The 92,199-nt window shown below is 56.7% G+C and carries 82 protein-coding genes, 1 rRNA gene and 1 pseudogene; 33 read left to right on the top strand and 51 right to left on the bottom strand.

What is annotated here, in order from left to right:
* Positions 1 to 132 (top strand): annotated as a pseudogene (locus MHM37_RS12115) (IS481 family transposase); the annotation flags it as partial.
* A 90-nt stretch (positions 133 to 222) separates the two neighbouring features.
* Positions 223 to 534: an SCP2 sterol-binding domain-containing protein gene (locus MHM37_RS12120; RefSeq protein ID WP_139527677.1), complete on the top strand. Its 312-nt coding sequence runs from the start codon at positions 223 to 225 to the stop codon at positions 532 to 534.
* 7 nt (positions 535 to 541) lie between these two features.
* On the opposite strand, the gene nudC is transcribed toward MHM37_RS12120, so the two are convergent.
* From nudC to MHM37_RS12140, 4 genes are read right to left on the bottom strand one after another with little or no spacing between them, the layout of a single operon-like run.
* Positions 542 to 1,318, bottom strand: coding sequence for an NAD(+) diphosphatase (gene nudC / locus MHM37_RS12125; RefSeq protein ID WP_139527680.1), 777 nt, complete (start codon positions 1,316 to 1,318; stop codon positions 542 to 544).
* Entirely contained in the window at positions 1,311 to 2,048 is a 738-nt protein-coding gene (gene dnaQ / locus MHM37_RS12130; RefSeq protein WP_139527682.1) for a DNA polymerase III subunit epsilon, read from the bottom strand. Before dnaQ ends, nudC begins: the two co-directional genes overlap by 8 nt.
* On the bottom strand, positions 2,030 to 2,515 hold the full coding sequence (gene rnhA, locus MHM37_RS12135) for a ribonuclease HI (protein WP_239296900.1): 486 nt from the start codon (positions 2,513 to 2,515) through the stop codon (positions 2,030 to 2,032). The genes dnaQ and rnhA overlap by 19 nt, the downstream gene beginning before the upstream one ends.
* Positions 2,508 to 3,305, bottom strand: a complete 798-nt coding sequence (locus tag MHM37_RS12140; RefSeq protein ID WP_239296899.1) for a methyltransferase domain-containing protein — start codon at positions 3,303 to 3,305, stop codon at positions 2,508 to 2,510. The genes rnhA and MHM37_RS12140 overlap by 8 nt, the downstream gene beginning before the upstream one ends.
* Before the next feature lie 114 nt (positions 3,306 to 3,419).
* Between MHM37_RS12140 and gloB the strand changes: the two genes are divergently transcribed.
* The 6 genes from gloB to MHM37_RS12170 all read left to right on the top strand — a co-directional run bounded on the left by gloB (position 3,420) and on the right by MHM37_RS12170 (position 11,235).
* On the top strand, positions 3,420 to 4,187 hold the full coding sequence (gloB, locus tag MHM37_RS12145) for a hydroxyacylglutathione hydrolase (protein WP_239296898.1): 768 nt from the start codon (positions 3,420 to 3,422) through the stop codon (positions 4,185 to 4,187).
* Between the two features lie 30 nt (positions 4,188 to 4,217).
* Entirely contained in the window at positions 4,218 to 5,441 is a 1,224-nt protein-coding gene (locus tag MHM37_RS12150) for a transglycosylase SLT domain-containing protein (RefSeq protein ID WP_139527689.1), read from the top strand.
* A gap of 69 nt (positions 5,442 to 5,510) precedes the next feature.
* Complete coding sequence (locus MHM37_RS12155) at positions 5,511 to 7,388, top strand: extracellular solute-binding protein (protein ID WP_239296897.1); 1,878 nt, start codon at positions 5,511 to 5,513, stop codon at positions 7,386 to 7,388.
* 113 nt (positions 7,389 to 7,501) lie between these two features.
* Positions 7,502 to 8,575, top strand: a complete 1,074-nt coding sequence (locus MHM37_RS12160; protein WP_139527693.1) for a microcin C ABC transporter permease YejB — start codon at positions 7,502 to 7,504, stop codon at positions 8,573 to 8,575.
* 1 nt (position 8,576) lies between these two features.
* Positions 8,577 to 9,650, top strand: a complete 1,074-nt coding sequence (locus tag MHM37_RS12165; RefSeq protein ID WP_239296896.1) for an ABC transporter permease — start codon at positions 8,577 to 8,579, stop codon at positions 9,648 to 9,650.
* A complete protein-coding gene (locus tag MHM37_RS12170) occupies positions 9,643 to 11,235 on the top strand; it encodes a dipeptide ABC transporter ATP-binding protein (protein ID WP_219863684.1) in 1,593 nt (530 codons plus the stop codon). Before MHM37_RS12165 ends, MHM37_RS12170 begins: the two co-directional genes overlap by 8 nt.
* 162 nt (positions 11,236 to 11,397) lie before the next feature.
* Here MHM37_RS12170 and MHM37_RS12175 read toward each other — a convergent pair whose 3' ends face one another.
* Together MHM37_RS12175 and MHM37_RS12180 are read right to left on the bottom strand one after the other, a co-directional pair.
* Entirely contained in the window at positions 11,398 to 12,102 is a 705-nt protein-coding gene (locus MHM37_RS12175; protein ID WP_219863681.1) for a pseudouridine synthase, read from the bottom strand.
* On the bottom strand, positions 12,102 to 12,917 hold the full coding sequence (locus MHM37_RS12180; RefSeq protein ID WP_219863679.1) for an amidohydrolase: 816 nt from the start codon (positions 12,915 to 12,917) through the stop codon (positions 12,102 to 12,104). Before MHM37_RS12180 ends, MHM37_RS12175 begins: the two co-directional genes overlap by 1 nt.
* Before the next feature lie 72 nt (positions 12,918 to 12,989).
* On the opposite strand from MHM37_RS12180, the gene rarD reads away from it, so the two are divergent.
* Positions 12,990 to 13,895 (top strand): EamA family transporter RarD, encoded by a 906-nt coding sequence (rarD, locus tag MHM37_RS12185; RefSeq protein ID WP_139527702.1) that lies wholly within the window; start codon positions 12,990 to 12,992, stop codon positions 13,893 to 13,895.
* Here the strand turns inward: rarD and MHM37_RS12190 are convergent.
* The gene (locus MHM37_RS12190) at positions 13,869 to 15,512 is read right to left on the bottom strand and encodes a methyl-accepting chemotaxis protein (RefSeq protein ID WP_219863677.1); all 1,644 of its coding nucleotides are present in this window, start codon (positions 15,510 to 15,512) and stop codon (positions 13,869 to 13,871) included. The two genes, rarD and MHM37_RS12190, sit on opposite strands and share 27 nt — an antisense overlap.
* A gap of 235 nt (positions 15,513 to 15,747) precedes the next feature.
* On the opposite strand from MHM37_RS12190, the gene sulP reads away from it, so the two are divergent.
* The 8 genes from sulP (at position 15,748) to MHM37_RS12230 (ending at position 26,798) form a co-directional block, all read left to right on the top strand.
* A complete protein-coding gene (sulP, locus tag MHM37_RS12195; RefSeq protein ID WP_239296894.1) occupies positions 15,748 to 17,451 on the top strand; it encodes a sulfate permease in 1,704 nt (567 codons plus the stop codon).
* A 220-nt stretch (positions 17,452 to 17,671) separates the two neighbouring features.
* The gene (locus MHM37_RS12200) at positions 17,672 to 18,832 is read left to right on the top strand and encodes a TAXI family TRAP transporter solute-binding subunit (RefSeq protein WP_139527707.1); all 1,161 of its coding nucleotides are present in this window, start codon (positions 17,672 to 17,674) and stop codon (positions 18,830 to 18,832) included.
* Positions 18,833 to 18,881: 49 nt separating this feature from the next.
* Positions 18,882 to 20,888: a TRAP transporter fused permease subunit gene (locus MHM37_RS12205; protein WP_239296892.1), complete on the top strand. Its 2,007-nt coding sequence runs from the start codon at positions 18,882 to 18,884 to the stop codon at positions 20,886 to 20,888.
* A gap of 19 nt (positions 20,889 to 20,907) precedes the next feature.
* Positions 20,908 to 22,053 carry a TAXI family TRAP transporter solute-binding subunit gene (locus MHM37_RS12210; protein WP_153843300.1) on the top strand — a complete coding sequence of 382 codons (1,146 nt, stop codon included), beginning with the start codon at positions 20,908 to 20,910 and terminating at the stop codon, positions 22,051 to 22,053.
* A gap of 188 nt (positions 22,054 to 22,241) precedes the next feature.
* Positions 22,242 to 23,690, top strand: coding sequence for an enoyl-CoA hydratase/isomerase family protein (locus MHM37_RS12215; RefSeq protein WP_239296891.1), 1,449 nt, complete (start codon positions 22,242 to 22,244; stop codon positions 23,688 to 23,690).
* Complete coding sequence (locus MHM37_RS12220; protein WP_153843298.1) at positions 23,687 to 24,880, top strand: acyl-CoA dehydrogenase family protein; 1,194 nt, start codon at positions 23,687 to 23,689, stop codon at positions 24,878 to 24,880. Before MHM37_RS12215 ends, MHM37_RS12220 begins: the two co-directional genes overlap by 4 nt.
* Before the next feature lie 9 nt (positions 24,881 to 24,889).
* On the top strand, positions 24,890 to 26,008 hold the full coding sequence (locus MHM37_RS12225) for an acyl-CoA dehydrogenase (RefSeq protein WP_239296890.1): 1,119 nt from the start codon (positions 24,890 to 24,892) through the stop codon (positions 26,006 to 26,008).
* A gap of 10 nt (positions 26,009 to 26,018) precedes the next feature.
* The gene (locus tag MHM37_RS12230) at positions 26,019 to 26,798 is read left to right on the top strand and encodes an enoyl-CoA hydratase/isomerase family protein (RefSeq protein WP_153843296.1); all 780 of its coding nucleotides are present in this window, start codon (positions 26,019 to 26,021) and stop codon (positions 26,796 to 26,798) included.
* On the opposite strand, the gene MHM37_RS12235 is transcribed toward MHM37_RS12230, so the two are convergent.
* The 7 genes from MHM37_RS12235 to MHM37_RS12265 all read right to left on the bottom strand — a co-directional run bounded on the left by MHM37_RS12235 (position 26,780) and on the right by MHM37_RS12265 (position 34,409).
* The gene (locus MHM37_RS12235) at positions 26,780 to 27,739 is read right to left on the bottom strand and encodes a nitronate monooxygenase family protein (protein ID WP_239296889.1); all 960 of its coding nucleotides are present in this window, start codon (positions 27,737 to 27,739) and stop codon (positions 26,780 to 26,782) included. The genes MHM37_RS12230 and MHM37_RS12235 overlap by 19 nt on opposite strands.
* A gap of 246 nt (positions 27,740 to 27,985) precedes the next feature.
* Entirely contained in the window at positions 27,986 to 28,912 is a 927-nt protein-coding gene (locus MHM37_RS12240; RefSeq protein WP_219863666.1) for an FAD-binding protein, read from the bottom strand.
* A gap of 14 nt (positions 28,913 to 28,926) precedes the next feature.
* The gene (locus MHM37_RS12245; protein ID WP_219863663.1) at positions 28,927 to 29,676 is read right to left on the bottom strand and encodes an electron transfer flavoprotein subunit beta/FixA family protein; all 750 of its coding nucleotides are present in this window, start codon (positions 29,674 to 29,676) and stop codon (positions 28,927 to 28,929) included.
* A gap of 131 nt (positions 29,677 to 29,807) precedes the next feature.
* A complete protein-coding gene (locus MHM37_RS12250; RefSeq protein WP_219863661.1) occupies positions 29,808 to 31,193 on the bottom strand; it encodes a hypothetical protein in 1,386 nt (461 codons plus the stop codon).
* Complete coding sequence (locus MHM37_RS12255) at positions 31,190 to 31,660, bottom strand: PaaI family thioesterase (RefSeq protein WP_139528498.1); 471 nt, start codon at positions 31,658 to 31,660, stop codon at positions 31,190 to 31,192. The genes MHM37_RS12250 and MHM37_RS12255 overlap by 4 nt, the downstream gene beginning before the upstream one ends.
* The gene (locus MHM37_RS12260; protein ID WP_219863659.1) at positions 31,657 to 33,258 is read right to left on the bottom strand and encodes a class I adenylate-forming enzyme family protein; all 1,602 of its coding nucleotides are present in this window, start codon (positions 33,256 to 33,258) and stop codon (positions 31,657 to 31,659) included. The genes MHM37_RS12255 and MHM37_RS12260 overlap by 4 nt, the downstream gene beginning before the upstream one ends.
* A complete protein-coding gene (locus MHM37_RS12265; RefSeq protein WP_153844029.1) occupies positions 33,258 to 34,409 on the bottom strand; it encodes an acyl-CoA dehydrogenase family protein in 1,152 nt (383 codons plus the stop codon). The genes MHM37_RS12260 and MHM37_RS12265 overlap by 1 nt, the downstream gene beginning before the upstream one ends.
* A 193-nt stretch (positions 34,410 to 34,602) precedes the next feature.
* On the opposite strand from MHM37_RS12265, the gene MHM37_RS12270 reads away from it, so the two are divergent.
* The 7 genes from MHM37_RS12270 (at position 34,603) to MHM37_RS12300 (ending at position 41,906) form a co-directional block, all read left to right on the top strand.
* Positions 34,603 to 36,135, top strand: a complete 1,533-nt coding sequence (locus tag MHM37_RS12270) for a 3-hydroxyacyl-CoA dehydrogenase (protein WP_219863657.1) — start codon at positions 34,603 to 34,605, stop codon at positions 36,133 to 36,135.
* A 45-nt stretch (positions 36,136 to 36,180) separates the two neighbouring features.
* A complete protein-coding gene (locus tag MHM37_RS12275) occupies positions 36,181 to 37,389 on the top strand; it encodes a 3-oxoadipyl-CoA thiolase (protein WP_219863655.1) in 1,209 nt (402 codons plus the stop codon).
* Between the two features lie 142 nt (positions 37,390 to 37,531).
* Positions 37,532 to 38,353, top strand: coding sequence for an IclR family transcriptional regulator (locus tag MHM37_RS12280; protein ID WP_219863653.1), 822 nt, complete (start codon positions 37,532 to 37,534; stop codon positions 38,351 to 38,353).
* Positions 38,354 to 38,435: 82 nt separating this feature from the next.
* Complete coding sequence (locus tag MHM37_RS12285; RefSeq protein WP_219863650.1) at positions 38,436 to 39,539, top strand: ABC transporter permease; 1,104 nt, start codon at positions 38,436 to 38,438, stop codon at positions 39,537 to 39,539.
* Positions 39,536 to 40,360 carry an ATP-binding cassette domain-containing protein gene (locus MHM37_RS12290; RefSeq protein ID WP_219863648.1) on the top strand — a complete coding sequence of 275 codons (825 nt, stop codon included), beginning with the start codon at positions 39,536 to 39,538 and terminating at the stop codon, positions 40,358 to 40,360. The genes MHM37_RS12285 and MHM37_RS12290 overlap by 4 nt, the downstream gene beginning before the upstream one ends.
* Before the next feature lie 5 nt (positions 40,361 to 40,365).
* Positions 40,366 to 41,307 carry an MlaD family protein gene (locus tag MHM37_RS12295; RefSeq protein WP_153844024.1) on the top strand — a complete coding sequence of 314 codons (942 nt, stop codon included), beginning with the start codon at positions 40,366 to 40,368 and terminating at the stop codon, positions 41,305 to 41,307.
* A 2-nt stretch (positions 41,308 to 41,309) separates the two neighbouring features.
* Positions 41,310 to 41,906: an ABC-type transport auxiliary lipoprotein family protein gene (locus MHM37_RS12300; protein WP_153844032.1), complete on the top strand. Its 597-nt coding sequence runs from the start codon at positions 41,310 to 41,312 to the stop codon at positions 41,904 to 41,906.
* A gap of 11 nt (positions 41,907 to 41,917) precedes the next feature.
* On the opposite strand, the gene MHM37_RS12305 is transcribed toward MHM37_RS12300, so the two are convergent.
* The 10 genes from MHM37_RS12305 to MHM37_RS12350 form a co-directional block, all read right to left on the bottom strand.
* On the bottom strand, positions 41,918 to 43,789 hold the full coding sequence (locus MHM37_RS12305) for a protein kinase (protein WP_139528507.1): 1,872 nt from the start codon (positions 43,787 to 43,789) through the stop codon (positions 41,918 to 41,920).
* Between the two features lie 18 nt (positions 43,790 to 43,807).
* Positions 43,808 to 45,064: a 2-oxo acid dehydrogenase subunit E2 gene (locus MHM37_RS12310; RefSeq protein WP_139528508.1), complete on the bottom strand. Its 1,257-nt coding sequence runs from the start codon at positions 45,062 to 45,064 to the stop codon at positions 43,808 to 43,810.
* A gap of 17 nt (positions 45,065 to 45,081) precedes the next feature.
* Entirely contained in the window at positions 45,082 to 46,059 is a 978-nt protein-coding gene (locus MHM37_RS12315) for a transketolase C-terminal domain-containing protein (RefSeq protein ID WP_139528509.1), read from the bottom strand.
* A gap of 1 nt (position 46,060) precedes the next feature.
* Positions 46,061 to 47,263: a thiamine pyrophosphate-dependent dehydrogenase E1 component subunit alpha gene (locus MHM37_RS12320; RefSeq protein ID WP_139528510.1), complete on the bottom strand. Its 1,203-nt coding sequence runs from the start codon at positions 47,261 to 47,263 to the stop codon at positions 46,061 to 46,063.
* A gap of 134 nt (positions 47,264 to 47,397) precedes the next feature.
* Positions 47,398 to 48,174, bottom strand: a complete 777-nt coding sequence (locus MHM37_RS12325; RefSeq protein WP_269202186.1) for an ABC transporter permease — start codon at positions 48,172 to 48,174, stop codon at positions 47,398 to 47,400.
* On the bottom strand, positions 48,164 to 49,129 hold the full coding sequence (locus MHM37_RS12330) for an ABC transporter ATP-binding protein (protein ID WP_139528512.1): 966 nt from the start codon (positions 49,127 to 49,129) through the stop codon (positions 48,164 to 48,166). Before MHM37_RS12330 ends, MHM37_RS12325 begins: the two co-directional genes overlap by 11 nt.
* Positions 49,126 to 50,325: an ABC transporter permease gene (locus MHM37_RS12335; protein WP_139528513.1), complete on the bottom strand. Its 1,200-nt coding sequence runs from the start codon at positions 50,323 to 50,325 to the stop codon at positions 49,126 to 49,128. Before MHM37_RS12335 ends, MHM37_RS12330 begins: the two co-directional genes overlap by 4 nt.
* Before the next feature lie 3 nt (positions 50,326 to 50,328).
* Positions 50,329 to 51,252 (bottom strand): ABC transporter substrate-binding protein, encoded by a 924-nt coding sequence (locus MHM37_RS12340; RefSeq protein ID WP_219863646.1) that lies wholly within the window; start codon positions 51,250 to 51,252, stop codon positions 50,329 to 50,331.
* A 105-nt stretch (positions 51,253 to 51,357) separates the two neighbouring features.
* Positions 51,358 to 52,743 carry a cysteine--tRNA ligase gene (cysS, locus tag MHM37_RS12345; RefSeq protein ID WP_153844020.1) on the bottom strand — a complete coding sequence of 462 codons (1,386 nt, stop codon included), beginning with the start codon at positions 52,741 to 52,743 and terminating at the stop codon, positions 51,358 to 51,360.
* A gap of 11 nt (positions 52,744 to 52,754) precedes the next feature.
* Entirely contained in the window at positions 52,755 to 54,434 is a 1,680-nt protein-coding gene (locus tag MHM37_RS12350) for a glutamine--tRNA ligase/YqeY domain fusion protein (RefSeq protein WP_139528516.1), read from the bottom strand.
* Positions 54,435 to 54,590: 156 nt separating this feature from the next.
* Between MHM37_RS12350 and MHM37_RS12355 the strand changes: the two genes are divergently transcribed.
* Positions 54,591 to 55,091, top strand: coding sequence for a peptidylprolyl isomerase (locus MHM37_RS12355; protein WP_139528517.1), 501 nt, complete (start codon positions 54,591 to 54,593; stop codon positions 55,089 to 55,091).
* A gap of 14 nt (positions 55,092 to 55,105) precedes the next feature.
* Positions 55,106 to 55,876: a UDP-2,3-diacylglucosamine diphosphatase gene (locus MHM37_RS12360; protein WP_139528518.1), complete on the top strand. Its 771-nt coding sequence runs from the start codon at positions 55,106 to 55,108 to the stop codon at positions 55,874 to 55,876.
* 110 nt (positions 55,877 to 55,986) lie between these two features.
* On the opposite strand, the gene MHM37_RS12365 is transcribed toward MHM37_RS12360, so the two are convergent.
* From MHM37_RS12365 to MHM37_RS12400, 8 genes are all read right to left on the bottom strand, one after another.
* A complete protein-coding gene (locus tag MHM37_RS12365; RefSeq protein ID WP_239296888.1) occupies positions 55,987 to 57,804 on the bottom strand; it encodes a SurA N-terminal domain-containing protein in 1,818 nt (605 codons plus the stop codon).
* A gap of 111 nt (positions 57,805 to 57,915) precedes the next feature.
* Positions 57,916 to 58,188 (bottom strand): HU family DNA-binding protein, encoded by a 273-nt coding sequence (locus tag MHM37_RS12370; RefSeq protein WP_009724302.1) that lies wholly within the window; start codon positions 58,186 to 58,188, stop codon positions 57,916 to 57,918.
* Positions 58,189 to 58,380: 192 nt separating this feature from the next.
* Positions 58,381 to 60,807, bottom strand: a complete 2,427-nt coding sequence (gene lon / locus MHM37_RS12375; protein WP_239296887.1) for an endopeptidase La — start codon at positions 60,805 to 60,807, stop codon at positions 58,381 to 58,383.
* A gap of 199 nt (positions 60,808 to 61,006) precedes the next feature.
* Positions 61,007 to 62,287: an ATP-dependent Clp protease ATP-binding subunit ClpX gene (gene clpX / locus MHM37_RS12380; protein ID WP_139528521.1), complete on the bottom strand. Its 1,281-nt coding sequence runs from the start codon at positions 62,285 to 62,287 to the stop codon at positions 61,007 to 61,009.
* 74 nt (positions 62,288 to 62,361) lie between these two features.
* A complete protein-coding gene (gene clpP, locus MHM37_RS12385; RefSeq protein ID WP_139528522.1) occupies positions 62,362 to 62,979 on the bottom strand; it encodes an ATP-dependent Clp endopeptidase proteolytic subunit ClpP in 618 nt (205 codons plus the stop codon).
* A 65-nt stretch (positions 62,980 to 63,044) separates the two neighbouring features.
* On the bottom strand, positions 63,045 to 64,394 hold the full coding sequence (gene tig / locus MHM37_RS12390; protein WP_219863642.1) for a trigger factor: 1,350 nt from the start codon (positions 64,392 to 64,394) through the stop codon (positions 63,045 to 63,047).
* 150 nt (positions 64,395 to 64,544) lie between these two features.
* Positions 64,545 to 64,916, bottom strand: a complete 372-nt coding sequence (locus MHM37_RS12395; protein WP_153844016.1) for a hypothetical protein — start codon at positions 64,914 to 64,916, stop codon at positions 64,545 to 64,547.
* A gap of 2 nt (positions 64,917 to 64,918) precedes the next feature.
* A complete protein-coding gene (locus tag MHM37_RS12400) occupies positions 64,919 to 65,380 on the bottom strand; it encodes a flavodoxin (RefSeq protein ID WP_153844015.1) in 462 nt (153 codons plus the stop codon).
* A gap of 182 nt (positions 65,381 to 65,562) precedes the next feature.
* Between MHM37_RS12400 and MHM37_RS12405 the strand changes: the two genes are divergently transcribed.
* On the top strand, positions 65,563 to 65,769 hold the full coding sequence (locus MHM37_RS12405; protein ID WP_139528526.1) for a DUF2788 domain-containing protein: 207 nt from the start codon (positions 65,563 to 65,565) through the stop codon (positions 65,767 to 65,769).
* A gap of 108 nt (positions 65,770 to 65,877) precedes the next feature.
* Here MHM37_RS12405 and MHM37_RS12410 read toward each other — a convergent pair whose 3' ends face one another.
* The 11 genes from MHM37_RS12410 to MHM37_RS12460 all read right to left on the bottom strand — a co-directional run bounded on the left by MHM37_RS12410 (position 65,878) and on the right by MHM37_RS12460 (position 77,202).
* Positions 65,878 to 66,177, bottom strand: a complete 300-nt coding sequence (locus MHM37_RS12410; protein ID WP_139528527.1) for an integration host factor subunit alpha — start codon at positions 66,175 to 66,177, stop codon at positions 65,878 to 65,880.
* A gap of 67 nt (positions 66,178 to 66,244) precedes the next feature.
* Entirely contained in the window at positions 66,245 to 68,626 is a 2,382-nt protein-coding gene (gene pheT / locus MHM37_RS12415) for a phenylalanine--tRNA ligase subunit beta (protein WP_153844014.1), read from the bottom strand.
* A 27-nt stretch (positions 68,627 to 68,653) separates the two neighbouring features.
* Entirely contained in the window at positions 68,654 to 69,673 is a 1,020-nt protein-coding gene (gene pheS / locus MHM37_RS12420; RefSeq protein ID WP_139528529.1) for a phenylalanine--tRNA ligase subunit alpha, read from the bottom strand.
* A 156-nt stretch (positions 69,674 to 69,829) separates the two neighbouring features.
* A complete protein-coding gene (gene rplT, locus MHM37_RS12425; RefSeq protein WP_009097607.1) occupies positions 69,830 to 70,183 on the bottom strand; it encodes a 50S ribosomal protein L20 in 354 nt (117 codons plus the stop codon).
* A gap of 57 nt (positions 70,184 to 70,240) precedes the next feature.
* The gene (gene rpmI, locus MHM37_RS12430) at positions 70,241 to 70,435 is read right to left on the bottom strand and encodes a 50S ribosomal protein L35 (RefSeq protein WP_009724291.1); all 195 of its coding nucleotides are present in this window, start codon (positions 70,433 to 70,435) and stop codon (positions 70,241 to 70,243) included.
* Positions 70,436 to 70,516: 81 nt separating this feature from the next.
* A complete protein-coding gene (gene infC, locus MHM37_RS12435) occupies positions 70,517 to 71,056 on the bottom strand; it encodes a translation initiation factor IF-3 (protein ID WP_139528530.1) in 540 nt (179 codons plus the stop codon).
* Between the two features lie 12 nt (positions 71,057 to 71,068).
* Complete coding sequence (gene thrS, locus MHM37_RS12440; protein WP_153844013.1) at positions 71,069 to 72,991, bottom strand: threonine--tRNA ligase; 1,923 nt, start codon at positions 72,989 to 72,991, stop codon at positions 71,069 to 71,071.
* Between the two features lie 213 nt (positions 72,992 to 73,204).
* Positions 73,205 to 74,074, bottom strand: a complete 870-nt coding sequence (locus MHM37_RS12445) for an OmpA family protein (protein ID WP_139528532.1) — start codon at positions 74,072 to 74,074, stop codon at positions 73,205 to 73,207.
* A gap of 246 nt (positions 74,075 to 74,320) precedes the next feature.
* On the bottom strand, positions 74,321 to 74,788 hold the full coding sequence (locus MHM37_RS12450) for a DUF2489 domain-containing protein (RefSeq protein ID WP_153844012.1): 468 nt from the start codon (positions 74,786 to 74,788) through the stop codon (positions 74,321 to 74,323).
* 109 nt (positions 74,789 to 74,897) lie between these two features.
* Entirely contained in the window at positions 74,898 to 75,950 is a 1,053-nt protein-coding gene (locus MHM37_RS12455; RefSeq protein WP_139528534.1) for a COX15/CtaA family protein, read from the bottom strand.
* A 544-nt stretch (positions 75,951 to 76,494) separates the two neighbouring features.
* On the bottom strand, positions 76,495 to 77,202 hold the full coding sequence (locus MHM37_RS12460; RefSeq protein WP_139528535.1) for an SURF1 family protein: 708 nt from the start codon (positions 77,200 to 77,202) through the stop codon (positions 76,495 to 76,497).
* On the opposite strand from MHM37_RS12460, the gene MHM37_RS12465 reads away from it, so the two are divergent.
* Positions 77,201 to 77,392: a DUF2909 family protein gene (locus MHM37_RS12465; protein ID WP_139528549.1), complete on the top strand. Its 192-nt coding sequence runs from the start codon at positions 77,201 to 77,203 to the stop codon at positions 77,390 to 77,392. The genes MHM37_RS12460 and MHM37_RS12465 overlap by 2 nt on opposite strands.
* Positions 77,393 to 77,396: 4 nt before the next feature.
* On the opposite strand, the gene MHM37_RS12470 is transcribed toward MHM37_RS12465, so the two are convergent.
* The 5 genes from MHM37_RS12470 to MHM37_RS12490 form a co-directional block, all read right to left on the bottom strand.
* Entirely contained in the window at positions 77,397 to 78,257 is an 861-nt protein-coding gene (locus tag MHM37_RS12470) for a cytochrome c oxidase subunit 3 (RefSeq protein ID WP_139528536.1), read from the bottom strand.
* Positions 78,254 to 78,838 (bottom strand): cytochrome c oxidase assembly protein, encoded by a 585-nt coding sequence (locus MHM37_RS12475; RefSeq protein WP_153844011.1) that lies wholly within the window; start codon positions 78,836 to 78,838, stop codon positions 78,254 to 78,256. Before MHM37_RS12475 ends, MHM37_RS12470 begins: the two co-directional genes overlap by 4 nt.
* Positions 78,839 to 78,872: 34 nt before the next feature.
* The gene (gene ctaD, locus MHM37_RS12480) at positions 78,873 to 80,522 is read right to left on the bottom strand and encodes a cytochrome c oxidase subunit I (protein WP_239296886.1); all 1,650 of its coding nucleotides are present in this window, start codon (positions 80,520 to 80,522) and stop codon (positions 78,873 to 78,875) included.
* A 54-nt stretch (positions 80,523 to 80,576) separates the two neighbouring features.
* Positions 80,577 to 81,692 carry a cytochrome c oxidase subunit II gene (gene coxB / locus MHM37_RS12485; RefSeq protein ID WP_153844010.1) on the bottom strand — a complete coding sequence of 372 codons (1,116 nt, stop codon included), beginning with the start codon at positions 81,690 to 81,692 and terminating at the stop codon, positions 80,577 to 80,579.
* 125 nt (positions 81,693 to 81,817) lie between these two features.
* Positions 81,818 to 81,991 (bottom strand): DUF2970 domain-containing protein, encoded by a 174-nt coding sequence (locus MHM37_RS12490; protein WP_139528539.1) that lies wholly within the window; start codon positions 81,989 to 81,991, stop codon positions 81,818 to 81,820.
* Positions 81,992 to 82,230: 239 nt separating this feature from the next.
* Here MHM37_RS12490 and MHM37_RS12495 point away from each other — a divergent pair, with 239 nt between their 5' ends.
* Positions 82,231 to 82,455, top strand: a complete 225-nt coding sequence (locus tag MHM37_RS12495) for a hypothetical protein (protein WP_139528540.1) — start codon at positions 82,231 to 82,233, stop codon at positions 82,453 to 82,455.
* 14 nt (positions 82,456 to 82,469) lie between these two features.
* Here the strand turns inward: MHM37_RS12495 and hrpB are convergent, their stop codons facing one another.
* Both hrpB and MHM37_RS12505 read right to left on the bottom strand, forming a co-directional pair.
* Positions 82,470 to 84,914, bottom strand: a complete 2,445-nt coding sequence (gene hrpB, locus MHM37_RS12500; protein ID WP_139528541.1) for an ATP-dependent helicase HrpB — start codon at positions 84,912 to 84,914, stop codon at positions 82,470 to 82,472.
* Between the two features lie 3 nt (positions 84,915 to 84,917).
* Entirely contained in the window at positions 84,918 to 85,568 is a 651-nt protein-coding gene (locus tag MHM37_RS12505) for a TetR family transcriptional regulator C-terminal domain-containing protein (protein WP_139528542.1), read from the bottom strand.
* Positions 85,569 to 85,769: 201 nt separating this feature from the next.
* On the opposite strand from MHM37_RS12505, the gene xdhA reads away from it, so the two are divergent.
* Genes xdhA through guaD form a run of 4 tightly spaced genes read left to right on the top strand, consistent with a single transcriptional unit; the run spans position 85,770 to position 91,806 of the window.
* The gene (gene xdhA / locus MHM37_RS12510) at positions 85,770 to 87,221 is read left to right on the top strand and encodes a xanthine dehydrogenase small subunit (protein WP_153844009.1); all 1,452 of its coding nucleotides are present in this window, start codon (positions 85,770 to 85,772) and stop codon (positions 87,219 to 87,221) included.
* Positions 87,205 to 89,628, top strand: a complete 2,424-nt coding sequence (xdhB, locus tag MHM37_RS12515) for a xanthine dehydrogenase molybdopterin binding subunit (protein WP_239296885.1) — start codon at positions 87,205 to 87,207, stop codon at positions 89,626 to 89,628. Before xdhA ends, xdhB begins: the two co-directional genes overlap by 17 nt.
* Positions 89,625 to 90,494: a xanthine dehydrogenase accessory protein XdhC gene (gene xdhC, locus MHM37_RS12520; RefSeq protein ID WP_153844008.1), complete on the top strand. Its 870-nt coding sequence runs from the start codon at positions 89,625 to 89,627 to the stop codon at positions 90,492 to 90,494. The genes xdhB and xdhC overlap by 4 nt, the downstream gene beginning before the upstream one ends.
* Before the next feature lies 1 nt (position 90,495).
* Entirely contained in the window at positions 90,496 to 91,806 is a 1,311-nt protein-coding gene (gene guaD, locus MHM37_RS12525; RefSeq protein WP_239296883.1) for a guanine deaminase, read from the top strand.
* Between the two features lie 273 nt (positions 91,807 to 92,079).
* Here the strand turns inward: guaD and rrf are convergent.
* Positions 92,080 to 92,195 (bottom strand): 5S ribosomal RNA (gene rrf, locus MHM37_RS12530).
* Between the last annotated feature and the right edge of the window lie 4 nt (positions 92,196 to 92,199).

Here is a 92,199-nt window from a genome sequence, read left to right on the forward strand (position 1 = left end):
CTGTACAATCATCATATCCCGCAGAAAGCGCTGCACCACCAATCGCCGATCACGGTGATGAAGGAGTGGCAGCTCAAGCGACCTGAATTATTTACTAAACGAGTGGTTAATCATCCGGGACCCTACAGTTAGTTACCGCAGGCTTGATTAAAACAATTGTTTGAAATAATCTCATCCAAACATGGTACGTTAATGACACCACTCACACTTAGGAACGATCCTATGTCATCCACCACACTTGATAAGTTGCAATCTCGCTTTAACCCCGAGGCGGCCAAAGGGATGCACGAAGTCTTTCAGTTTCACTTCGCCGATGCGGGCAGTCACTACTTGGATATCCAGGATGGTACGCTCGGCGTGCATGAGGGCGAGCACGACGATCCGTCGGTCAGCCTGAGCATGAGTACGGACACGCTGAAGGGCATCATGAACGGTGAGATCAATGGCATGACGGCGTTCATGACCGGTAAATTGAAGGCCACCGGTAACGTCATGCTCGCCACCAAGCTGACCAGCCTGTTCCCCAGCCAATAAACACGTCCTACTCGCGCCACCTTGCTAAATGCGTTTCAATCAAGTCGCGAGAAATGGAGTAAGGCGGCGGCAGCGACGGAAGCTGCCGCGGCGAGAACCATGCAGCATCGCTAATCTCTACACCATCGATCCGAATGCGCTTTGTCGTGGCCTCGGCAAAAAAACCCAGCATGAGCGAGTGCGGAAAGGGCCACGCCTGACTATGGTGATATCGTAACCGATCCACGTGCACCCCTACCTCTTCGAAAATTTCTCGATGCACGGCCTCCTCCGCAGACTCTCCCGGTTCGATAAAACCGGCCAACGTGGAGTAGCGCCCGGGAGGAAAGCGCGGACTGCGCGCTAGCAGCATCGCCTCACCGCTGGTGACCAGCGTAATGATACAGGGCGAAATGCGCGGATAGTTACGGTGCCCACAGGCGTGACAGTGCATAGCAAACTCGGCTTCGAGCTTGGTGGCTCTTTCTCCGCAACGTCCGCAATAACGGTGATTCTCCAGCCAAGCACCCACTTGTAGTGCCGTCGACAGCAAGCTAAACCAAGATTCGGGCAACTGTCCCAGCCACTGTCGCCCCTCTATCCAGTCGTCGCCGGGTTGGGTTTCCACCAGCAGTGCCACCGGTTCATCGTACCAATAGCACAGTGGCTGCATCTGCTCAGTCCATGGTTGGAGAGGCTGCAGCGGCGATAGCTCACTCTTGATAGGCGCAGGCGCAATGTAACTGCGAGAGACACGTATCACACGCCCCTCTTTGACATGATGGGGGATTTGGCGCTTAAGCATCGGCAGCGGATCCGTCTAGCCAGCGCAACTGATGCGCCTCACATTTGGCCTGATGAGCTGCCCGCTCCTCTTGGGTGGGGCGAATGACACGCAGTTGCCCAGGCGACAGTGATAAGCGACGCACCGAAAGACCTTCGTTCGCTTCATTCTGCTGACGCTTGTCACTGCCGCTATCGGCATCCAAGGTCAGCGCCGTTTGGCCGCCGGTCATAGCCAGATACACATCGGCCAGTATTTCGGCGTCTAGCAAAGCGCCGTGAAGTACGCGGTGTCCATTGTCGATATCATAACGTTTGCACAATGCGTCAAGATTATTACGTTGCCCCGGGTGCATTTCACGCGCCATGACCAACGTATCGAGGATTCGGCAATGGTCTCGCACCGGTCCGAGCGCGGGTGCCCGACGGCGTTTGTTGAGCATGCCAAGCTCGTGATCGATGAACCCAACATCGAAGGGGGCATTGTGAATGACCAACTCGGCCCCTTCGATGAACGCCCAAAACGCATCGGCGATCTCAGCAAATACAGGCTCGTTCGCTACTTTAGCATCATCGATGCCGTGGACCGCGACCACCTCAGCGTCGATATGGCGCTCGGGATTGATGTACTGATGGTAAGTCCGTCCGGTAAAACGACGATTGACCATCTCGACGGCACCAATCTCCACTAAACGGTGCCCATCTTTGGGATCGATACCCGTCGTTTCCGTATCTAGGATGACTTGACGCATGCCGCTCTCCTTTGATGTTCATCGATGGCTTCGTTGGCCAGCTCATCGGCACGCTCGTTGCCTGGATGGCCGCTGTGCCCTTTCACCCAGTGCCACTCTACGCGATGGCGATGCGTCTCTTCATGAAGCGTTTTCCACAGTTCGGCATTTTTGACAGGCTGCTTGGCCGCCGTTTTCCAGCCGCGTTTGACCCAGTTATGAATCCACTGGGTAATGCCCTGGCGGACGTATTGCGAGTCTGTCCATAACGCAACGCTGCAAGGCTTGTTCAAAGCACGCAGTGCCATGATCGCTGCCGTCAACTCCATGCGGTTGTTGGTGGTCTCGGCCTCATAGCCTTTCAAGGTCTTTTGGTGGGGGCCGCTTTCCAGCACCACCCCCCAGCCACCCGGGCCCGGATTTCCTCGACAGGCCCCATCGGTATACACCGTTACCTGGGGCAGCCCCTCGGCTGCTTGCTTACTCACGTTCACTTTCCTTTTGTAGACGACGTTGGCTCTGCGGGTAACGCCAGGGGGCGTCCGTGCGGGTGACACCCAGTGATGAGGGCGCCGCCGGTGCACGCAGGCCAAATTTGACTCGCTGAATCGGGGCATGGCGCTGGCGTCGCTGGGCTTGAATCATATAGCTTTCGCCCAAGGGTACGTTATGCCGCCTGCCCAGCGCCTCCCAACGTTCACCACAGGCGGTGCTCATTGGGCCACGAAAACAGCAGTAGTCTACGCGCTCCACCTCAAAATCGACAAACGCCAGCCAATCCTTGAGACGGTTCGCCGAGCGCCATTGACCGCTCCAAGGAAAGTTCGCCTGCTGCTTGCGCCAGCGCTGTGTAAGCCCGTTCAAGCCAAGGGGGTTGAAGCCAAACAGGACCAGCACCCCATTATCGGCCGTGACACGGGCGGCTTCTTGCAGCGTGTAATGAGCCTCTGGAAGATGTTCCAGCCAATGATGAAGGACCACAGTATCCAAGCAGCGGTCGGGCAGCGCCAATTGATCAGGCGGACAGACCAAGGTGGCACTGCTTTCCGCCAAGGATAGGCTGGGCGCCCAGCGGATCGGATGGGCGATGGCCGACATATCCATCATCGCTGGCCCCATGCCCATTTCTAAACTATGACCGCCTTTACGACCTTCGACCACGGGGCCTAAACAGGCGCGTTGTGTTTCCCAAAGCGCGCGCCCGGCGTCGGTTTGCCAGTAAGCCTGCGCGTTGGTCATGCGCTGGGCCAGGCTGATGGCCTTTGGCGAATTTGACATAAACGGCGCTTCCCTCCACAGTAACGGCTTTTTAACGTCTTTATGCGTCCGTTTTGGCGCAAGACCGTGCATCATAGAACGTTACGCATTTTTAGCATTCAAAGGATCTCGCCCATGATAAGCGTGACACCGATACCCGCCCTAAGCGACAACTATATTTGGCTAATAAGACAGGATACCAGTCAAAGCGTTTGCGTGGTGGACCCCGGTGAAGCAGCGCCTGTCATTGACATCCTCGAACGTGAGGCGCTCACCCTAGACACCATACTGATCACTCACCATCACCAGGATCACGTTGGCGGTTTGGATGCGCTCATCAAACGCTACTCTCCTCGCGTCATTGGCCCCGACAACCCTGACATCCAAGGAATCGACGTTCGCGTGAGGGACGGTGATCAGGTGCGCATCATGGGTCGCCTGTTCGATGTCATGGCGACACCGGGACACACTCTTGACCACATTAGTTATTTCGCTCCCGGCATTCCCGCCTTGCTTTTCTGCGGCGATACGCTGTTTTGCGCAGGCTGCGGGCGCCTGTTCGAAGGCACACCCGAGCAAATGTTCAGCTCATTGAATCGTTTAGCGGAACTCCCCGAGGATACACTGGTCTTTGCAGCGCATGAATATACGCAAGCGAACCTGACGTTTGCACGTGCTGCCGACCCTGACAATGACGCTGTGACATACGCACTGCAGGAGTGTGAGAAGGCACGGGCATTGGACCGGCCGACGTTACCCAGCACGATAGGACGCGAGCTGACGATCAACCCCTACCTGCGCGTGGGCACCGACAGCGTGCGCCAAGCGGCGGGATGCCAGGGGTCTAACGATGACAATCTCGCTACGTTCGCCACTCTTCGGGAGTGGAAGAACCGTTTTTAAGAACGCTATCGACTAGAAACGAACTCGACTATGACCTATCGAACGATTCGCCAGCGCTTATTGTTAAGCGCTGGGAGTACCGTAGTAATGGGCCTTTTTTTGGCCGCTGCAGCCAGCTCACAAGCATCTGCCACCGATCCGAATCTGACCTATACCACCGTCAATGATGCCGTGGCGAATAATGGGAACGAACGCACCGCACGCTTCCAGCCCACTGCGCTGCATCACCACTTCTGGGAGTCGCTGGTACTGGAGCCCCAGGATGCGTGGAGCTCGCTACGCTCGAGCTTCCAGTGGCAGGATAAGAACCTTCCCGCCGATGCTCAATCCAGAGTCGATGAATGGATCGAGTACTATCGCTCTAGCCCGGAAAACATCGCGGCCATTACCGAACGTGCCACACCGTGGCTCGCTTGGATCGCTCAACAAGTGAGTGACCGCGGCTTACCCGGTGAAATCGCTCTGATTCCCTTTGTCGAGAGCTCCTTTGACCCTAGCGCACGAAGCCATCTCGGTGCAGCCGGCTTATGGCAGTTCATGCCCGGTACGGGTGACGCATTGGGGCTAGTACGTAATGGCAACTATGACGGCCGATTGGATGTGGTCACTTCGACGGAAGCAGCGCTGGATTATCTGGAAATGCAGGCCGATGAGTGGTACGAGGGAGATCTGATGCTCTCGCTAGCCGCTTATAATGCGGGCGCAGGCACTGTTAACCGTGCCCAGCGCCAAGCACAGAGTCAAGGGCTAGCTGGCAAATATTGGGACCTATCACTGCCCCATGAAACCATGCAGTACGTACCCAAGTTAAAAGCCATTGCCACCATCATCAACGAACCTGACAAGTATGGCGTCAAACTGCCGGACATCCATCCAGATCCTGCCTTTGCCAAAGTGCAGCTGGAGCAGCCCGTCAGCTTGGCACAAGCATCCCAACTATTGGATGTCAGCCAATCAGCGCTAGCCGAGCTAAACCCTGGTCTGCTCAATGGCAGCCTCGACCCACGTAGCGCGCAGACGCTCCTGGTGCCAGAAGAGGTAGATACGCAGGTATTAGCTCAGCTTTCGCAAGCCAACGACACGACGCTGGCCTCGACCGCTACCCCAGAGGTGCATCGCGTCGAGCGAGGGGATAATCTGTCAACGATTGCTGCCCGATATAACGTTGATCAGCAAGACTTAATCCGCTGGAATGCTATCGAGCGCCCCGAAGCCCTTCAGCCTGGGCAGCTACTGTCACTCTCGGATCAGTAGCAGAGCCGATAGCACAGTCATACACGGGCATTATAACGTTGAGGCAAGGTTACAACAGGAAGTTTACCGATGGCACGCAGCGTCATGCTCAAAAAGACGGGATTATTGATCAGCACACTGCTGCTGAGCTGTTCGTTATGGGCCTCGGAAGAGATGCTTGGCAGCGCGCCCAGTACCGTCCCGGTCGAGACGGTACATGGGCTATCGCTTTACGATAGCCCGGCGCTACCCGAAGATTTCGCCTACTTCCCCCACGTCAACCCTCAAGCGCCCAAAGGTGGCTCCATCACTCACACTGCGGTCGGCGGCAGCTTCGACTCGACCAATCCCTTCATCATTCGCGGTACGCCAGCCACCGGCATCTCGCAAATCTATGACACATTGATGGCGAGTAACCCCAACGAGCCTTTTAGCCTTTACGGCCTGTTAGCAGAAGGCGTGCGTTTGGATCCGGAGCGTCGCTGGATCGAGTTTGACCTGCGCGAACAAGCCCGCTTTCAGGATGGAGAGCCCCTAACCGCCTACGACGTCGTTTTCTCGTTCGACCTTCTTCGCGAACAGGGCAACCCTTTTTATGCCAGCTATTACGCAGGCGTCGAGCAAGTCATCGCGTTGAACGAGCATCAGGTTCGCTTTGAATTCAATGACACCGACTCTCGAGAGCTGCCCCTGATCGTGGCGCAGCTTCCCATCCTACCCCGACATTATTGGGAGCCTCGTGATTTTAGCGCTCCGACGCTTGCCGCTCACCCTGGCTCAGGACCATACCGTATTAGTAAGGTAGACCCTGGGCGTCGCATCGTTTATCAGCGCGACGAAAACTATTGGGGTAAAGACCTGCCCGTCAATATCGGGCGCTATAACATCGATCGGGTCATCTACGAGTACTACCGGGATCGGGACATTGCCTGGGAAGCGTTCAAAGCGGGCCTCACTGATTTTCGTATCGATGCGCGTGCCGCCACCTGGGCCATCGGCTACGATTTTCCTGCTTACCGTGACGGGCTAATCGAGAGGATTACCGTACCCGACGTTAACCCATCGATGATGCAGGCGTTCGTTTTCAACCTGCGTAAAGAAAAGTTTCAGGACCCACGTGTACGAGAAGCCTTGAGCCTGACGTTCGACTTCCCCTGGCTCAATACCAATATTTTTTACAACACTTACGCCCGAACCGAGAGCTTCTTTCAAAACTCCGAAATGGAGGCGGTCGGCATGCCTTCCGATGAGGAACTGGCGCTACTACAGCCATACCGTGATGAGCTTTTGGCGTCACATCGATCAGACAGGCTGTTTACGGCGCCCTTACCCATCGATCACCCGGTTGAACTACGCGAGCGGCTGCGGTTGGCGTTAAGCCTGCTTCGTGAGGCAGGCTACCGCGTTGAGGAGGGGGTACTGGTAGATGATCAGGAGCGCCCCCTCTCCCTCGAAGTGCTCCTATATGATTCAGGGCTGGAGCGCGTGGTACAACCGATGTTACGCAACATGGCACGCCTAGGCATCCAGACGTCCATGCGCATTGTCGATATCAACCAGTACCTTAACCGGGTGCGGGATTACGACTACGACATGGTCATTAGCCACTTTCCTCAATCCAATAACCCTGGTAACGAACAGCGCGATTACTGGACCAGCGCTGCCGCCGAAGCGCCACAGAGCCGCAACCGTATGGCGCTGGCCCATCCAGCCGTCGACGCATTGGTGGAAGAGATCATTCGAGCCGATGACCGGGAGTCACTGGATACGGCCACCCGCGCCCTTGACCGTGTGCTACGTTGGGGCTTTTATGTGATTCCGCATTACCACTCTGGCGAGACACGCATCGCCGTGTGGGATAAGTTTGGCTACCCAGAACCTTTTCCTGATTACGCCATGGATCTCGATGCTTGGTGGGTAGATACCGAACGTGAAGCGGCGCTTCAGCGACGCAATCGCCGCCGATAGGCAAGCCTGCCCCGGGGTGAGTTTGAACGAATGCTGCCAACCATCGCTGATAACCAGCGCCGATAACGCTTGCCGACAACCCTCCTTGTTGTCGTCCATTCATGGAGTGCACTGTGGCTCGCTATACCTTACGCCGACTGCTACTAATGATTCCGACGCTGTTCGGTATCATGCTGCTCAACTTCATGATCGTACAAGCCGCGCCAGGCGGGCCGATCGATCAAATGCTGGCTCGCTTCGAAGGTGCCAATGCCATGGCCAGTACACGCTTGGACATGGGCGGTGCGGATGTTCAGATCAATGATGATTCCCGTGGCGCACGGGGCATCGACCCGCGCTTCATCGAGCAGCTCGAACAGCAGTTTGGTTTCGACAAACCTGCCCATGAACGCTTCATCAGCATGATGACGGACTACCTAACCTTTGATTTTGGCACCAGTTTCTTTCGTGATCGTCCGGTGATCGATTTAATGATAGAGCGGCTCCCCGTGTCGGTGTCACTCGGCCTATGGACCACCTTGCTGGTCTACCTGATTTCCATTCCTCTGGGCATTCGCAAAGCGCTACGCCATGGCTCGCGTTTCGACGTTTGGACATCGGGGCTGGTGATCGTTGGCTACGCCATTCCCGGCTTCCTATTCGCCATTCTACTCATCGTTCTGTTTGCTGGGGGAACCTATCTAGATTGGTTTCCGCTACGCGGGCTAACCTCGCCAGACTTTGACGATCTGTCGGCATGGGGCAAGATAAAAGACTACTTCTGGCATATCACGCTGCCCGTTATCGCGGCCTCAATCGGCAGTTTTGCCACCCTGACCATGCTGACCAAAAACAGCTTTTTGGATGAAATACATAAGCAGTACGTGCTTACCGCACGCGCCAAAGGTGCCGATGAGCAACGCGTGCTCTACGGGCACGTGTTTCGTAACGCCATGCTGATCATCATCGCTGGGCTGCCATCAGCCATGATTGGTATTTTCTTTACCGGTGCGCTGCTCATCGAAGTGATTTTCTCACTGGATGGCCTTGGCCTGCTTGGTTTCGAGGCCGTCATGCAGCGCGACTATCCGGTCATTTTTGGCACGCTCTTTCTCTATACCGTGATTGGCCTGCTGCTCAAACTGGTATCGGATCTTACCTACGTGTGGGTCGACCCGCGCATCGATTTCGCGTCGAGGGAGTCTTGATATGTACGCAATCACCTCTCGCCTCTCGCCCATCACGCTTCGGCGACTCGCCGCGTTTCGCGATAATCGCCGCGCGCGGGTTTCGCTGTGGCTGTTCGCCGTTCTGTTTATCATCAGCTTATTCGCCGAGCTCATCGCCAACGACAAACCCATCGTCATGCAGTACGACGGTCAGTGGTACGTGCCGCTATTAGTCGATTATCCAGAAACCGAGTTTGGTGGCTTTTTACCGACCCGCACGGATTATCTAGACCCCTTCATTCAGGAACAGATTAGCAACCACGGCTGGGCGCTCTGGCCCCTCATTCCGTTCTCATACCAAACGCTCGATATGCAGATGACGCGCCCGTCCCCTGCACCGCCAGACCGCCGCCACTGGCTAGGCACCGATGACCAAGGCCGCGATGTCTTGGCCCGCGTCATTTACGGCTTCAGGCTCTCTGTGGCGTTCGCGCTGGTATTGACGGCGGGCTCGCTGGTGATCGGTGTTATCGCAGGCGGCGTGCAGGGCTTTTTTGGTGGCAAAGTCGACTTGATCGGTCAACGAATCACCGAAATCTGGTCGGGACTGCCGGTGCTGTTTTTACTGATCATACTGGCAAGCTTCGTACAGCCAGGCTTTTGGTGGCTGCTAAGTATCATGCTGCTCTTTTCCTGGCTGGGGCTGGTCGACATCGTGCGCGCCGAATTTCTGCGCGCCCGCAACCTGGAGTACGTCCGCGCCGCAAAAGCCATGGGGTTGCCCTCTCGCCTGATCATGTGGCGCCACGTGCTGCCCAATGCAATGGTCGCTACCCTAACGTTCATTCCGTTCATTTTTACCGGCGCCATTGGGACCCTAACGGCACTGGATTTTCTAGGTTTTGGATTGCCACCCGGGGCCCCGTCGCTCGGGGAACTCGCCGCACAGGGCAAGAACAATCTGCATGCGCCGTGGCTTGGCATCACCGCCTTCATGACCCTAGCCATCATGCTGTCTCTGTTGGTGTTTATCGGGGAAGGCTTGCGCGATGCGTTCGACCCGCGCCACGTTAAGCAGCGTCCCTCTACTGTCCAGGAAACGACTCATGTCTGAGCCAACCCCACAACCGCTGCTGACACTCGATGGACTCACGGTGGCCTTTGATGGCAAGGTCGTTGTAGATGACCTTTCACTGTCGGTAAACCCGGGTGAAACGCTCGCGATCGTTGGCGAGTCTGGGTCAGGAAAGTCGGTCTCTGCGCTGGGTGCCATTGACCTATTGCCCAGCAATGCAGAAGTGCGCGGTCGACGTTGGCTAGAAGGCACCGATCTAACACAGCTAAGCAAACGTGACTGGAACGGCATTCGCGGCAACCGCGTGGGGTTCATTTTTCAGGAGCCGATGACGTCACTCAACCCTCTGCATCGCATCGGCAAGCAAATTGGCGAAACCCTCCGACTACACCAAGGCCTAAATGGCCAAGCGGCCCGGCAGAGAGCCAAAGCGCTTCTCGAGCAGGTCAAGCTGCCTCGGCCAGAAGAACTTCTGGACGCTTGGCCCCACCAGCTCTCCGGTGGCCAGCGCCAGCGGGTGATGATCGCCATGGCGATTGCTAACGACCCTGCACTATTGATTGCAGACGAACCGACGACCGCGCTGGATGTGACCGTGCAACAGGACATCCTCGCGCTACTCAAAGAGCTACGTGACCGTCACGACATGGGCGTATTGCTGATTAGCCACGATCTGAATCTGGTCCGTCGTCATGCCGATCGCGTTTGCGTCATGTACCAAGGCAAGTTGCAGGAAAGCGGTCGAGTAGAGGACGTGTTTCGCCGACCGCAAAGCGATTACACTAAAACGTTGATTGCCGCTGAGCCTGAGGGCCGCCCAGCCGAACCTTCGAACACTCACTCTTTGCTGACCACTCGACAACTCCGGGTCAGTTTCGCGCGCCCTAAAACACGCCTATTCCAGCGTCAACCGCCCGCATTCGAAGCGCTAAAAGCCACTGACCTCACCCTTACACCAGGTGAAACACTAGGCATCGTCGGCGAGTCGGGATCTGGAAAGACGACCCTTGCCTCCGCCATCATGCGCTTGGTAGCGAGCCAAGGCGACGTCAAGCTGGGCGACACGACGCTGAGCCAGTTCACTGGGGAAGCGTTACGCCGTCAGCGCTACCGTTTTCAAATGGTGTTTCAGGACCCATATGGCGCCCTATCTCCCCGTATGCCCGTGTTCGATATCATCAGTGAAGGGTTACGCTTTCACTTCCCAACGCTGAGTGAGATGGAAGTGACCGAGCGAGTTCACCGCACTCTCAGTGAGGTCGGCTTGCCAAAGAGCTGCGCCGACCGCTACCCTCATGAGTTTTCCGGTGGCCAACGTCAACGCATTGCCGTCGCTCGAGCGATCATTTTAGAGCCGGAGCTTCTTGTGCTGGACGAACCCACTTCTGCGCTCGACCGTACCGTGCAAAAGCAGCTCGTGGTGCTACTACGCGACCTTCAAGCACGCCGCCAGCTCAGCTATTTGTTCATCAGCCATGATCTCGCCGTGGTGCGCGCCATGGCTCACCGAATCATGGTGCTAAAAGATGGCGAAGTGATCGAACAAGGGAACTGCCTAGAGGTCCTGGCCGCCCCTCGCCACCCCTATACCAAGGCCCTTATCGAAGCGGCACACCTCTACTAATACGTCCCTTTTGTCGTTGGTTAACCGTTTAGTCTGTCATTTTTAAAAGGTGACGTTGGCTTTGAGAAGCGTCAACAATTAAGATAACGGTATAAAAAAGCACGCACTAAAACGCTGCCTTCAGCAGTATGCTGCGGGCAGCGTTCAACAGCGAAATACTGGCTAGAAACTAGCGATCTCTTCAGGTGTAAGCTCACGCCACTCGCATGGGGCAAGGTCATCCGGCAGCACTACGTCACCTACCGAGTGGCGGTGCAACGCAGTAACATGATTGCCTAAAGCGGCGAACATGCGTTTTACCTGGTGGTAACGCCCTTCCGTAATGGTTAGCTCCGCTTTCTTGGGAGTCACGAATCGAAGGATGGCCGGGTGCGTCGGTGTTTCTTCATCCTCAAGAAGAATCCCCTGAGCGACTTGCTCTACTGCCCATTCGGCGGTCTCGTCTTCCATAGGGTCGGCAAGCTCGGCCACGTAGACTTTAGCACAGCGATGGCGTGGCGAAGTCACCCGATGAGACCATTGGCCATCATCAGTCAGCAGTAACAGTCCGGTGGTGTCCACGTCTAAACGCCCGACTGGCTGTAATCGTTCGACCTTGGGCACGTCGATAATGTCAATCACCCGCGGATAGAGCCCCCGGCGCGCCGTGCACTCCACGCCTGCGGGTTTATGCATCATCAGGTAACGAAGGCCCACCAAGGTAAGCCGTTCGCCGTTGAGCAGTACCTCATCGTTGCCGGTATCGATCTGGGTGGCCGCCTGTTTGATAGGCTCGCCATTGAGGGTCACTTCTCCGTTTTTAAGCGCACGTTTTGCCAAACTGCGAGTCAGCGGTGTGGTTTCACTTAAAAAACGATCAAGCCGCATTATTGCCCGACTCCTGGCAGTAACGTAAAGCGATCGGCATCTTGCCAAGCAGGAAATTTGTCACGAAAAGCATCGAGTTCCGTTTTATCTAACACCCCCGTTTCAATGAACGGAGTATGGGCGGGCTGGTCGATCAGCGGTTCGCCTTTAAAATCGACCAGCATGGAGTCGCCGCTATAGGCCAGCCCCTTGGCATCTTCACCCACACGATTTACCCCTACCACATAGGCGAGGTTCTCTACCGCGCGTGCTTGTAACAGCGTACGCCAGGGATGTCGACGGGGAGCGGGCCAGTTGGCGACGCACAGGATGGCATCATACTCGAAATGTTCATCCTCTGCTGGCTGTTGGCGCATCCAAACGGGAAAGCGTAGGTCGTAGCATACGCTCAATTGAAGCTTGAACCCCTTGAGTTCGACGATATGGCGCGTTGCCCCCATCCCGTAGCGCTCGTGCTCGCCAGCCATGCGGAACAGGTGACGCTTATCGTAGTAGTGCAATTCACCGTCAGGCGTCGCCCAAACCATGCGATTGTAGAATTGGCCATCATCTACAATGGCCACACTCCCCGTCAGAACACAGTTTCTCGCCTGCGCCTGGCTCTGTAGCCACGCCACGCTCTGACTCTCGGCCATGGGCTGCGCCATCTCACGAGAGTTCATGGTAAAGCCTGTGGCGAACATCTCGGGTAACACGATCAGATCCGTATCTCTACCATCCAAATCACCGAGCAGCGCCTCTAAATGTTCATGATTGGCTTGCGGGTCTTCCCAACGTAAATCGCACTGCACCAAGCTAGTTTTCAATTGGCTCATGCCACGTCTCCTTTGCGTCGGTGTGTTCGTTGATAGTGTGCTAGATTAGCATTTTTACTTAATGAGGCTGCTATGCTTCCATCCGCTACGCGAGACCCTGAGGCGGTAAAGGGCGTTATGTTCGGCTTGACGGCCTACACTATGTGGGGGTGCTTCCCGCTCTTTTTTGCTCTATTCGATGGGGTCCCGGCTCTCGAGATTTTGATACATCGAATTTTATGGTCGTGCCTATTTCTGGTGGGATTGATCAGCATACTGCGGCGCTGGCCGCCGGTAATGGCTGCGCTGATCGAGCCCAGACGTCTAGGGCGTGTACTGGCCTGTGCGCTGCTCATTGCCTTTAACTGGGGCATTTACATTTATGCCGTCGAAACCCAACAAGTGCTTCAGGCCAGTTTAGGCTACTTTCTCACCCCTTTGGTGAACGTGGCACTGGGTATGCTAGTGCTGCGTGAAGTGATGGCCAAATTACAGCTAGTGGCCTTGGGCCTTGCCAGCCTGGCGATTACCATTCAGTTCGTCATGCTAGGCGAGTTACCGTGGATTAGCTTACTGCTAGCATTGAGCTTTGGTAGCTATGGATTGTTTCGTAAGCAGGTGCCGCTGGATGGATTATCGGGACTTTTCGTAGAAACACTGCTGCTGTTTCCTTTAGCGTTGCTCGCGCTCACGTGGATGAGCTGGCAGGGAGCGTCGCACTTTTTGCATGATGCCCCTATGTCTGCGCTTCTCGTCGTAAGTGGCGTTTTGACTGCCCTCCCTCTTATGGCGTTTGCTGGTGCGGCCCGCCGCCTACGATTAGCAACGCTGGGATTTCTGATGTACATCAACCCCAGCATCCAGTTTTTGATTGCGCTGACGGTATTCGGCGAGCCGCTAGGCCTGATTCAACTCGCCACGTTCATGATGATCTGGACGGGCTTGGCGCTCTACTCTTGGTCATCTTGGCAGTCACGCCCGCGCCAGGCGATGGCTTGAGTTCGCCAGCACTGCCTGTTGATCGCTCAAACCTTCGGCGGTTTCTTTTTCGGGCTGATACCCTACCCGGAAACCGCCCCAATGTTTGCCGTTGATATAAATAGGCACGGAGAGGTCATGCATGATCTCTCCCGTATCGCGTTTGTAGGTCTGCAGTAACAGTGGCTTTTCGTGCGTACCACAGCGACTCCCGGTTGGGTCGTCAAAAATACGCTTGCTGCGGCAGTATTTGAGATCGTGCTCATAGTCGCCAGTCGGCTCACGACTCACCGCCGCGTTATGGGTGGGTACGTAACCATTTCGATCACAGGCAATGGCATAGCTTAGGCTATATTCACCGAGTAGCGGCTCTTGGAGCGTAGGCAGTTGCTGATCAGTGAAGTGGTCATATCCCGTGTGGTAGAGCGGTGGCCGTGTACCGTCTATGGGTGCATAGTCGGGCTGGAATAGCATGGCTTCGGACAGCTCTCCTCGGGCAATAGCCGCCTCGAACAGCTTTCCGATATGATCGGCAGTGCGCCGAGCGGCTAGAAAGACCGTTTGATGCCGCCCTAGCAGCCGCTGTTGCGCTAGCTCGCCGTCGACCCCTTCGGCAGCGTCCATCAGCGCTCGCGCTTGTAAGGCGAGTTCATGCATGTTGCGATTGCCTTCGTCGACATCCTTCTCCAATTGACGCAGGCTGTCGGCGACGGTTTGGCTGTGCGCTCTGGTGCTGCTCATTGCCTCTGCAACGCTTGTGATCTCTTGCTGAACTTGATCGAACTCTTCGGTCATCGTCGCTAAACTGCTACCCACCCGCTGCATACCTTGAGAACGCTCGCGTACCCGGGTCATCAAATCTCCCATCGTGACCACCACGCTATGGCCACTTTGGTGCATATCTTTAACCAACTCGTCGACGCTCTGCGTAGCGGTAGACGTTTTCATCGCCAGATTACGCACCTCTCCTGCGACGACGGCAAACCCCCGCCCATGCTCACCAGCGCGGGCCGCCTCAATAGACGCATTCAGTGAGAGAAGATGCGTTTGCTCTGCGATATCTTCGATCATGGAGGTCACATTTCGAACGCGTTCGATTTTATCGTTGAGCGCCGTTAACATCTCAAGCGCTTGGCTAGAGCGATCGGCCACCTCAGTCATGTCGTGAATGATCGCCGTCAGCTCATCGTGATTGTGATGGCTCGCCTGCCGTGCGCTCTCAGCCAATGCGGCCACATGAGACGCACTGGCGCTCACCTGCACGATAGCGGTGTTGATCGCGCTCATGCTTGAGGATGCCTCGCTTGCCATACCCTCCTGTTTGCCCAAGCGCTGAGCCATTAGGTCGGCATAGTGAGACACTTCTGCCGAGGCGATGGCGGTACTGCTAGCCCGTTTCATCAATCGGTACGACATGGCCCGCAAGGAACCGTAATCACGCAGCGGCTTCAGTAGTTCGCGCTGACTCGAAGGTTGGTGACCCGCGTTATAAATCGCATAAAGGGCGCTGGCCACCGCCGTCACGCCGGCTAGCGTTGCGCATACCAGTGCCGCATAGGCCCATGGCCCGGAAAGCGACACTAGCAACGTCGCCACAATGATCAGTAGCAATGGTACAAGCCAACGAAATAGTCGCATATGAGTCACTCTTTTTTAATTGACGTTGTTGAGTTTTGAACGATGCGATAGGGAGAGGCTGCTCTCTCAGTGAGCTTAACGGGTTATGCTAATGAAATAAGTAGCACTTTGGGGGAAGGCCAACATAACGATGAGATAGCGTGGCCAATGCCGTCATTCAGCGCGTAACGCGCTAAACTATCAGCCCTTTTAACGTTACTTTGTCGGTACCTATTCAGCAGATGCTCAGGAGCTTATGTTCAAACGCTATTTGCCCATCTTCAACTGGCTACCTCATTACCATCAGCGTTTGCTCGGGGCAGACCTTCTGGCAGGCTTGATCGTGACCGTCATGGTCATTCCTCAGTCGTTGGCGTATGCACTGCTGGCAGGTCTGCCAGCGGTCGTGGGGCTATATGCGAGCATTCTGCCCCAGTTGCTTTATACCCTCTTGGGCACTAGCCGCACGCTGGCGGTGGGGCCTGTGGCGATCATAGCGCTCATGACAGGCGCTGCCCTCTCATCTGTGGCGGCACCAGGGTCAGCGGAGTATGTTCAAGCAGCCCTGGTACTATCACTGCTATCAGGCGCTATGCTGATGGCCATGGGTGCGCTGAAAATGGGCTTTTTTAGCAACTTTTTGAGCCACCCGGTCATATCTGGCTTCTTGACCGCTTCAGGCATATTGATTGCCGTTAGCCAGCTAGGCAGCCTACTGGGCATCTCCAGCAGCGGCTTTACCTTGGTAGAACGCCTGATGACGCTGCTTCCCAACCTCTCCACCTATAACCCCTTTACCATGGCCATTGGCGGAGGGACGCTGCTGTTTCTGGTACTGATGCGCCGTTACGGCAAACGAAGTCTGATGACATTGGGCGTGCCCGTCACGCTCGCCGATTTGATCACCAAAGCTGGCCCGGTATTCGCCGTGATCGTCACCACGCTGGTCACGTGGTATTGGCAGCTCGCTTACCGCGAAGACGTGGCGGTCGTCGGCACCATACCCAGTGGCCTGCCCGCCTTGAGTTTTCCCTGGGGCGATGTGTCACTCTGGCGGACCCTCATCATCCCCGCCATGTTGATCAGTTTAGTGGGCTTCGTGGAATCGGTCTCGATGGGTCAAATGCTGGCCGCTAAGCGGCGCCAGCGTATTTCTCCCAATCAAGAGTTGATTGGATTGGGAGCCGCCAACTTAGCGGCTGGATTCACCAGCGGCATGCCCGTCACGGGCGGGCTATCGCGCACTGTCATCAACTACGATGCAGGGGCACAAACGCCGGCTGCCGGAGCCTTTGCCGCGCTCGGTATTGCACTAGTGACCATGGCTTTTACTGGCTGGCTCTACTATCTGCCCATCGCCACTCTGGCAGCCACTATCACGGTCTCTATTTTGACGCTGGTGGATTTGCCCATGCTGCGCCAAACCTGGCGCTACTCCCGCAGCGATTTTGCCGCCATGGCGGTCACTATTCTGTTGACGCTGGTGGAAGGGATCGAAGCGGGGATCATTGGCGGGGTGACGCTCTCTATTGCACTTTTTTTATACCGCACCAGCCGCCCTCATAGCGCGCTTGTGGGCCGAGTGCCCGATACCGAGCATTTTCGTAACGTGGAGCGGCACGATGTGGAAACCGTCAGCAACGCAGCCCTACTGCGCATCGATGAAAGCCTCTACTTTGCCAATGCTCGCTATTTGGAAGATACCGTCTACAACTTGGTGGCTAGCCGCCCAGAGCTCGAGCATGTCGTGCTGATCTGTTCAGCGGTCAACTTGATCGATGCCTCTGCCTTAGAGAGCCTGGATGCCATCAATGCGCGCTTGAAGGACTCCGACGTCAAACTACACCTGTCCGAGGTAAAAGGACCCGTGATGGACCAGTTGAAAAAAAGCGACTTTCTGGAAGCGTTAACCGGGCGAGTGTTCTTAAGCACCTACGCCGCATGGCGGGAATTTTCTTAGCTTTTAGCCTCATAACTTTCTGAAAAGCCAGGCAACCGCCTGGCTTTTTACATTGCACTAAAGACTATTTGTAGTCGCCTATGAGAACAGCGTTGACAGCCTCTCCGGCCTTACCTACTATCACTCGACCACTAAGCAAAACCAAATACCGCATAGCAAAACAAAATGTAATCGAACGTAACACATCTAACAGTCACAACCACAATAAAGGAGCATTTCAATGCATCCGTTTGCTCACCGCCTGTTAATCGCCGCCCTTCCGCTCTCACTGTTAGGGGTGGCGGTCAGCCACGCTAGCGAAGTAGACCTCCCCAGCACCATGGCCTGGACCGCTTACGGCACCAACTCCAGCGGCTACGCTCAAGCTGTCGCCATCGGCAACATGCTGCAGAATAAGTACGACTCATCGGTACGCATTCTGCCCGGCGATAACGATGTCTCCCGTATGACGCCCCTCAAGCAGGGTCGTGTTGATCTGTGTGCCTGCGGCATTGCCAGCTACTATGGCGCGGAAGGGGTCATGATGTTTGCCGACCGCGACTGGGGCCCGCAGCCGCTGCGCGTGATCACGACCTCTACTGCATCGTTTGGACTATCGTTGGCGGTCGCAGGAGATCTCGGTGTCGAGACCCCAGCCGACCTAGCGGGCAAGCGCATTGCCTACATTCGTGGTGACGACGCGCTCAACAAAGGCACTGAGGCGTATCTCGCCTTTGGAGGCTTGACCTGGGATGACGTCGAACGCGTAGACTATCCGGGCTACGCTCGTTCCTTTGATGGCATTATTGCGGGTGATGTAGACGCCTCTTTTACCACCACCGTGACACCGCCCGCTCAGCAGCTTGCCAGTAGCCCACGCGGCGTCAGCTGGCCAGTACTGGATCCTAACGATGAGGCAGGCTGGGAGCGCATGGCTGCCGTCGCGCCCTACTTCCGCCCCCATGAAGTCACCGCTGGGGCTGGTGGTATCAGCGCCGATAATCCGGTGCCTAGCGCCAGCTACCCGTATCCGATTGTGGTCGCCAACCAGGATCTCGATGACAGCGTCGCTTACGGCTTGATCAAAGCGATGCAAGAGAACTACGACGACTATAAAGATAACGCGCCGGGGGCGGTGGGCTACGCACTCGAGTACCAGGATTTACAGTGGGTGATTCCTTTCCACGACGCCGTAGTGGAGTACTACAAAGAGATCGACGTGTGGACCGATGAGATGCAGGCCCACCAAGACCAGCTCGTCGAGCGGCAAAACGTATTGATGCAGGCCTGGGAGCAGTTCATGCAGGATGCCCCCAGCGATGCCGATACGTTTACCACCGATTGGATGGCCGCTCGCGCTTCAGCCCTCGCCGAGGCTGGATTCGAGCCGATCTTCGAGTAACTCGCCATGGGGCGGCGCTCGCCGCCCCTGCCGATGGATGGAACGCCCTATGAGCACTGAAACACCACCTGCCAACACGGCGCAGGTCAAAGAAAAGATCAGCCAAATTCGCGAGCTGCCCCTGGCCCTTCGTTGGGTACCGGCCACCGTCACCGTGCTCCTCATGATGATGACGCTGGACTACCTGTTTAACTGGGGCTGGCTCACGTTCGTCACCGGGCTAGAAACGCAGTTTTACTACGCAGTGGTGGCACTGCTTCTGCCGCTGGTGTTTCTGCTATGGCCCATGCGCAGCAGCCAGCAGGAGCAACCCATTCCCTGGTATGACTACCTGTTGAGCGCCGCAACGCTGATCGTAGGCGGCTACTTTGTTTACAACGCCGTCCCTATTCTCGAGCGCGGCTGGGCGTTTGCCGCTCCTGATATCGCCATTTATTTCAGCTATGCCTACTGGTTACTGATCATCGAAGCCGCTCGACGGGCGGGCGGCCTGCCCATTGCGATCATTGCTGGACTGTTTTCTCTTTACCCGTTGGTCGCCGATATCGTCCCTGGACCTATCCAAGCGTTCCCTTCCAGCCTCTCTGAAACGGCGATGTACCACACCATGAGCACCGAAAGCATCATGGGGGTACCGCTACAGGCCTTCGCAGGCTTGGTGATCGGCTTTCTGGTCTTTGGCGTGGTGCTGCAAAAAAGCGGCGGCGGCAAGTTTTTCATTAATCTGGCATTTGCACTGCTTGGCCATGTGCGCGGTGGCCCGGCCAAGGTATCGATTTTCTCCAGCGGTTTGATGGGCTCCATGAGCGGCAGTGTGATCAGTAACGTGTTGACCACCGGGGTGCTCTCAATTCCCGCCATGCGCCGGATTGGCATGAGCCGCTCGTTTGCCGGCGGCGTGGAAGCCTGCGCCTCGACGGGTGGCGTGTTGATGCCGCCTGTCATGGGGGCCACCGCGTTCGTGATGGCAATGTTTCTGGACATTCCTTACGCCGCCGTCGCCCTGGCGGCGGTGATCCCGTCCATTCTCTATTTTCTAGGTCTGTTCATTCAAATCGATGCCTATGCCGCGCGCAACGACATCAAAGGCCTACCCGCCATTGAGCTACCCTCGATCAAACAAACGCTAAAAGAGGGCTGGTACTTTATTTTCGTTTTCGGCCTGCTGGTATGGATGCTGCTGGTCATGCAGCGCGAGGCCGTGGCCCCCTTCTACGCCACCGCCCTGCTGTTGGTGCTCAATCAGCTCTCCAAGCACAACCGCTGGGGCTGGAAGGATGTCACGGAGACATTGTCATCCGCGGCCAAACTGTTTGCCGAACTGATCGCCATTCTAGCGGGCGTTGGCATGTTGGTCGGTGCGCTCTCCATGACCGGCTTGTCGGGCACCATTGCCAACGACTTCATCAATATCGCCGGTGGTAGCGTGCCACTGCTGTTGATCATGGGCGCGGTCACCAGCTTCGTGCTGGGCATTGGCATGACCGTCACCGCGGCTTACATCTTCCTGGCGGTGGCGCTGGCTCCTGCACTGATTCAGGGCGGCGGCCTGGATCCCATGGCGGTTCACATGTTCATTCTCTACTGGGGCATGCTCAGCTTTATTACCCCTCCCGTCGCGCTGGGTGCCTTTGCAGCAGCCACCGTGGCAGGCGCCCGCCCGATGGAAACCGGGCTGCAGGCCATGCGTCTAGGCAGCGTGATTTACTTTATTCCTTTCCTATTCGTACTCAACCCTGCGCTGATCATGCAGGGCGAACCACTAATGATCGTTGCCGTGTTCATCCAAGCGGTGATCGGCATCGTTCTGTTTGCCTCTGCCATGCAAGGTTACCTAATGGGCGTGGGTCGGCTGGGCTACGGCGCCCTACAAGAAATGGTCATCCGCGCGCTCGTAGTCATAGCGGGCCTGCTACTGGCACTACCCGGTGGTTGCATGGTGCCCCTCAGCCAGTGGGAATTAATCGGCTTGGCCGCAGCGGCGCTGCTACCGGGCATTGCGCTTGCGCGTCTAAGCCAACGCCATCACCAGCGTTCGCTCACTGCTAACGCTTAATGTCACTCCGAGGAGTCTTATGAGCACAAAAACAACCCTCACTCTTGTACTCGGTAGTTTAACGGCGGGGTTGCTGGCGGCAGGGAGCGTTAGCGCCATGCCTAGCACCTTGAACTGGACAGCTTACGGCACCGGCACCAGCGGCCATGCGCAGATCATGGCGATCAGCCAGCTGCTTCAGGAGGAGCATGGCACTCAGTCCCGGGTCATTCCCGGTGAAAACGACACCATGCGCATGACCCCACTGAAAACCGGTCGTGTGGATCTGTGCGCCTGCGGCATTGCCAGCTACTACGGCTCCGAAGGCGTGATGATGTTCGCGGGGCCGGACTGGGGCCCGCAGCCGATCCGCGTGATTTCAACCTCCATGGCCAGCTTTGGGTTAGGCATGGCGGTAGCAGGCGACGTAGCGATGTCATCCATCGCCGATCTTGAAGGTAAACGATTAGCTTATCTTCGTGGCGACGACGCGCTGAACAAAGCCGCCGAGGCCTATCTGGCGTTTGCCGGACTGACCTGGGATGACGTTGAACGTGTCGATTTCCCCGGCTACAACGCCGCCTTCGACGGTATTATCAGCGGTCGTGCCGATGCCGCTATTACTACGACGGTGACGCCTGCCGCCCAACGCTTAGCGGCAAGTCCGCGTGGATTGCAGTGGCCGGAGCTACCCACAGAAGACGAAGCAGGTTGGGCTCAGATGCTAGAGGTGGCGCCCTACTTCCAACCCCACGACGTCACTTCAGGCGCAGGTATTAACGCTGACCAGCCGCTTGCCAGCGCCAGCTATCCCTATCCGATCATGGTGGGCAACGCTGATTTAGCGCCAGAAACCGTCACCGGCCTGATTACCACGCTGGTGGAATCGTTCGACGACTACAAGGATAACGCCCCGGGGGCCAGCGGCTATGCGCTGGAGAACCAAAATATGACCTGGGTAGTGCCTTTCCACGACGCCGTGGTCGAGTATTACCGAGAAAGCGGCGTATGGACCGATGACATGGACGCCCACCAAAACGCCCTGGTGGCGCGTCAGCAGCTTCTGATGGATACCTGGGATACCTACCAAGCCAATGCGCCAGAAGAGGAAACGGCGTTCATTGACGGCTGGATGGAAGCACGCCGCACGGCCCTTGAAGACGCCGGATTAAACCCCGTTTTTTAATGAGGCTGCATCGCTATCCGCCAGCAGTGCAACACGTTCGGCCGCCTCAGTGCGGCCTTTTCTTTAGCTTTTTTATTTCGCAATGCAGAATCATGTTTTGAATTATTGACTCCAACGGTCTCTTTCGCCATGATCACTGAATTCCAAATAACGATCTTATATTTCACATAGAGAAACACGGAGCCTCTATGAGTGTTCACTATCAGCGACACGGCCAGGTCGGCGTCATTAGTATCGCGAACCCGCCGGTCAACGCTTTGGGCCAAGCAGTGCGAAGCGGATTGCTTAGCGCATTGAAAGAGGGCATCGCAGACCAACAGGCCAAAGCACTGGTGGTGATGGCAGAGGGGCGTACCTTTATCGCCGGGGCCGATATACGCGAGTTTGGCAAGCCACCCCAAGCACCGCTGTTACCGGATGTCATTACGCAATTAGAAGCCTGCCCCAAACCACTCATCGCATCGTTACACGGCACCGCGCTGGGTGGCGGCTTAGAAGTGGCACTGGGCTGCCACTACCGTGTTGCGCTGGCTGGCACCCGCGTGGGTTTACCGGAAGTGAAGCTGGGCTTGCTGCCTGGCGCGGGCGGTACCCAGCGGCTGCCCCGTTTGGTAGGTGTAGAAAACGCCTTGGAGATCATCACCAGCGGGCGGTTTGTGAAAGCCGCTGAAGCCCGGGATCTCGGCATCATCGATGCCATCAGCGATGCCCAAACGCCGCTGGAGGCAGGTTTGGCAGCGGCCCAAGCGATCCTCACAGGACAACGGCAGGCGCGCATTACCGGGCAGTTACCCTCCCCAGAAGCCAACCCCCAGGCCATTGCTACCATGCGAGAGCAGCTTGAAACCAGCGTGCCGGCACTGTTCTCTCCGTTTCGCATTGTAGAAGCCGTTGACGCCTGCACCAAAGCCGCGTCGCTGGAAGAGGGTTTGCGTCGCGAGCGTGAGCTATTTCTGGCTTGCATGGATTCTCCGCAGCGCGCAGGGCTGATTCACCTGTTTTTTGCCGCCAGAAATCCCCATGTGGTGCCCGGCGTCGACAGTGCTCAGCCCTTTGCGCATATCGCCCTCGTCGGTGAGCATCCGCTATTCGACACGCTCCTGAAAGCGGCCCAGCGCTCTGAGCTCACGCTGACCCACACACCAGACGCCAGCACCGAACTATGCCTGCTCGCCCCTGGCGAAGATGCCAGTGCCTGCCCTTCTCAAGCGGTCACCGTAGCGCTGCAGTTACTTACCGCAAATGCCTCAACATCGCCTATCAGCTTAGTGCTTTCCGAACGCGGCCCTTTCCATGAGCTGGTCAATCACGGTGCCAACGCAGCCGATCAGCAGCGGGTGGCCTTAACGCTCAAAGCGCTACGAGCCAACGTGGTGGCGACTCAGTGTCACAGCGTGCTGAGAACGCTTTATCACGCCGCAAGACAAACGCCCGACAACGATGCTCAGTCCGCCATGGAGCAGGCGAGCCTGACGCTGGCGCAGCAGGGGGCCTGCTACCGCGAGAGCGACATCGATCTGCTGGCGGTGGAAGCGTTGGGCTACCCACGCCATTTGGGTGGGCCGCACCGCCAAGCCACACTGCCATCCCCTTCATCGACTCACAAAAAGACGCCTTCCGAGGATGCACACTCATGAACCTGACGTTTAGCCCCGAAGAGCAGGCATTCCGCGAGAAAGTCCGCCGATTTCTAGCCGATGCACTGCCCAGCGACATTCGTGAGCGCGTGCGTTTAGGCCGCCATCTGCGCGCCGATGACCATATCCGCTGGCAGAACATTCTCAGCGAGCAAGGGTGGCTTGCGGCCAACTGGCCCGTCGAACATGGCGGCCCAGGCTGGGGCCCGGTGCAGCGGCATATCTTCGACGAGGAGTGCGCGGCCGCCCACGCCCCTACCGTGGTACCCTTTGGCGTCAATATGGTCGCGCCGGTGATCATGAAATTCGGCAGCGTCGAGCAGCAACGGCACTACCTGCCGCGAATTCTTAATAACCAGGATTGGTGGTGCCAGGGCTACTCCGAACCCGGCGCCGGCTCGGATCTGGCCGGTTTATCCACCCGCGCCGTGCGTGATGGCGACCACTACATCGTCAATGGCCAGAAAACCTGGACCACCCTGGGCCAGCACGCCAACATGATGTTCTGCCTGGTACGCACAGACCCCCACGCCAAAAAACAGGCGGGCATCAGCTTTTTGCTGATCGATATGCAGAGCCCCGGCATCACCGTGCGCCCCATTATCACCCTCGACGGCGCCCACGAAGTCAACGAGGTGTTTCTCGACAATGTCCGCGTGCCGTTAGAAAACCGCGTCGGTGAAGAGGGCCAGGGCTGGACCTGCGCCAAGTTCTTGCTCACCCACGAGCGCACCGGAATTGCCGGGCTTGGTCACGCCAAGCAGGCGCTGCGTCATTTGAAGTCGCTCGCCACCCGTGTGCAGCATCGCGGTAAACCGCTTCTATCGCTACCCAGCTTTCGCCAGCGGGTGGTGAAAGCCGAGCTTGAGCTGATGGCGCTGGAAGTGACTAACCTGCGCGTGATTGCCGCCGCACGGGATGGCGGCGTTCCTGGGGCGGAAAGCTCGCTGTTGAAAGTGCGCGGCTCGGAACTGCGCCAGGAGATCAGCGAACTTACTCGCCGCGCACTTGGCCCTGCCGCCCTGCCGTTCTTCCCTGAGTTTCTCCATGGCGACGAGTCGCTAGATGACAACGACGCCCAAAGTGCTGCCGCCAGTGCCCAGTACTTTAACCGTCGCAAGCTATCGATTTATGGCGGTGCTAACGAAATTCAGAAAAGCATCGTCGCTAAAACCATTTTAAGAATGTAGGGGGTCACCATGGATTTTGCACTTACCGACGAGCAGCGAATGCTCGAAGAGACACTGACACGCTTGGTGGCCGACCAGGTCACCCCCGAGCAGCGCCGTGCCATGCTGGAAGCGCCCGCCAAAGGCGCCAGCCCGCTGTGGCGCACCTTTGCCGAGCTGGGCCTGCTGCACATGCCGTTTAGCGAAGACGTGGGCGGGCTAGGCGGCGACGGCACCGATCTGATGATTATTATGCAGGCGCTAGGACGCGGATTGGTTCCTGAAGCTTACCTGTTTGGCCTCGTTATGCCCGGTCAGTTACTCGCCCTATGTGCCAACCCCACGCAGCAGGAGCGCTGGCTTGCTCCGCTGTTGGAAGGTGAACACCAGCTCGCTTTTGCTTGGCAAGAGCAAAACGCCCGCTATGATGCCTTCGATATATCGACCCAGGCGAGCCAGCAAGAGGGCCAGTGGCAGCTTAACGGGTGTAAAGATGTGGTCATCAACCTAGACAATGCCACCGCCACGCTGGTCAACGCCCAACTGCCCAGCGGCAAGATCGGGCTGTTCATCGTGCCTGCCAATACCCAAGGCACCACGGTACGCACCTATCGCACTATGGATGATCAGCACGCCGGTGACCTGACGCTGAATAACGTGACGCTGCCGCTAGAGAACTGCTTAAGCGAAGACGCAGGTGACGCGCTGGCAGCGGTGCTGGCGCTAGGCCGCGCCGCGCTGTGTGCCCAGGCCATCGGCGCCATGGAAACCGCCTGCGACCAAACGTTGGCCTACTTGAAAGAACGCAGGCAGTTTGGCCTGCCGCTGGCCACATTTCAGTCCCTACAGCATCGCATGGTGGATATGCACCTGCACCTAGAGCAGTCGCGCTCCATGGCGATTCTCGCCGCCACCAGCCTCACGCTGCCTGCTAACGAGCGGGACTATAAAATCGCCGCGGCCAAGGCGTACTGCGGCGAGTCCGCGCGCTTTATCGCCGAACAGGCCATCCAGCTGCATGGTGGAATGGGCATGACCGACGAGTGCTTCGTGGCCCACTACGCCAAACATCTGGTGATGTTCGATCACTACCTGGGCGACAGCGACTATCACCTCGAGACGGTGAGCGAACAGCTCGACGCCGCTTAAGGAGCAGCGCATGACCAGCGAAGCAACGCCTTTAGTGCGGGTTAACGTCTCCGAAGGCGGTATTGCCGAACTATTCATTGCGCGCCCAGCGGTGCGCAATGCCCTCAACGAGCCTACGGCCCTGGCGCTGAATGAGGGATTAGCCAACGTAGCAGCTGACCCGAAGGTGCGCTGTGTGATTCTCAGCGGTGAAGGCAGCGCCTTTTGTGCCGGTGCCGATGTAGCGGAATTCGAGAAGGCCACTACTGCGCCCGCCAGCGAACGGTTAGCCACCCTTTTTCTTCCAGCACTGCGCAGCATGATGACGATGGAAAAACCCGTGATTGCGGCGGTCAGCGGTGCCGCTGCGGGGATTGGTGTTTCCTACGTGTTGGCCAGTGACATGGTAGTCATGGGCCGCTCGGCTTACCTGAAACTGGCCTTTATCAATATTGGCTTGATTCCCGATGGCGGTGCGTGCTGGCACTTAGTGCGCAAACTAGGCCACGCCCAGGCCTTCGAGATGGCGGCGCTAGCTACCCCAATAGATGCCGAGCGCTGCGTGGCGCTGGGCCTGGCTAACCGAGCGGTGGAAGATGATCAGGTGCTAGCCGAAGCCCGCGCGCTGGCACAGGCGTTGGTGACGCAATCCCCCCAAGCGCTGGGGGCAACGAAGCGGGCCATGCGACAAGCGGGGAATCTAACGCTCGACGAGACCATCACGCTCGAAGGTGAGCTGCAGGATGCGTGTAAGGCCACCGAGGATTTTCACACCCGCGTGGCCGCCTTTCGTCAACGCCGCCGCAAGTGATCTAGTGCCTGCTGATATTCCGCTCGCAGCGTGGCGACCTCATCGGCCACGCTGTTCAGTGTGATAATAACCCCCACCCCTTGCCCGGCACCCCAAATATCCCGCCACGCTTTGGCTTTGCTGCTGCCGCCTGATCCATAGCGCATGGCGTTTTTGTCACCCTCAGGCAGTGCCTCTGGGTCCAGCCCGGCCAGCTCGATGCTTTGGCGCAGGTAGTTACCGTGCACGCCGGTAAATAGATTGGTGTAGACGATATCCCCCGCGGCGGCTTCCAGTACCATCTGCTTGTAAGCCGGTTGGGCATTGGCTTCCTGGGTGGCAATGAAACGTGTGCCCATATACACCATGTCCACGCCCAGCGCCTGAGCGGCGGCGATCTGCTCGCCTTTGGTAATCGCCCCGGCCAGCACCAGCGGGCCATCGTAGAACTGCCTAACCTCCGCCACAAAGGCGAAGGGGTTGAGCCGCCCCGCATGGCCGCCTGCGCCATGGCAGACCAAAATCAGCCCATCCACCCCGGCCTCGATGGCTTTTTTGGCGTGCCTGATCGTGGTCACGTCATGAAACACCAGGCCGCCATAAGCGTGCACTTGCTTGACCACTCGGTTGGGCGCATGCAGGCTGGTAATGATCAGAGGCACCTTGAACTCAGCGCATAGCGCTATATCGTGCTCCAGGCGATCATTGGTGGGGTGCACGATCTGGTTCACCGCAAACGGTGCGGCGGGTTGTTGCGGGTGCTGAGCGTTATAGTCGTCCAGCGTCTCGGTGATCTGCTGCAGCCACTCCCGAAGCACTTCCGCAGGCCTGGCGTTCAGCGCAGGAAACGCGCCAATGATGCCCGACTGACACTGGGCAATCACCAGCTCAGGGCCAGAAACGATAAACATGGGAGAGCCGATCACCGGCAGCGTCATGGAGGCAGTCAGTTGGGTTAGCATACGTGGCTCATTATCATTGTTTGGAAGCCCATCAGCGTGAAAACCCCAAAAAAGGGGTTTTAAAGCATGGCCAAAATAGTTGGCATGGCCGGAACAGCCCATAGCGGGGGTCTTTCGCCAGGGCAGGTAACACGTTCCTGACGTTAGCAGCATTCCCGCCATCCATGGCGGTCAGAAGCGAAAGTAGCGCCCAAGGACGGGTTGACAGCGCCCCCGCCTAGGGCTATTCCGGACAGCCTCCTAAACTTACAGCTTGCTTTCCAGCTCCGGCAGAATCTCGAACAGATCCCCTACCAGGCCGTAATCGGCCACCTGGAAGATCGGCGCTTCGTCGTCCTTGTTGATCGCCACGATCACCTTGGAGTCTTTCATGCCCGCCAAGTGTTGAATCGCGCCTGAAATACCCACCGCAATGTACAGCTCCGGCGCAACGATCTTACCGGTCTGGCCGACCTGCATGTCGTTGGGCACGAAGCCGGCATCCACCGCCGCGCGAGACGCACCGATGGCTGCCCCCAGCTTGTCGGCAATGCCGTCGAGCAGCTTGAAGTTCTCGCCGTTGCCCATGCCGCGGCCGCCGGAGATGACGATCTTGGCGCCGCTGAGTTCGGGGCGGTCGCTCTGCGCCAGCTCTTGCTTGACGAAGCGCGATTGGGTGTTGTCGACGACCACGTCCACCGCTTCTACCGTGGCGCTACCGCCGCTGCCCACCGCATCGAACGCTGTCGTGCGCACGGTGATGACTTTCAGCGCGTCGTCGCTTTTCACCGTCGCGATGGCGTTACCGGCGTAGATCGGACGCAGGAAGGTATCGGCGCTGTCGACACCAATCACGTCCGATAGCTGGCTGACGTCTTTCAGCGCCGCTAGGCGCGGCAGGACGTTCTTACCCGTGGTGGAGGCGCTGGCCAGTACGTGGGTATAGTCGCCCGCCAGCTCCACCAGCAGCGCGCCCATGGGCTCGGCGAGCTGGTGGGCGTACACGGCGTTGTCCGCCACGCGCACTTTGCTCACACCGTCGAGCTGGGCGGCCGCGTCGGCGGCGGCCTGGACGCCTTCACCGGCCACCAGCACGTCGATGTCGCCCCCAATGGCTTGGGCCGCTGCGACGACGTGGGCGGTGGCGCCCGCTAACTGACCTTCATGCAGGTCGGCAAGTACCAGAATGCTCATGAGATCAGCTCCTTTTAAAGCACTTTGGCTTCGTTTTTCAGTTTGTCGATCAGCTCGTCCACCGAGGCGACTTTGATGCCGCCTTTGCGCTCGGCGGGGGATTCCACTTTGAGCAGCGTGACCTTGGAGGCCACCTCGACGCCGTAGTCGGCGGGGGTTTTGACATCCAGCGGCTTTTTCTTGGCCTTCATGATGTCCGGCAGTTTGGCGTAGCGCGGCTCGTTGAGGCGTAGGTCGGTGGTGACGATGGCGGGCAGCGTGAGGGCAACGGTTTGCAAGCCGCCGTCGATTTCACGGGTCACGTTGACCTTGTCGCCGTCTACGGCCACTTCCGACGCGAACGTGCCTTGCGGCAGGTTGGTCAGCGCGGCGAGCATCTGGCCGGTCTGGTTGTTGTCGGTGTCGATGGCTTGCTTACCGAGAATCACCAAACCGGGCTGCTCGTCGTCCACCACCTTGGCCAGCAGCTTGGCCACCGCCAGCGATTCGGCGCGCTCGTCGGTTTCAATGTGGATGGCGCGGTCGGCCCCTAGCGCCAGCGCGGTGCGCAGCTGCTCTTGGGCGGCCTTGGGGCCGACCGTGACGGCCACGACGTCGGTGGCCACGCCCTTCTCTTTCAGGCGCACCGCCTCTTCCACGGCAATTTCGCAGAAGGGGTTCATGGCCATTTTGACGTTGGTAAGGTCCACATCGGAATGGTCCGCTTTGACGCGGATTTTGACGTTGTAGTCGATGACGCGTTTCACCGCGACGAGGATTTTCATAAGGCATGCTCCAGCGATTGAACCATCAGCTTCTCAGTTTATATTCCGCATAGTAAAACTATATTTCACTTTATAAAATCACAATAAAAAAACGCCTGCTAAAGGTCAAGCGTTTCATGCTACCTACCGCCTTAGAATGGCGACCAACCAAACCATAACGCTAACAGCGGGATCACCGTGACCAAAAAGCGGCCATTCCAACGGTAGCCAATGCGGGTGGCGGGCACGCGGGTAAAGCGCGAAAGAATTAGCATCGACGCGGTCATGGGCGACGACATCAGCGCCAGCGCCCAGCCCACCATCAACGATGCCCCGATCAGCGCAGGCGACAGCCCCTCGATGCCCAGCGTGGGTAACAGGCCAACCAACAACGTCACCGTGACAATCGGATTGACACCTATTTGCGCGAGCCCCACCACCATCAGCATCGCCAACACCGCGTTGAATGCGCCTAGCGGGCCAAGCACTGCCAGTAGCGGCGCCAGTTGATGAGTATCCACCAAGCCTACGCATACATGCCCCAAATAGCCTGCCGCTCCCAGCACCACGATTTCATTGGCACTGGGAGACAGCAACCAAGGGAGCTGACGATGGACCGTCGTTATGGCGGCAGGCAATCCACCATAGCCTAGCCTGCGACGCTGCCAAGCCAGCCATAAAAGCGCCCCGCTAGGCGCGCCAAGCAGCGCGGCAATGGGTAGTCGTACATCCAGCAGCCACGCAATGGAAAACACCAGCGCGACAATACCGATTAGCAAAAAGCCAAACTGCGCCAATGGGCGCAACGAAGGAGTGACATAGGTTTTATTGGCGGGTGGATGCGGGCCGGTGACATAGTCCACCATCCAGCCCGCCATAAAAATCAGTGCGGCGGCCCCTAGAATATAGGGTGCCAACTGTGGCCAAGTGACCTGGGGAAGGCTGGACAGCACCACAGCCACCCCGATGCCCATGGGCGAGATCAGTGGTGCCAGCGAAAATCCACGCAGTAGCGCCAGCATCATACGTCGCTGGCGGGCCTGCTGTACCCAGGTGCGGCCCTGGGCGGCGCTCAGGGTATTGCTCTTTTCGATCATGGCGGCAAACAGGTTGAGCACACCAATGTTCAGAATGATGCCGAACAGCGCCGAGCCCAGCGATAGGATCGGATAACGGCGGCTGGGGGGCTGCAACAGCATGCTCTGCCCACAGCGGCGCACTAGGCGGGAGCGGTAGGCAGGTAAACGCAGCATGCTGAGCGCCACCACGAAGGTGGCAAAAAAGGCAAAACGCCCACTCGCCTCGAATAGCAGCTGGCCGGAGGTTGGCGAGCGCCATAGCGCGAGCAGCGTGAGAACGCCGGCAGCACACAGCAGCCCCTTGGCCATACGGGTGAGTTGACCTTTTAGGGTGGCCAAATAGAGCAGCAGCGCCACAACGCCTACGGCTTGCCACGCAACGCTGCCACCGACCAAATGAATCAGCGTGGCAAGCGTTACCAGTAACAAACAGGAAACCCGCAGACGGGCTGGACTCACTCGCTAGGCTCCCTCAACTGCGGGTCGGGAGTACCTTGCGAGGATTCGCTGCCGCTACGGCGACGAAAAGAGCCTTCTCCCATAGCGACAAGGTTGCCCCGTTCATCCACGATCTCACCGCTGGTCATGAAGGTTTTTTGCCCGCCGCCGCGCAGCGTGCCCGTCGCCCGCAACACGCCTTGCCGAGCAGGGCCCACGAAGGTGGTCGTTAGTGATAGCGTCATCCCGCGACGAATATTCCCCGGCACATCGCAGTGCAGGCCCGCCAAGCTTAGGGCGCTATCCAGCATCGAGGCCAGCACACCGCCGTGTACATTGCCGCTGCGGTTCAGGTGCTTGGGCTCGATGGTGAGCTCCACCACCGCGCGCCCCTCTTCCCACTCCACGACGTGCATGCCCAGCAATTCGTGATAGCCCATCAGCGCCTGGGGTGTGGTTGAGCCACCGTTGCTGTCTACGCCGCTCATAAAGCGCTCTCCCCTTGGGCCAGGTCGCGCAGTCGACCCTTGAGAATCTTACCACTGGCGGTGGAAGGCAGCGCATCCATGAAGACGATCTGGGTAGGCCGCTTATAGGGTGCCAGCCGTTCGGCAATGAAGGCTTTGAGCTCTGCCAACTCGACGTCGATGCCCGGCTCACACTGTACGAACGCCACCACCTCCTCATTGCCTGCCACCTGCCGCCCCACCACGGCGGTTAAGGTCACCGCCGGGTGCTCGTTGATCACCGCTTCCACATCCGGCGGATAGATATTAAAACCCGAGCGAATAATCAGCTCCTTACTGCGACCCACGATATAGAGCTGATCATCGTGATCCAGCTTGGCAATATCGCCGGTATTGAGCCAGCCATCTTCCGTTAACGTGGCGCGGGTGGCGTCCGGCTGGCGGAAGTAGCCCTTCATAATATTGGGGCCACGCACCCATAGCTCGCCCACCTCATCGCCTGCCTTTTCTGACGTGCCGCTGCTGCCTAAGGGCTCTAACCGATACTCCAACAGCGGCAGCACGCGGCCCACGGTGCTGCTCTGATGACGATCATCGATGCGGGTTTGGCTAATCGTGGGGCTGGCTTCGGTGAGGCCGTAGCCATTATGAAGCGTTAACCCAAAGACGGCTTCCACGCGAGTTTTGGTATCGCTATCCAGCGGCGAGCCGCCTGCCGACATATAGATAAGCGCGGGCGCTTCTAATGCACGCTGCTCACGCTTCAAATACTCCAGGGCGCGAGCGTACATGGCGGGCACGCCCTGAAGAACGGTAATGCGCTCCTCTTTGAGCGTTGCCATCAGCTGTGCCGCATCGAAGCGAGGCACGGTGTAAAGGCACGCGCCGTTATACAGCGAGCCCATACACACCGATGAGAGGCCGAACACATGGGACATGGGCAGCACGCCGTACACCCGCTGCCCTTCACTCAGATGGCGCATGCCACCAGAAATAGAAGCGATATAGAGAATGCCGCGATGGGTGAGCATCACGCCTTTCGGTGTGCCGGTGGTGCCTGAGGTGTAGATCATCGCGGCGACCTGCTCGGCACCACTGGCGTGAACGGGCTCAGGTTCGCTCTCGAAAAGCGGTGAAATCGCTAGGCCGCCGAGCTGCGGATGCTGGTAGCGATCGGCCGCATGGCGCTCGGAGTGCTGGCTCGCCTCTTGAGAGGCTTCGCAGGTGTAAAACACCCGGCGCGGTAGGCAGTTGCCCTGGATCAAATCCACTTCCTGAGCGGAGAGTCGCGAATTGACAATCGCGACCCAAACGTCCATTTCACTAGCGGCCAACAGCAGTACCACCAGGGCACGACAGTTTTCACTGACCGTCATGATACGATCGCCGGGCCGTACGCCGAGATTGGCTAACCAATCGCAGGCAGCGTAGACCTCTTGCCCCAGTTCGGCGTAGCTCCAGCGAATACTGCCATCCACCAGCGCGGGATGATCCGCTAAACGTTTCGCATTTTCCAGCACGCGGGTGCTCAAGCGCTCGGGGAGTTCTGCTAACAGCTCGCTGGCCTGACGGCCAAAAATCATCTCGTCTGGCGCTTGGTAAGGGACCGACAGAGCCATTAGGACGCCTCCCGCACCATGTTCCGGGCAATCACCAGCTGCTGAATTTGTGTGGTTCCTTCGTAAATACGGAACAAACGCACGTCCCGGTAGAAGCGCTCGACGGCGTATTCTGACATGTAGCCCGCACCGCCGTGCACCTGCACGGCGCGATCCGCGACGCGGCCGACCATTTCGGCGCAGAACAGCTTGCAGCAGGAGGCCAGTGTTGAGACGTTTTCGCCATCATCCTTGCGCCGTGCGGCGTCCATCACCATGGTTTTGCCTGCGTAGGCTTCGGTTTTGCTATCGGCCAGCATGGCCTGCACCAGCTGATGCTCCGCCAGCGGCGCACCGAACTGCTTACGCTCCATGGTGTAGCGCAGCGACTCGTCGACCAAGCGCTCGGCCACGCCCACACACACCGCAGAGATATGCAGGCGGCCACGATCCAGCACCTTCATGGCGGTTTTAAAGCCTTGTCCCTCTTTGCCGCCAATGATGTTGTCAGCCGGTACGCGACAGTTATCGAAGATGATGTCGCAGGTATGTGCGCCCTTTTGGCCCATTTTGTTATCCGCCGGGCCGCGGATCAGCCCCGGCGTGCTGCCTTCGACGATAAAAGCAGAGATACCGCCCGCGCCTTTGTTGTCTGGGTCGGTACGCGCCATCACGGTGAACAGGTCGGCTTCTGGGCCGTTGGTGATATAGCGCTTAGTGCCATTCAACACGTAGTAGTCGCCATCGCGCACGGCGGTGGTGCGCAAGCTAGCCGCATCGGAGCCAGAGTCCGGTTCGGTCAAGCAGAACGAGCTGAGAATCTCGCCGGTGGCCAAGCGCGGCACGTATTTGGCTTTCTGCTCGTCAGTGCCATCGATCAAAATCCCCTGAGCGCCGATGCCATTGTTGGTACCGAATACCGAGCGGAACGCGGGAGACGTTTTGCCGATCTCCATGGCCACCAACGCCTCTTCTTCCATGGTGAGTCCTAACCCGCCGTACTCTTCAGGAATGGATAGCCCAAACAACCCCATCTCCTTCATTTCCGACAAAATTTCGGCGGGCACTGCATCCTCTTCGGCCAGCCGCGCCTCATTGGGAATTAAACGCTCCCGGACGAAGCGGGCAATGGTATCAACCAACTGATTCAACAGTTCGGGATCACGGATCATAACGGCTCCTGGTGGCAACGATATTTTTATGGTTGGCGTTCGCGCGGGCAGTGAGGCCTGCCATAGTTCTGCATGGCGAAACTAGCGTTCATTCTCTTGTCAGGCACTTTTGCATAGCCTAGGATGGCAGTCAATAAACGAAATGCTATTTTGCAATGCAGAATAAAAATACTAGCAGCGAGGATGTTGACCTATGGCTTATGACGCAGTCGCCCATTCATTCAAAACGCTTGGTATCGTCGGCACGGGAGCCATGGGGAGAGGCATTGCCCAGCTCGCCGCGCAGGCAGGCCTCGACGTCATGCTATTCGATGTCAAAGACGGCGCGGTGGCGGAAGCGACTGCCTTTATTTATGGGTTATGGCAGCGCAGCGCCGACAAGCAGCGTATTACTCAAGCCCAAGCCGAGCAGTACGGGGAGCGATTGATCGAAGCACGCGACCTCGCGGCCCTCGCCCCCTGCGATATCGTCGTTGAAGCCATTATCGAGAAGCTGGAGGCCAAACAGGGACTGTTTAACGATTTAGAGAGCATCGTTCGCCAGGATGCCGTACTGGCCACCAACACCTCTTCACTCTCCGTTACTGCCATTGCAGCGGCCTGCCAGCACCCAGAGCGCGTGATTGGCTTCCACTTTTTCAATCCCGTTCCGCTGATGAAAATCGTCGAAGTGATTCCGGGGTTACGTACCGCTTACGATGTCACCCAGCGGGTCGATGCCTTGGGTACTGCGATGGGCCACTTCACGGCCCAGGCCACTGACACGCCCGGGTTTCTGGTCAATCACGCCGGGCGCGCCTTCGGTACTGAAGCGTTGCGCATTTTGAGTGAGAGCGTAGCCGACCCCGCTACCATCGACCGCATCATGGTGGATCAAGGTGGTTTTCGAATGGGGCCGTTTACCCTGCTGGACCTGACAGGCCTGGATGTTTCCCATGCAGTGATGGAGTCGGTGTACCACCAATATTACGAAGAGCCGCGCTTTCGCCCGTCACCCCTCACCCGCCAGCGGCTCTCAGCAGGCTTGCTGGGACGCAAAACCGGTGAAGGCTTTTATCGCTACGTGAATGGCCAGCAACAGATGCCGGAAGAACCCGCCATTGCGTCGACCCCACCTTGCCCCGTGTGGATCAGCCAAGACGACCCGGGTAGCGCCACGCAGCTTGCCGAATTGGTTACCACAGCGGGCTGGCCACTAGAAAGTGCGGCTCAGCCCTCTTCAGAGGCGCTGTGCCTGCTGACACCGCTGGGCGAAGACACCACTCAGTGCGCGCTGCGCCAAGGCTTGAATGCCGAGCAGTGCGTCGCGGTGGATATGCTGGCGGGGCTGGATAAACGCCGCAGCCTGATGGCCTCCCCCATTACCCGCCCCGATCTGATCGATGCCGCTGCCAGCCTATTAAATGCTGATGGCACCCCGGTCAGCACGCTTCAAGACAGCACCGGCTTTGTGCTGCAGCGGGTGGTGGCATGCATCGTTAATGTGGGCGCCGATATCGCTCAGCAAGGCGTCGCAGCCCCCGCCACCATCGATCGCGCGGTGGAGCTTGGCTTGGGCTACCCGTTTGGACCGCTGCACATGGGCGACCACTACGGCGCTTCGCGCATCCTGACCATTTTGAACAACCTATTGGAGGCCACCGGCGACCCCCGCTACCGCCCCAGCCCGTGGCTGCGCCGCCGCGCCGCGCTGGGTATGCCGCTGACCGACGGGCCAAGAGGCTGACACATCTCAGTGTCAAATACGGCTTACCGAACCAGGAGAATAACCATGCAAGACGCCTATATTTACGACGGATTACGCACCCCTTTTGGTCGCCATGGCGGCAGCCTGGCGCCCATTCGCCCGGATGAACTACTGGGGCTAACGCTAAAAGCACTGGTAGCGCGTAATCCGTTTGCCTTAGAGAGCTATGAAGAAGTGTTGGCAGGCTGTACGAACCAAGCGGGGGAAGACTCCCGTAACGTGGCGCGTCACGGGGCGCTGCTGGCGGGCCTGCCGATTGAGGTGGCAGGCCAAACCGTCAACCGCCTGTGCGGCAGCGGCCTAGCCGCCATGATGGATGCCGCCCGCGCCGCTCGCTTAGGCGAGGGCGAGCTATTTTTGGCTGGCGGCGTGGAGTCCATGTCCCGCGCGCCTTACGTGCTGGGCAAGGCCGACTCCCCCTACGCGCGCAATCAACCGATGTTCGATACCGTGATCGGATCGCGCTTCCCTAACCCCTGGATCGCCAAAGAGTACGGCAGCCACAGCATGCCGGAAACTGCCGACAACATCGCCCACGACCTGAACATTGGCCGCGAAGCCAGCGATGCCTTTGCCGCCCGTTCGCAGGCGCGCTATGCCCAGGCGCTGGCAAACGGCTTCTATGACGGCGAAATGTTTGGCGTCGAAGTACCCCAAGGGCGCAAACAGCCGCCGCGGTTGGTAGATAAAGATGAACACCCGCGAGCTGAAAGCACCGAAGAGAAACTGGCCAAACTCGGTGCTCTATTCGAAGGCGGTGTCGTGACCGCAGGCAACGCCTCTGGTTTGAACGATGGGGCTGTCGCGCTGATCGTAGGCACGCGTGCGGCAGGCGAGCGGGCTGGGCTTGCGCCGCGAGCGCGTATCGTTGCCAGCGCCGTGGCGGGCGTTGCCCCACGCGTCATGGGCTTGGGGCCGGTACCCGCTTCGCAAAAAGCGCTGGCTCGGGCTGGCCTTTCGCTTGACCAGATGGACGTGATTGAAATCAACGAAGCCTTTGCCGTCCAGGTGTTGGGCTGCGTTCAACAGTTGGGGCTCTCCACCGACGACCCGCGCTTGAATGCCAACGGCGGCGCGATTGCCATTGGCCATCCGCTGGGTGCCTCTGGGGCGCGCTTGGCCCTCACCGCCCTGCGCCAGCTAGAAGCCACCGGCGGCCGCTATGCGTTAGTCACCATGTGCATTGGCGTTGGCCAGGGCATTGCGACCATCATCGAGCGTGTGGACCGCTAACCGCGATAGCCGCCCAACATAGCGGCGCTGCCAAACAGCGTCGCAGGCCAAGCGTTGACTAAGCTTCCTTTTCACGCTTTGCAACGCCCCAGCGCAGGTATGCGATACTTACCACTCAATGATTGATTAGCCGAGACGCTTGATGGAACCCACCGACGCCGCTGCCGATGAGCCGCAATCACCGGAAAAAGATCGCAACTTTGTCACCGCGCTCGCGCGTGGGCTAGAACTACTCCGTGCCTTTGGGACGGGTGAGGAGTACCTGGGCAATGCAGAGCTCTCGAATCGTACCCAAATCCCCCGCCCCACGGTGTCTCGGTTGACCTATACGCTGACCCAATTAGGCTACCTGCAACATAACCGCCATTTGGAGAAGTACCGCCTTGGGCCGGGTGTGCTGGCATTGGGCTACCGCTTTCTGGCCAATATGGGCATTCGCGAAATTGCCCGTCCCCACTTACAGCACTTTGCCGACGCCACCGATTGTAATGTCAGCCTGGGCGGTGCCGACCGCAGCGACATGGTGTATCTGGAAACCTGTCACGGCCACGGGCCGCTGATCATTCGGCTAGATGTTGGCTCACGCCTACCGATTGCCACGTCAGCGATTGGCCGCGCTTGGCTGTGCGGGTTATCGGGTGAGCGCCGCCAGCAGGTGATGCAAGAGCTGGCTGCCTTTCACGGCAGCGATTGGCCCCGCCTGCAGGCTGGTATCGAGCAGAGTCTGCGCGATTATGCCGAGTACGGCTTTTGCCTCTCCGAGCAGGATTGGCAGCGGGATATCAGCGCCGTTGCCATGCCGCTCATTTTAGAGGATGGTGCCGAAGTGATGGCCATCAACTGCGGCGGCTCTAGCCTGCGGTTGGATCATGACCGACTGGTCCATAACCTTGGACCTCGACTCAAAGAGGTAGCTGCCAAAATCAAGCAGGAGCTGGCGCCCAAGTATCGTGCGTCACGTTAAGAAACGTCGTCTTTCCTTTCACTAACGCTCGTTTGATTGCATCATGGTCTTCACTGTCATGTGAACGCACTGAGGAGCAGGGATGCCAAACGAGTGGATCACTCAACAGGGTGAGGTCGTTACACTGGGTGGCGAGTGGACGCTACGCCACTATACCGAGCTAAAGCACGTTCTAAAGCGGCGCGAAGAACTAGGTTCGGCATCGCTATCACTGCCTGGCTTCGAAGCACTCGATACTGCCGGTGCGGCGCTGATCGTCGAGCTCTTAGGGATCGACAAAACCAAACAGGCTGCCAACGACCTACCCCACGCGCAGCAGATGTTACTGATTCGGATTGCCGAAGCCATGGAGGCTCCTGTCGAGAGCACGCGCACTCATTCCCATCGGATCACCGATGCGTTGGCATCGGTGGGCCGCCAAATGGTGGCCATGACAGCGCAACAGCGGCAGCTATTGGCGTTTATCGGCTTGGTCTTGGCGACGTTTGCTTCGCTGCTGTTTCGCCCCCGCCATTGGCGTATGACCGCCACCGTTGCTCATGTTCAGCAAAGTGGTTTGAATGCAGTGCCTATCGTTGCGCTACTTACCTTCATGGTGGGGGCCGTGGTGGCCTTTCTTGGGGCGACCGTGTTGGAAGATTTCGGCGCAACGGTGTATACCATTGACCTGGTGGCGTTCTCCTTTCTGCGTGAGTTCGGCGTGCTGCTAGCCGCCATTCTTTTGGCAGGTCGCACCGCCAGCGCCTTTACTGCCCAGCTCGGTGCGATGAAATCCAATGAAGAGATCGATGCCCTGAAGACACTTGGGCTAGATCCTATCGAGCTGCTCGTGCTTCCTCGGGTGATGGCGCTGTTGATTAGCCTGCCGCTCCTGGCGTTTGTCGGCATGCTAAGCGGCCTCTTGGGCGGTGCGGTAGTGGCGTCGCTGTCGCTGGATATTTCTACTAGCCAGTTTATGGCAACGCTGCAAAAAGATGTGTCGGTAACGCATTTCCTAGTGGGATTGAGCAAAGCACCGGTCTTTGCCTTCGTAATTGCGGTCATTGGCTGTCTGGAAGGATTCAACGTCAGCGGAAGCGCCCAATCGGTGGGTGCCCACACGACGTCCAGTGTGGTGCAAGCCATCTTCATGGTGATTCTCATCGATGCATTAGCGGCGTTATTTTTCATGGAGATGGGCTGGTGAACGACAGATCTTCTCCGACATCGCAAAAATGTCAAAGCAAGGAAGCCGTCATTTGTGTGCAAGGGCTGGTAAATCGATTTGGCGATAATGTCGTTCACGAAGGAGTAGATTTGACCCTCTATCGTCGAGAAATTCTCGGCGTCGTTGGCGGTTCTGGCACGGGTAAATCGGTCCTGCTACGCAGTATCGTAGGGCTCAAGCATCCTAATGATGGCACCGTCGAGGTGCTGGGCCAGCGGTTGAATGCGCTAAGCGGCTCCCAGCGCAGCCAAATCGAACGGCGCTTTGGGGTGCTTTTCCAGCGCGGGGCCTTGTTTAGTTCGCTCAATCTGCAAGAGAACGTCGCGCTACCGCTCATTGAGCACGCTGGGCTGCCTCGGGAAGAGGCTGAATATCTGGCGCGCATCAAACTTTCTTTAGTGGGCTTGGCACCGCAAGCGGCACGGCAGTTTCCAGCATCACTCTCAGGGGGCATGATAAAACGTGCAGCCCTTGCCAGAGCGCTCGCCTTGGACCCGGACATTTTATTCCTCGATGAACCGACAGCCGGGCTCGACCCCATTGGTGCCGCTGCGTTTGACCAGTTGCTCGTGACCCTTCGCGATGCACTTGGCTTCAGCGTTTTTTTGGTCACTCACGACCTGGATACCCTCTACGCAGCCTGTGATCGCGTTGCCGTGCTGTCACAAAAGCGCGTTTTGGTCGCCGATACGCTGGAGCGAGTCGCCGAAACGGACGACGAGTGGGTACAAGATTACTTTAACGGTCCGCGTGGACGCGCTGCACAGCGTGCTGCTGACACACCATCGTCTAAGGAGTGACGCACATGGAAACTCGCGCACACCATGTATTGATTGGATTGTTTACCGTGTTAACGGCTGCGGCCGCCCTGCTGTTTGCGATATGGATGAGCTATGACGCTGGCCAACGGGATTACCTACCTTACCGTATTCTGTTCGAACGCAACGTCAGCGGCCTCTCGGAGGGCAGCAAGGTACAGTACAACGGCATCGAAGTCGGCGATGTCACCGAGCTGTCCTTGAACCCTGACGACCCCCGCCAAGTGATTACTCGGATTCGCGTGTATCAAGACACGCCCATCAAAGTCGATACACGGGCAAAATTAGCGTTTGCCAGCATTACCGGTAGCATGTCGGTGCAGCTATATGGCGGAACGCCGGCTAGCCCACGCTTATCATCGCAAAGTAACGACACGGCCCCCTTCATCCCAGCCGACCCGTCGCCCATTGCCACGCTGTTCGATGAGGGCGAGGAGATGATCGAGAACCTCAACGCGATCCTTCAGAGCGTGAACGAACTCTTCAATGACGACAATCGACAGCAGGCGGGCAACATATTGACCAACATTGCCCAAATCACGGAAATGATTGCCTCTCAGCAGGCTGCTTTGGATGAAAACATGGCGCTTTTTGGCGATGTGTCACGCCAAGCCACCACCACGCTCGAGAGCATCGAGACACTTAGCCAGGAGGCGAATCGACTGCTGAACCAAGAGGGCCAACAAGTCATGCGCAGTGCCGAGAACGCCAGCCGCGACGTTGCTAGTGCTGCTCAGCGGATAGAGCAATTGGTAAACGATAACGCAGGGGCCGTGGAAGGCACCTTACAAAGCACTCGCGACATCGCCCCAGCGCTCGCGGCGCTCCGCTCGACACTCGCCACCCTTGATCGCATTACGCGAGAGCTCGAAGAGAGTCCAACGGACTTTTTCCTTGGCCGCGACCACGTAGAGGAGTTTCGCCCGTGAACATGCCTATTTTTCGCATCGTCGTCATGATGAGCGCGCTGTCCCTTCTTTCGGCCTGCTCAGTATTACCCGAAAAGGCGCCATCGACGCTGTATCGACTGCCTGCAATGGCAACGCAGGCTACCCCTGATGCCACTCGCCTACCGGGTCGACTTGGCATCGCAACGCCAGAAGCGGGCCACTTGCTAAGCAGCAACCGTATCGTAGTGTTTCCCGAAGGCAACGTGGTAAATGTGTATGAAGGCGCGCGATGGCATGAAGATGCCCCCCAACTGCTGCAGGCCAAGCTCATTGCTGGCTTGCAACAGCACGCTCTATTCGCCGATGTGAGCAGCGATCGGCTTCCTTATGACCTGCTGCTACTGAGCGAGCTCCGTCACTTCCAAAGCGAATACGACGTGAGCCCGCCCAGCGTCAATTTACAGTTAGACGTTCAATTAGTCGGCGCAGATCAACAACCAACGGCCTCTACCAGTTTCGCGATTCGCGAACGTGCCAAGAGCGCGGAAATACCTGACGTGGTCAACGCCTTTGGCAGCGCCACCGACCGCTTGACCGAGCAGTTGGCACGCTGGCTCGCGGCCAATGCACCTAGATGAAAAGGCCGTTTCTAGTATGGCGGTGAGGAGTGCGAGTACCGCTTAAGATACTCTTTTGGATCTTTGGGGTAGAAGTATTCCGGCTGTCGCTCTAAATGGGTAAAAAAACGAGTGTCCTTGTACGGCATCTTCATGAACCCCGACACGCCCAGTCCCTCTATTTGACTGACGGCAGCGAGCATACGACTGAGCAAATCCCGAAACTCCTGCTCCCGCCGGGGATCGAGTAGCCGATAGTAGCTGTGGATCTTGAGATGCTTGGGTAGCGCTTCGAAAATGATCATGCCTGTGTGATGGATCTCGTTGAGCCGCTTGAGCGTTCGCATGATGGTATCCGGCAACACCAACAGCTCCTCAGGGTCCGGGCCATCCTCGAAATAGCTATGCTGACGGGTGCGATCCTCCATTTCGGGTACGGCGCTCACCTCGTAAGCAATCGCCGTATCGGGATCACAATGAAACGCTTCCTCGGGGGTTGCGCGCTCTAAGTGCAGGGTTTGGCGGGCATTGAACAAACAGCTTTTGAATACCCCCTGGCGATGAATGGCGCGTGCCAAGTGAACCATGTTGTTCACCGCCTCGATGAAGGCGGGCTTGAGCGCTGGGTCATGCAAATTGAGCGACGAATCGATATACACGCCCTCGCGCTCCCAGCGTACGGCCAAACCACCCACCACCGGATATTTGCCCAATCGGCTCACCGAGGCCAAAAAGGCTTTTTCGGTCTCGCCCATGCCCTGCATGAACTGCTTGTAGTAGCGGTCAAGCTGGACATCGTTCACATCGTTGAGCGTCTCCTCGGAATGGGCCTCTCGCAAGAAGGCTTTACGAGAGCTATAAACCACGGTGTCTATCTCGGCGGTAGCCACGTGGTGACGGCCTTTACCCCACACCGGCACCAGCGGTGTTTGCAGCACACCAGGCAGATCGAGCATGACCAATTTAGCCATGCGCGGCATTTCTCGGATGAAGTAATTACCCGCCTGATAGCGCACCTGAGGGTTGGGATCGAGCATGCCATCCAGCGTGCGAGCGAACTCCATGGGAAGTCCGAGCGAGCTTGCCGGTATGGCGCGATGGCCAAAACGACATGATTGCGCCGACGCGAGCGCATAGAGCGTCCCCGCCACCCCCTGCTCGTCGAAGCGCGGCGATGAGAGCGCGCCATTGAGCTGCTCTTCACCAATGAAATACACGTCCCCCAGTCGGGCATTGGTTTGCTGGAGATTGTCCGACATTAGTTCCATTACATTGGCACCCACGAACTGCAGCGAGGCATCCAATTGTGCGAACACCGATGAGCCCCAGTCGATCAACGCGATGGATTCACTGACCGAATCGAAAACGAGATTGGAGGGTTTGATATCACCATGCACCACTGGCCGGGCGTGCGGCCCGGCCTCACGACGCAGTGCCTTGAGAATATCCGCCAGTTGCGCGGCGATACGCATGATCAAGCGGGGCGAGAGCTTGCCCTGCTTGAGTGAGACTTGCTCTAGGTTCCAGCCAGGCGCGCGTTCCATGACCAAAATCGACTGACCACGGGCACGTTGATAGGTAATGAGCTTTGGAATCCGCGGGTGTGACACTTGATCGAGCATGAACGCCTCCTCCTCGAGGCGCTCTTGCAGATGGGTGGGCAGCGTAATGCGTGAAAACTTGAACACATAGTCGGCCCTAGCCCCTTGATGCCAAGCGCACCCTGCAAAGACGAAACCGTAAGCGCCTTTTCCCACCAACTCGATATCGGCGTATCCCAACTGGGCCAACTGTGACTGACACAGCGCTACCCAGTCCTTGAGCTTACGCGCATCATGATGGCTCAGTAGGTAAACCGACTGCTCTTCGGGTATGTAAAACTGCTGCAGCGGCGCCTGACTCATCGCAACATGCCTACACGGTCATGCCAAGTGAAGGAGCATGCTTTCCGGCGCTTCTAGGAATCCTTTCCAGGCGTTGCAGAAGCGAGCAATGGTGCCGCCATCGATAAAGCGGTGATCTCCCGCCCACGTCACCGTCAAAATCGCCCGGCGCTGCACGGCGCCATGCTCATCGAAACGCGGCAGCCATTGGGTTTTGCCAATCGCCACGATGGCGGCTTCCGGGGCGTTGATGATCGGCGCGGCGTAGGTACCCCCCAAAGCACCAATGTTGGAAATGCTGATGGTGCCGCCTTTCAGGTCGGCCTGATCGACTCGCCCGTCTCGCGCAGCCTGGGTCAGCCTGCCGACCTCCTTGGCGATCTCGAACAGGGTCAAGCGCTCGACGCCTTTCACGTTGGGCACCAATAAGCCGGCCTTGCTATCCACGGCCATACCGATATTGCAGTGGTCGTAGTAGCTCAGCTCGTCGGCAGCGTCGTTTAACTGGGCATTGATGATCGGCGTTTCTGCAACAGCCAGCGCCATCGCCTTCATGAAGAACGGCATCAGCGTGAGTCGCTCTCCCTGCGCCTCCACCTGGGGCTTGAGACGCTCGCGCAGCGCCAGCAGCTCGGTGACGTCGATCTCTTCGCCGTAATGAAAATGGGGAATGGAACTGGCGGATTCGACCATGCGCTTGGCCATCACCGCGCGCACGCCGCGCAGGGGCTCCACCCTGGCGGGCGCCGAACCCGATGATGTCGGTGGGGATACGCATGCCTCGTTATCAGCGACCGACGGCGCATTGAGGTGGGCCAGCACGTCTTCTTTCAACACGCGCCCCTCTTTACCACTGCCGGTGATGTCCGCCAGTACCAGATCGTGCTCCCTGACTAAACGCCTAACGGCGGGGCTAGCGGGGACTTTATGGGCTAAAGCACTCGGCTCGGCGGGAGCGCGCGTCGACGGCTCGATGTCGTCACGTTGCGGCGTGGACTCTCGAGGGTTAGCGGTCGACTGATCGGTGGAGGCGTCTGCCGTAGGCTCGCTGGAAGATGAACCTGCCGTTTGGTACGCGTAGAGGGGCGCGTGGACCTTGGCGATTTGCCCCTGGGGCACATAAAGCTTGGTGACGGTGCCTGCTTCGGGCGCCGTAATTTCGACCAGGGCCTTGTCGGTCATCACCTCGACGATGGGCTGGTCCTCTTCGATGGTGTCGCCTTCGGCAACGCGCCACTCCACCACTTCACACTCGACGATCCCTTCGCCGATGTCCGGCAATAAAAAATCACTCATGACTGTTCTCCCTAGCGCTAGAAGTTCACGCTTTCGCGGATCGCTTCAAAAATTTTCAGGTGGTCGGGCAGATACTCTTTTTCCAGCACCAGCGGGAAAGGGGTATCCAACCCGGTGACCCGAGTAATCGGCGATTCCAGGTAAAGAAAACAGCGCTCCTGTATCGTCGCAGCGACTTCTCCGGCAAAACCACCGGTCAAAGGAGCTTCGTGACTGACGATCATGCGGCCCGTTTTGAAGACGGATTCCGCCACGGTATCGACATCCCAAGGCAACAGCGAGCGCAGGTCGATGACCTCGCAAGAGATACCCTGCTCTTCAGCTAGCTCGGCGGCTTTGCCGATTACCTCCATCTGTGCGCCCCAGCCGACCAAAGTAAGATCACTGCCCTCTTTGACGATCTCCGCTTCGCCGATGGGCAACTGATAATCGTCGTCCGGCACATCGCCCACGGCCGCTCGGTAGAGCCGCTTGGGCTCTAAAAAAAGCACCGGGTCAGGATCACGGATGGCCGCGAGCAGCAGTCCCTTGGCTTGATAGGGATTACGTGGCACGACAACTTTCAGACCGGGCGTATGAGTGAAGTAGGCCTCGGGTGATTGGGAGTGATAAAGCCCCCCCGAAATACCGCCACCGTAAGGCGTTCGGATGGTGAGGCCACCTACATTGAAGAGATCCCCGGAGCGGTAGCGGAACTTGGCGGTTTCGTTGACGATTTGATCGAAGGCAGGGAAAATGTAGTCGGCAAACTGAATCTCCGCGACAGGTACCGATCCTTGCGCAGCCAGCCCGTTGGCGAAACCGATGATGCCTTGCTCTACCAGCGGGGTATTGAAACAGCGCGATTTGCCGTACTTCTCCTGTAAATGGCTGGTGGCCCGAAACACCCCGCCGAACACCCCAACGTCTTCGCCGAAGCAGATCACTTTTTCGTCTTCTTCCATGGCGATATCGAGCGCATTGTTGATCGCCTGAAGCATGTTCATGGTCGTCATCTTACGCATCCCCCTGATGATCGGCGGCTGACGAGAGGGAAGGATCGAGCGACTGAGCGCCACGCGGGTAAGCATCGGGATAACGACGAATATGCCGCTTGAGCTGATCCAGTTGACGCTGCAACGCGGGCGTAACATCCGCATAGACATCGCTGATCAGCGATTCGAGCGGCGGCGGCGGGCGCTTTTCGGCCCGCTTCATGGTGTCCAGCACCTCACGTCGCAAGGTCTCTTGTTGGCTGGCCTCTTCTTCATCGCTCCACCACCCTTTCTTCGCCATCCAGCGCTGCATGCGCAGCAAGGGATCTTTGACGCGCCACGCCTCCTCTTCGCTTTTCGCACGATAGCCCGAGGGGTCATCCGAAGAGGAGTGGGCCGCCAAGCGATATGACATGGCCTCGATGAGTACCGGCTGATTTTTTTCTACCGCAATGCGTCTTGCCTGACGCGTCGCTTCGAAGACCGCCAATGCATCGTTGCCATCCACACGAATCACGTGCATGTGGTAGCCAAACGCACGGGGAGCAATACCGTCGGCAGCAAACTGCTCGGTGGCTGGCGTCGAGATGGCGTAACCATTGTTACGGCAGAAGAAGATGACCGGCACTTGGTGCACCGACGCCATGTTGAGGGCAGCGTGGAAATCTCCCTCGGATGCGGCACCCTCGCCAAAGAAGGTCAGCGTGCAGTGGCCTTCACCCGCCAGCTTTTGACCGTAGGCATACCCGGTGGCTTGAGGAATCTGCGTCGCCAGCGGCGATGAGATGGTCATATAGTGCAGTTTACGGGAGCCGTAGTGAATCGGCATTTGTCGGCCTTTGCCGTAATCGAGCTCGTTGCCAAATAGCTGATTCATGAACTCGTCGATGGAGAAGCCGCGATACATCAAGGCGCCCTGCTCACGGTACTGGGCCATGATCATGTCCGCATCGTCCAGTGCGGCAGTTGCTCCCACAACGGCAGCCTCTTCACCGGTGCACTGCATGTAAAAGCTGAGACGCCCTTGGCGTTGAGCAGCCATCATGCGCTCATCAAGAATGCGGGTGGCTAGCATGGCCTGATACAGTCGGCGGGCGTGCTCTTGCGTGATCTCGGGTGCTCGAGCGCCTTCGTAAAGCTCGCCATCGGGGTTCAGCAGGGCGAACGTCTCGATGGCAAACTCGTCGCCGGTCATGAAGGCCGGCTGGTGTACGTACTGAGTCATCATTATTGTCCTTGTTTTTACCCCTTTTGAGGGCAGTGTTGTCGGTGATGACCGTTTGTGCCAGTGGATTTATCTGACACGGGTCAACGCAACACTGGGACAGTAACTCAGTGGAAGCGGTTTAGGGATTCGACTTAAGATGCAGAGAGACGCTGACGCAGCGTCTGCTGATAGACATTGAAAGCGCTATCGACGCAGAGCGCCAGAAGCGCGATCAAAAGAGCACCTTGCAGTACGTAGGCCACATTACCGTTGACGATGCCCGCAATGATCGGGTCGCCCAGGTTACTCGCACCCACTGTCGCGCCCAGCGCAGCCGTGGCGATATTGATCGTCACCGAGGTGCGCACGCCCGCCAAAATGACCGGCGCCGCCAGCGGAAGTTCGACTTGTCGCAACACTTGCCAGGGCGTCATACCCATGGCCAGGGCCGACTGTTTGATCGTTGGGTCGACATCATTGATACCCGCCAGGGTATTACGCACGATGGGCAGCAGTCCGTAGAGCATGAGGGCAACGATGATGGGCAGCGTGCCAAAGCCGAGCACCGGAACGGCTAACGCCAATACGGCGACCGGTGGAAACGTCTGCCCCAGCGATGCCAGTTGCCCGATCAGCGGCAAAAAATCACGCCCTCTCTCACGCGTGACGGCCACCCCCGCCGCCACGCCCGCGATGATCGTCACCACCGCCGCCACGCCAACGACCAGGACATGACGGCCGAGCAACTCGTAAAATGCCGCGCGAGCATAAACGACCTGTCTAGCGTCAGGCTCTATCCAACGAAACAAGCTCTCTAGCAGAGGCATACCAATGATGCCCGCCGCCAACAGTGCAGCCCATGCCAGTGGAAGAAGCCACTGGACGTTAGCGACATTCGACAAATCGTTGTTACCGGACTTACGATTCACGCTGACTCGTCCTATCCCACTGTGCTTCTTTGACGATACGGCGAAGCGACAGCTCACCAATCGGCACATCGTTTTGATCGACGACCGTCAAGCGATCACAGTGATCACGCAACATCATGGAGAGCGCTTGGCGCAGCGAAAAATCAGCGGGAATGCGCGACTGCGCCGGCAAGGTAGGCCCCAGCGATGTCATGTGGTCTTTCACCCGTGTGAGCGCTGCTTGCTTCAATCCCCGCTCCAGGCCGCCGAGTAACGACTCGACAAACGGATCGTGGGGATGCTGTAAAAGCGCTAGTGGCGTGCCCTGTTGAACGATGCGACCGTCGCGCATGACGACAAGGTGGTCGGCCAACCTCAGTGCTTCATCCATATCGTGGGTCACGAACACGATGGTTTTGTGCAGCCGAGACTGTATTTTGGCAAGCTCCTCCTGGAGCTTTTCCCGGGTGATGGGGTCTAGCGCCCCAAAGGGCTCATCCATGAGCAAGATATCGGGATCGCCGGCAAGCGCGCGAGCCACACCTACCCGTTGCGCCTGCCCGCCGGAGAGTTGGTGAGGATATTTATGGGCGAACTCCTCCACAGGCAGCCCTAGCAACCCCATCAACTCCTCGACTCGAGCGGTAGTATCGGTAGCCGACCACTTCAATAGCCGAGGCACCAATCCAATGTTGCGTGCAACGCTCCAGTGAGGAAATAGTCCGGTGCTCTGAATCACGTAACCAATGCGACGGCGAAGCTTCACTGGATCGTACTGCTCAATCGCCTGGCCATCCAAGATGATGTCGCCACTGCTGTGATCGATGAGTCGATTGATCATGCGCAGCGTGGTGGATTTACCGCAGCCGGAAGTACCTACCAACGCACAGAGCTTGCCTTTTGCAACCCGCAGGGTAATGTCATCCACCGCGGTGGCGTCGCCGAACGTCTTTGAAACATGGGAAAGCTCGATCATTGCCGTCCTCCGGGACGCAGCGCGTCCGCTAACGCACCAAGCCCTGCATCCACCATGAGCGCCAAGATCAAAATGGGTAACGCACCCAACAGCACCATATCCATGGCAGCCTGACCCAGCCCTTGAAAAATAAATGTGCCTAAGCCGCCCGCCCCAATCAATGCCGCTACCGCGGTAAGTCCCACGGCTTGAACGGCGGTAATACGCACGCCTTCCAACAGCACGGGAAGTGCCAACGGAAACCGCACTTGCCAAAAACGTTGTGTCGTTCGCATTCCCATGGCTTTGGCGGCCTGCAATGTCTCCTCGCTCACTTCTTCGAGGGCGATGTAGGTATTGCGCACCATTGGCAGCAGGCTGTAGGCGATGAGCGCGATCAGCGCCGGCGCGTTGCCAATGCCACTCACCCCTAGCGCCGCCAGCGTTGGGACATTCGCTGCCAGCCAGGCAAGGGGCGCTAGCAGAAGCCCAAACAGCGCCAAGCTGGGGATGGTTTGTAAAAAATTCAGCAGCGTAAACGCTACTTTTTGTAGCCGCTCATAGCGACGCATGAGCATGGCCAGCAGCGACCCCAGCACCACGCTGACGCCTACAGCCGTGCTCACCAGCACCATGTGCTGCATCAGTGCCTGATAAAACTGCCCCTGCCGAGCTTGGAACTCCTGTACCAGGGCAAGGCGATCCAGCCAGAGCGCGGCACAGCCCCACCAGACAACGCTTACACCGAATAACAGTAGCGCCGTCCACCATCGAGATAACCCAAGACGCAGACGAAGCTCTACCAAGCAGAGCAATAAAACGAACAGTACGGTCCAGTAGGCCGGACCAATACCAAGACGCGCCTGAGGTAAGGAAGGGTCGACCAACCAGTGGCCAGCCACCATCAAACCAAACGGCATGAGTAGTAAGGTTAGCGTAACGATGGCCAGCACCGCTCGATAGTGCCGGACGTTAGGCATCAATGCCAACGTCGCCATAGCGAGAGAGAGCAATGACACCAGGGCTGCCCCTGGCCAACCAATGGCATCGACCATGCCAAAGGCGGTACCGGAAACGATACGATTAGGGGCGACACTCACCACGTTCAGTAGCCATGCAGCGGCTAACATGCTCCCGCTGAGACAGCACAGTACGACATTAGGCTGCCAAGGGCGTCGTTTAAAGGATGGCGATGGTAGGGCGTCGATCAACGACATTCATCAGTCATCCAGGCTGTCGAGGTAGTCACTCGCTACTTGATCCGGCGAGACACCATTCACCGCGACATTCGCATTGAGCTCTTGCAGCGTCACGAGTTCTAGCGTGGCAAACACCTCATTCAGCAACGCTTCCATGTCAGGGTAAGCGTCAAGCACTTCTTCACGCACCACGGGAGCGGGTTGATACACCGGCTGTACGCCTTTGGAGTCTTCGAGCACGACGAGGCCCAGGGCGCTCAGACCACCGTCGGTACCGTAGGTCATGGCGCCATTGACACCGCTGGTTTGCTGCGCGGCCGCACGCATCGTAGCAGCCGTGTTGCCACCCGAAAGGACGAGCAGCTGATCATCGCTCAACTCGAAACCATAGGCGTCCTGGAAAGCCGGTAGCGCCTGGGCGGATTCGACGAATTCAGCGCTGGCGGCAAATTTGAACGTTCCGCCATCGGCCAGATATGCAGCCAAATCATCCAGCGTGGTCAAATCATTGGCGTCGGCCACGTCTTGGCGAATGCTCATGGCCCAAGTGTTGTTGGCACTGGCGGGCTGTAGCCAAATCAACCCCTGCTCGGCATCGCGTTCGCTGACGGTTTGATAAGCGTCGTCGGCGCTGTTCCAGACGGGGCTATCGGTCATGTCGAAGAAGAAGGCGCCGTTCCCCGTGTACTCAGGGTAAAGGTCGATCTCTCCCGCTTGCAGCGCGCTACGCACGACGCTGGTGCCCCCTAACTGCAGGCGATCTTCGGTGGGAATGCCATGGCGCTCCAGCGTTTGGATGATCAGCTCGCCCAGCACCGAGCCTTCCGTATCGATTTTCGAAGACACCACGACGGGGTCGTTGGCGCTGGCCGTGGAAAGAGTGACTACAGAGAAGGCTACCGTCGATAGACAGGCAGCCAGCGAAGGTGTGAACAATGAGCGCATGGGGTCGTCCTTTTCAGTGTGCGTCTGTGGCGTACCGGATCAGTATAAGAGCCTACTGCGTTGAAGTCAGACGCCGTTTTCACGGCGTCCGACATATCACCACGATCAAGGCGCTTCGATGACCCAGGTCGTCCCTTCCCGGGAGTCCTTGAGAACGATGCCGAGCGCTGCCAGCTCGTCACGAATGGCGTCCGCGCGGGCAAAATCCTTACTGGTTTTTGCATCATGACGTTCGGCGATTTTGGCTTCGATCTCCTCCTCGCTAAGCGCTACCTGCTGCTGAGCGCCTTTGAGGAAGGTTTCCGGCACTTGCTGTAATAACCCCAGCACCCCGGCCAAGCGCTTTAATTCGCCTGCCAAGCGCGGCGCTTCCGCTGGCTGGTCGCTTTTCGCGCGGTTGAGATCGCGGGCCAAGTCGAACAGCGCGGCCAAAGCGACAGGGGTGTTGAAGTCGTCGTCCATGGCCGCGGTAAAGCGCTCGGCCGCCTCGCTGGCGACTGCCTGCTCGTCAGCGTCCACGCCTTCCAACGCCGTATATAGTCGCGTCAGCGACTTGCGTGCTTCGACCAGCGAATCCAACGAGTAGTTGATGGCGCTGCGGTAGTGGCTGGCGACCAACAGATAGCGAACGACTTCCGGATCATGCTCGGCAAGTACGTCACGGATGGTGAAGAAATTGCCCAAGGACTTGGACATCTTTTCCTGATTCACACGCACGGCGCCGGCATGCATCCAGGTATTGACGTAGGTTTTCCCTGTCGCTGCTTCCGATTGGGCGATCTCGTTCTCATGATGAGGAAAGGTCAAATCCGGCCCGCCGCCATGGATATCGAAGGTATCACCCAAGCAGCAGGTCGACATTGCAGAGCACTCGATGTGCCAGCCGGGGCGACCCTCTCCCCAAGGAGAGTGCCAGTGGGCTTCACCGGGTTTGGCCGCTTTCCAAAGCACGAAATCCAGCGGATCCTCTTTGTGTACATCCACATCCACGCGCGCTCCCGAGCGCATGTCATCCAACTGACGGTTGTTCAATTTGCCGTAGTCGGTGAACTTGCGCACTCGGTAGTAGACATCACCATTGGCCGCGGCATAGGCAAAGCCTTTGTCGATGAGCGTTTCGATCATCGCGATGATATCGTCGATGTGCCCCGTTGCCCGGGGCTCCTGACTGGGTGGCAGCACGTTGAGGCGAGCTTCGTCCTCATGCATCGCGGCAATCATGCGCTCGGTGAGCGCGTCGATGGGCTCGCCGTTCTCCTCGGCCCGCTTGAGGATTTTATCGTCGATATCGGTGATGTTGCGGACATAGGTCACGTCATAACCGCGATGGCGCAGGTAGCGGGTAATCACGTCAAAGGCCACCATCACCCGGGCGTGGCCAAGGTGACAGTAGTCATACACCGTCATACCGCAAACGTACATGCTGACCTTGCCGGCCACCAGCGGGCGAAAAGGGTCTTTGCGGCGAGTCAGCGTATTGTAAATATGCATATGACGTTTCCTTAGCCCTTCTGTTTGATTTTCGCCCAGCTATCTTTCAACCCAACGGTACGGTTGAACACCAGGTGGTCGTTAGTGGAGACATGGCGATCAGCACAGAAATAACCGACTCGCTCGAATTGGAAGCGATCTTCCGGCGCGGCGCTGGCCAGGCTTGGCTCGCCAATGGCGTTGCATACCACCAGCGACTCGGGGTTCAAATGCTCGAGGAAGTCGACGTCCTTGTCACGATCGGGCTGCTCGACCATGAACAGGTTATCGTAGAGGCGCACTTCCATCGGCACGCCGTGGGCCGCGCTGACCCAGTGAATCACCCCTTTCACCTTGCGGCCTTCGGGGTTTTTACCCAGGGTGTCGAAATCGACGGAGCAGCGCAGCTCGACGATCTCGCCTGCGTCATCTTTGATAACCTCATCACAACGGATCACATAGCTATTACGCAGACGGACTTCTTTACCGGGCGCTAAGCGGAAGAATTTTTTCGGTGCGTCTTCCATGAAGTCGTCTTGGTCGATGTAGAGTTCACGACCAAACGGCACCTTGCGCATCGGCATATCGTCACGCGCTGGGTGGCCCGGCACCTCGTACACTTCCTCGTGATCTTCCGGCACGTTCGTCAGCACTACTTTCAGCGGCTTGAGCACGCACATGGCGCGGGGTGCGTTATCTTCCAGGTCCGAACGAATGGCGTGGGTCAGCATGGCGATATCCACCAAACCACCGTCGGAACGGGTCACGCCGATCATTTCACAGAATTTACGAATCGAAGCGGGCGTATAGCCGCGGCGACGCATACCGGAAATGGTCGGCATTCGCGGGTCATCCCAACCATCGACGATCTGCTCATCCACCAACAGCTTCAGCTTACGTTTGGAGGTCAGCGTGTAGTCGAGGTTCAGTCTGGCAAATTCAATCTGGCGCGGCTTGGCGGGCACCGGCAGATTGTTCAAGAACCACTCGTATAGCGGGCGGTGGTCTTCGAACTCCAGCGTACAGATGGAGTGAGTAATACCCTCGATGGCATCCGACTGACCGTGGGTAAAATCGTACGAGGGGTAGATTTTCCACTTGTCACCTGTTTGGTGATGATGCGCATGACGAATGCGGTACAAGATCGGATCGCGCAAATTGATGTTGGGCGACGCCATATCGATTTTGGCGCGCAGCACTTTTTCGCCTTCACCAAACTCACCGTTACGCATCCGTTCTAGAAGGTCCAAGCTCTCTTCGGCGCTGCGCTCACGGTAGGGGCTAGGCTTGCCGGGCTCGGTCAGCGTGCCTCGATACTCGCGAATCTCATCCGGGGAGAGGTCATCCACATAGGCTTTGTCTTCACGAATCAGATGCTGCGCCCAGGCGTAGAGCTGATCGAAATAATCAGAGGCAAAGCGCACCGGTCCGGCCCACTCGAAGCCCAGCCAGCTGACGTCCTCTTTGATGGCATCGATGTACGCCTGCTCTTCTTTGGCAGGGTTGGTGTCGTCAAAGCGCAGATGACACTCACCACCCAACTGCTCTGCCAACCCGAAATTCAAACAGATCGACTTGGCGTGGCCGATATGCAAAAAGCCGTTGGGCTCCGGGGGAAAGCGCGTCACGATTTTGGTGACCTGGCCGCCCGCTATCTCGTCGCGTACTTGGTTGCGAATGAAGTTCGGCGCTGGGGTGGTCTCGTTGGTCATGGTGGTGTTGATAACCTCATGGTGGATGGCGTGCTGGGCAAACGATGCAAAGGCAATCAGGGTTAGCGCTTCGCGGTGCCGAGCAAAACCGCTATTATAACGTGACGCCGATGCACAGCGCCAAGGCGAACGCTTTTATTGAACAGGAATTTATCCATGATCGTATTACAGACGAACCACGGTGACATCACCATCGCGCTCAATCATGAAAAAGCCCCGGTTACGGCAGCCAATTTCGAGCAGTACGTGCGCGACGGTTTTTACGACGGCACGCTGTTTCACCGGGTCATTGATGGCTTCATGATTCAAGGTGGCGGTTTCGACCAGGACTTCAACCAAAAACCGACCCGTGACCCTATCGAGAACGAAGCCGATAACGGCTTGCAAAACACCATCGGCACGCTGGCCATGGCGCGCACCCAAGACCCCCACTCTGCTACGGCACAGTTTTTCATCAATGTCGGTAACAACAGCTTCCTTAACCATAGTGGCAAAAGCTTGCAAGGCTGGGGCTATGCGGTGTTCGGAGAAGTCGTTGAAGGCATGGATGTGGTGAACGCGATCAAAGGCGTCAGCACCACACGTCGCGGCATGCACGCCGATGTGCCTGCGGAAGATGTCATCATCGAACGCGCCTACGTGAAGGAAGCGGAATAATCGTTGGGAGCTTTATGCGTACGCTGCTAATCGCTGATATGCATCTAAGTCACGAGACACCTGAGATCAATCAGGGGTTTTATCGCTACTTAGAACAGACGGCCAGTGGGGCACAGGCGCTCTACATCCTGGGAGATCTTTTCGATGCCTGGATGGGTGACGACCTGCTGGACACCCCTCACCCACTGAGCACCGTGGCCCATGACGTCATTCGACGACTGCACGCACTCAGCGAAGCTGGCACTGCCGTCTATTTCATCCATGGCAACCGAGACTTTTTACTGGGTGAACGTTTTATTCACGCCTGTGGCGCCACCCTGCTACCGGAAAGCGAACAAGTAGAGCTGCAAGGCGTTCCCGCCGTCATTCTCCACGGCGATAGCCTCTGCACCAAAGACGAGGCGTATATGGCTTTTCGCGCTCAGTCGCGCAGCGAACAGTGGCAGCAGCAAATTCTTTCGCTGCCCCTGGAGCAGCGGTTGGAGCTTGCCAAAAGCCTGCGCATGCAGTCGGGTGATGCCAATGCGGGCAAAGCCGACGACATCATGGACGTCACCCAAGATGAGGTTGTGGCACTCATGGAACGTTACGGTGTAACGACCATGATTCATGGGCACACCCATCGGCCCAAGGTGCACGACCTCACGGTCGAAGACGTTCCTGCCAAGCGCTTCGTACTGGGCGACTGGGACAACCAACACGGCTGGGATGTGGTGGTAGAGCCTGCTAATGAGCGTCATGCCGAACCCGTTCTGCGTCAGTTTTCGCTCGACGCTCTGCCTTGACTTGCGATACGAGCGACAAAAAAAGCCGATCACTCGATCGGCTTTTTCTCGGCTCATTGCAAGCGCCCACGCGGGCACTTGCATTTATTCCAATGGGGTATTTCAAGGACTTAGCGCTCGATCTCCGCATCGTTACGTAGATCGTCGATCAACCCCTGGATAACCGACTGGGCACGAAGCTGCTCGGCCATTTGCGCAACGAACGCGGTCATCTGCTCGTCCACTTCGCCTACAAAAACGCGATCTAGCGCAACGACAGCCACACCTTGCGGCATAGTCACCGCACGATAAACGCTTTCGCCCTCGCTGGGACGCGGCATACGGAACACTTCGCCCACAAGCGATTGAGGCAGTGCGCTATCCGACTGACGCGACACGTCATTGGCTTCCAGCCACTCCAGCTCGACATTTTCACCGTTCCGCAAGGAAGCAATCAACTCTCCCGCCTGAGCCTGAAGGGCCTCTTGACGCTGCTGAGCTGCGACGGCCTGTTCGACCTCATCGCGCACGTCTTCCAAAGGCAGAACCGTCGCGTCACGATGCTCGGCCACCCGTAGCACCAAACGACGGTCGTTATCGAGTTCGATGACTTCGCTGTTATAGCCCTCTTCCAGCACGTCTGCACTGAAGGCTTCATCTAGCACGCCAGGCTCGGAAAGTACGCCTTCCCCTTCATCACGGGCAATCCACTGCGTTTGCTCGAGTGTCAGGCCGAGATCATCGGCGACGCTTTGAAGGTCATCCGCGGCAAAACTCTCATCGATCAAGCGCTGAACCCGTTCGTTGAACGCGTCATTCACTTCCCGAAGTGCCACGTCTTGAGCCAGTGCATCACGCTGCTCTTCGAAGGTGGGGCCTGCCAGCTCGGTCATGCGGAGAATGTGGAAAGCACCATCCATTTCTACCAGCTGAGAGGTTTCGCCCACACCCAGGGAAAACGCCGCCTCGTCAAAAGCATCACCAAAAAAACCGCGACTGATGACACCTAAATCACCGCCATCTTCGGCACTAGCCGTGTCATCGGAATAGCGCGCGGCCGTATCAGCAAAGCTTTCGCCTTCGTTGAGGGACGCAAGCGCTTCGCTAGCCCGCGCCTGAGCTTCTTCACGGCTACGCTCGTCACCGAAAGTGATCATAATGTGCGATACGCGACGATCAGCGCTTTGGCTCTGCGCTCGCCACGCGTCGCGAAGCGCCTGTTCATCGACATCGACGTCCTCCGCCATAGCTTGGCGATCGATCAACACATACTCTACGCGCACCTGCTCAGGACGCTCGAAACGCGACTGATTGGCATCGTAGTAAGCCTGCATCTGCTCGTTGGTAACGTTGACGTCGATATTGGCGTCTTCGGCGCTCAGCATGACGTAACGAAAATCTCGCTGCTGCCGCTGTAAGTCAGCCAAACGCTCTTCTTCACTAGCCAGGGTGAAATCGCTAAAGGCAAGCCCTTGCTGTAAATGCTGTCGCTTGATGTCTACTCGTAGCTCTTCACGAAACGAGAGAGGCGTGTAACCTGCACCGGCGAGACGGTTACGGAAAATGTCTGCTGAGAATCGTCCATCTTGATCATGGAACTCGGGCAAGCTAACGATCATTTGATCCAATTGAGCATCGGAGACGTAAAAACCGCCCTCTTCCGCGTACTGGGTCAGTAAGGATTGGGTAATCAGCTGATCGAGCATATCGTTGCGCAAGGCGCGCTCTTGCTCTGGCGGCACCTGTCCAGAGCGCAACGCACGTTGAACGTTCAGCTCGACTTCTTGACGCATAATGGGCTCACCATTGACGCTGGCGACCTCGTTGGGATCGCTGCCGAACACGCTAAACAGCGACTCCACGCCAAACAGTGCCATGGCTGCCACCATGAGACCGATAATTATCTTGGCACCCCAGCTTCTGGAGCCATCTCGTATACTTTGCAGCATGCTAGCCTCAGATCATCAAAGCCATCTATTGCCCGAAATAGCGGGCCAGAAAATAACATGGGCGCATCGCGGATGCGATGCGCCCATTAATTTACAGCCAACGCGACCCAATTAGTTGACGGCGTCTTTCAGCGCTTTACCGGCTTTAAAGCTAGGTACTTTGGCGGCGCTGATTTCGATGGGCTGACCCGTCTGCGGGTTACGGCCAGTACGCGCAGCACGCTCTTTGATCGCAAATGTACCAAAACCGACCAGAGAAACACTCTCGCCTTTTTTGAGGCTATCGGTGACAGACTCCACCATGGCATCCAATGCGCGGGTTGCCGCTGCTTTCGGAATATCTGCAGACGCGGCAATAGCTTCAATCAGCTCGGACTTATTCACACTTCACCCCTTAACTGTTTCAAAAAATGGCTCTGAACGGTACGGTCACCGAGTGCATCAACCTCAAAGCATAGCTGCGTTTTATAGCAATGCCTTGAAACACCTGTCAAGCGACCTGACCGTGAAATGCCCGCCGCTCAAGGCATTGGGCAAATTTATTAAGTAAAATTAAAGCAGGCGTTGCTTTAACGCTTAATGGGTACTTGCAGCAGCATTCGTATTGAACGACGTGTCTGCGCCTTTCAACGTGGCACCTTCGGCAACGTTACCCGTCAACGCGACCGCCAGCACGTCATCTATCCACCGTACGGGACGAATATCAAGTGCATCTTTGATATTTTCCGGTACTTCCTTGAGATCTCGACGATTTTCCTCAGGAATTAGGACGGTCTTTATACCACCCCGCCGAGCCGCCAGCAATTTCTCCTTTAGCCCCCCAATCGGCAGTACTTCGCCGCGCAGATTGACCTCACCCGTCATAGCGACCTCACAACGCACCGGGCGCTGCGTATACGCGGAGACAATGGCTGTCACCATGGCAATACCCGCGCTAGGGCCGTCTTTAGGCGTGGCACCCTCGGGCACGTGGATATGCAGGTCTTCGTTCTCGAAACGCTGAGGATCGATCCCGTAACGCTCGGCTCGCGCCTTGACCACCGTCTGGGCAGCGCTCACCGACTCTTTCATGACATCCCCTAAAGAGCCGGTTTTATGGATGCGCCCTTTACCTGGCGTAACCACCGATTCGATATTGAGCAGCTCGCCACCCACCGAGGTCCAGGCCAAGCCCGTGACACGACCGACCTGATCCTCCTGTTCCGCCAATCCATAGCTGTAGCGGCGCACACCGGCATAGGTTTCGATCTGCTCGGCCGTCAGTATTTGCTGCGCCTGCAGCTTGCTGCCCGCTTTATCTGTTGATTTACGCTCTGCTTCTAGACGCTCACGCAGTACCTTACGACACACTTTCGCGATCTGGCGCTCGAGTTCACGCACCCCGGCTTCGCGTGTGTAGTAGCACACGAGCTCCAGCAGAGCATCATCACCCAGTGCCAGCTCATGGGTTTCCAGACCGTTCGCTTCAAGCTGCTTAGGCAACAAATAGCGCTTGGCGATAGCAAGTTTTTCATCTTCGGTGTAGCCCGGAAGACGAATGATCTCCATACGATCCAACAGCGGTCCGGGAATGTTCATCGAGTTCGCCGTACAAATGAACAGCGTCTCGGAAAGGTCATAATCCAGCTCGAGGTAATGGTCGCTAAAGCTACCGTTCTGCTCTGGGTCCAGCACTTCTAGCAGTGCCGATGCAGGATCGCCCCGATGATCCATGCCCAGCTTGTCCACCTCATCCAGGAGGAAAAGCGGGTTTTTAACACCGGCTCGACTCATACGTTGCATCAGCTTACCTGGCAGCGATCCAATGTAGGTGCGACGATGGCCGCGAATCTCCGACTCATCACGGACGCCACCCAAGGCAAGACGTACATACTTACGGTTAGTCGCGCGAGCAATGGATTGACCAAGCGACGTTTTACCCACCCCGGGCGGACCAACCAAACAAAGCACTGGGCCTTTCAACTTGCGCACGCGTTTTTGTACGGCAAGATATTCAAGAATGCGTGCCTTGACCTCTTCCAACCCGTAGTGATCCGCATCCAGCACTTCTTGCGCTTTGACCAGATCGTGTTTTACCCGGGTGCGCTTTTTCCAAGGCACTGCAATAAGCCAGTCCAGATACGATCGCACCACGGTTGCTTCGGCAGAGTTGGAAGCCATCATTTTGAGCTTGTTGAGCTCTTGCGTTGCCTTTTCTGATGCCTCTTTGGGCATACCGGACGCTTTGATCGCTTGCTCGTACTTCTCTGCCTCATTGGGCACGTTATCCAGCTCACCCATCTCTTTTTGGATGGCTTTCATCTGCTCGTTGAGATAGTACTCTCGCTGAGTCTTCTCCATCTGCTCTTTGACACGCGAGCGAATGCGCTTCTCGACCTGAAGCAGATCGATTTCTGACTCGATCAACGCCATCAAGTGCTCGATACGATCCCGGACGCGATCCATTTCGAGCAACTCTTGCTTGTCGCCAATTTTTAGTGACAAATGCGCACAAATGGTGTCGACCAGCCGACTCGGGTCTTCGATGCCGGACAGCGAATTCAGCACCTCGTTAGGCACTTTCTTGGAAAGCTTCACGTACTGTTCGAACTGATTGAGCAGTACCCGTACGAGCGCCTCTTGCTCACGGTTAGTGAGTGGTTCGCTTTCCCGTGGCGTCAAATACGCCTGAGTGTAGCCCGCTTCGCTTTCCTCGATATCGATGACATCCGCCCGGAAACTGCCTTCGATCAATACCTTGACGGTACCATCGGGCAGCTTGAGCAGTTGCATGATGTCAGCAACGGTCCCCATCGCATAGAGGTCCGCGTTATCAGGGTCGTCTTGAGAGGCCTCGCGTTGAGCCACCAGCAGTACACGCTTGTCGGCTTCCATCGCGGCTTCCAGCGCCTGTATGGATTTCTCACGACCAACAAAAAGCGGAATAACCATTTGCGGGTAGACGACGACATCCCGCAACGGCAACAGGGGTAGACATTGTGTCTGTTCGGCGTTCTGCTGCATCGCAGACGTTCCTCAAATTCGGATGAGTACTTGATGGGTACTTAGTCAAGTACCACACAGTGGAAAGGGCATGGCAGGACACGCTCACTGCGTGCTGGTCAGCCATTTCAAGTCGCGTATTAACAGCAAGGGGCCGCCTAGGCGACCCCTTGGTTTGGCACAAGCGGTGGAGAGCTAGGCCGTGGCGGGCACCTTATGATTAACCGTCGGTACCATCGACACGAGTCTCTTGCTGCTGCGAGTAGATCAACAGCGGTTCACTTTCGCCAGCGATGACGGAACCATCGATGACGACTTTGCTCACCCCTTCCAAGGATGGAATTTCATACATCGTATCGAGCAGAACCGACTCTAAAATGGAGCGAAGTCCACGTGCGCCGGTTTTTCTCTCCATGGCTTTTGCCGCCACGGCTCTCAGGGCATCGTCTCTGAACTCCAGAGTGACGTCTTCCATTTCGAAGAGTTTGCCATACTGTTTGATCAACGAATTCTTTGGCTCGGTCAAGATTTGCACCAAGGCCTCTTCGGTGAGTTCTGTCAATGTGGCGATCACTGGTAAACGGCCGACGAACTCGGGTATCAAACCGAACTTGACGAGATCTTCAGGCTCGACATCTGCAAGAAGCTCCCCTACACCACGAGAAGACTCTTTGCTTTTCACGCTGGCATTGAAGCCAATGCCACCTTTTTCAGCGCGATCACGAATCACCTTGTCCAGTCCGGCAAACGCACCGCCCACGATAAACAGGATATTGGCCGTGTTTACCTGCACGAACTCCTGCTGGGGATGCTTGCGACCGCCTTGAGGAGGTACGGACGCCGTAGTGCCCTCGATCAGTTTCAACAGCGCCTGCTGCACCCCTTCGCCCGAGACATCACGGGTAATCGAAGGGTTGTCCGATTTACGCGAAATCTTATCGATTTCATCGATATAAACAATACCGCGCTCGGCCTTCTCGACATCGTAGTCGCACTTTTGCAGTAGTTTCTGGATGATGTTTTCGACATCTTCACCCACATACCCTGCTTCGGTCAGCGTCGTTGCATCAGCAATGGTAAAAGGTACATTCAGTAGCCGCGCCATGGTCTCGGCCAGCAGCGTCTTACCGCTTCCCGTCGGACCAATCAGGAGGATGTTGGATTTACCTAGCTCCACATCGCCTTCACGCACTTCTGACTTCAGACGCTTGTAGTGGTTATACACCGCTACGGACAGCACCATTTTGGCGCGGTCTTGTCCGATGACGTAGTCGTCCAGCGTATGACGTATTTCGCGGGGCGTAGGTAGACGCTCCTCATCGCTCTCGGCATCGGCTTCGAGAACTTCTTCGCGAATGATGTCATTACACAAGTCGACACACTCATCGCAGATATACACGGACGGGCCAGCAATCAGCTTACGTACTTCGTTTTGATTTTTGCCACAAAACGAGCAGTAGAGCAGTTTGCCACCTTCGTCCTTGCCTTTGCCGTCGGCCATTCGCGTACCTCTGTCACTGCGGCGGCTGACGCCGCCTTAAAAGCTCGTTAGAAAAGCAGAATCCTATCACGCTATCAGGATGTAGGCCGCTTATCCAGCACTGCGTCAATCAAGCCATACTCTTTGGCTTTATTGGCGCTCATGAAATTGTCACGGTCGGTATCTTGGGCCACTTTATCAATGTCTTGGCCAGTATGGTGGGCCAAGATTTGATTCAACTTCTCCCGGATACCAAGAATTTCACGGGTGTGAATCTCAATATCCGATGCTTGCCCCTGGTAACCGCCCAGCGGCTGATGAATCATCACACGTGAGTTCGGTAAGCAGTAACGCTTGCCTGCAGCACCTGCGGTAAGCAGTAGCGCGCCCATGCTGGCGGCTTGACCGATACACACGGTGGAAACGTCCGGCTTGATGAACTGCATGGTGTCATAGATAGACATCCCTGCCGTCACAGAGCCGCCGGGCGAGTTGATATATAAGTGAATGTCTTTGTCGGGATTTTCAGACTCAAGAAACAGTAGTTGCGCCACGACAAGGTTGGCCATGTAGTCTTCTACAGGGCCCACCAGGAAAATCACGCGCTCTTTCAGCAGACGCGAATAGATATCGTAGGCTCTTTCCCCTTTGGCGCTCTGCTCAACCACCATGGGCACTAGACCGCCGGCGTTTTGAATATCAAACTCACTCATTCGGGTGATTCCTTGCGTCCGGTAAGGGAAAAGCGCACCCAAGCAGGGTGCGCCACGCGATGAGATCAGGCGCTTGCCTGTTCGCCCTCTTCATTCTCATCTTGCTCAGCCTGTTGCTGAGCAGCAGCCAGCGCTTGCTGGTAAGACATTTCCACGTCTTTGACGTTCGTTTGCTCAAGCAGTTTATCGACCGCCTTCTCTTCAAGAATGGCAGATTTCACTTGGGTTTTCAGCTGCTCGTTACCCATGTAGTACTCCACCACTTCGGTGGGATCTTGGTACTGCTCTGCCAGCTCTTCGACTTTGGCTTTGATTTCAGCGTCGTCAGCATCCAACTCGTGAGCTTTGATCACTTCGGCCAACAGCAGACCGACTTGAACACGTCCTTTAGCTTGCTCCTCGAACAACTCGTTCGGCAGTTGGGTAACATCAAAATCCTCACCCAAACCGAACTGCTGAGCGGCCTGACGCTTCATACCGTCAGTTTCTTGCTGAACTAGCGCGCTGGGAACGGGAATGTCGTTTGCCTTCTTGAGGGCATCCAGCACCTGTTGCTTGACACGGTTATCGACCGCCTGAGAAGCCTCACGCGTCATGTTTTTCTTGATTTCAGCCCGAAATTTGGCTTCATCACCACCTTCGACACCAAAACGCTCAATGAACGCCGTATCCACTTCCGGCAGCTTTTGAGTACTCACTTTGTGAACGGTGACTTTGAAAGTCGCGTCTTGACCAGCAAGGTGCTCGGCTTGGTAATCTGCCGGGAACGTAACAGAAATAGTTTTCTCTTCGCCCGCTTTCGCACCAATCAGTTGCTCTTCGAAGCCCGGAATAAAGCTGTTGGAACCGATGACCAAGGCATGACCTTCAGCGCTGCCACCCTCGAACGGCTCGTCACCCAAGAAGCCTTGAAAGTCGATGGTAACCTGGTCGCCATCCGCTGCGGCCGTATCGACCTCTTCCCACTCAGCATTTTGCTTGCGAAGCGTATCGATCATTTCATCGACATCGGCCTCGCTGACAGAAACCACCGGACGCTCTACGTCCGTGCCTTCGATAGACGCCAGCTCGACCTGCGGGTAGACCTCCATGGTGGCAACGAACTCAAGATCTTTACCCGCTTGGTTTACCTTCGGTTCAATCTGCGGAAAACCAGCGGGATTGAGACCTTCTTCAGTGATGGCGCGTACGTAGCGCTCACGCATCACTTCGCCCACCACTTCATTGCGCACGCTGTCGCCATAGCGCTGACGCACGACGGCCATGGGCACTCGGCCTTGGCGGAAACCGTTCAAGCGAACGTTTTTCGCGGTGTCTTTCAAGCGAGCGCTGACGGCCTCGTCGATGTCTGCTGCCGGCACTTGAATAGTGATACGGCGTTCGATCTGGGAGGTCGTCTCGACGGAAACTTGCATGAATTGTCCTCTAGCGGATAGGCGTTGTGTTGATTGCGTAAAATGTATTCAAGGGGATCAATTTTAAGAACCCTGACGCATGGTGGCAAGCGCCATGCTCGCAAGATGGGGGCGTGACCATCGATTACAAGGGGTTAGCAGAACAAAAACTCACATTTCCCGTGCTGTCCACCATAACGATACGGCGTGCAGTAAAAGTCCGCACGTTGCCGCATGCGAGATAAATACCTGCCAACTGATCCAGTCGGTAAATATGGCGTGCCAAGCGCCCATCACTATAGCGCCTGCCACCAACATCACGATCAAGCGCTTGATGAGCCCCGGAAGCGTTTGCCTTGCGCTTTGAGACAGCATCTTCCACTGAAAAATAGCTGCTCCAGCCACTAGAACCAGAGCCATCACCAGCAGCGTTTGGCGCGTCTCGTGGCCACCCGCCATATAACGCGGTAGCGCTGCAAGCATCACCACACATAGGCCAATCGCCACACTGACACGCTCAGAGGAATAGGCTGATCGCTGCATGTTCAGGCGACCTTCAGCTGTTGATCGTCGATCCATTCTTCTACCCAAGGCAGCGCCGCATCATCTGCCATAAAGGTTTCCATGGCATCAATTTCAAGGCGCTCTCCTAGGCGGCGAGCGCCGAGATCCTGTAGCAGCTCATCCAGCGCTCTTCCCGCGCCACAAAACGTATCACCGTAAGAGCTATCGCCTAATGCGATGAGACCGTAACGTAACTTTGTTAGCGAGGGGCTTTGATCTTTCAAGCTGCGTACAAAGGGTACGAAATTACCGGGAAAATCACCGCTACCTGTGGTCGAAACGCAAAACAAGCTCAAGTCACTACCCTGGGTTACATCTTCCACCGTTGGCTGCTCTGAAATTTCGACCGTATAACCTGCCTGTTCGAATAGCGGCTTCACCTGTTCAGCCACATCCAATGCACCACCATACATGGTACCCACTACAATGGTTAACGTCGGCATTGCTCTACTCCTCGACGAAGATGTCGTACTGAGTGCCCTTGCGCATTCAACGTTCGCTCATCAGCGCTTGGCTCGTAAAGTCAGTCGACAAATACCTGATGAATTTGCTCAAATATTACCACGATCAGCAAAAACGACGCACGCCCACGATGGGCTCAATCAATCGTCCAATAGGAGCGCTTATGCAGCAGGCCTTCGAGACATGGATCACGCCCATAATGATTGGCGGCCTGATCATTTTCATGTGCTTTATCATTTGGGACCTGGCCAAAAAGTCGAACGCAGGCAAATTTGGCACGATCATGCTGTTTATCGTACTGGGCGCGGGGATGCTCGGTTACGTCATTAAAGTCGTCATCACTTGGCTCATCGAAGGACGAGGCATTTAGCCACTTACCAAGCTAGTCGCCCGTAGAGCTCGCATCAAAGAGCGAGCTCCAAACACTAAAAGGAGTGCCTAGGCACTCCTTTTGAGTAAGCGAACAGCAAAAAAGAAACTATTGGCTGCTCGAATAGCGCTCCACTTGCTGCTTGAGCTTCTGGCCTGGGCGAAACGTCACCACGCGCCGAGCGGAAATGGGAATTTCCTCACCGGTTTTCGGGTTACGCCCAGGCCGCTCACGCTTATCACGTAGGTCAAAGTTGCCAAAGCCCGACAGTTTTACCTGTTCGTTTTCGCGCAAACAGGCGCGGATTTCTTCAAAGAACGCCTCTACCATCGCTTTTGCTTCTCGCTTTGACAGCGCAAGCTCTGTATGTAAATGCTCAGCCAGCTCTGCTTTGGTCAACGCACCCATAGGGCTCCTCCATGTAGCATACGCATTGCCAAGAACGTGATAAGCGTCGTGTCATGGCATAGCTTAGTTAGCCGCGAAGTTCGGCATCTAATTCGGCTCGCACGTTTGTAATGATCGAGTCGACCAACTGATTGATTTCCTCATCATTTAGCGTGCGTGAAGCGTGCTGCCAGGTCAAGCCCAATGCAATGCTCTTATATCCCTCGGCCACGCCTTTACCAGCATAGACATCAAATAGCTTTATGTCTTTGAGGTAATCACCAGCCTTGGCTTTTGCACAATCCAGCAACGCTTGTACCGGTGTCTCTGCCTTGATCAAGAAGGCCAAATCGCGACGAACTTCCGGATAACGCGAAAGCGGCTCGAAGGCGGGAATCGAACCTTGGCTCAACGCATCCAATCGGACCTCGAACAGCACGGCATCCACTTTGAGCCCTAACGTTGCACGGACCTGGGGATGAAGCGTACCAATCCAGCCAGCAGGTTTCCCTTCATGGAAGAGCTGCGCCGTTTGACCGGGATGCAGCGAAGGATGCACTCCAGGCTCGAAGCGCCAGGCTGCTAGGCCACCCCCCATGGCCAAAAGACTCTCCAGATCCCCCTTCAAATCGTAGAAGTCTACCTGCGCTTTAGCACCATCCCAGCCTTCAGCTTCTCGCCCACCACATACCAGCGCCCCCATCATCGGGACTTGGGTTAGGTGGTCCAGAGAGCCATTGAACACCAACCCCGTCTCAAAAATGCGCACTCGCGTCTGCTGGCGATTCAGGTTGTGCTCCAGTGCTCTGACTAGCCCAGGAAATAGGCTGGCGCGCATCACAGAGAGGTCTGACGAGATCGGATTGGCCAATACCGGCGACACTGCGTCCGGTAACAGCGCTGCCTGTAGATCAGGAGCAACGAAACTGTAAGTGACAGCTTCTTGAAAACCACGCGCAACCATTTGGTGACGCAGTTGCGATGGTGTCAATGTCGATTCATTCGCAGAACGCAGTGCCAATCGAGCAGCTGGACGTCGCACCGGTAGATTGTTGTAGCCATGAATACGCGCCACTTCCTCGATGAGGTCTTCCTCGATGGCAACGTCAAACCGCCAGCTAGGCGCGACCACCGACCAACCCTCCGCATGCTTATCGACATCAAGACCAAGACGCTGGAGTATATCGGTAACATCGTCCGCCGATAGCCGCTTGGAAAGCGCGCTTTCTAGACGGGCTTCACGCAGCGTAATGGCGCGCGGCGCGGGCAAGTGCTCTTCGCTAACGGTTTCCACCACCGGGCCTGCCTGACCGCCACAAATCTCCAACAGAAGCTGTGAAGCACGCTCGACCGCTACGAGAGGAAGCTCAGGGTCGACGCCACGCTCAAAACGGTGCGATGCATCGGTATGCAGGCCGTAAGAGCGCGCCTGTCCGGCAATCGCAAGTGGCGCGAAGAACGCCGACTCTAGAAAAATGGCCTGGGTATTTTCGCTGACCCCAGAGTTTTCGCCCCCCATGATGCCAGCCATGGCCAGAGGGCCGCGCTCATCGGCAATGACGAGCGTTTCTGGGCGTAGGGTGACTTCTTGGCCATCCAACAGCGTCAAGCGCTCTGCGTCTTTGGCCAAACGCACGGTAATACTGCCCTGCAAATGATCGCGATCGAATGCGTGCAACGGCTGGCCAAGCTCCAGCATGACGTAGTTGGTGATATCCACCACAGGGTCGATGGAGCGTACACCGCTGCGACGCAGTCGCTCTACCATCCATAGCGGCGTTTCTGCATTCGTAGCCACGCCTTCGATCACACGCCCTACATAGCGCGGACACTGTTCAGGAGCCTCGACCTTCACAGGAAACGTTGTATCGATCGTTGGCGCCACAGCCGCAATGCTTGGGCCGCTCACCGGCAAGCGGTTGAGCACTCCCACTTCCCTGGCTAGCCCTTTGATACTCAGGCAGTCGCCCCGATTTGGCGTCAAATCCACCTCGATCGTCATATCATCGAGCTGCATGTAGTCACGAAAGCTTGTGCCTACCGGCGCCGACGCTGGCAATACCAGGATACCCGGAGAAGTCTCCTCCTCAAGCCCCAGCTCGGACGCCGAACAGATCATGCCACGAGACTCAACGCCTCGCAGTTTGGCTTTTTTGATCTTGAAGTCTCCCGGCAGCACGCCTCCTACCTGAGCGAAGGGAATTTTCTGACCTACATCGACATTCGGCGCTCCACAAACGACCTGCACCGGTGCTGCCGACCCATCATTCACCGTACAAACATTGAGCTTATCGGCGTCGGGGTGCTTCTCTTTGGTGAGTACTTCCGCCACAACAACGCCGCTAAATGAAGCGGCCACTGGCTCAACGGCATCCACTTCAAGGCCCGCCATGGTGATCTGGTCGGCGATGGCCTGTGTATCCAGCTGCGGAGTTACCCAATCACGCAACCACTGTTCTGAAAATTTCATGTTGATTCCCGTCGCTGGCAGCAGTCTTTAGGTGAATTGACGAAGGAAGCGCAGATCGTTTTCGAAAAACAAGCGCAAATCATTGACGCCATAGCGCAGCATGGCCAAACGCTCGGCACCCATCCCAAAGGCAAAGCCCGTATAGCGCTCGGCGTCGATACCAGAGTGTCTGAACACCTCCGGATGCACCATGCCGCACCCCATCACCTCTAACCAGCCACTATGGGAGCAAACGCGACAACCGTTACCACTACACATCACGCACTGAATATCCACCTCGGCAGAGGGCTCAGTGAATGGAAAGTATGAGGGCCGGAAACGAACCGAAAGGTCGTCGCGCTCGAAGAATGCTTGCAAGAAGTCTTCGATCGTTCCTTTCAAGTCAGCGAAACTGATGCCCTCATCTACCAACAGCCCTTCGACTTGGTGAAACATGGGCGTATGCGTCAAATCCGAATCGCTACGATACACGCGACCTGGACACACGATGCGAATAGGCGGCTCACTGCTCTTCATCGTACGAACCTGTACGGGAGACGTGTGGGTGCGTAGCAAACGCGTCGCGTCGAAATAGAAGGTATCCGCCATCCCCCTAGCCGGGTGGTGAGCCGGAATATTGAGCGCTTCGAAATTGTGGTAGTCGTCTTCGATCTCTGGCCCCACGGCCACATCAAAACCAATGCGAGTGAATAACCCCTCGATACGCTCCAACGTACGCGTTACTGGGTGCAGTCCACCGCTCTCCTGCCCTCTCCCAGGCAACGTGACGTCGATGCGCTCAGCCGCTAGGCGAGCATTGAGTGCCTCGCTCTCCAGCTGCTCACGCTTAGCGTCAATGTCACTCGACAACGCTTGCTTGGCTTGGTTGATTTGCTCGCCAGCCGCAGGGCGCTCTTCTGGTGACAGCTTGCCCAAGCCTTTTAGTAAGGCGGTGACTTCGCCTTTTTTACCTAAGTAACGTACGCGCAACTCATCTAGCGCTGAGACGCTCTGCGCAGCTTGAATAGCATCGCGGGCCTCTGACACCAGAGTAGGAAGGTGATCCATCCAATTTACTCCGAATTAAGCGGTCCCATCCCCGAGGATGGCTGGCATGTTGAAGGTGACAAAAAACAGGGGAAGAGCGGCTGCTCTTCCCCTGCATGGGTCACACTGAAATGACCTTGGGCATTTCACACGGGCATTAAACCAGTGCAAATAGCCTTATTGGGCAGCCTTGGCTTTTTCCACGATAGCAGCAAAAGCTGCTTTTTCGTGTACTGCCAGGTCGGCCAATACTTTACGGTCGATTTCAATACCGGCTTTCTTCAGACCGCCAACAAAGCGGCTGTAAGACATGCCGTTGATGCGCGCACCAGCGTTGATACGCTGAATCCACAGCGCGCGGAATTGGCGCTTGCGGTTGCGGCGGTCACGGTACGCATACTGGCCGGCTTTGATAACAGCCTGTTTGGCTACACGGAAAACACGCGAACGTGCACCATAGTAACCTTTGGCCTGCTTCAGAACTTTTTTATGGCGACGACGGGCAACTACGCCACGCTTAACACGGGTCATAACACACTCCTGACTTTATGACTGAGGCTAGAGGCACTCAGATAAGAAAACTCGACCTTACAGGTTCGGCAGCATGCGCTGAATCAACGCTTTGTCGGAAGCATGAATCTGCTTCATGCCACGCAGCTGACGCTTACGCTTGGTCGACTTCTTGGTCAAGATGTGGCTACGGAAAGACTGTTTGTGTTTGAAGCCATTCGCAGTCTTTTTGAAGCGCTTGGCAGCGCCGCTGTTGCTTTTGATTTTCGGCATGAGAAAACTCCGCTCGATATTTTTTAGAAAACCCAGGGCCGACTAGCGCCTAAGCGCTAGCCCGTTGACTTCGCCGTTGGATCACTTCTTTTTCGGGGCAAGGATCATGATCATTTGGCGGCCTTCCATTTTCGGGAAAGACTCCACCGCTCCGATCTCTTCCAGGTCTGACGCAATCCGTTCCATCAGCTTACGACCGATGTCTTGGTGCGCCATTTCACGACCGCGGAAGCGCAATGTGACCTTACCCTTGTCACCACCTTCCAAGAAACGGGTCAGGTTTTTGAGCTTCACCTGATAATCGCCTTCGTCGGTGCCAGGACGGAATTTGACTTCCTTGACCTGGATTTGCTTTTGCTTCTTCTTTTGAGCCGCTTTTTGCTTTTTGGTCTCAAAAACGAATTTGCCATAATCCATGATCTTGCAAACGATCGGATCGGCATTCGAAATTTGCACGAGATCTAAACCGGCAGCTTCCGCACGTTCAAGAGCCTCAGTGGTGGGCACAACGCCCAACTGCTCGCCTTCGGCATCGATTAAACGTACTTCTTCTTCGGTAATTCGCTCGTTCATTGGTGGGCGTTTATCTTGTGGACGCCCGCGCTGGTTGCTTCGCTTGATTGCTCTGTCTCCTTAGGCAATTGACGATGTCGCCAGGGCTGCTCGCTCGGCATTGATACGTTCGATGAAGTCATCGACGGTCAAAGTTCCGAGGTTTTCGCCGCTGCGAGTTCGCACGGCCACTGAGTCAGCTTCGACTTCCTTATCTCCGACCACAAGGAGATAGGGAATTTTCTGTAACGTATGCTCACGGATTTTAAAGCCGATCTTCTCGTTCCTCAAGTCTGCTTTGACGCGAAGACCGCTTTTTTGCAAGCGTTTCTCCAATTTCAGCGCATATTCGCGCTGTGAATCGGTAATATTCATGATGACCACTTGCTCTGGTGCCAACCATAATGGCATAGCACCTGCATAATGTTCAATCAGGATGCCGATGAAGCGCTCCATGGAGCCGACGATCGCCCGGTGAAGCATGACCGGCGCCTTGCGCTCGCCCTCTTCGGTTACATATTGTGCACCAAGGCGCTCGGGCATCATGAAGTCCACCTGCATGGTGCCGACCTGCCATTCGCGACCCAAGCAATCCTTCATGTGATACTCAATCTTCGGGCCATAGAACGCGCCTTCGCCGGGAAGTTCCTGCCAATCAACGCCGCAGGCTTTTAGCGCACCGCGAAGGGCGTCTTCAGCGCGATCCCACACTTCGTCACTACCAATACGCTTTTCCGGACGCAGCGCGATTTTGATTGCGATATCTTCAAAACCGAAGTCTTGATACACCTTTAGTGCTTGGCGATGAAAGCTCGTTACTTCCGGCTCGACCTGCTCTGCGGTACAGAAGACATGGCCGTCGTCTTGAGTAAAAGCACGTACGCGCATGATGCCGTGCAAGGCGCCTGAAGGCTCGTTACGATGGCAGCCACCAAACTCACCAAAGCGAACTGGTAGCTCACGGTAGCTACGCAGTCCTGAGTTGAATACCTGCACGTGCCCCGGGCAGTTCATCGGCTTGAGCGCGTATTCGCGCTTTTCCGACTCGGTAAAGAACATGCCATCGGCATAGTTGTCCCAGTGGCCTGACTTTTTCCACAGCGACACATCCATCACTTGCGGACAGCGAATCTCTTGATAGCCACCCTCTTTGTAAACGCCGCGCATGTACTGCTCGACCTGCTGCCAAAGCGCCCAGCCCTTGGGATGCCAGAACACCATCCCAGGCGCCTCTTCCTGCATGTGGAAAAGATCGAGCCGCCGCGCCAGCTTGCGGTGATCGCGTTTTTCGGCCTCTTCCAGGCGTTTAAGGTACGCCTTTAACTGTTTTTTATCCCCCCACGCAGTCCCATAGATACGCGTCAGCATGGGGTTGGAGGAGTCACCGCGCCAGTACGCACCGGCCAACTTGGTCAATTTGAAGGCCTTCAAATGACGCGTGTTGGGCACGTGCGGTCCACGACACATGTCCGTGTACTCTTCATGATGGTACAGCCGAATCGCCGCGCCTTCAGGGATGTCGCGAATGATCTCCTGCTTGTAAGTCTCATTACGTTTTTCGAACGTAGTCATCGCTTGATCGCGATCGACGTACTCACGAATGACGTCATATTCATGGTCGATCAGCGCCTGCATCCGCTTCTCGATAGCGTCCATATCATCAGGCGTTATCGATTTACCAAAATCGACGTCGTAGTAAAAGCCATCATCAATGACCGGACCAATGGCCATTTTGGCGTCGGGATAAAGCTGCTTAACCGCGTGCCCAATCAAGTGAGCACAGGAGTGGCGGATAATCTCTAGACCTTCTTCATCCCGGGCAGTAATGATAGAAACATCGGCATCCTGCTCGATGATATCGGCAGCATCTACCAGCACACCATCTATTTTGCCCGCCACACAGGCCTTGGCCAAACCAGGGCCAATGGACTCTGCCAGTTGCATGATAGAGAGGGGCGCTTCGAACGTTCTTTGGCTGCCGTCAGGCAGTGTCACTATGGGCATTCAGGTATTCCTTGAGCGCAGTGGTGATCCATACCAGGGATCACATTTCGCTATCAATGGGTTAGGGTCTTCATGGGGCTTTTAGGGCCGCCAAGCCTATCAGACTTTGTGACGCCGTAAAATAAAACGGGAGGCATACGCCTCCCGTTCTGTGTCAAAGGGTGTCATCGACGCTCAGGTCGAGGCAGCCTTTTCACGATACTGTCGTGTGGATTAGTTCCACTCGTCCAGTTCTACACGGCGGTTCTGGAAACGACCCTCTTCGGTATCGTTGGTTGCCACGGGACGCTCTTCACCGTAGCCTACAGCACGCATACGGTTAGCTTCCACGCCGCGCTGGTTCAGATAGGTTGCAACGGACTCAGCACGACGCTGAGACAGGTCCTTGTTGTACTGGTCAGAACCACGAGAGTCGGTGTGGCCTTCGATGCTCACACGAACGTCTGGGTTGTTGACCAGACGCTCAGCTACGCCGTTCAGGACGTTCTGTGCATTTGCAGTCAACTGAGCGGAATCAAACTCAAAGTTAACTTCGCGAAGTACCACGCTATCCGGGCAACCCAGCGCGTTGACTTCTACACCCGCCGGAGTATCCGGGCACTGGTCGCGATAGTCCGGAACGCCGTCGTTATCAGAATCCAGCGGGCAGCCGTTGGCATTGACTGCTACACCAGCCGGGGTGCCCGGGCACTGGTCGCGGTAATCAGGCACGCCGTCACCGTCGGAATCCAGCGGGCAGCCTTCGGCATCAACGGCAACACCCGCAGGCACTTCGCCGTAGCTCGGGCACTGAGGTGCTACCGGCTCAGGTGTACGATCTGCACACAGCAGACCACCGATAGCTGCACCTGCCGCTGCACCGGTTGCGGCACCCGCATCTTCATCTGAGCTGCTGCTGGTGGCATAGCCAATGCTACCGCCGATGATGCTGCCCGCCAAACCACAAACCGCGGGGTGCTGGTACCAGCTTTGGCCGCTGTTGGCGCCTGCTTGGCCAGAAGACTGAGAGGCTGAGCTAGCGCAACCTGACAGGCCGACGACTAAAGCAGAACCGATTAGCAAGCCAGTCGTTGATTTTTTCATGCAAGACTCCTTCTTGATCCAATGCTGACATGGTCTAGAGACCAAATCTATCCAATGCTTCTTATGGCGAGAGCATCCATTTTTCGCTGTTCTGATCCAGGACGGGGTTCCCCTGCCCGTGAAACTGAACGTGGTGCCTATCATTAACGTTTCAGCGTTAGAAGGCAACAATGCCGAGATATCAACTTCTTGCCAATACCGACCTTACCAGCATAGCAAAGCTCACATCGATGGCATTAAAAATTTTTAATGAAGAGCGGAAGGGCCTTTAGCGCGCCATTTAATTACCTCTGCGGCGGCTGCGAGCACCGCAGGGCGCATCTCATCTTCCACAGCTAGCCTTTCCTTGTCCTCTTGCATTCTTTCCCGTGGGGTCAACTGTTTGCGCGCAGAGTGCGTCTTAAGATGACGCGTACGGTTATAAACCTCGGCGAACGCCTGAAACTCAGGTCGTTCAGAAAGACTTGGATCGACGATTTCAAGCAGCACTTTACAGCGCCAGGAACCCTCGGTGATGTCGACTTGCTCTTGGACGAGAGCGCTCACCACGTAGTCCAGATTTTCTAGGCTGTTTTGCTGAGCACGCCGCTCTTCTTCCAGTCTAAACGCTTCACGGCGCTTCACTTCGCTTCGCAATTTATGGGCGTAGACGACCAACCCGGCGATGATTAGCACAGCGACAACGAACAGTAAAAGTGCAACCGTTGAACTCATAAAGCCCCTGAAACGTATAAAATAGCTTAACGAGAATTGTACACCCAATTAGCATCAGTAGACCAACCCAATTCGTCGTTTGCACGCCGTCGTAAGGGCAGTGTCGCGGTTAGCTAAAACGTGAATGCAGCTTGTCCGCCTGGGACAAAGAAGACGCCACCACTTGAACACCGGTACGATATCGCCAACACCACCAAGCCCACCCAAGGCTCAAGGCAAGTCCTACGGCGCCAGCGGTGTGTAGTAAGGCCAGCCATAAAGGCAGCCACAACAAGACATTCGCAATCCCCAGCCCTACCTGGAGGCCATAAGCGATGAGCACACCCACCAAGGCATTACTCACCGGCTGTAGGCCCCGATAACGCCACCAAAGCAGTAACAATAGCCCTCCTAATAAAAGAGCGCCCAATCGATGAACCATATGGATCGCCGTGCGCGCATCGGCATGGAGCTGCCCGTGCAAGTAACTAGGCCCCACCGTTTGCGTTAGATGAAACCCTTCACTGAGGTCCATGGCTGGCCACCACTGCGTGTTGCAGGTCGGAAACCCTTGGCAAGCAATACCCGCATAGTTACTAGTGACCCAGCCTCCCAGCGCCAGCTGAAGCACCAGCGCGGCTCCCGCTACGTACCAGAGAAGATTGCCAGCCCTGGCTGCACCACCTTTGTTGCGCCACGCCCTGCGCAACCGAAGATGCAGCCAGAAAAACAGCATCAAAACACTCAATCCTCCGAGCAAATGCAGCGTGACAACCTGTGGCCACAACTTAAGAGTAACGGTAAACGCACCAAACGCGCCCTGAACGAGAATAACGATCAGTAACGCCAAGCTAAGTCGCCATGGATATTCTGGACGTTTGCGCAGTGACCACCCCATTGCCACGATGGTGAGCACAATCAAGCCCAATAAACTGGCTACATAGCGGTGAGCCATCTCTACCCAGGCTTTGAAGGGCTCTAAAGGAGCATCAGGATGTCGAAGCGCCGCATGATCACTATCGGGAACAATGAGTTTGCCATAACAACCAGGCCAGTCAGGGCAGCCTAATCCTGCGTCGACCAAACGGGTCCACGCACCTACCAATATCACACAGGTAGTCAGTAACGTACCTGCTAACGTCAACCTTACAAGCCAGTCAAGGCGCTGTGAGTAGCTATGCATCGAGCTTCCTTACGGCTAAAACTAGCCGAGCAAAGGCTATATTGGATTGACTTTAAACAGGTGACGTATGTCATCCAGGATGTCGGCCGTAGCCGTTTCGTCACTAAAAGAGAGCGCTGGCCTGCCCATCGGATCGAACAACCACATGCGGTTTTCACCCCCCCAAGAAGGAGAATGTTGCCATTTTGTCACCACCTCGCCTGGCAGTGCAGTGGTCTCCCCACCAATCCTCAACCGCTGCAGTCGCGGCGCCTCACGCCCTAAGGCACGGTGTAGGCGCCAAAGTGCGTCCTGCTTTTCTTCGCATTGGCTACTGCAGTCAAATACCAGGGTCCACCGTTCTGAAGAGGGGGCACTCACCGCCAGCGGCCACTGTCGCAATGGGGGAACATCTAGGATGACTTGTCCATGAGCCGTATGCGCCTGCGGAATACCGACTTGCCACGTTAACATCCCCCAGGCAGTGACGATCGGCGCAGCAAAGATCACGAACAAACATAGCAGCTTGATTCTGGGATAACGTACTGGACGGTGAGACTGCATATTAACGTCCTCTTTCATAATGCTCGCGACGATCAGCCGCTAGGCGATGTCCGCCAAACAGCATGATGACGAAAGCCGTCAATGCCAAGGCCCACCACTGAACAGCATAGCCAACATGACGGCTTGCTGGCATAACGCTTGCCTCCCACCATGGCGTTAACACACCGTCCCCTTGCTCTGCATGCAGCCAGCCATGATGGCTGAATTCGCCCAAAGCCCCTTCCCAAGGCGCGAGACTTAGCTGCTGAAGGCGTACGCCCTCCTGGTTAGCCCCATAAAGGGGGCCTTGTGCTTGCGCTTTCTGCCACTCGCCCGACACGTCGATGACGCCTTCGGGAGTCGACACATGAGGCGCGTCTCTACTAAACCCCGTCTCCAAAAAACCGCGTTGAACCAACCACAGTTGACCATTCATGTCTCTCAGCGGCGTCAGCACCGCCACGCCTAAGCGTCCAGAGGCCATACGATTATCCAGATAGAGCGTGTGTTGCGGCAGATACCTGCCTCGAAGATATACTTGCGCCCCGTCTGATGGTGTATCGACGGGCTCGATCATTGACGGAGCCGCGGCCCTGCTGGCCAGTAAATCGCGCTTGTCATCGGCCCGCTCCCACTGCCATAGTCCCAACAGAATGCCAAGCGTCACCACGACAGACCAAAACAAATACCAGGCATAGAATCTCACTGGATAACGAGAGGGCTTGATCATGTTTTTAAAACTACTCATTGCCGTCGTGTTTATTGGAATCGTCGCCAGTCTTGCCGCAGGAGCAGGCTTTTTGCTACGAGATGACAGCACCTCAAGGCGTCTACTCATATCGTTAAAATGGCGTATCGCTCTCACCTGCCTACTCATCGCGCTGCTACTTATTGGCTTTTTATCTGGCGAGCTTGGGTAACGCACTAAAACACATAGACAAAGATGAAGAGGCCAACCCACACCACATCGACGAAGTGCCAATACCAGCAGGATGCTTCGAAGCCAAAGTGGTGGTCATTAGCAAAATGCCCTTTGATGATCCTAATTAGCATGCTGGCCAAGATGAGCGTACCAATGATTACGTGAAGGCCATGAAACCCGGTCAAAATGAAGAAAGTAGCGCCAAAAATCCCCGCCTCCAGGGTAATCCCATAGTGATGGTAGGCCTCGTAATACTCGACCCCTTGAATGACGATGAAGCAGAGACCTAGCAATACTGTCCCTGCTAACCAATTACGACACGTTTGTCGCTCACCCAGCTTGAGCGCCTCATGCGCAACGGTCAGCGTGATACTGGACGTAACGAGTATCAGCGTATTGACTAGAGGAAGCTGCCAGGGACTAAGCACACTGGTAGGCCCTGACACGGAGGTATCAGGTGGGTTGAGAAGTGGCCATTGGGGTACGAAATCAGGCCAGAGCAAGGCCGAAACACCCTTGGCGCCTTCTCCTCCTAGCCAGGGCAACGTGAACGTTCTGATATAGAACAAAGCGCCAAAAAAGGCGGCGAAAAACATGACTTCTGAGAAGATGAACCAGCCCATGCCCCATCGAAATGACCGGTCCATTTGCGCATCGTAGAGACCGCCCATCGACTCATGGATCACATCCCGAAACCATAGCCCCATGACGCTGACGACCCCTACTAACCCAATGACAAGCAGAGGCGCTCCCGTGTCGTATACCAATTGGATGCCGATCCCTAACATCAAGGCACCCAGGGCCAATGAACCTAAAATGGGCCACCGACTGGTAGCAGGAACGTAGTAGCTGCCGCTGCTCATGTGTTATCCCCCGCCAAGTGATTATTATAGGCCGTTTGCAGCGGCGTCCGCTGTACCGGATAAAGGGTGTATACCAACGTGATCGTATTGATCTCTTCGGGTAAGTCTTTCGCTAACTGAAATACCAGAGGAATCGTGAGTCGCTCCTCTCCCTGCAACTGCTGCTCTTGAAAACAGAAACAGCTGACCTTGCGTAAATGCGTCGTGGCACTGGAGGGAGACACACTAGGCACCGCCCGCCCCCAGCTTTCTATGGCACTGTTGTTGGTGAAAGTAAAATCTACCTCTGCCGTTTGCCCGGGATGAACGCGCATTTGCCGCGTTGCGACACTCATTTGCCAGGGTAAGCCTGCACTGCCGCGGGTAATGAATTGAACCATGACGAAACGCGTCTGATCGACCTCCTCATGAACAATGGCCTGAGCAGTCGTATCGACCTTGCCATTCAATCCCGTCACTTTGCAGAACACGTCGTAAAGGGGCACTAACGCAAAGGCAAAAGCGAACATCCCAAGCAGGGCGGCAACGCTGCGAATGACCGTCTTATTCACACCGTCTCTTTGAGCTCGATCTATGCCCATGTTAATCCCCTCGATCTAATGCAGCGCTCACCGCTTATTCGTGGGTTTGAGCACGGTGAAAGACAGGTGGCGTTTCAAATGTATGCAGCGGAGCAGGACTTGGCACGCTCCATTCTAGATCCACCGCGCCCTCCCAAGCTTTCGCGGGTGCTTTTTGCCCTCCTCGAACGCACAGCACGATAACCAAGACGAACAGTAGCTGAGAGGCCCCAAAGAAAAACGCTCCGATGCTCGATAGCAAGTTGAAATCTGCAAACTGCAAGGCGTAATCGGGAATACGTCTGGGCATACCGGCCAAACCGGCAAAGTGCATGGGGAAAAACGTCAGGTTGACGCCAATGATGGAGCACCAGAAATGGCATTGCGCCAACCGCTCATTGGGATAGTGGCCCGTCCATTTTGGCAACCAGTAATAAACGCCTGCCATGATGGCAAAAATAGCGCCAGGCACGAGGACGTAATGAAAATGGGCAACCACAAAATAGGTGTCGTGGTACTGAAAATCCGCTGGCGCAATGGCCAGCATCAGTCCTGAAAAACCGCCAATGGTAAACAGGACGACGAATGCCAGCGCAAACAGCATAGGTGGTTCAAAACTGATCGAGCCACGAAACAACGTGGTCACCCAGTTAAACACCTTGACCCCAGTAGGCACGGCAATGAGCATCGTGGAGTACATGAAAAACAGCTCAGCGGTCAGCGGTAGACCTACGATGAACATATGATGCGCCCATACTAAAAAAGATAGCAGGGCGATGGCTGCGGTGGCGTACACCATCGAGGCATACCCAAACAGTGGTTTACGCGCAAACGTTGGAATGATGGCCGACACGATACCAAACGCTGGTAATATCATGATGTAGACTTCGGGGTGTCCGAAGAACCAGAACAAATGTTGAAATAGTACGGGGTCTCCTCCGCCCGCGGCATCGAAGAAACTGGTACCGAAATTGATGTCCATCAACATCATGGTAATGACCCCTGCCAACACCGGCATCACCGCAATTAGCAGAAAAGCGGTTATCAGCCATGTCCAAACGAACAGCGGCATGTCCATCATGCGCATGCCAGGGGCTCGCATATTGAGAATCGTCGCGATGATGTTGATCGCACCTAAAATCGAACTAATCCCCGCGATATGCAGCGATAGAATAAAAAACGTCGTGGACGCAGGCGCATAAGTCGTCGATAAGGGAGCATAAAACGTCCAACCGAAATTAGGGCCACCGCCTGGCATCAATAACGTGGAAAGCAGCAGCGCAAAGGCAACGGGCAAGAGCCAAAAGCTGAAGTTATTGAGCCGTGGAAGCGCCATGTCGGGCGCGCCAATTTGTAGCGGTATCATCCAGTTGGCCAATCCGGTAAAAGCGGGCATCACGGCTGCAAACACCATGATCAAACCGTGCATGGTGGTCATTTGATTGAAAAACTCAGGCTCTACCAGCTGCAATCCCGGTTGAAACAGCTCGGCTCTCACCACCAGCGCAAAAATGCCACCCACGAAAAACATCGTCAGCGAGAAAATCAGATAAAGCGACCCAATCTCTTTATGATTGGTAGTCAGCAACCACCTTAATAGGCCTTTCGGCGGAGTATGATGCGCATGGCCTTCATGCGACTGACCACCCGCGACGGCCGTTGAACTGTGTTGCAGGGGGTTGTGTGGAGGAAGTTTCGGCGCCATGAGTCTCTCCGCGTACTTTATCGTTGTATTGGAAGATGGTGTTTAACGCTTCACTTATTGCGCAATACGTTCGGCCACTGTCGCAGGCTGAACAGCATCCCCCGTATCATTTCCCCAAGCATTCCGCGTGAACGTGACTACAGCGGCTATCTCTACTGGATTGAGCGTACTTCGAAAAGCGGGCATGGCCGCCCCCGACACACCGTTAATGACTCGGTCTAAATGCCAGTCCTGGTCGTCGATCAGCTGATCGTTGCCCGCCAGCGCCGGGAAGGCAGGAGGCGCCCCTTGACCTTCACTTTGATGGCAAGAGGAACATATCGATTGATAAACGGTTTCGCCACGTACCATCAACTCATCGAGTGCCCATTCACGATCGATACCCATGGCTTCCTGCTCGGCTGCCGCTTTACGCTCTTCGAGCCACGTCTCGTACTCCGCTTCCTCCATGGCATGAACCACGATGGGCATGAAGCCATGATTCACCCCACATAGCTCGGCACACTGGCCGCGGTATATGCCAGGCTCGTTGATCTGCACCCAGTTTTCGTTGATAAAGCCTGGGATCGTATCCTGTTTGACGGCCAGCGCCGGCACCCACCAGGAGTGGATGACATCATCGGATGTCATCAAAAAGCGGACTTTACGATTGATAGGAAGCACGAGAGGCTCGTCTACATCAAGCAGGTAATGCTCGTCTCGCTCGGCCTCTCCACGGATTTGCTCGCGACTGGTACTAAGGTTGGAGGTGAATGCAATATCTTCACCTAAATATTCGTAGCGCCAGCGCCACTGCTGCCCCGTAATCATGATATCCAGGTCGGCTTCGGAAGCATCATACATGTTCTTCAGTGTCGCCGTTGCTGGCACTGCCATACCCACCAATATCAAAATCGGGATGGCCGTCCATAGCACTTCTACGGAGGTATGTTCATGAAAACTTGCCGCTTTGGCGCCCTTGGCATGGCGATAGCGAAACAAGGAGTAAAACATCACACCGAAAACGATCACGCCAATCACCACACACACCCAAAAAATGGTCATGTGAAGGCCAAAAATATCGCGGCTAATATCGGTGACACCGACCGGCATGTTCCAGCTGCTGGCCTGGGCCTGGGAGATACTTGCGACACTGGTCATGGTGAGAAGCCATCGCCACGGTAGGTGCATAGCAGCCTCCTTTTTATTGTTGTTCTCGCCATCCCGTTTATTAGGTCAGGATGAAGTGATGTCTTGTGAGTATAGAAAACAAATGGCATTCGTCACGCACTGCAAGCGTGATGTTTCTCAACGATTCACCCCGCGGCAAACATTGCTATGCTCGCTAGCACCAGAACGAACAACAACGTGACGACGATCGCCGTGAAAATGAACGCAGCAGGCTTGCCATTCGAAAAATCGTGCTGCCGTTGACGGTCATTCTGAACGCCGATCAGCGCTGCCAGCACCGACTTGATGACTGACCACATAGCTACTCCCTCATTGCTCAGGCATGTCACATTGCGTTCGGCCGCTGTGTTAGAGCACCCGCCTACCGTTGATGATAGGCAATTTTGAGCATCTTGCTGCGGCTCGAAATTCAAGCAGCCACGCATGATCAGTCATAACAGCAGCACTTTGCTATGAATAAGCTTGCGGCAAAACCTGGGTCCATTCACACTTGTCGAACATTTGTCGCTACCGCAATGGACTGTCAATGGAGTCTTCTATGCCCAAGCATCGTGGCGTCGCACAGCGCGTCTGCATCGTCATGCTTTCCTCTCTCTTGCTCACTGGATGCACGACTTACACATGGCCAGACGGCTCTCAGGAAACCGTATTGGGCGTCGTCGCTGAAGATGAGAATCGCCGGTACGAAGAGCCTCGTGCTGACGGCGTTCGCTATCGTAAACCGGGAGAACTCCCTAACGCAGACAGTGACGATAACGACTGAATCTGCCTAGCCCCTCATTCGTGCCGTCGTTTGGTAGACGCCGTGGCTTGAGCCGTTAGCGGATCTTCTGGCCACGGGTGTTTGGGATAGCGACCCCGCATCTCTTTGCGTACCTCAGGGTAACCATTGATCCAAAAGCTCTTTAAATCTTGAGTCACTTGAAGCGGGCGCCGCGCAGGCGACAGCAAATGAAGTATTATCGATACACGCCCATCGACGACGGTAGGCGTTGATTGCCAACCAAAAGCCTCTTGTAGCTTCAATGCCAATACTGGCGCCTGCTCCACTTGGCACGGCGCGTAATCCACGTTGATGGCGCGACCGCTCGGCGCCGTGATCACGCTTGGCACCAAGCGCTCCAATTGCTGCTGTTGCTCCCACGCCAGTGTATTCATGAGGCAGCTATGAAATGGCAACCTTTCGACCTGCGCCATGCGCGTCAACCCCGCGACATAGGGCGCCAGCCACGTCTCCAACGTCCCCATTAGCACCGCCTCCGACCAATCGGGCCACTGCTCCGGCCATAGTCGTGAGAGCAACGCCATTCGCCCCTGCAATTGGCGAACGTCCTCCGTTATCACTAGCTGCGGGCGTTGCTTGAGCGCCTCTAGGAGCGCTTTTTCCATCGCCTCTGCCGACAGCTGGGGCAACGGACGAACGGCTAACACCAGCTCGCCGTGCCGCTGTACGGCCTCGCCGACCAGCTTACCCTGCTCCTCCGACCAGCCCACGCATTCTTCCCAACGTCCGGTATCAGGATAGAGCTGGACCAAAGTGGTTATCGTGATGGGTTCTGCGACGTAAATGCGGGCTTCACTGGTTGCACTCTCGATCGCTACCGCCACTAGCCAGTCGTGTTGGGCAAATGGATGACGCTCAGGCAGCGTTGCCGTTTTGCCATTCGCCAGTTTGAAGCGCCCAATGCCGATGCGCTGGGCGACACGGTCTGGGTATGCCAAACACAGCAGAGCGCTGAGCGCCCCTAGATCAACGACACGAGGCATGGAGACGTCCATCGACCTCGCTAGGCGCTGGGTCTGCTGATGCCATTGCGAAAAAGCAGAAGGCTTTTGCAATCGCTGGGTCAGCGCATCACGCAGCGATCCTTGCACCCGCTCTCGACCCTCCATCAATGCTGCCAGTGCACAGGCCAGAGGTATCGCCTGCAAAGCTTTCGCCCCCACTAGCATGGCGGCTAAACGCGGCTCCAAGGCTAGCGCCGCACTCTGCCGACCGAGCTGCGTCAATCCCCCGCCTGGCGCTCGTAAGCGAAGCTGATCCAGAAGCGCCTGAGCCGATCTCAGCGCCCCCTCAGGAGGCGATGTGACCCACGACAAAGCTCTGGGTTCATGGACACCCCATAGGGCGGTTTCTAGCACGAGGTTGGATAAATCGGCCTGAAGTATCTCCGGTTCCGCATAGCCCACCAGGGGCTGTTCCGCAGCCCAAAGCCGATAGCAGACGCCCGGCTGCTGGCGACCGGCACGCCCACGACGCTGATCGGCACTCGCCTTGTTGACACGACGGGTGGTTAGTTTGGTCAGCCCCGTACTAGGATTGAACAGAGGCACCCGCTCGAATCCTGCATCGATCACGACGTTGACACCGTCGATCGTCACACTGGACTCGGCAATCGCGGTCGAGACGATCACCCGCCGACGCTCTGCACGTGGCCGCATGGCCGCCTGCTGTAACTCCAAAGGCAACCTTCCATGCAGCGGGTGCACCTCGACATCCAGAGGGCTCTCTTCCACGGCGTCAACGAGTTGAGCGATGTCGGCTACGCCGGGTAAGATTATCAGAACGTCTTGGCTCTCTGGACGTATCAGGGCCTCATGAAGCACTCGCAGCGCGGTGTCGCTCAGCGAAGCTTCCCCCAACGGCGGTCGATAGTGGGTCTCGACGGGGAAGGCTCGCCCCTCGCTTTCGATGACCGCTATATCACTCCCTAACACTCGCTTGAGCGCTGTCACATCCAAGGTGGCCGACATTACCAATAGACGCAGGTCGTCACGCACGCTCTCTTGCACATCGAGCGCCAGAGCGAGGCCTAAATCTGCCTCAAGGCTTCGCTCGTGAAACTCGTCAAAAATGATTCCCGCTACGCCCTCTAATAACGGGTCATCCTGCAGCATACGAATAAGCACGCCCTGCGTGACCACCTCCAGCCGGGTTTTACGGCCAGTTTGGCTGTCGCCCCGCATCCGATACCCAACGGTCTCACCCACTTGCTCATTGAGCTGGGCCGCCATGAAGGTGGCGGCGAGTTTGGCGGCAACCCGACGCGGCTCCAGCAGTAGCAGTTTCTGCCCCTGCGCCCACGCACACGACAGCAGCGTTAGCGGTACGCGCGTGGTTTTACCGGCTCCTGGCTGCGCTACGAGTATCAGACGGTTTTGGCTCGCCAGCACGGAACGAATTTGATTCAGATGCTGCTCAATAGGAAGCGATGTACTCATGGGTCATTGGGTCAGCGCGTCAGAGGGTGCAATACCGCACCCCTTGAGAATGACGTGCTCCAAGAATTGGCAAATGGACAACAGATCCGCCTCGCCAAGGGATTCCTCGCCAAGAATACCGGATACCTGAGCACTGTATTCCGTGTAGTGCTGGGTGGCTGACCAAATCAAAAAAATCAGCCAGCGTGGGTCCACATCATCCATCTTGCCCTGCCGCGACCACGCGCGCATGATGGCGGCACGGGAAGCGACCCACGCTTTGAGCTCACCGGAGAGGTACTCCTTCAAAAACGGTGCCCCCGCCAGAATTTCCGCTGCGAACAGTTTTGACCCCTCTGGATAGCGCTGCCCCAGCGCCATTTTGGTGCGTATGAAGTCGCGGAGTACTTGGGCAGGATCGCTGTCTTCATGGATATCTTCTAGCACCGCGTTCCATCGCGTCATCATTCGGTTCAATAGACGTACATAGAGTGCTTGCTTGCTCCCCATGTAATAGAGAACGTTAGCTTTGGGCAGCCCGGCAAGATCGGCAATCGCTTGAAGACTCGCCCCCCGATAACCATGCTGCGAAAACACCTGTTCAGCCGCGCTCAAGATGGTCTGTTCGATACGTTCTCTGCTGGCGTTTTCTGGATTCGCGGTATCGACCGACATTCAGTAGGCTCCTTATGATCGCTCGCTAGCGAACGGGTCAGCGGTACTGGGCAGCACGCCACATTACCGTGCACTTTCAGTAAAATGCACTTTAAAAGTGCGTGACACATCGTGTTTAACAAAGTCTTGCAAGGTGCGCCGTTTTGTCCCAAGCTCAACGATATTGACCAATCGGTCAGAACAATCATAACGGAGTTTGGCATGGCGACAATTGAGTTTTTGCTCAATGGCACCCCGACCCAGTGTCAGGTGCCCCCTGACACCAGCATTCTAACGTTGTTGCGCGATCATTTGGGCATGACGGGTACGAAAGAGGGTTGCGCTTCGGGAGACTGCGGCGCCTGCACCGTGGCGATGAAAGGCCCTACAGCCTCTGAGTTTGCCAGTCTCAATTCCTGTATTACACCTGCCCATCAATTACAGGGTCAGCACCTAGTGACGGTAGAAGGCTTATCGGTCAATGGACAGCTTCACCCGGCGCAACGCGCGATGGTCGAGTGCCATGGAAGTCAATGTGGCTTCTGTACGCCTGGTATTGTCATGTCACTCTTCACACTTCACGCCCAACAACACCAGCGACCGGCGCCTTTAAGTCCGGAGCGACTGGAAGCCTCGTTGGGGGGCAACCTATGTCGCTGCACCGGTTATCGCCCTATTCGGGATGCTGCCCTCAGCATGTCGTCCTACGAGTGGCAGACGCCGCAGTGGTTCGACGCCACTCAGCCATGTCCGTCAGCACTGACGCCCACCTGCCTGGAAGAGACCGTCTCCCGCTTCTTTGCGCAGCCCACCACGCTTAAAGAGCTGACCGCTCTTCGCCGCCGTTATCCCTCGGCGCGCTTGGTCGCAGGCGCTACCGATCTATGGCTCGAAAACACTCAGCGACTTGCTACGCTGAATCAATTAATCGATGTCACACGCGTCGAATCGCTTCACCACATCGAGGAAGCCACACTGGCAGAGCAGCCCGGTTGGTGGATAGGCGCAGGCGTTACCTATTCCCAGTTAGAGCCGCTATTCGAAGCGCACTTCCCGGCGTTTGCTCATCTGCTACAGCGACTTGGTTCTCAACAGGTGCGCAATCGAGGCACGCTAGGCGGCAATATCGCCAATGCCTCGCCCATTGGCGATACACCACCGGTGCTGTTAGCGCTGAACGCCTCGATAGAGCTTGTCCATCAGGGCGGTCGCCGCCTACTCCCTCTGAGCGATTTCTTCTTGGACTATAAAAAAACGGCGCTCGCTGACGATGAAATCATTAGCCGAATATTCCTCCCTCGCTTGGCCGAAGGTTGCGACCTGAAAGTGTGGAAACTCTCTAAACGCCGTGAGGACGATATTTCGGCCGTGTTAGGCGCCTTTCACTATCGCCTGAGTGACGGTGTTTTGAGCGATGTGCGCGTCGCCTTTGGCGGCATGGCTGCCGTACCCAAGCGCGCCTTGCAAGCAGAAGCCGCTTTGACGAACACCCCCGTATCGCAAGAGTCCTTCCAAGCTGCTCAGCAAGCACTCGCCGATGACTTTCAGCCGATGAGCGACGTACGCGGCGGTCGACACTATCGACAGCAAGCCGCTGCTAACCTCATGGAGCGGCTTTATCTCTCGCTCTCGGCACCGACACAGGAGGTGATGCTCGATGCGTACGCTCACTAAGCTCGATGGCGATAGTCGCCGTGCTCGTCGCGAATTACGCGATCACATCCAGGGCTCTGGTCCACTGGCCCGCCATACGGTCGACAGTCACGGGCAGCGGCAAGCCGGTGCCTCCAGCTTTCACGAGAGTGCCGAAAAACATGTGACCGGCAAAGCGACCTACATTGACGATCTCAAGACGCCCCAGGATGCGCTCCATATAGCGCTGGGACTATCGCCCATCGCTCACGGCAAGCTCGTATCGTTGGAGCTGGACGCTGTACGTCAGGCGCCTGGCGTGGTCGATGTGATTACCTTTCACGATGTTCCTGGCCATACCGACATTGGCCCCGTGTTTCCCGGCGACCCGATTTTCGTTGATCACGACATCAGCTATGCCGGACAGTGTCTTTTTGCCGTAGCGGCGACGTCTCATCAGGCCGCTCGTCAAGCAGTCACATTGGCCTCGATGCAGTTCGATGAGCAGCCAGCCAGTCTCGATCCAGTCGCCTCCTCCGAACGGCAAGAGGTCGTTCGCCCTACCCACGTACAAGAATGTGGGGACTGGGAAGCAACACTAGAAGGTGCCGAGCAGGTGGTCGACGGCGACCTGTTCATCGGAGGACAGGAGCACTTTTATCTCGAGGGCCAGGCCTGTGTGGTGATCCCCACCGAGGACGAAGGCGTCATGGTGCATACCTCGAACCAGCACCCCAGCGAAACGCAAAAGCTGGTTGCCGAGGTGCTAGGTATCCCTTTCCATGCAGTGACGGTGGAGGTACGCCGCATGGGCGGCGGGTTTGGGGGCAAAGAGACGCAAGCATCGCCCTGGGCATGCATCGCTGCGATCATTGCGCGCCGTACGGGCAGAGCTACGCGGCTGCGTCTACCACGAAGTGTCGATATGCGAATCACGGGCAAGCGCCATCCTTTTCATAATCGATACCGATTGGCGATCGACGCTCGCGGCGTGATTCAAGGTGGCGATATCACCGTCATCGGCGACTGCGGCTACTCACCTGACCTCTCGGACGCTATCGTGGATCGTGCCATGTTCCACGCGGACAACGCTTACTCACTGGGTGATGCCCGCGTTACCGGCCACCGTGCCAAAACCCACACGGCGTCCAATACCGCCTTCCGTGGCTTTGGTGGTCCACAGGGCATGATGATCATTGAAGCGGCGATGGATGACATTGCCCGTCACGTCGGCGAAGACCCGCTCACCATTCGTAAGCGCAATTTCTATCGCGAGGGTCGAGACACAACGCATTACGGTCAGCAGGTGGATCAAAAGCAACTGCTGCATACGCTCGTCGATACGCTGGAAGCCAGTAGCGATTACTGGTCGCGACGCCAACAGGTACGTGACTTCAACGCGACAAGCCCCGTCATCAAAAAAGGGCTAGCGCTGACGCCGGTTAAATTCGGGATTTCATTCACCGCTCAGCACCTCAATCAGGCGGGTGCTCTGCTCCATGTTTATACCGACGGCAGCATCATGATCAACCATGGCGGTACGGAAATGGGCCAGGGGCTGCACACGAAAATTTGCCAGGTGGTTGCCCGTGAACTAGGACTGGATCTAGACAGCGTCCGCATCAGCGCAACGCGCACTGACAAAGTCCCCAACACGTCGCCCACCGCCGCCTCTAGCGGTGCCGATCTCAACGGCATGGCGGCCAGAGATGCCGCCGGTAAACTTCGTGAGCGGCTGTTCGATTTTGCCGCTGGACATTTCGAGGAGGGGCTAGATCGCGAGGGCATGCGACTGGAAAATGGCATGCTGGTCGCAGGCAGCGGAGAGAGCGAACGGCGCATCCCGTGGGGAGAGCTCATCCAAACGGCATATTTGAACCGCGTCTCGCTGTCGGAAAAAGGCTTCTATGCAACCCCTTTGATTCACTACAACCGAGCGACGGGGCAAGGTCGTCCCTTCTACTACTATGCCTTTGGAGCAGCGGTCGCCGAAGTGAGTGTCGACACTCTAAGCGGTGAATATCTCGTCGACCGAGTGGACATCCTCCACGATGTCGGCAACTCACTCAACCCAGCCATCGATATCGGCCAAATCGAAGGAGGCTTCATTCAGGGAATGGGCTGGTTGACCAGCGAAGAGCTCAAATGGAGCGATAAAGGTGTGCTGATGAGCGACGGACCGGCGACCTATAAAATCCCTACTTACGGTGACCTACCCCGCGTCTTCAATGTCGAGCTCATGGAGGGGCACCCTAACTCCATGGCAAGCCTATACCGCTCCAAAGCCGTGGGCGAACCCCCTTTCATGCTGGGTATTTGCGTGTGGTCGGCGCTAAGAGACGCACTGTCGAGCCTGACGGACTATCGTACATCCCCTCATTTAGACACCCCCGCCACGCCGGAAAGAGTCATGTTTGCAGCCCATGCGATTAGGAAAAAAGCGTTATGACCACGCCCCCTGACACTTGGCATGCTGCGCTTCATCGTTTACAGCAAAGCGGTACGCCGCATGTCCTCGCGACCCAAGTGACGTGTGCAGGTTCGACCCCCCGCGAGCCGGGAGCTCGCATGGTGATTACCGATGATGCTCTTTTCGACACGCTGGGGGGTGGCACCTTCGAGTGGCAAACCATTAGCGCTGCCAGAGGTTTACTGCGACAAGGAGACGCTGGGTTTCATCTCGAGGCCTTTTCCCTAGGCGGTCGCAGCGGTCAGTGCTGCGGTGGCTTCGTCAACGTGCTACTCGAGGTATTCCCAGGCGCTTCCCCACGCCTCGCGCTATTTGGCGCTGGTCATGTCGGCCATGAAATCGTCAAACTGAGCGCCCCTCTTCCTTGGCATATCGATTGGTACGATAGCCGCAGCGACAGTTTCCGCAACTGCGCAGACGAACAGCCGCGATTGAGCTGTCATCTATTGCAAAACGTGACTTCTTGCATCATGGCCCTCCCTGCCGCATGCCACGCTCTTGTGATGACTCACAGCCACGATGAAGATTACGCCCTGATTGCAGCACTACTCAAACGCCCGGACATAACCACCATTGGGCTAATCGGTTCAGACAGTAAATGGGTAAGCTTTCAACGACGCTTATCGCGTGATGGCTTTCAACCCAACGAGATTCAGCGCGTACGCTGCCCTATTGGCGCGATCCACGGCAACAAACTTAGCAACAAAACGCCCTATGCGATTGCCATGACCGTCGTCACCGAGCTTTTATCACTAACTGACAAACCCATTGATCGACAAACACGCGGGCTTGAGCCCGCTGTTCTGCGCTCTCTATTTAACGATACGGCGACATCCTCGAGCTAATATGACTTCTACCGATACGTTGATTCGTGCAGAGCTGGTGAGCTTTGCTCGTGACCCAGGGGACGATGACCTGCCGACACCTGGCAGCCTCGAGCATTACAACGATGGTGTCCTGTGGCTTCGAGAGGGCCATATCCAGGCGATTGGCCACTACGCCGATCTCGTCGATCAACTTCCGCTGCACAGCCAGATCCTCGACTATCGCGGCAAATTGATCCTGCCCGGTTTTATCGACACCCACGTACACTATGTTCAGCTCGATATCATGGCGTCGTATGGCCGCCAGCTTTTGGACTGGCTGAATGACTATACCTTTCCTGAGGAGTGCCGCTTTGCCAACCATGCCCATGCACAAGCGCTGTCCAATGCCTTTCTAGACGAGATGCTAAGAGCCGGCACGACGACGGCTCAAGTGTTCGGTTCTAGCCATCCAGGATCGGTCGATGCCTTCTTTAGTGCTTGCCAGAAGCGCCAGTTACGCATGCTCGTTGGAAAAGTCTTGATGGATCGCAATGCACCCGACGCATTAATGGACGGTGCAACGGGCATTGCCGATACGGAGCGTTTGATCGAGGATTGGCACGGCCAACAGCGGCTAGGCTACAGCGTAACGCCTCGCTTTGCGCCCACGTCGACGAAGACTCAAATGGATGCGGCGGGTGCCCTGCTACGCAACGACCCATCGCTATGGCTGCAAACACACCTTGCCGAAAATAGCGGCGAACTCGACTGGGTGGCCGAACTTTTCCCAGGCAGTCGAGATTACCTAGCGGTGTACGAGGACGCTGGCCTCGTAGGCCCTCGCAGCACCTTTGCTCACGGTATTCATCTCGACAACGGCATGCGTCAACGTCTAGCCGAGCGAGGCGCCAACATTGCGTTCTGCCCAAGCTCTAATCTATTTCTGGGTAGCGGACTTTTCGATCGAGACGCTGCAAAAGAAACAGGTATGTCCTTTACCTACGCCAGCGACATTGGTGCCGGTACCGATCTTTCGGGTTTCGGAACGTTGAAAAGCGCTTACCAGGTGGGCCAACTTCGCGGCCAGCCACTGACGGCATGGCAAGGTTTTTACGGCTTGACCCACGGTAACGCCAAAGCGCTGTCACTGGATCATCACATTGGACAACTTGCCCCCTCCTACGAAGCCGATTTCGTCGTCATCGACCCACATGCCACGTCGCTTCTTGAGCGCCGCATTCAGCACTGCACCACGCTGGGCGAGCGCCTCTTCGCCCTCATGATGCTGGCCGATGATCGCGCCATCTATGAAACCTGGGCAGGCGGCGTTTGCCAGCATCGCCGGGATTGATTGCGAAATTGACGCTCGCTAGACAAGCCGCTTCTCATCAGCGGCTTTTGTCACTTCCACGGCAGCGCAGACCGGTTATGGCCCAAACGGCAAAAAGCCCCGCACACGGTGTGTACGGGGCTTCTCGAGCGCGCAACAAAAAACCCAGCCGTTTGGCTGGGTTCTTTGCGATATAAGTGCCTGACGATGACCCGGGCGGCGCTCCGCTACTCTTCAGGGGGAGACCCCTAAAAAGCAAAACCCCGACCAGATGGCCGGGGTTTCTTAATAAGTGCCTGACGATGACCTACTCTCGCATGGGGAGACCCCACACTACCATCGGCGCTAAGCGGTTTCACTTCTGAGTTCGGCATGGGATCAGGTGGTTCACGCGTGCTATGGTCGTCAGGCGTA

Origin of the sequence: Halomonas sp. MMH1-48 (assembly GCF_022348105.1) — a bacterium.
Classification (GTDB): domain Bacteria; phylum Pseudomonadota; class Gammaproteobacteria; order Pseudomonadales; family Halomonadaceae; genus Vreelandella; species Vreelandella piezotolerans.

Bases quoted from the DNA above. Each gene is read 5' to 3' on its own strand.
- MHM37_RS12265 (WP_153844029.1), bottom strand. From the start codon at position 34,409: ATGATCCGTGATCCCGAACTGTTGAATCAGTTGGTTGATACCATTGCC.
- rpmI (WP_009724291.1), bottom strand. From the start codon at position 70,435: ATGCCGAAAATCAAAAGCAACAGCGGCGCTGCCAAGCGCTTCAAAAAG.
- MHM37_RS12495 (WP_139528540.1), top strand. From the start codon at position 82,231: ATGCCCAAGCATCGTGGCGTCGCACAGCGCGTCTGCATCGTCATGCTT.
- ctaD (WP_239296886.1), bottom strand. From the start codon at position 80,522: ATGGCGCCGAAACTTCCTCCACACAACCCCCTGCAACACAGTTCAACG.
- MHM37_RS12170 (WP_219863684.1), top strand. From the start codon at position 9,643: ATGTCTGAGCCAACCCCACAACCGCTGCTGACACTCGATGGACTCACG.
- MHM37_RS12245 (WP_219863663.1), bottom strand. From the start codon at position 29,676: ATGAAAATCCTCGTCGCGGTGAAACGCGTCATCGACTACAACGTCAAA.
- pheT (WP_153844014.1), bottom strand. From the start codon at position 68,626: ATGAAATTTTCAGAACAGTGGTTGCGTGATTGGGTAACTCCGCAGCTG.
- MHM37_RS12310 (WP_139528508.1), bottom strand. From the start codon at position 45,064: ATGAGTGATTTTTTATTGCCGGACATCGGCGAAGGGATCGTCGAGTGT.
- MHM37_RS12275 (WP_219863655.1), top strand. From the start codon at position 36,181: ATGCAAGACGCCTATATTTACGACGGATTACGCACCCCTTTTGGTCGC.
- cysS (WP_153844020.1), bottom strand. From the start codon at position 52,743: ATGCATATTTACAATACGCTGACTCGCCGCAAAGACCCTTTTCGCCCG.
- MHM37_RS12450 (WP_153844012.1), bottom strand. From the start codon at position 74,788: ATGAGTTCAACGGTTGCACTTTTACTGTTCGTTGTCGCTGTGCTAATC.
- xdhB (WP_239296885.1), top strand. From the start codon at position 87,205: ATGCGTACGCTCACTAAGCTCGATGGCGATAGTCGCCGTGCTCGTCGC.
- MHM37_RS12280 (WP_219863653.1), top strand. From the start codon at position 37,532: ATGGAACCCACCGACGCCGCTGCCGATGAGCCGCAATCACCGGAAAAA.
- MHM37_RS12365 (WP_239296888.1), bottom strand. From the start codon at position 57,804: ATGCTGCAAAGTATACGAGATGGCTCCAGAAGCTGGGGTGCCAAGATA.
- pheS (WP_139528529.1), bottom strand. From the start codon at position 69,673: ATGGATCACCTTCCTACTCTGGTGTCAGAGGCCCGCGATGCTATTCAA.
- MHM37_RS12400 (WP_153844015.1), bottom strand. From the start codon at position 65,380: ATGCCGACGTTAACCATTGTAGTGGGTACCATGTATGGTGGTGCATTG.
- MHM37_RS12295 (WP_153844024.1), top strand. From the start codon at position 40,366: ATGGAAACTCGCGCACACCATGTATTGATTGGATTGTTTACCGTGTTA.
- dnaQ (WP_139527682.1), bottom strand. From the start codon at position 2,048: ATGCGTCAAGTCATCCTAGATACGGAAACGACGGGTATCGATCCCAAA.
- MHM37_RS12260 (WP_219863659.1), bottom strand. From the start codon at position 33,258: ATGGCTCTGTCGGTCCCTTACCAAGCGCCAGACGAGATGATTTTTGGC.
- MHM37_RS12465 (WP_139528549.1), top strand. From the start codon at position 77,201: ATGTTTTTAAAACTACTCATTGCCGTCGTGTTTATTGGAATCGTCGCC.
- lon (WP_239296887.1), bottom strand. From the start codon at position 60,807: ATGCAGCAGAACGCCGAACAGACACAATGTCTACCCCTGTTGCCGTTG.
- MHM37_RS12455 (WP_139528534.1), bottom strand. From the start codon at position 75,950: ATGCATAGCTACTCACAGCGCCTTGACTGGCTTGTAAGGTTGACGTTA.
- MHM37_RS12315 (WP_139528509.1), bottom strand. From the start codon at position 46,059: ATGACGACCATGAACATGCTTCAGGCGATCAACAATGCGCTCGATATC.
- MHM37_RS12475 (WP_153844011.1), bottom strand. From the start codon at position 78,838: ATGGGCATAGATCGAGCTCAAAGAGACGGTGTGAATAAGACGGTCATT.
- MHM37_RS12220 (WP_153843298.1), top strand. From the start codon at position 23,687: ATGAACCTGACGTTTAGCCCCGAAGAGCAGGCATTCCGCGAGAAAGTC.
- MHM37_RS12255 (WP_139528498.1), bottom strand. From the start codon at position 31,660: ATGAGCGGCGTAGACAGCAACGGTGGCTCAACCACACCCCAGGCGCTG.
- MHM37_RS12350 (WP_139528516.1), bottom strand. From the start codon at position 54,434: ATGACCAACGAGACCACCCCAGCGCCGAACTTCATTCGCAACCAAGTA.
- MHM37_RS12155 (WP_239296897.1), top strand. From the start codon at position 5,511: ATGGCACGCAGCGTCATGCTCAAAAAGACGGGATTATTGATCAGCACA.
- rplT (WP_009097607.1), bottom strand. From the start codon at position 70,183: ATGACCCGTGTTAAGCGTGGCGTAGTTGCCCGTCGTCGCCATAAAAAA.
- MHM37_RS12230 (WP_153843296.1), top strand. From the start codon at position 26,019: ATGACCAGCGAAGCAACGCCTTTAGTGCGGGTTAACGTCTCCGAAGGC.
- MHM37_RS12175 (WP_219863681.1), bottom strand. From the start codon at position 12,102: ATGCGGCTTGATCGTTTTTTAAGTGAAACCACACCGCTGACTCGCAGT.
- MHM37_RS12210 (WP_153843300.1), top strand. From the start codon at position 20,908: ATGAGCACAAAAACAACCCTCACTCTTGTACTCGGTAGTTTAACGGCG.
- MHM37_RS12285 (WP_219863650.1), top strand. From the start codon at position 38,436: ATGCCAAACGAGTGGATCACTCAACAGGGTGAGGTCGTTACACTGGGT.
- MHM37_RS12410 (WP_139528527.1), bottom strand. From the start codon at position 66,177: ATGGGTGCGTTGACCAAAGCAGAGCTGGCTGAGCATTTACATACAGAG.
- MHM37_RS12150 (WP_139527689.1), top strand. From the start codon at position 4,218: ATGACCTATCGAACGATTCGCCAGCGCTTATTGTTAAGCGCTGGGAGT.
- MHM37_RS12305 (WP_139528507.1), bottom strand. From the start codon at position 43,789: ATGAGTCAGGCGCCGCTGCAGCAGTTTTACATACCCGAAGAGCAGTCG.
- MHM37_RS12140 (WP_239296899.1), bottom strand. From the start codon at position 3,305: ATGTCAAATTCGCCAAAGGCCATCAGCCTGGCCCAGCGCATGACCAAC.
- MHM37_RS12165 (WP_239296896.1), top strand. From the start codon at position 8,577: ATGTACGCAATCACCTCTCGCCTCTCGCCCATCACGCTTCGGCGACTC.
- MHM37_RS12200 (WP_139527707.1), top strand. From the start codon at position 17,672: ATGCATCCGTTTGCTCACCGCCTGTTAATCGCCGCCCTTCCGCTCTCA.
- MHM37_RS12335 (WP_139528513.1), bottom strand. From the start codon at position 50,325: ATGTCGTTGATCGACGCCCTACCATCGCCATCCTTTAAACGACGCCCT.
- MHM37_RS12190 (WP_219863677.1), bottom strand. From the start codon at position 15,512: ATGCGACTATTTCGTTGGCTTGTACCATTGCTACTGATCATTGTGGCG.
- thrS (WP_153844013.1), bottom strand. From the start codon at position 72,991: ATGCCCATAGTGACACTGCCTGACGGCAGCCAAAGAACGTTCGAAGCG.
- sulP (WP_239296894.1), top strand. From the start codon at position 15,748: ATGTTCAAACGCTATTTGCCCATCTTCAACTGGCTACCTCATTACCAT.
- MHM37_RS12300 (WP_153844032.1), top strand. From the start codon at position 41,310: ATGCCTATTTTTCGCATCGTCGTCATGATGAGCGCGCTGTCCCTTCTT.
- xdhA (WP_153844009.1), top strand. From the start codon at position 85,770: ATGGCGACAATTGAGTTTTTGCTCAATGGCACCCCGACCCAGTGTCAG.
- rarD (WP_139527702.1), top strand. From the start codon at position 12,990: ATGCTTCCATCCGCTACGCGAGACCCTGAGGCGGTAAAGGGCGTTATG.
- MHM37_RS12405 (WP_139528526.1), top strand. From the start codon at position 65,563: ATGCAGCAGGCCTTCGAGACATGGATCACGCCCATAATGATTGGCGGC.
- MHM37_RS12360 (WP_139528518.1), top strand. From the start codon at position 55,106: ATGCGTACGCTGCTAATCGCTGATATGCATCTAAGTCACGAGACACCT.
- MHM37_RS12225 (WP_239296890.1), top strand. From the start codon at position 24,890: ATGGATTTTGCACTTACCGACGAGCAGCGAATGCTCGAAGAGACACTG.
- MHM37_RS12120 (WP_139527677.1), top strand. From the start codon at position 223: ATGTCATCCACCACACTTGATAAGTTGCAATCTCGCTTTAACCCCGAG.
- hrpB (WP_139528541.1), bottom strand. From the start codon at position 84,914: ATGAGTACATCGCTTCCTATTGAGCAGCATCTGAATCAAATTCGTTCC.
- MHM37_RS12205 (WP_239296892.1), top strand. From the start codon at position 18,882: ATGAGCACTGAAACACCACCTGCCAACACGGCGCAGGTCAAAGAAAAG.
- MHM37_RS12330 (WP_139528512.1), bottom strand. From the start codon at position 49,129: ATGATCGAGCTTTCCCATGTTTCAAAGACGTTCGGCGACGCCACCGCG.
- MHM37_RS12395 (WP_153844016.1), bottom strand. From the start codon at position 64,916: ATGCAGCGATCAGCCTATTCCTCTGAGCGTGTCAGTGTGGCGATTGGC.
- MHM37_RS12445 (WP_139528532.1), bottom strand. From the start codon at position 74,074: ATGAAAAAATCAACGACTGGCTTGCTAATCGGTTCTGCTTTAGTCGTC.
- MHM37_RS12240 (WP_219863666.1), bottom strand. From the start codon at position 28,912: ATGAGCATTCTGGTACTTGCCGACCTGCATGAAGGTCAGTTAGCGGGC.
- guaD (WP_239296883.1), top strand. From the start codon at position 90,496: ATGACTTCTACCGATACGTTGATTCGTGCAGAGCTGGTGAGCTTTGCT.
- MHM37_RS12320 (WP_139528510.1), bottom strand. From the start codon at position 47,263: ATGACTCAGTACGTACACCAGCCGGCCTTCATGACCGGCGACGAGTTT.
- MHM37_RS12460 (WP_139528535.1), bottom strand. From the start codon at position 77,202: ATGATCAAGCCCTCTCGTTATCCAGTGAGATTCTATGCCTGGTATTTG.
- nudC (WP_139527680.1), bottom strand. From the start codon at position 1,318: ATGCTTAAGCGCCAAATCCCCCATCATGTCAAAGAGGGGCGTGTGATA.
- MHM37_RS12490 (WP_139528539.1), bottom strand. From the start codon at position 81,991: ATGTGGTCAGTCATCAAGTCGGTGCTGGCAGCGCTGATCGGCGTTCAG.
- MHM37_RS12235 (WP_239296889.1), bottom strand. From the start codon at position 27,739: ATGCTAACCCAACTGACTGCCTCCATGACGCTGCCGGTGATCGGCTCT.
- MHM37_RS12270 (WP_219863657.1), top strand. From the start codon at position 34,603: ATGGCTTATGACGCAGTCGCCCATTCATTCAAAACGCTTGGTATCGTC.
- MHM37_RS12180 (WP_219863679.1), bottom strand. From the start codon at position 12,917: ATGAGCCAATTGAAAACTAGCTTGGTGCAGTGCGATTTACGTTGGGAA.
- MHM37_RS12505 (WP_139528542.1), bottom strand. From the start codon at position 85,568: ATGTCGGTCGATACCGCGAATCCAGAAAACGCCAGCAGAGAACGTATC.
- tig (WP_219863642.1), bottom strand. From the start codon at position 64,394: ATGCAAGTTTCCGTCGAGACGACCTCCCAGATCGAACGCCGTATCACT.
- clpX (WP_139528521.1), bottom strand. From the start codon at position 62,287: ATGGCCGACGGCAAAGGCAAGGACGAAGGTGGCAAACTGCTCTACTGC.
- clpP (WP_139528522.1), bottom strand. From the start codon at position 62,979: ATGAGTGAGTTTGATATTCAAAACGCCGGCGGTCTAGTGCCCATGGTG.
- coxB (WP_153844010.1), bottom strand. From the start codon at position 81,692: ATGCACCTACCGTGGCGATGGCTTCTCACCATGACCAGTGTCGCAAGT.
- MHM37_RS12215 (WP_239296891.1), top strand. From the start codon at position 22,242: ATGAGTGTTCACTATCAGCGACACGGCCAGGTCGGCGTCATTAGTATC.
- xdhC (WP_153844008.1), top strand. From the start codon at position 89,625: ATGACCACGCCCCCTGACACTTGGCATGCTGCGCTTCATCGTTTACAG.
- MHM37_RS12340 (WP_219863646.1), bottom strand. From the start codon at position 51,252: ATGCGCTCATTGTTCACACCTTCGCTGGCTGCCTGTCTATCGACGGTA.
- MHM37_RS12470 (WP_139528536.1), bottom strand. From the start codon at position 78,257: ATGAGCAGCGGCAGCTACTACGTTCCTGCTACCAGTCGGTGGCCCATT.
- gloB (WP_239296898.1), top strand. From the start codon at position 3,420: ATGATAAGCGTGACACCGATACCCGCCCTAAGCGACAACTATATTTGG.
- MHM37_RS12355 (WP_139528517.1), top strand. From the start codon at position 54,591: ATGATCGTATTACAGACGAACCACGGTGACATCACCATCGCGCTCAAT.